The sequence below is a fragment of the Bacillus sp. EKM206B genome, assembly GCF_011066015.1.
Classification (GTDB): domain Bacteria; phylum Bacillota; class Bacilli; order Bacillales; family Bacillaceae; genus Bacillus; species Bacillus velezensis.
In genome coordinates this window covers 1-114,290 of record NZ_JAAMNL010000005.1, presented here as the reverse complement: position 1 = coordinate 114,290, position 114,290 = coordinate 1, and the positions used below count along the sequence as shown (strand labels likewise).

The window sequence follows — 114,290 nt, the reverse complement described above, 5'->3', positions numbered from 1 at the left end:
CGCAGAAGCGTAGCCCATCATATCCTTTGTAAAAGCGCTCTTATACAAAAATGTGCTCAGCACTTCTGAAGCATTGCCCGGCCCTCCGCCGGTCAGAATATACGGTTCATTAAATACGGTAAATGCGCCGGTCAGCGTCATCACCACGGCAACAAACGACATTTCTTTCGTCTGCGGCACCGTAATGTGAAAAAACTGCTGGATTTTTCCGGCTCCGTCCAGCTGCGCCGATTCATATAATTCAGCGGGAATGCTCTGAATCGAGACAATGTACAGCATGGCGATGTAACCGACAGACTGCCATTGAGACACAAAAATGACAGACAGCATAGCGGTGTTTTCATCGCCCAGCCACGCCCGGGTCAGTTCATCAAGTCCGACGGCTTCCAGCAGCTGATTCAAGAGACCGATTTCCGGGTTATAAATAAAATCAAACAACAGCGCAATGACGGTCATGGAAATGACGACCGGAAGAAAAAAGACCGTGCGGAAAAACGGCGACCATTTTCTTACCAATCTGTCTTCCAGCACGGCCGCCAGAATTAAGCCGCCGCCAACCTGGCAAATCAGCGATATGACCGCATACAGCACATTGTTGCGGAGCGCTGTAAAAAACACGGGATCGTGAAACAGGTCAATATAATTTTTCAAACCGATAAACGTCTTTTCGGGTTGAAATGAGCTCCATTCAAACAGACTGAAAAACACATTCTCAATAATCGGAATGTAAACGAACAGCAGAAAAATCAGCGCGGGCGCGAGAAACAGATACGGAATGAAACGTTTTCGGCTGACCAAGGAAATCCTCATCTCCTTTCTCCAAAGAAATCTGTTCTATTCAGATGACGCTTTGACCTGACGCGCCGCTTTCTGCACGGAATTCATCACCTCGCGCGGTGTCATTGTGCCGCCGAGCATCTGCTGAACGCCTGCCGCATACACATCGGCGATTTCAACGTCAACATCCATATCAAACCACGGCACCATTGTTTCGGCGCGGACGATATCCTGCACGGCTTCACGCTGGATCGGGGTGGAATTGTTTTCTGTCGCCGTTCCTTGAACCGCGCTGTATTTACCGACGTCTTTTATCAGCTTCTCTCCCATTTTTTTCGAGGTTAAAAACTGAAGAAATTCCATAGCTTCTTTCGGGTGCTTCGTTTTTGAGGAAATCATAAATCCTTCCGGAGATCCGGTCAGTGCACGGGGAGATCCCTTTTCGCCGCTGATTTTCGGGAAAGGAAACAAGCCCAGATTGACCGGTTCGACGAGCTTAATTTCTGCCGTTTCCGCATAAATCATCGCCGCTTTGCCGCTCGTAAACTGCTGGCGCACGTATTCGTGATCGACGGAGTTCACGTGCTTTGTAAAGTACGGCAGAAGTTCCTGAAGCTTTTCAAGCGCTTTGACATAGCCTTCGTCCGTAAACTCCCCGGTTTCCGGGCTGTAATCCTTCGCCCGCGTTTTTTCATCCACCATACGCTGGTTCAGCGTCCCGATATAATGAGAAATGGTCCAAGGCGCTTTTGTGCCGAAACTGATCGGAATATATCCGTTCTCTTTCAATTTCTCAGAGACTGTGATCAGTTCATCCCATGTCGCCGGGGGCTTCAAATGTAATGTATGAAAAATGTCCTTATTATAAAAGAATGATTTAGCGTCCATTTGCCACGGAACACCGTACTGTTTTCCGTCATGCGTAAAGGGTTTGATTTGTGACTGCACCAGCTGTGAGGACCAATCTTTATCCTGCTGATAGTAAGACGACAGATCGAGGGCTTTATCTCCTTTGATGAATTTATAAGCAAACCGGTCGCTCCATGAAAAGAAAATATCAGGGGGGCTCGTTGTTCCGAGCATGACTTTCACCTTGTCTTTATAAGAATCGTTTAAGACCGCTTCCGTTTGGATATGAATATCCGGATGAGCGGCTTCAAATTCTTTGACCGCTTCTTCAAAATAGCTTTTTTCCGGCTCCTTCGGCCACCTGTGAAAAAACTTCAAGGTCACTTTTCCGTCAGAGGAACTGCTTTGGCTTGAACAGGCGGCGGCTGACAGACATACGGCTAACAGAACGAACAGGCAGATGAGCTTTTTCAGATGCTTTTCCTCCTTTGTCACCGGACTATAACGTTATATATCATTATAGTCCGGTGAAATATAATGCGCGTTCTTAATATTCGACTTTCCACATGTAACGCCGCTGGCTTAACGGATGGTTCCTTGCTTCCGCCAGCGCATCCGCATAGCTTCTGAGCACCCGGTTTAATACGAGAGGAGCCAGATAGCCTTTTACAGAATCGTCAATTCCGGAAAAATCATATGCTGCCGCATCAAGCACAGTCAGTTTTTTGCCGTATCTTTTTGAGAAGGAAAGCGCCCGCTCTTCAAGGGGTCTTGTTTCGTCTAAGCCGAGCAGGATAATAAATGGAACGGATTCATCAATGATTTCGAACGGTCCGTGAAAATATTCTCCGGCATGAATGGCGTGGGAATGAATCCATTGCATTTCCATGAGAATGCAGATGCTGTAGGAGTAAGCGACGCCGTAGTTCGCACCGCTTGCCATCGTGTAAATGATATCTTCTTTTTCGTGGGCTTTCGCGAATGCCTTTGCGTGATCCGCTTCTTGTTTAAGCGCTTTGTCATATACGGTCTGGAGCTTATTGAGTCCGTCGATCGCCGGCTCAAACGCGGGATGATTTTCCAGCACGTGTAAAGCGCCGAACACGATTTGATACAGAACTCCGTAATTCGTATTTATCGCCTGTGCGTTCTCACCCCAGTCATACACCGCGACATATTCGGCTTCTTTCGCTAGCGGCGAATCAGGCTCAAAGGTCATCGCAATCGTAAGCGCGCCTTTTTTTCTGGCGAAACCGGCGGCTTTCACCGTTTCCGGCGTATTGCCTGACTGAGAACATAAAATCACGAGAGAGTTCTCTCCGAGCTGAACGGGATTGCGCTGAATAAATTCATTTGAACTGTAGAGATCAGAGCTGATGGCTTTCGCCTCTCTGTCAAACACGTACTTGCTCGGATACATAATGGCTGAAGAACCCCCGCAAGCGACGAAAAAGACGTGGTCAATCGTTTTTCCTTTCAGATCATTCAAGAAAGCCTGAACTTTGTGATTCACTTGTGCGGCAGTTTGACTCAAATCCTTCACTCCTCAGTATTTTATTATATAACGTTATATAACATTATATAACGTTATATTAATCGCAACAAAGGTGCGTTGTCAATCATATTTTCTGAAATTTCTAAAATATAACATAAACCCGTCTTATTTCCCGCCCTCTCTTGACCTGACCCTTAGAGACACGTTTAGAATGAAAAACAGGGAGTGATTCAGAATGAATATAAAAGAAGCCGCCAGACAGACGGGTCTCACGAAAAAAGCCATCAAATATTATGAGCAGGAAGGTTTAATCACCGTCAGCAAAAACCCTGATAACGGATACCGTGAGTATTCCGATCAGAACGTGAATACGCTGAAAATGATTGCCGCCCTCCGAATGCTGGCACTGTCTGTAAGCGATATTAAAGCGTTCCTCTTAGAGGGCAGCAGTCTGCATGATATACTGCGCCGGCAGCATCAAAAGCTCAGCCGGCAGATTGAAGAGCTTGAGCAGGAACGGAAACTGACTGAAATGCTGATCAAGCGCGTGGAAGATGCGGAAAATGTCGATTCAATTCTGCATGATATCGGCGAGGTCAAAATAGATGAACCGAAGTATATGGGACTTCAGCTGAAAAAACTGTTCCCGGGAGATTTCGGAGAATTTATCGCCGCGCTGTTTGAACCGTTCCTCGACTTTTCTATTGATACAGATGAGAAAAAAACGATATGGGCGGAGCTTATTAAAGTATTGGATGATATGGAAGAAGTCCCGGCTGCACACCCGATAATGCAGCTGGTCGGCAAGGAAGATCCGGCTCAGCTCCAGCAGCACAAAGTCCAGCATGATCAATTTATCGAGCGGATTTTGGAGAGAGACCCCGCCACTTGGGACACTCATAAAAACATCATCATTCAGCTTGTGAAAAGAGTGCAGACAGATGAAGAATACAGGGAAAGCCTGATCAAGGTCGGAGAATCAGCTTCTGATCTTCCCGCGCTGAAGGCGGGATCGCCTTTCAGCAATCTTCTTCAAAAGCTCAGCCCGAAATATGACACGTACGTGCGACTTCAGCTTGAACTGAAAAAAGAAGCCGACGAGGAACTCGGCTTTGACTCAGAAGCATATTTAAAACAGATGCTTCAATCAAAAAAACGCTAAGGTTCGTCTCCTTAGCGTTTTCTTTCTTCAGCCTCAGTGCTGCGCGTTAATGCGGTCAACGACATTAGCGATGAGCTGCTCTTTTCCTAAGTCGGAATCTTCGTCAACGCTTGCTACTGTCAAAATGATGGCCGCTACCGCAAGAGCGATCGTCTCAATGGCGGCCGCTGCGTTTAAAAATACCCATACAGCCGTTGCGCATTGGCCGATGGCCGTTGATTTTCCTTTGTCCATGCTCTTTTTGTCAAACTCTTCTTTCAGCACTTTCGCCATAATCTGCGAACCTTGATCAATGACGCTGTTCACTTTCTCATAATCGCCGCTGTAGACCGCCGCTTTCAACTCTTTAAAATAATTCGGCGATGACTTTTTAATATCAGCGATCACCTGATCGGAAACTTGCTTCAATTCATCCTGATCAATCTTTTTGACAGCCTTGGTATCCCATACTTCAGGAAGGAGCTTTGCGACCTCACCTTGTCCGAAAAAGATGCCGGAAAAAATGTCTTCACCCGAATAAGAGACGGATGGCTCAGTTTTCGCCGCGGCATGCGGGCCGACTAATGCGACCATTAAAACAAACACCAGCATCATGGCAGCTGCGGACTTCTTGCTTTTAACCATATAATTTCCTCCTTTTCCTTTTATTGAAAAAATTGTATCTGATAAAAAGGGGATTGTAATGGTTCAAAGCTACTGTTTTCTCTGCCGGCACCAAAAACAGGACCAAAATACCAGCCACCGTAATGGAAAACGAGGTAAGCCCCAGCATAACGGCAAAGATTTCGTGCATAAAAATGGAGATAAACAATATCAGACGCCAATATGTTTTCGGAGCGAACAAAGCGCAGAACATAATGGTTTGCACAATAAGCGTGCCCCAAGTCGGGATGATGACAAGCTTGGACTGCAGGATAAAGTCAAACAGACCGTGAAGCGCATCCGGCAGACCCAGCATCGGATCGTTCAAATAGTAATAAACGGCAGTTCCGTTCTGCCACTCTTCTTCCATCAGTTTAGCAATGACGGAGTTAAAATACAGCATTGCGACCTGTATTCTGATGATTGTCAGCGTCGCCCAGCACAAGGAGCGGTAATAAGGCTCAAGCGGCCTTTTCTCAAAAGACGCCTCGTACGGAGACCAGTGCCATTTCCGCGGATCGGTTAATGTCAGCGGGAGCAGCAGCAGTGTAAAAACGGCAGCCACCTGATCTCCTCCGTCAAGGGTAACGGCGGAGTTTTGGAAGCTGTACGAAATCCACCAGTGAAAAAAACCGGTGATTCGCGGCCGCCAGCCAATGACGACAAGGATTAACATACAGATACAAACGGCTTTGACGATCTCAATGTAACGGAAATCGGGAAACAGCAGAAACAGGCTGAACGTGTCGGAAAAACTGAGCATTTGATTTTGCGTTTTGAAGAAGACAGACGCCGGATTGAACAGCAATGTCAGCAGCGTGCCGAGCGCGATTAAGCTTCTGGCAAGCCCGTACACATTTGTCCAAGGCGGATTCTTCATCATCCATAAGGTGAGCTGCTTTTTTGCATCCTGAATCAATTGACATCCACTCCGATGTATTTTTTGATGGTTCTTTTCGTTTCGGTATGTTGGCTCCATGCCCATGGGGTAATGCGTTCATATGTAATGATCATTTTCCCTTTCAGCCTTGGGGAGGGAGACTCATTTTTCATTTTCAAAAATGTGGTATCCTTAATGTCTTGGCCAGTCGTGAAGTCGTTCCACTTCTCTTTGGAAGGCAGCTTTTCCAGCATAAGGCCGAGCTCTATCCCTTGCGTCCGGCCGTAGCGGTTTAAGCCGATGACATTTTTCAGAGAATTATTCGGCCATCTGAGCTCCTCATCGGCATCAAGAAGATAGATGTTCAAGCTGTCTTCTCTCGGATCTTTACTGAAAAACCCCCAGCTTTGCGGATAAATCATGGAAACGGTTTTGGATTGATGCTTGGTTAATTGGATGGCGGAGCTTGGCAGTGCCGCGATGACGGTAAAAAACAAAACGATGATCCAGGCGGCCATGATAAAAAGAAAGAATGAAAACATGCTGGTTTGCTTCTTGTCAGTCAATTGAAACCCTCCTAGCGTATGGAAATTTCATTGACATGATTATACACCAATCAACAGGTAAAATATTGATAAATTAGATTTTTCGGACTAATATACTATTATATGTAAAAAGGGAGTGTTCATATGTTTTTGATGAATGATAAAGTGCTGTGGGGAGCTGTGGTTCTCGCCTTTATTCTGTCGATTGTGTTTTATCCGTTTCTTCCTGCTGATATGGCCATTCACTATGACGTGTCGAACCGTCCGAATACATCAATCAATAAAACGGCCGGCGTCCTGATTTTTCCCGTGCTCATGATGATCTGCATGTTATTCAGAAAAAAGGTCGTCCAGCTATTCCTCATCGTTTACTGTCTGCTGATCGTGCATATTGCCGTGATGTGGCTGGCACTGTAAACATAAAGAAAACCGGAGCCCTTAAGCTCAGGTTTTTCTTATTTATAAAATACTTTCTCAATGTTGTATTTCGACTGAAGGGTATTGATCGCGTACGTTTCGTAAATCTCCCTTTCCATCGGATCATTTACGACACATACTTCAATTTTATACACTTCGTCCCTGTGATGTTTAACAGGCGACACATTGTCTTCAAAATGCTTTTTGATTCTTTGTCTTAATTTACGGGCTTTCCCGACAAACAGCAGCTCATCATGAATGTTATAAAACATAAATATGCCGCCTTTGTCTCTCGGAATTTGGTGAAAATCAATGAAACCGTAAATCGCTTTAATCGCCGGTTCATTCTCCGACGGTGACTGCTGCCGTTCCGTAATGGTTACATCAGGAGCAGGAAGGTTTATTTTTATCAAATGGGTCACGTCCTCTTATTCATTAAAGCTCCATCCTATCATAAGAATGCGCCAAAAGCTATTTTTTATTCAAGCGCCCCGGCCGGATCATAAAGGCTTAAATCAATTTCCGTCTGCTGCCCGAGCGCGAGTTTCGCCAGTTCAGCCCCCAGATACGGCCCGCTCGTCAGTCCTGAGGCGCCCAGCCCGTTGGCAACGAGGAGTCCGCTGATATTCGGCACTTTGCCGATGACGGGAAGAAAACCGGGAGTAAACGGCCTGAAACCGACTCTTGTCTCTATTACAGTACTGTCTGAAAGGCCCGGCGCCACGGTTAATGCTTTGTCAAAAATCTCGCGGAGACCGCCGGCCGTCACCCGCAAATCCATGCCGGTATCGTTTTCATGAGTCGCGCCCGCTATGATTCTGCCGCTGTCAAAGGCGAGAATGTATTGATCGTTTGGAGGCATGACGACGGGCCAGCCGCCCGTATCCTCTCCCTGAAGCTCTAAATGAACGATCTGCGCCTTTTGGTATGATACTGAAAAACGGATGCCGAGCGGCTCAAGCAGCTCTCTCGCCCAAGCGCCGGCCGTTACGAGAACCTGGTCGGCAGTAAGCGTGCGTTCTGCGGTTTTCACACCAATGACGGCACCGTCCTCTGTCAATATTGACGCTTCTTCATTGTAAACCGCCGCGCCGTGCTTAACGGCCGCGTTTAACAGCGCCTTACGAAGCGCCCTCCCGTTCACCCGGGCCGCGCCGCTGACATAAACCGCTCCGTATTCCTCCGACAGCGCGGGGAACAGCGCCTTCGTTTCTGCCGGAGTCAGTCTTGTAATGTCACCGATTTCAGAGGCGTCCTCTCTTCTTTTATAAGCTCTTTCCTCCATTTGGCTGAGCTTTTTTTCATCCGTATGGAGGCTGACGGCACCGACCTTTTGATAACCGGTTTCTGTTTCTCCGTCAGCTTCAAGCTGCTGTATCAATCGTTCATAATAACGGGCTCCGCCTTTTGCGATCGCATACCATGCCTGATTGCGGCGCTGTGACAGCCACGGGCAGACGATCCCCGCCGCGGCGTCAGTCGCCTGCCCCGGGTGTTTCCGGTCAATGACCGTTACTTCCGCCCCGGCCTTTGCGAGATGATAAGCCGCGGACGCACCGAGAATGCCGCCCCCGATAATTATATAAGACTTCATGTGTAACACCTTTTCTATCTGTTTTGTCTTATTTATTTTAACAAATAGAGCGCTTTGCTTCGACCTTTTGCTCCCATATGAAAAAGCAGAAGGTCGACCAATCTCTTCGCTCACCTATCAAAGATCCCATCACTATCAATAGAGAAAAGGTGGTGTCTTAAACGTAAATCATCATGGATGTGAAGAAAACACAGACCCTAAAACGACAATCGCAAGCTTTCAAACAGCAGCCAGTATCAATTCAAAAGTCATAGTCAACGTATATACAGGATCAAGAACAAAAGAGAACATCAAAGAACGCGGCTAAGTATCAAGCCCCGTCCTTTTAAAAAATAAAAATTGAGAGGATAAAGGCATTTCACTATTATCCTTCCACTATATAAACTGATCTATCATACTATTTTTTAGTAAAAACAAAAGTATAGTATCCATCAGCTTCTCCAGTTTTCATTTTAATCGCTGATCTTCCATAGGCTGATTTACTGCTGATTTTACCATGCATTGTAGAATACTGCGTTAGGGTACCTGTAGACTTTCTTTTGTATGGTTTAAAGGCTATATATCCAGATTGGCCTTTTTTGAGCGTAAAGGAATATGTAGTAGAATAAGATTTTGCTGACGTAAAATTAAAACTAGCTCCATAGTTTATAGCTTGTATTTCTGATGAAGCATTAACACTGTAAGACTTAGATACAGTAGCTTGCGTCTGTTTATCTACTCTGCACGATGATGTAGTACACTTAATTGTTGCTGAAACTTTAATAGGGTCTCCATAATATTTAGTGGCTGATTTTTCTTTATATCTCCAATATCTAAGATCAACATCAGCATAGGGCTTAAATTCTAATTCGTCATTACTTTCCTCAGAAACAACAAACTCATTCTCTAAATTTTCGTTTTCTTTTATTTCAGTCGTTTTTTCATATTCGTCTTTTGAAACAGGTACAAGCCCATGTTCTGACGCTTTGAATGGTGCGATTACTGCACCTTGTTCCTCATCATAAAATTTTTCTACATTTGAATCAGATAGATTAATAGTATATTGCTCGACAGCGAATCCTTTCGATGGATTTCCAAAAATCATCAAAAACACCACGAAAACTGCAATCAAAAGCGTAACTTTCTTTTTCATATAGACCCTCCTTATTTTTATAACATATTAAAATATTACCATGATAGTATATTTTTTGTAAAATTGGTAAGATTAATTTATACTAGGAATTAACAAATAATATATTCCAGATTTCTTATCCACATGAGGGGTTACATTGTTATCTGTCTGAGTTTCAATTTTCAGATTTTTCGTTTTGTTAAATCCAGCATATAACTTATATTTTTTACCTGAATACGACTTTACATCAAATGAAATATCTGTCTTATTATTCTGATTTTTAAGCGCTACACCATTTCCATTCTTTACCCATATAACTTTTTTATCTTTCCATGCCAATGTTCCTGTTCCTACACCCATTTGTTTATTTTCTTCAAATTTGTATATCACAACTTTTTCATTGTCAATTTCCTTTGTTTCATATATAAAATCAGTGATATAAGGTGATTCTTGTTTAGCATACTGTAAAGCTTCATGTTCAGTATTAAATTTTTTCGCTGAATCAGGAGTTTCATTATTCTTAATAAAAAACAAACTGATTATGAAAATAATACAGATGACCAATAAACAAATAATGATCTTTTTCCCCTTCATAACAATAGTCCTCCAATTTAGAAATATATTAGCTATTATTATAGCAATTTTACAGTAATAAAATAAAGTTCCTATGGATTTAATTTCGAAATAGTCAGTCATTAGTTATTCGATATCCTCATTTTATTATGAAACGCGGCATTACATTTGACATCCCAAATGAATTCGGACGGTTTGCGGCAGATATATTACAACCGTTCCCCATCTCATCCTATACGTGGTTTATCGGTGATGGAGAGGCGTATACTGAATTCAAAGAAGACACCGATACAGACCTGTTTCCGCAAAATCAGCGCATCATTCAGGGTCAAGAACTCCGTCAGCGTCTGGAAGGAAACCCTTATTATATGATTTTTGCTGAATTGAAAGCTTTCCCGGGCGGGATGGTAACGGAAATCAATACGTACGAGGAGTATTTGGAGAGTTCCTGTGAGCTTGTGCTTCTCATTGCAGATTGCTCGTATGTAACGTTATATTGCAAAGATCCGGATATGCTCGAAGCCCTTTATCAGCAGGCTGTACAATGCGGGTTTCACCGCGTTGACTATGTTACAGATGAGAATGACGCGAGAACGGGATTGTCTGTCTGATGAAGGTGCGTTCTTTTTATGAAGCGCCTGATAGGGCTTAGGATTCAAAATATTGACAAATTCGCGTGTTTTCAACAAAAAAACAACCCTCTCATGTATACTGAGTGCGTAACTTACATATGAAAGGGGTATGGCAATGAAAATCAGTTTAAAGAAGACCGCAGTTTCATCCCTTATTTTCACCATGTTTTTTACCCTGATGATGAGCGGTACGGTTTTTGCGGCCGGGCTGAATAAGGATCAGAAGCGCCGGGCGGAACAGCTGACCAGCATCTTTGAAAACGGAAAGACGGAAATCCAATACGGATATGTTGAAGCGTTGGATGACGGAAGAGGTTACACTTGCGGGCGGGCCGGCTTTACGACGGCTACCGGAGATGCGCTGGAAGTAGTCGAAGTATACACGAAAGCGGTGCCGAATAACAAATTGAAAAAGTATTTGCCTGAATTGCGGCGTCTTGCGAAAGACGAAAGCGATGACATCAGCAATCTGAAAGGATTCGCTTCTGCCTGGCGCTCACTTGGCAATGATAAAGCCTTCCGCGCTGCCCAGGATAAGGTAAATGACAGCTTGTATTATCAGCCGGCGATGAAACGTTCAGAAAATGCCGGACTGAAAACGGCCTTGGCAAAAGCAGTGATGTACGATACGGTGATTCAGCATGGCGACGGCGATGATCCGGACTCCTTTTATGCCCTGATTAAACGCACGAACAAAAAAATGGGCGGGTCACCGAAAGACGGAACTGACGAGAAGAAATGGCTCAATAAATTCCTGGATGTGCGCTATGACGATCTGATGAATCCGTCAGATGAGGACACTCAGGACGAATGGAGAGAATCGGTTGCCCGTGTCGACGTTTTCCGCGATATTGTCAAAGAGAAGAACTACAATTTAAACGGGCCGATTCATGTCCGGTCAAGCGAATACGGTAATTTCACTATTCAATAAACAAAAAAACCCCGCCATATGGCGGGGTTTTACTATTAACCGATGGAGCCTTCCATTTCGAACTTAATCAAACGGTTCATTTCAACTGCGTATTCCATCGGAAGTTCTTTTGTGAACGGCTCGATGAAGCCCATAACGATCATTTCTGTTGCTTCTTCTTCAGAAATCCCGCGGCTCATCAAGTAGAAAAGCTGTTCCTCAGAAACTTTTGATACTTTCGCTTCGTGCTCCAATGAAATGTTGTCGTTCAGGATTTCATTGTAAGGGATTGTATCAGAAGTTGATTTGTTATCCATAATGAGCGTATCACATTCGATGTTTGAACGGGCGCCGTCCGCTTTTCGTCCGAAGTGGACGATACCGCGGTATGTTACTTTTCCGCCCTGTTTGGAAATCGATTTTGATACGATTGTGGATGACGTATTCGGTGCAAGGTGAATCATTTTCGCGCCTGCGTCCTGATGCTGTCCTTTGCCCGCAAGAGCGATAGAAAGCGTCATGCCGCGCGCGCCTTCACCTTTCAGAATGACAGCCGGATATTTCATCGTCAATTTAGAACCGATGTTTCCGTCAACCCATTCCATCGTCGCGTTTTCTTCACAAACCGTACGTTTCGTTACTAGGTTGTAAACGTTGTTCGCCCAGTTTTGAATTGTTGTATAACGGCAGTAGCCGCCTTTTTTGACGATGATTTCAACAACCGCGCTGTGAAGCGAGTTTGTTGTGTACACAGGAGCCGTACAGCCCTCTACGTAATGAACGCTTGCTTCTTCGTCAACGATGATCAGCGTACGTTCGAACTGACCCATATTTTCAGAGTTGATGCGGAAGTAAGCTTGAAGCGGTGTTTCAACCTTCACGCCTTTAGGCACGTAGATGAAAGATCCGCCGGACCAAACAGCTGAGTTCAGCGCCGCAAACTTGTTATCAGTCGGCGGAATGACTTTCGCCCAGTGCTCGCGGAAAATGTCTTCATTTTCTTTCAGCGCGCTGTCTGTGTCTTTGAAGACGATGCCTTGCTCTTCAAGATCTTCTTTCATATTGTGGTAAACAACTTCGGATTCGTACTGTGCAGAAACACCGGCAAGGTATTTTTGCTCAGCTTCAGGAATACCGAGTTTGTCGAATGTCTGTTTAATTTCCTCAGGCACTTCATCCCAAGAACGCTCTGAACGCTCAGACGGCTTTACGTAATACGTAATTTCGTCAAAGTTTAAAGAGTTTAAATCCCCGCCCCACTGAGGCATCGGCATGTTGTAGAAATGCTCAAGAGATTTCAGGCGGAAATCAAGCATCCATTGAGGCTCTTCTTTCATGCGTGAAATTTCTTCTACGATTTCTTTTGTCAATCCGCGCTCTGAACGGAAAATGGAAACGTCCTTATCGTGAAAACCGTACTTGTATTCACCAATTTCAGGCATTTTTTTAGCCATCCATTTTCACTCCAATCTTTTAATTGCCGCCTTTTTCGCCAGCGACTCCTTTTTCAAGTGCTTTCCATGAAAGGGTGGCACATTTAATCCGGGCCGGGAATTTCGAAACGCCTTGAAGAGCTTCAATATCCCCGAGATCTATCGAGTCGTCATACTCTTTCCCTTGCATCATGTCTGAGAAAATCTTAGACATGGAAAGGGCGGTATCAATATCTTTTCCTTTAATCGCCTGCGTCATCATGGAAGCTGAAGCCATGGAGATAGAACATCCTTCCCCTTCAAACTTCGCTTCCTGAACGGTATCGCCGTCAAGCTTCATTGTCAGTCTGATCCGGTCGCCGCAAGTCGGGTTGTTCATATCGACGACGATGCTGTCATCCAAAACCCCTTTGTTGCGCGGATTTTTGTAATGATCCATGATCACTTGTCTGTATAATGTATCTAAATTTGCATTAAAAGACATTTGTAAAGTACTCCTTTGTCTTTTGGAGGGCTTCCGCGAGCTTATCGATCTCTTCCTCTGTATTATACAGATAAAAACTCGCTCTCGCAGTAGCAGATACATCCAGCCATTTCATGAGCGGCTGGGCGCAATGATGGCCGGCTCTGACCGCAATGCCCTCAGCATCGAGGACAGTCGCGACATCATGAGGGTGAACCTCATCAAGATTAAATGTCACAAGTCCCGCCCGCTCTTTCGGACCGTATACCGTCACGCCGTCTAGCTGCTCGAAACGGTCAAGCGCATAGGCTGCAAGCTTATGCTCATGCCGGGAAATCTCGTCGAGTCCGATCTCTTCAAGAAAATCAATCGCAGCTCCCAATCCGATCGCGCCTGCGATAATCGGCGTGCCTGCTTCAAATTTCCACGGAAGCTCTTTCCAAGTTGATTCATAAAGCCCTACAAAGTCGATCATTTCGCCGCCAAATTCGGCCGGCTCCATATTCTCAAGCAGTTCTTTCTTGCCGTACAGCACGCCGATTCCCGTCGGGCCGCACATTTTATGGGAAGAAAGCGCGAAGAAGTCGCAATCCAAGTCCTGAACGTCGATTTTCATGTGCGGTGTGCTTTGCGCCCCGTCCACCACGATGACCGCGCCATTGTCATGAGCGATTTTGGCGATCTCTTTAATCGGGTTGATCGTGCCGAGCACGTTTGACACATGAGCGACTGCCACGATCTTCGTATGGCTTGTGACAGTCTGCCGGACGTCGTCTAACGAAAGCGTGCCGTCTTCCTGCATCGGGATATACTTTAAAGTCGCACCGGTTGCTTTTACTGCCTGCTGCCACGGAATGATATTCGCATGATGCTCCATTTGGGTGATGACCACTTCATCACCGGGTTTTAAGCTGGCGCGGGCATAGCTCAGCGCCACCATATTCAGTGAAGTTGTCGTGCCTTTTGTGAAAATGACCTCAGCCATTGATTTCGCATTGATAAACTTACGGACTTTTTCACGCGCACCTTCATAGCCGTCTGTCGCTCTTGTGCCAAGAGTATGAACGCCTCTGTGGACATTGGAATTGTATTTGCTGTAATACTGATTCACTGCTTCAATGACAGCACGCGGCTTCTGGGAAGTCGCCGCGCTGTCAAGGTACACGAGGTCATGTCCGTTCACTTGCTGATGAAGGATCGGGAACTGTTCACGAATATCGGTGATATTCATTATTTTACTTTCCTTTCGATGACGGAGACGAGCTGTTTCTTAACTCCTTCAATCGGAAGCTCTTTTACCACCGGAGCAAGGAATCCGTAAATGACTAAGCGCTCCGCTTCTTCTTTCGGAATTCCGCGGCTCATTAAGTAGTAAAGCTGGATCGGGTCCACACGGCCGACAGATGCCGCATGTCCTGCAGTTACATCGTCTTCATCAATTAAAAGAATCGGGTTTGCATCTCCGCGTGCTTTTTCACTCAGCATCAGAACGCGGGATTCCTGTTCAGCGTTTGCTTTCGACGCGCCGTGCTCGATTTTGCCGATTCCGTTAAAGATGGAAGATGCGGCATCTTTCATGACTCCGTGCTTCAGGATATAGCCTTCAGAAGCCTTACCGAAGTGGATGATCTGCGTCGTAAAGTTTTCCGTCTGTTCTCCTCTTCCGACAACTACGGTTTTCGTATCGCCGTATGTGCCGTCTCCGTAGAGGTTTGTCGTGTTTTCAGAAATCGTGTCGCCGTCGTTCATCAGTCCGAGCGCCCACTCGATTCTGCTGTCGCGTCCGCGCGCGGCTCCGCGGCGGTTAACGTATGTTGTGACGCCTGCTGACAGGTTGTCAACGGCGCCGTACGTCACGCTGGCATTATCACCTGTGACCACTTCACTGATAATGTTGAATACAGCTTCTTTCGGATTCACCGTGCTGATGTAGTTCTCAACGTAAGTGACGGAGCTGTGGTCTTCAGCGACAATCAGTACGTGGTTGAACAATGCCGTGTCATTGCTTTCATGAACGTAAACGGCCTGAACAGGCGTCTCCACCTGAACGTTTTTAGGAACATAAAGGAATGCCCCGCCGTTCATTAATGCTGCATGAAGCGCAGTCAGTTTATGTTCATCGACCTTAACGCCGTCTTTCATGAAATACTTCTCAACGAGGTCGCTGTGCTCACGGGCAGCCGTTAAGATGTCCGTGAAAATAACGCCTTTGTCTTTCAGCTCTTTAGAGAGAGACAGGAATGCAGGCGTTTGGTCACGCTGCACATATAACGTTTTGTCTTCATTTTCGATATCGATCAGCGCTTTTGCTTCATCAGCTAAATCTTCTAAAGAAGCAAGCGGCGCATTTTCTACTGTATGCTTGTTGAACTTTGTAAAGTTCCAATTTGTGATTTTTGTTTTATCAGGCTTAGGCAGCGGCAGATCTTCAGCTTTTTCAAGAGCCTGTAAGCGCAGGTTTTTCAGCCAGGCAGGTTCTTGATGCTTTTCGGAAAAGCCTTTGACATATTCCTGATCTACGGATAGTTTCGTTTCCAATGTCATGATTATCCCCCTAACGCTTACGCTTCTTGGCCTACAGTTTCGTCTTCAATGCCTAGTTCTTGTTTAATCCAGTCATAACCTTCCGCTTCAAGGCGCTGTGCAAGCTCAGCGCCGCCGGATTTCACTACACGTCCCTGCATCATAACGTGAACGACATCAGGCGTGATGTAGTTCAGAAGGCGCTGGTAGTGAGTGATCATTAAGCAGCCGAAGTTTTCGCTGCGCATTCTGTTGATTCCTTTAGAAACGACTTTAAGCGCATCAATATCAAGACCTGAATCGATCTCGTCAAGAATGGCGATTTTCGGCTCGATCATCATAAGCTGAAGGATTTCGTTGCGTTTTTTCTCCCCGCCTGAGAAACCTTCGTTCAGGTAACGCTGCGCCATTTCAGGGTCCATTTCAAGGAACTCCATGTTTTCGTCCATTTTGCGGATGAATTTCATAAGAGAAATTTCATCGCCTTCTTCACGGCGGGCGTTAATCGCAGAGCGAAGGAAATCGGCATTTGTCACACCGCTGATTTCGCTTGGGTACTGCATCGCCAGGAAAAGACCCGCCTGAGCGCGCTCGTCCACTTCCATTTCCAGTACATCCTTGCCGTCAAGCGTGATGCTGCCTTTTGTAACTTCGTATTTCGGGTGTCCCATAATCGCTGCTGAGAGCGTGGATTTACCGGTACCGTTCGGCCCCATGACAGCGTGGAATTCGCCGCCTTTTATTTCAAGGTTTACACCTTTTAAGATCTCTTTTCCTTCGATTTCAACGTGAAGATCCTTGATCGTTAATGTTGAAGCAGCCATATCTATACCTCCAAAATATATAATCATTATTCTCAATTTATTCTCATTCTAATTTTATAACAAATGAAAAGTAAATACAACTTTTTATATTACCCGGAACATTCCTAAAGTTTATCAAAGATCAAGGCGTAATTAAAGCTGTTTGAAACAGAAAAAGGGCGGAAATCCACCCTTTTTTACTGACCGATTTTCTCATTAAGCTGCGCTGCGAGGAACTTGCTTTTTTGATATTCAAGCTCCCTCTGCCGTTCGACTTCCATCCTTTTTGAAAGACGCCGTCCGTATTCCTCGTAGCCGATGCCGTGTGACTTCTGCATCGCTTTTTCCATTTCAGGCGTATAGTCAAGGTCCAGTCTCTCGTGGCTGGTGCAGATAATGAATCAATCCCTTCATCTATTTGTTTCTATTGTAACAATGATCCGCTGCTCCGGCCAAAGAGAGTGTGCCCCTGAATCCTTTCGAATGTGCCGGAAATCGGCGCTCGCTTTATCTGAAAAACGGTATTCACACGATTGCTCTTTCTAATGCGTCGTATGTCCGAATTCCTGAATGCACTGCTGCACGAGGGTCACTCCCTGACTGAGAGCCGCGCCGCCCCCGAATGCCGCCGCGACGCCGATGACCTCAAGGATGTTTTCTTCTGTCGCCCCTTGGTCAAGGCAGCCCTTCGTATGATAAATCATGCAAAATTCATCTTGAGCGCTGATGCTGATGCCCAGAGCGATTAATTGTTTCTCTTTTTCAGTTAATGAATCCGCTGAGAAACACTGTTCAGTAAATTCATTAAACTTCCGCCCCATCATCGGCATTTTTTGCTCGAATATGCCTAAACCTTCTTTATATTGTTTCAATGCGTCATGCACGCTTTTGCCGTTATCCTGGTATTGAGCCACTGCCATTCCCTCCAATAAGTTAACCTTCCTTTTTATTATGGACAGTTCTCCGATTAATACCCGAAAAAAACCCCGGATGATTCATCCGGGGTTTTCGTTTTATTCAGATACGGGAAGCACGGCTCCGTCGTATTTTTTCTCAATAAAGTCTTTGATTTTCTTAGAGTGAAGCACTTCCATAAGCGCTTTGATTTTCTCTGATTTTTCGTCACCTTTGCGTACGGCGATGATGTTTGCGTACGGGTTGTTTTTCGTTGATTCCACTTGAATCGCATCTTTTAACGGATTCAGTTTGTTTTGAATCGCATAGTTGACGTTAATGAAGACTGCATCGCCTTCTTCTTCATTATATGCTTTCGCCGTTAATTCAGGGGCGATTTTTTTGAATGTCAGGTTTTTCGGGTTTTTCGTAATGTTCTTCGTAGTGGCTTCAATCGATTTTACCTTCGGATCAAGTGTGATCAGTCCGGCTTTTTCAAGCATCGCCAGCATACGGCCTTGTTCAGCGACATTGTTAGTCATGATGATGGTCGCGCCTTTAGGCAGGTCTTTCAGTGATTTGTATTTTTTCGTGTAAATTCCGAATGGCTCAAGGTGAACGGCTCCGGCATTCACGAGTTTGTAATCTTTATTTTCTTTCATTTCCTGTTCAAGGTAAGGAACGTGCTGGAAGTAGTTCGCATCCACTTCATTATCAGCTAACGCTTTGTTGTACATTTTGTAATCGTTCAGCACTTTTACTTTTAATGTGTAGCCTTTTTCCTTCAAGAGCGGTTCCGCTTCTTTTAAGATTTCAGCATGCGGTGTTTTTGTCGCGGCGACGACGATTTCCTTTTTATTTGAGCCGTTTGATCCGCAGGCGGCCAAAACTCCCGCGAACACAAGCAGCAGCGCACTTAATACAATCTTTTTCAATGTAAATCCTCCCTTATCTTTTGTCTATTATATTTGTAATTACATCACCGATAATCTGAATGATAAAGACGATGATGAGTATAAATACTGTCGCTACAAACGTTACATCCGTATTATTGGACTGGTAGCCTTCTACATATGCAAGGTTTCCGAGTCCGCCTGAACCGATGGCGCCGGCAATGGCGGTAGATCCGATCAGGGCGATGGCCGTAACGGTGATGCCTGAAATTAACGCAGGCATTGATTCAGGAATCAGCACTTTGAAGATAATCGTTGATGTCTTTGCTCCCATTGATCTGGCAGCTTCGATGACTCCTTTATCGACTTCGCGCAGCGCAATTTCCGCAAGACGGGCGTAAAACGGCGCGGAGCCGATAATCAGCGCCGGCAATGCGGCGTTCGGTCCTAAAATCGATCCGACCAAAATCTTAGTAAAGCCGAGAAGCAGAATAATTAAAATAAGAAACGGAATAGACCTGAAAATATTAACGACCGACGCAATCACGGTGTTAATGATTTTATTTTCCCATAAGCTTCCCTTGCCCGTTAAAAAGAGCAGAAGACCGAGAATCGCTCCGATGATAAATGAAAAAACTAATGCGATGACCGTCATATAAAGGGTCTCGTATGTGGCCGTCCACAGCTCGGTTATATCAACGTTCGGGAACCATTTTTCAAACATTTGTGATCACCTCTGCTTCTACCTGTTTGTCTTTGATGAACCGGATCACGTTTTCTACTTCTTTTTCCTGACCGTCAATATGAATGAATAAAGAACCGTAGGCTCCGTCCTTCGTCTGTGAAATTTTCCCCTGCAGAATATTGACGTCCACATCAAAGTTTCGGATCATTTCCGTAATGAGGGGCTGCTCGGCTGCCTGCCCGACAAATGAAAGCTGAATCGTTTTTCCTGTCGCTGTTTCCTGCAGAAAATGCTGGATGGTTTCTTTCGTCTCCTCCGGTTCTGTCACCTGCTGAACGAAACGCTTGGTCATCGGTTCGCGCGGGTTTCTGAAAACTTGGAGTACTTCGCCTTCTTCAACGACTTTCCCGTTTTCCATGACGGCGACTCTGTTGCAGATTTTTCGGATGACATGCATTTCATGGGTAATGAGCACGATCGTCAGACCGAGTCTGTCATTTATATCGGATAAAAGATCCAAAATTGAATCGGTCGTCTGCGGATCAAGCGCTGATGTCGCTTCATCGCACAGAAGGACTTTCGGATTATTGGCGAGCGCCCGGGCGATGCCGACACGCTGCTTTTGACCGCCGCTCAGCTGCGACGGATAAGATTTTTCTTTCCCCTCTAATCCGACCAGTTTAATCAATTCATCAGCGCGGCGGACCCGTTCGCTTTTTTTCACGCCGGCGATTTCCAGCGGGAACATAATGTTCTCCCGAACGGTGCGCGACCACAGAAGGTTAAAATGCTGGAAGATCATGCTGATTTCCTGGCGCGCTTTTCTCAGCCCGCGGCTGCTTACTTTATTTAATTCCGTCCCCGCGACTTCCACGGTTCCCGACGTCGGCTTTTCAAGGCCGTTCAGGAGACGGATTAAGGAACTTTTACCAGCTCCGCTATATCCTATAATTCCAAATATTTCGCCCTTTTTGATATCAAGAGTGACATCTTGGACAGCATTGACATCCCCATGCTTCGCTTTGTAAATTTTTGAAACATTTTGAAGATGGATCAAAGCAATCACCCGCCTTACACTATTCTAAGAAATCTTCCGGGTTTCTCCGCAAAAGAAAAGCCTTTCTGCAAAAATGAGCAGAAAGGCTTATTGAAAAAGGCCTTTCTCTCATCTTTCAAAGCAGACCGCTTCGAGTGAATTGGCACCATTTCAACATTGTTGATGGTTGCCGGGCTTCATAGGGCACTTCCCTCCACCTCTCTTGATAAGAGAAAACATATCGTATTTTCGTCCGGAAATTCTTACTGTAGAATAGCACGGCGAATGATAAAAAGTCAATAAAATAAATATTGGAAGCTATTGTCACATAGTAGATTGGCAGTTACGGCCGTTTACTGATCGCCTGAAAAAATCCGTTTGTCAGCCAGAGGATGGCCTCCAGCTTCAGCAGAGCTCTGAATGATCCTTTCACTTTGAGTTTTCCGCTTTGGATAAGCTTTTGCAAAGAGACATCACCATGCAGGAGATGAATGATTTCCGTCTGGTTTCCGTAAAAGGTCAAATTAGATTTTTCCTTTGAAACCGACGTTTTTCTCATTTCTCCCTGTCCGTTAATTGAGACCGTTAAGGCTTCTGTTTCTCCTTGGAATGTAATCAGCAGCGTTGAGGCGTTTAATAGCGGTTTCAAAAACAGATGCTGTCCGTCATTCTCTGAAACTTCTATTTTCTCCACTCGTATAACCTCCCGTTTTAATGGCCATACATACACTTTCTCTTTTTAACGGACAGAACCCTTTATAAACCGCACGACATTTTCCTGTAAATATTGTCACATCGGGAACGTTTGCGATGTTTTTTGTTTAATCAGCTCATATAAATAGGAAACGGAGCGGAAGGCGTATCCTTTCTCAACAAGCTCTCCGCCTTTAAACAGCAAAAAGCACGGAACGCTTTCAATCTGATAGGCTTTGGCGAATGCGGGGGAATAATTCACGTTGTTTTTATAGAAGGCGGCGCCGGGCAGCATTTCTTCGACGACAGTAAGCATTTTGGACGCCAGCTGGCATGTGCCGCAAAACGGGGTGTACAAATACAGGAGATAAACGTCATCCTGAATCGATTCGAGTTCATTTTCTTGGAGTTCTTTCATGATTACCACCTCAGGTCGTTCTTTTTCAAAAATACAGTGTCAGCATCAAAGCCGGCTCTGATCAGCACAGATGCGAGATGATGGCCTGGGCACGACTCGACTTGCTTGTATGTTCTGTCTATATAAATATGGCGCGCGTCGGGAAGCTCCCGTTTCAGCTGTTTTCTTAATTTTTCTCCGGAGTCATCTGCGTCCGTTAAAATATAGACGTCTCTGTCAAACAGGCGGTCCGCCAAATCTTCCAGTTCGGTTTGGCCGATCGTTCCGTTTGTACAGACGATTTCCGCGGGTTCGATGAGCACTTCCCTGACTTTGATTTTATCAGATTTTCCTTCTACGATAATGACCTTTTCATCTCCGTTGTACATAAGCGCGTCACCTGCCGATTGTTTTAGCGTCAGATTGAAAAAGAAGGCAGTGAAATTCACCGCCAACTGTTAACACCAGCCATTCTCATAATCGCAATCGACATATTTCGGATCGCTGCCGTTTATGACATCGGCTGTTTTATAAAATTTTTGATTTTCAAATGAAAAGCCCTGTTTGAGCTCGTACTGGTCCATGCCTGTCATCTCGCCGATGGCTTCATTTTCATGAAATAAGGAAAACCGGCCGTTTTGAAAGCGGCCCGTAACGTTCTCCGTCACATCGACCTTTTGTTTATCAAAAGCCATTTTAGACACCTCCCGTTACAGATAGAATGTCCAAATGGCCCCTTTGCTATCCGATCAGTCTTCTTGTGTCATTTCGTCATATTGCTCGGAAGTCATGAGGTTTTCGATTTCTTCAGCATCAGCCGGTTCCACGACGATCATCCACGCTTTTTCATACGGAGACTCGTTTACGAATTCAGGACTGTCATCAAGGTCTTCGTTCACTTCCGTCACCGTTCCGTTAATCGGTGCGTACAGTTCGGAAACGGTTTTGACGGATTCCACGCTGCCGAATGGCTCGTCCGCTTTAATTTCGGCGCCGACTTCCGGAAGCTCGACAAAGACGATGTCGCCAAGTTCGGCTTGCGCGAAATGTGTAATCCCGATGCGGGCTTTTCCGTCCTCAACTTTGACCCATTCGTGCTCTTTGGAATAACGCATATCTTTCGGTGTGCTCATCTAAATCCCTCCATTTTTTTCTTATAATAAGAAGATACCATAATTCTTTGAACCTGGCATTACATCCAATATTTTTCGAATTGGTCTTCTTTAAAGCCGACAGTGACTTTTTCGCCGTCTGTCGTAATCGGGCGTTTCAGGAGCATACCGTCTGATGCCAGGAGTTCGAGCTGTTCATCCTCTGACATATGGTACAGTTTTTCCTTTAAGTTCAGCTCGCGGTATTTCATTCCGCTCGTGTTGAAAAACTTTTTGAGCTCAAGACCGCTCTTTTCATAGAGGTCTTTAATTTCTTCTTTCGACGGAGTTTCCTCCGCGATATGTATTTCGTTTATTTCCTTACCGCGGTCTTCCAGCCATTTTTTCGCATTACGGCACGTTCCGCATTTAGGGTACCAGTAAAAATTTAACGACATCTTCTTCACCCCTTGTAAATGATCGTCGTTATTTTAACACAATCACTTGTAAAAACCTATAACGTTGCTTCATGAAAAAGCGCCCCTGATGAAGGAGCGCTTTCAGCATGTGATCAGACCGTATATTTTTCTTCACGGAAGACGGCGGCTGCCGCTTCACGTTTTTTCTGAATGAGGTTTTTCGGCGTCAGGCGCGTCAGTTTGCGCAGCACGGAAAGCATCATCCGGAGGGAATCTCCTTCCTCCATGGCGATCAGTGATTCTTTGGCGTGCGCTTCAATGTTCTGAAGGGCTTCCTGGGCAAAGATTTCCGTATATAACAGCTTCTGCGCGGCTTTTTCGGCACCGTCCGCCGCAATTGCTTTTTCCGTTCTGAGGACGGCTGATTCCAAAGCGTACAGCGCGCTGACAATATCGGCAATGTTCACCATGATTTCCTGCTCGCCTTCGATCTCTTTGCCGTATTTCTGCGCCGCGAGACCCGCTGTCAAGAGGGCGATCTTTTTCGCCTGTCTGACAATGTATTTTTCCTGTTCAAGAGGTTTTGAGCCCGGCTCTTCAGGCATCAGCATCATGAGTTCTTCTTGGAGCGCTTTTGCTTTTTCAAAGAGCGGCAGCTGACCTTTTACGGCTTTTTTCAGGAACGTGCTCGTTACGATCAGGCGGTTGATTTCATTTGTGCCTTCAAAAATTCTGTTGATTCTTGAGTCGCGATAAGCGCGCTCCACTTCATATTCCTGCATAAATCCGTAACCGCCGTGAATTTGAACGCCTTCGTCGGCAATATAATCAAGCGTTTCAGAACCGCACATTTTGTTGAGCGAGCATTCAATCGCGTACTCGGCGATTGACTTCGCGACTTCGCGTCCGTCTTTTTGCTCTGCTTCCGTCAGTCTGCTCATATTATCTTCGAATAAGCCCACTGTTCTGTATACAGAGCTCTCCATCGCGTAAAGCCGAGCTGACATCGTCGCAAGCTTTTCCTGAGTGAGCGTGAAGCTTGAGATCGGCGTTTTAAATTGCCGGCGCTGGTTTGCATAAGCGGCAGACAGCTCAATCACCCGTTTTGAAGCGCCGATTGTGCCGACGGCAAGCTTGTAGCGCCCGATATTCAGGATATTAAAAGCGATGACATGGCCTTTTCCGATTTCGCCGAGAAGGTTTTCTTTCGGGACTTCCGCCTGATCTAAAATCAGCGTTCTTGTCGATGAACCCTTAATCCCCATTTTTTTCTCTTCCGGTCCCGTTGACACGCCCGGATAGTTCTTTTCTACGATAAATGCAGAAAACTTATCTCCGTCCACTTTAGCGTAGACGACAAAGACATCTGCAAAGGCGGAGTTTGTAATCCATTGCTTTTCTCCGTTAAGAATATAGTGTGTGCCCGCTTCATTCAAAACAGCCGTGGTTTTCGCGCCGAGGGCATCTGAACCTGAACCGGGCTCAGTTAAGGCGTATGCCGCGATTCTTTGTCCTGAAGCCAAGTCCGGCAAATAGGTTTTTTTCTGTTCTTCCGTTCCGAAGAACACGATCGGCAATGAGCCGATCCCGACGTGAGCGCCGTAAGACAGCGAAAAGCTGCCGGCACGTGAAAACTTTTCCGTAATGAAGGCTGAACTGATTTTATCCAGGCCGATTCCGCCGTACTCTTCAGGCACGTCTGCTCCGAGGAGGCCGAGATCTCCGGCTTTTTTCAGCAGTCTGACCGAATGCTCGAACTGATGGTTTTCAATTTCATCGATATAAGGAAGCACATCGTTTACGACATAGTCTTCTGTCGTTTTGCCGATCATTTTGTGTTCGTCTGTAAAGTCCTCCGGAGTGAATATTTGATCATATCCCGTCTCTTCAATCAGAAAGCTGCCGCCTTTTTTGACGTTGACCGTTTCCTGTTTCATGTTCGTTTCCCCCTTTTTTTAAATGAGTTCAAATACGCCGGCAGCTCCCATGCCGCCTCCGATGCACATCGTCACCACGCCGAATTGCTCGTTTCTCCGTTTCATTTCATGAATGAGCGACAGGGTCAGCTTCGTTCCCGTGCATCCGAGCGGATGTCCGAGCGCGATGGCGCCTCCGTTGACGTTCACCTTTTCTTCATCTATCCCAAGCGATCTGATGACTTGAATGGCCTGTGAAGCAAAGGCCTCATTCAATTCAAAAAGCCCGATATCCTGTAATTCAAGTCCGGCAAGCTTGAGCGCCCGCGGAATGGCTTCAATCGGACCGATTCCCATTACCTCAGGCGGAACGCCGCCTACAGCAAAGGAACGGAATTTGACAAGCGGCGCCAATCCGAGCGACGAAGCTTTTTCGCGATCCATCAGCATGACAGCCGCCGCGCCGTCACTTGTTTGTGAAGAGTTCCCGGCCGTCACGGTTCCCGTTTTAGAAAAAGCCGGACGGAGCTTCGCCAAGACGTCAGCCGATGTGCCGGGACGAACGCCTTCATCTTGAGAAAAGATAAATTGTTTTTTCCGCGGCTTATGGTCATTACCGACTTCTGTCAGCGATACTTCAACCGGCACGATTTCGTCATTGAATTTGCCTTCTTTAAGGGCTTTTGCGGCATTCTGATGGCTGCGGACGGCAAATGCATCCTGGTCTTCTCTGGATACGCCGTACGTTTCGGCTACCTGCTCCGCTGTGTGCCCCATGCTCATGTAATACTCAGGCGCATGCTCTGCCAAAGCGATATTCGGGCGGGTCACATGCCCCATCATCGGAACTTGCGACATGGATTCCGCACCGCCCGCAATGACGGTGTCACCCGCGCCGATCATGATTTTTTCAGCACCGTAAGCGATGGATTGGAGCCCGGAAGAGCAGTAGCGGTTCACCGTAATGGCCGGCACCGTATGAGGAAGCCCCGCCAGCGCACCGATATTCCGCGCCATATTTAATCCTTGTTCGGCTTCAGGTGTTGCACATCCGATAATTAAGTCATCGATATTTCCTTCATATCCGCCTGCCCGTTTCAGCGTTTCTTTTACACAAAGCGCGCCTAAATCATCAGGACGAACGGCTGCAAGCGATCCTTTTTTCGCTTTACCGACCGGGGTTCTCGCACCGGCCACAATGACTGCTTCTCTCATAAACACCCTCCTAGTTCCGTAAAGGTTTGCCTTTGACGAGCATATGCTGCATTCTCGCTTGAGATTTCGCCTCGCCAGCGAGGCTTAAAAAGGCTTCTCTTTCAATCTCGAGCAAATATTCTTCTGAAACCTCCGTGTCGAACGGGACTCTTCCGCCGGCAATGACATGGGCCAGCTTCTTCGCAATCTTCATATCGTGATCGGATAAATAACCCGACCGTCTCATTTGGTCTGCTCCGAGCAGTAATGCCGCACATCCGGTTTCCCCGGTGACTTTCACTTTTTTGCGGGCAGGCGGGCGGTATCCGCTGTCATATAAGGAAGCAGCCAGCTGTTTCGCATCGTGCAGCAGGTGATCCTGATTCATGCTGATACGGTCTGCCGCGGACAAAATCTTCATATCACGGGCTTCGTGTGCCGAACCGGACACTTTGGCAAGCGCGATTGTTTCGAAGGTTTTAATCGCTGCGTCCATCAGTTCACTTCCGCCGTCCAAATAATTCATGTACAGCTCTTTGTTTCCTCCGCCGCCCGGAATAAGGCCGACGCCGGTTTCAACAAGACCCATATACGATTCGCTCGCCGCCTGAACGCGTGCCGCCGGGAGACAGACTTCCGTGCCGCCGCCGAGTGTCATCCCAAATGGCGCCGCGACAACGGGTTTAGCGCTGTATTTGATGTTCAGCATCGTCTGCTGAAAACGGCGGATGACAAAATCGACTTCCATGAAGTTATCATCCTGAGCTTCCATCAAAATCATCGCAAGGTTTGCCCCCGCGCAGAAATGTCTGCCTTGGTTACCGATGACAAGACCTTTATAATTCCGCTCCGTTTCCTCAAGCGCATTGTCAATCATCTGAATAATGTCTAAGCCGATCGCGTTGCTTTTCGTATGAAATTCCAGCAGCGCGACATCATCGCCGAGATCAATCAGACTTGCTCCGCTGTTTTTAGTGATAACGCCTTTTGTTTCTTTTAACGTTTGCAGGCTGATCCGTTTCGGATTTTCTTTCACAGCCCTGTATTGGCCGTCTGAATAGTAAAATGGTGTTCCGTTTTCCTTCATATAAAATGTTTCATGGCCCTGATCAAGCATTTCTTTCACCCAGCCGGGGAGTGCTGCGCCTTCTTCTTCGAGCCGCTCCGCTGATTTTCTGACGCCGATGGCATCCCACATCTCAAACGGTCCGAGCTCCCATCCGAAGCCCCATTTCATGGCGTCATCAATTGCTTTGATATCATCAGCGATCTCACCTAAAAGCCGGGCTGAGTATAAGAGTGTTTGCGATGTAATATTCCAAAGCAGGCGCCCGGCGCGGTCATCAGAGTATATAAGCGCTTTCATTTTGCCTTTGGCACCCTTTGCCTGTTTGGCGGCTTCTAAAGCGGGCGTCTTCATTTTCGAGCGCTCACCGTATGTCATGGTCAGCGGATCGAGTTCATATATTGTTTTACCTTCTTTTTTGTAAAAACCTTGGCCTGATTTGCTGCCCAGCCAATTGTTTTTCAGCATGTCATTCATAAATTCAGGAAGCTTAAACATGTCTTTTTCAGCGCCGTCGGCTTTATCATACACATTTTTTGCCACATGGGCGAAAGTATCAAGCCCCACAACGTCAAGGGTTCTGAAGGTCGCGCTTTTCGGTCTGCCGATCAAAGGCCCGGTCACCGTGTCCACCTCGCCGATGCGGCAGCCGGAAGAAAGCATTTCTCTTACCGTGACCAGCAGGCCGTACGTACCGATGCGGTTGGCGATAAAATTAGGCGTATCTTTTGCGATGACGACCCCTTTCCCGAGCGTGTTTTCTGCAAATGAAGTCATAAACTCCAGCACGTCAGGATCTGTTTCCTGAATCGGAATGATTTCCAGAAGCTTTAAGTAGCGGGCCGGATTAAAGAAATGGGTTCCTAAGAAATGAGCTTTAAAATCGGCAGATCGGCCTTCCGCCATTTTTGTGACGGAGATACCGGACGTATTGCTCGACACGATGCTTCCCGGTTTCCGGTATTCATCAACGAGTGAGAAAATCTGTTTTTTTACGTCAAGATTTTCGACGACGACTTCAATAATCCAATCAGCATCCTTCAATTGAGCTGCGTCATCTTCCAAATTCCCCGCCGTTATATAGTCGAGATTGGCAGCCGAAGTCAGCGGCGCCGGTTTTTGCTTCAGCAGCTTTTGCATGGCCGATCGGCTCAGTCTGCTGCGGACCTCCGGGCTTTCTAATGTCAGCCCTTTTTTCATCTCATCCTTTGTCAGCTCGTTTGGCACAATATCAAGCAGCAGGACGGGAATTCCGATGTTAGCCAAGTGCGCGGCAATTCCGGACCCCATGACGCCTGATCCGAGAACGGCTGCTTTCTTTATAAACTTGTGCATGAGTCATCCCCCTTGAACTTTGAATGAATAGTCATTCATTTTTTCAGCAAAAAAAATGAAACCCTTTTCTTCTTTCATCTTAAAAGATTTTCAGGATGACTTCAATAGCAAATATGGAATTTTTTTAAATTTTTCTGCTTCCGCATGTTCCATGGCGCGGGCGGGAAACTTAAACCCGGAGGTGAAGGGAATGGTGCGAGGGAGAAAAGATCCGTCTTCTGCCGCAGTGAGCGCGGCCAGCATGAAAGGAAATGCGGGACCGAAACAAAAATACGGCGGCGGCAAACAGACGAGCCAAAATCAGCAATATAAAAAAGACAACATGGAATAACATGCTGCGGCTGCTTTTTGGAGCAGCCGTTATTTTTTGAAGATCCCTTTCAGCACAAATGCCGCATTAGCCGGGCGCTCGGCAATTCTTCTCATCAGGTACCCGTACCAATCGGTTCCGTACGGGACATACACCCTCATCCTGTATCCTTCTTCGGCAAGCTCCTTCTGGCGCTCCGTTCTGATGCCGTACAGCATTTGGAATTCAAACTGCTCCCGGGGAATCTGATGTTCGCTGATGAGTGTTTTCGTAAAAGAAATGATGTCATCATCATGTGTCGCCACCGCCGTTTCATGGCCGCTCAAAAGCTGCAGCTTAATCAGCTGCTGAAAATGAAGATCGGTTGCTTTTTTATCAGGGAATGCAACGGCCGCCGATTCTTTATAAGCGCCTTTTACAAGCCTGAGCCTCGGCTTGTATGGCATCAGACCGCTGATGTCTTCAGCTGCGCGGTACAAATAAGCCTGAATGACGGTGCCGAGCATCGGGAAATCCGGCTTGCACCGCTTATACAGCTCAAGTGTACGGCCGCATCTTGAATAGTCCTCCATATCAATCGTTACAGGCACGCCGCGTTCTTTTGCCTCCGTCAATATGTCTCTGACATGCTGTTCCGCGAGCTTCTCGGAAATATCCAGACCGATGGATGTTAATTTCAGCGACAGCTCACAATCCAGTTGATTCTCGGCAATGGCCCTGATTGCTTTTTTACATTCTTCCGCCGTCCTTGTCGCATCCTTCTCTGAACCCGCATATTCACCTAGATAATCAATCGAAGCCGACAGCCCTTTTTGGTTCAGCCGCTTTACCGTTTTCACAGCTTCCGTGAGTGTTTCCCCCGCAACGAACCTTCCCGCGCCGAAGCGGATTCCGTAAGCCTGGGCGAATTTTGTAAGCATTTTATTTTTCGACAAAAATAAACATATGCTCCGCAGCAAGGATGAACTCCCTCCTTTTTCTTTTATTCGTGTATGAATTTCCGGTCGCAGAGAAAGCTAAAAAGAACAGAATTGAAGGAGGCGTTTATATGAACAACCAAGAGCAGCACGGAAACTTGCCGCCTGCCGTCATCTCAACGAAAGACCATTTGTATCTTGAGGACATGCTGAACTGGAATCTGCTTGCCATGAAAAAAGCGCATTTTATGGCGGAACACTGCCAGAATCAGACGTTAAAACAAGAGCTTGATCAGATCGGCCGGATGCATCAGAAGCATTATCAGCACATATTGGGCCGCTTGAACCCCGATCAAGGCGGGCAGACAACAACAGGCTATATGCAATAGGAGGACAATACATGGAACAGCAAAACCAAAAAATCACGAATCCGCAAACGCCCGTGCCCAATACGGCGCAAATGAATGACAGAGACTTGGTGAATGAGCTGCTGACGACGGAAAAATACATCACGGCTTCATATTGCACAGCCCTGCACGAGTTCAGCCACGAGTCTCTTTATCAAGATATTCAGGCGATTTTCGATGAGTCACAAAAAGCGCAAAGAAGATTATACGATGTGATGTTTCAAAATGGCTGGTATTCCATTGAAGCAGCCGATACCCAAAAGCTTCAGCAATCGTATCAGAAGTTCCGGCAGACCATTCAGCAGCAGTCTCCCTACCAGCAGTAAAACGAAGAAGGATTTGATGTTTTCGACAAGCATCAATCCTTTTTTTATTTTTGCACAAAAAGATTGACTTGTCATTAATCCTTATTTATATTTAACTAATGTTAATTATTTTCTCGAGGAACAAGATGAGGAGGAGTTATGAAAAACGCGGATCAATATGTGTCTGATATCCAGAAATCTCTTCAGACGCTGCTGCAAAACATACAGCCCGAAATGGTGGAAAGCATGGCAAAACACGAGGTGACGCCTGCCCAATTATTTGTTTTAGCCAGCCTGAAAAAACACGGGAGCTGCAAAGTTTCCGAAATTGCGGAACGCATGGAGGTAAAGCCGAGCGCAGTGACGCTGATGGCCGACCGCCTCGAACAAAAAGGACTTATCGTCCGCAAACATAACCAGCAGGACAGACGCGTCATCGACATCAGCCTCACCAAAAAAGGCGAAACAAAATTCGAAGATGTTGTGGAAGGGCGGAAAGCGATACTGGCGCGAAACCTGTCCGTTCTGACTGACGATGAACTGATTCAGTCCGTGAACATCATCCGCAAAGTAGCGGAAGCCGCCGAGAAATACGCGGCTGATCAAAAAGAAAACGAATAGAAAAGAGGAGCTGCCGAAACATGAGCATTGAAAAGAAAGATCCAAAACGCACATTATTAATAACCGGCTTAATCATCGCCATGTTTTTCTCAGCCCTTGACGGCACCATCGTAGGAACGGCGATTCCTAAAATCGTGGGTGACCTCGGGGGATTAAGCATGATGACGTGGCTGACCACGGCATATCTTTTAACTTCGACGACGATCGTTCCGATTGCGGGGAAACTTGCAGATTTATTGGGGCGCCGCGTCGTCTATGTATCAGGTTTATTGATTTTTATGGGAGCTTCCGCACTGTGCGGAATGGCCAGCAACATGACGGAACTGATTATTTTCCGCGGACTTCAGGGAATCGGCGGCGGTGTCATGATGCCGATGGCTATGATCGTCATCGGGGATTTGTTCACAGGGAAACAGCGTGCCAAGTTCCAAGGGCTTTTCGGAGCGATTTACGGGCTTGCTTCCGTGATCGGCCCGCAAATCGGGGGCTGGATTGTTGACTCATTAAATTGGAAATGGGTTTTCTATATCAACCTGCCTGTCGGAATTTTAGCCGTGATCTTTATCGCAAGAGGACTTCAAGGCAGAAAACAGACCGGGCCGATTAACTTTGACATCGCCGGCATTTTCACAATGATCGTCGGAATCGTCAGCCTCCTCCTCGCGCTCAGCTTCGGAGGAAAGGATTACGCATGGGGCTCTTGGCAGATTCTCGGTCTCTTTGCGCTTGCACTTGCCGGGATTGTCGGATTCATTTTCGCTGAAATCAAAGCAAAAGAACCGATTCTGCCGATGTACCTGTTTAAAAACAGAACGTTTACCGTACTGAATCTGATCGGCTTTTTCATGAGTATCGGCATGTTCGGCGCCGTTACGTTCGTTCCTTTCTTTATGCAGGGAATTATCGGAGTCAGCGCCACCGCGTCCGGCACGATTATGACGCCGATGATGGTATCTATGATTATCACAAGTATTATCGGAGGCCAGCTGGTTTATAAGATCGGTATTAAACCGCAAATCATGATCGGCATGCTGATCATGGCCGTCGGCTTCTTCTTATTAACGACTTTGCAGCTGGATACAAGCAAGCTCGCGGCTACATGCTATATGGCCGTGATCGGTCTTGGAATGGGGCTCGTCATGCCGCTTCTCACGCTCGCTCTGCAAGAAACGTTTTCAAAAGAAGAGCTGGGTGTTGTGACCTCTTCAAGCCAATTTTTCCGGATGATCGGGGGAACGTTCGGCATTACGGTGCTCGGCGCTGTCATGAATGCCAGATCAGGAAGCCTTTTAACCGACAGACTGGTGCCTTACTTAGACTCACTCCCGAAACAGGCAAGTGCCTTTGCCGCCCAGTTTAAAGGTATGATTGACAAGAATCCTGAAGGGCTGCTTCAATCCTTGTTCAGCCAGGAATCGATTAAGCAGATTCCGGCCGCATTTTCTTCCCATATCGTGCCGGTTTTGAAAACGTCACTGATGGATTCGCTTCACAGCGTGTTTTTCACAGGCCTGGCCTTTATCGCTGCCGGATTAATCCTCACGCTGTTTGTTAAATCAATTAAGCTGACAAATAAAAAGACAGGCAAACAAGAAGAAAAGGCGAAAGCCGTTTAACAAAGAAAAATCCCGCGGATGCCGCGGGATTTTTTTATATCTTCTGGGAATGACCAGTCTTCCGCCTCATTGGAAATGGGGGGTGAAAATTCAAAAAAATAGTGATGGAATTCTTTAATAAACCTTAAACATTTCATAGTTATCTTTATAGTACGACATAATAAAGTCACGAAAATTTCTTACCGAAGAAGATAACAGCTTATGTCTCATCCAAGATAAGCCGACTGGATATGAAGCAGAGTGATCAGTCACTTTTATAAAATTCAGCCCCAATGTTCTGCAAACTGAAATAGGAAGCAACGCCACACCTTGATCCAGCTTTATAATCTCGACCAGTAAATGAGAATCTGCCTCAAATGCAATATTTGGGGTGAAACCAGCTTTCTCACAAAGCGAGGCTGTAAAACCGCTATACTCTTCATTATTAGCAAGGGTAATAAATGGTTCATCGGCGACAAGGCGTAAAGAAATTTCTGTTTTACCCGTAAATCGGTGGTTTGAGGGCAAAGCCAGAACAATATCTTCATTTACCAGCACCCAACTCTCTATCTCTTCATCTTGAATCGGATGACCTGTTATTCCTAAATCAATGTCCCCTTTTTTTAAACTTGTTATGATCTCGCTTTTAACTCCGATTGCTTGGAGAATTTTTGATTGAGGAGAGCGGTTGATATATTCACTCATCAGTCCTGCAAGGAATCTTGGATTGGAAATAGATATTCTGATGGTGTCAGAAATTCGATGTTCCTCCAATTGAATTTCCGTTTGTGCATTTTCAATCTCAGTAAAAATCCTGTTTACACGTTTTAAAAGAATTTTCCCTGCTGAACTCAGCTTAATATTTCTGCCTTTTCTCTCAAACAAGGTTGTTCCCAGTTCATTCTCAAGTCTTTTTATAGTGAGACTTAAAGAAGGCTGGGCAATCTTTAATTGTTCTGCTGCTTTAGAGATATGTTCAGTATAGGCAACTGTCTGAAAGTATTTTAGCTGCAGCAATTCCATCTGTCTGCACCCCCTCATTTATTTCAATAAATATATATATACCTTATTATGTATTGGATTAAATGTAAATGCGAATGTAAGATAATAGCATAGTTAAAGAAAAGGAAAGGGAGTCATTCAATGAAAATTGATGTGAAAGATATAGCAAAAAATTTAAATACGCCACTAACAGCCCCTGCTTATCCTATCCCAAATTATAAATTTGTTAACCGTGAATATTTAAATATTATTTACCGAACGGATGAAAAAGCTTTACGTGCAGCAGTGCCGGAACCTCTTGAAATTACTGAACCTTTAGTGAAATTCGAAGTGATGTGGATGCCCGATGTTTCCGGACTTGGTGCCTATACAGAGGCAGGACAAGTCATCCCTGTCAGCTTTAATGGTGAAGAAGGAGATTATGTACATTCTATGTATGTTGACAATTTCCCGGCTATTGCAAGCGGACGGGAACTTACTGCATATCCAAAGAAATTGGGTGCCCCTAAGCTGTATATAGACTCTGATACTCTTGTTGGCACATTGGATTATGGCAGTCTTCGTGTGGCAACTGCGACTATGGGATATAAACATTTCGAAATGGACAAGGAAAAAGCGAAAAGGGAAATTTGCCGACCTAATTTTATGGTTAAGATTGCTACTGATTACAATGGTGATTTAAGGGTTTGTGATTTGGTGCGAACGCAAATAACGAATATAGAAGTTAAAGGTGCCTGGACTGGACCGGCGCGGCTTCAATTATTTGAACATGCTCTGGCACCTCTTGCAGATTTGCCTGTATTAGAAGTTGTTTCAGCATCTCATATCCTTACAGATTTAACCTTAAATGCAGCACAGCCGGTTTATAACTACTTAGAGGAAAAATAAGGAGACGTTTACAATGAGAATTGCAGTTTTAGGAGCAGGTTCTTTAGGAACCATTGTTGGAGCATATCTGTCTGCTGGCGGAATGGATGTCGAATTGATTGATTCGTACAAAGAACATGTAGATACTCTAAATCAAATTGGTGCTAAAGTAGTTGGTACAACGGAATTTCAAGCAAAGGTGAAAGCCATCACCCCTGAAAACAAATCAGGAAAGTATGATTTAATATTACTTCTGACGAAACAATTATATAATGACTCCATCCTTAAAGAGTTACTGCCTTTTTTAAAGGATGACAGTGTAGTATGTTCCTTGCAAAACGGTATACCTGAACAGAAAGTTGCTTCGATCGTTGGTGATGAACGTGTTATTGCAGGTTCTGTTGAATTTGGTGCTACATTTATTGAACCAGGCGTATCCAGACTTACAACTGAGTATACTCAATTTAAAGAGTACGCTTTTCAAATTGGAGAATTACATGGTGAAACAACAGAAAGAATCCAGCGTATTAAATCGGTTTTAGACCTTATCGGCGGAACACATATTTCCGATAATTTAGTTGGAACGAAGTGGTCAAAATTACTTATCAATAATGCATTCAGTGGTTTATCGGCTGCATTAAACGGAGAATACGGAGACATTCTTGACCATGAAATCGGCATTGTTAGTGCTGTCCATATCGCAGATGAGACGATTAAGGTTGGACACGCCAATGGTGTCAAATTTGCGAAAATGGGCGGCCTTGATTTAGAATCTTTGGAATTAAGAAGTGAAAATGATATTCCTGAACGTATCCAAACATTTAGGTCAGCCATGGAACCATCTAGGCTGCTAAGAGCAAGTATGCTCCAGGATCTTGAGAAAAAACGCAAAACTGAAATTGATTATATTAATGGAGTTATTCCCAAAATGGCAGAAGGTACTGGCATTTCAACACCTTTTCATGATTTGGTTGTAGCACAAGTCAAATGTGCCGAGGAATCTCAAACAGTGCCCAATTTTGATACAAATATAAAAGCATTTGAAGAGTTATTACGTATCCGAAAGGAAATGTGATATATAGGAAAGAGAGAAAGGGATTGCTGCGGCGGTCCTTTTTTCTTGGTTCAGCGAGCGGAAGAAATATACGTTAACAAACGGGTGCGTTAGTTACATTAAAGTTCTTCGCCTATGAATTGAACGAAGCTCTTATTGATTCCTTTTCAGCAAAAAAAGCTTCCGGCACCTCTCTTTGATGCCGAAAGCTTTTTTATTGTTTTTTTCTGTGTGCTTCATTGAGCTGTTTAATATGCTGTATCGCAGCTTTGATGCCCTCTTTGGCGTCCGGGTAGGATTGATTCCAATGTTTGACGAGCGGAGGCATGCTTTTTGCGATATGTGTATACAAAATCCACTGCCTGACTTCTTCCTTTACATCCGGGTTTGTTTCGCCAAGCAATAGTTCCGTGTATTTCTCAAGCAGGCCGTCCAGCTGCTGCTGCAGTTTCTCTTCCATACCGTTCCCTTCCCTTTTTCATGATTATGACAATCGGGCGGTGAGGGCCGCTTCCTGCACGATACATCTGCCGCGTCCGTGCGGAATGCAAAGCGGCGTGCCGAACAGCGGGTCTTGCGTTACCTGGCAGTTCATCGCAAAGACCTGCTGTACAAGCTCGCAAGTGATGACTTCTTCGGGACGGCCCTCTGCGTAAATCTGTTTATCCTTAATGGCGACCAGATAATGGGCATAACGGCATGCCAGATTCAGGTCGTGCAGCACCATGACGATTGTGCGTTTTTCTTTTTCATTTAATTCAAACAGCAAATCAAGAATTTCAATTTGATGCGTCATGTCGAGATAGGTTGTCGGCTCGTCAAGCAGAATGATATCCGTATCCTGAGCGAGTGTCATCGCAATCCATGCGCGCTGGCGCTGTCCGCCTGACAAGGAATCCACCGGACGGTCGGCCATTTCCTCAAGCTTCGTCGCTTTAAGCGCTTTTGCGACTGCGTCTTCGTCCTCTTTGGACCATTGCTTCAGCCAGCTTTGATAAGGGTATCTTCCCTGCTTCACAAGCTGATACACCGTCAGGCCTTCGGGAGCTGACGGACTCTGCGGCAAAATAGCGAGCTCTCTTGCCACTTCCTTCGTCGGAAGCTTAGCGATGGCTTTTCCTTCTAAAAGCACAGAACCGCCCCTCGGTTTCATCAGCCGGGCCAATGAACGTAAAAGCGTCGATTTTCCGCAGCCGTTGCTTCCGATCAATACAGTGATTTCGCCTTTTGGAATCGCGACATCCAATTCGTCAATGATAACAGTTTCTCCGTACCCTAAGCTCAGCGTCTCTGTAGAAATTGCACTCATACCGCTAACCGCTCCTTTTTTGAGTTTCCCAACACTATGTATATAAACAAATTGCCTAAACATTCAACGTGAGATCATGATTATATTGTAACAGAAATTAATGACTCTGAATATCATTATCAATTAGTTTTGGGCAAAAAAGCAGCGGGCGGCGGTTATTTTTTTATTTCCGTCTTTTCTCCATCATTCTTTTTCAGTTTCAGATAAAAATGGTCATAGCGGCTGTCCAAATTAAAAGCCGAGAGCACCTGCCGGACGACCTCGCTTTCCTGCATCCGGCTGTTTACGGCAAGTTCTCCAAGGATCATCTTCATTTCATCAAGCGCTTCCTCGCCCTCTCTGTGAACCCCTGAGAGCTTGTCCCGGATGTCAGCCTTTTCATGACCGTCTTTTCTTTCATACAAACCTTCATAGCGGTTATGCTCTCCGGCTCCGTAGCTGACGCGAAGGGAAAAGCTGCTGTAAGGAACCGGCTTCGCGGATGATACGGGTGTGCTGTCTTGTTCCGCTTCCCGTTTTTCTTCATTCAATCGGCAGCCGGCAATCAGCATCAGCGTAAGACATAAAACGCCCCCCGTTCTGATCCATTTCATGCGATTCACTCCCATTCCATTCCGATCGTTTTTAGGTATTTCCAAGGGAGGCGGCTGTCATTCATTAAAAAAAAAGAACCGGAACGGTAACACTCCGGCCGGTTCATCTCCAGATTATCATTCAGTCAGCTCTAAAAATTCCTGCACATCCTGTACGGCAAGGCGGACCGCGTCTTCCCAAAACGACCGTTCCGTCAGATCCGCTCCAAGGTGCTTCATCGCCAAATCCTCAACAGTCATCGAAGCCGTGTCACACAAAAGCGCGATATATTTTTCTTCAAAATCCGCTTTTTCCCGAAGAGCTCTTGCATATATTCCAAGCGAAAATAAGTAACCGAACGTATACGGAAAGTTGTAAAACGGCACTCCCGTAATATGAAAATGCAGTTTCGACGCCCAGAAATGAGGGTGGTACTCCCCTAATGAATCGCAAAACGCTTCTTTCTGCGCCGCTTCCATCAGTTCATTCAGTTTCTCAGCCGGAACGACGCCCTGCTTGCGCTCTTCATAAAAACGCGTTTCAAATAAAAATCTCGCATGAATATTCATAAACATGGCTACGCTTTTTTGAATTTTATCTTCAAGCAAGAACAGCTTTTCATCCTTTGTCTCCGCTTGTTTCAAAGCGGCGTCGGCGACGATCATTTCCGCAAAGGTCGAGGCTGTTTCAGCCACATTCATAGCGTAGGCTCTGTTCAGCTGCCGCACTTGAAGCATGGCCTCCTGATGGAACGCGTGACCGAGCTCATGCGCCAGCGTCGATACATTCGAAGCGCTTCCGGAAAACGTCATAAAAATCCGGGATTCTCCGCTGTCGGGAAAGCTGGTGCAGAAACCGCCGACCCGTTTACCGCTGCGGTCTTCCGCTTCTATCCACCGATCACGGAACGCTTTTTCCGTAAATGCGGACAGCTTTTTGCCAAACGTCGAAAATTGGCTGACGATCAGATTGGCCGCTTCATCATATGTGTATTCTTTCGGAGCCTCGCCGATCGGCGCGTCCACATCATACCAGTTCAGCCGCTCAAGCCCTAAAAGAGACGCCTTTCGATTCAGGTATTCGGCAAAAGGCTTTTTATGATCGGTAATGACCTGCCACATGACATCCAGCGTTTCTTTTTTCATCCGGTTGATCGCAAGCGGCTCTTCTAAAGCGCTTTTCCAGCCCCGCGCTTTATAGATTTCCGTGCGGAAGCCGGCCAGATGGTTCAGCGTGCTGCCGAAAAGCTCCTCTTCTCCTTTCCACGCTTCATTAAGCTCTTTGAACACTTGACGTCTGATCCGCCGGTCCGGGTGCGCCATCATATTTTCCGCTTGGCCGACCGACAGCTCTTTATCCTCAAACGGAATCTTCATTCTGCCGACAGCCGCATTATACAGGTCGCCCCATGCGTGATAGCCGTCAACGGCCAGGCCCTCAATCAGCCTTTCTTCTGAAGCGCTGAGCTTCTCTTTGACCCGGTCTCTTCTCTCATTTAAAACATATGTGAGATCCTGAAGTTCCGGTTTTTGCAGCAGCTCCTCCCAGACCGGCTCGTCAATCCGGGCAAGTGTATCGTCAAGGGTGACCAGAGCGGATTTAAAATCACTGCTCAGCTGATTGATCCGCGCCCTCCATTCATTCGCTTTCTGATCATGAGTGTTCTGAGCCTGAAGACAGCCGACGAACGCTCCCGCCTGCCTGATCATGATCGCTGACCGTTCAAACCTATCAATCAGATTGATCAGCTCCCGGCTTTCATCCGCATGCGTCGGAACTGTAAATGCTTCAACCGCATGTTGAAAAGCGCTTAGATGCTTTTTGAGCTCTTGTATGTATTGCTGAAACTCTTCCGACCGGCTCCCGCCCTCAAAAATGGAGTTTAAATCCCATGTTTCCTTCAATCCCTCTAATGCCATCTTTTCTTTACCCCTTTCTATCCGAAGCTGACTCCATTATAAAACAATTCTGACATATTTCCGAACGATTTCTCCTTCTTTCCGCGAGATGTTATACACTATGAGATAAGAACAAACGGGGAGGATTATTATGAACAGAAAAATTGCCATTGTAACCGGCGCGACGAGCGGATTCGGGCTGCTGACAGCGCTGAAGCTCGCCCGGTCTTATCACGTCATCGCAACAGCCAGACAGCCGGAGAAAGCTGAAATACTGAAAGAGGCCGCCGCTCAAGCGGGTGCATCCGAACATGTTACGGTCGTTTCTTTAGATGTGACAAATGAGCAGTCGGTGTCTGACTTCGGGAACACCATCAGCGGTTTCGGACCGATTGACCTGCTCGTCAATAACGCCGGCACTGCGTACGGGGGGTTTATTGACGATGTGCTGATGGAACATTACAGACAGCAGTATGAATCAAATGTATTCGGTCTGATTCACGTCACAAAAACCGTGCTGCCTTATATGCGAAAACATAGCGGGGCGAAAATCTTCAATATCAGCAGTATCAGCGGACTGACCGGTTTCCCGGCTCTATCTCCGTATGTCTCTTCCAAATTCGCGGTTGAAGGGTTTACAGAGAGCCTGCGCCTCGAACTGCTGCCGTTAGGAATTGATGCCGCTTTAATAGAACCGGGCTCCTATAAAACGTCTATATGGGAGACATCTCTCTCCAATCATCTTACGGCACCCGGCAAAGATTCGCCTTATTACCGCTATTATCAGCAAATCGAAGCTTACTTCAAAGCCAACGCATCCAAAAGCGGGGATCCTGATGACGTAGCGGAGCTGATTTATCAATTGGCACAAAGGAAAAGGCTGAAGAAACTGCGGTATCCGATCGGCAGGGGCGTTAAGCTGACATTGGCTTTCCGCTCACTCTTTCCGTGGTCCGCCTGGGAATCGATTATAAAGAAAAAGCTGTTCACTTAAACCTAAATTATAATCATTATAATTTAGTATTGATTTTTATTTGATATGTGATATAATTAAATTAACAGATCACAGGGAGGACGATGAATATGAATACACAAAACGCGAAAAAAACTGAAACTCTTGTTGAGAAATCAATGAACACACAATTATCAAACTGGTTTATCCTTTACTCTAAACTTCACCGCTTCCATTGGTATGTAAAAGGCCCGCACTTCTTTACGCTTCATGAAAAATTTGAAGAACTGTATAACGAAGCGGCGGAAACGGCGGATGCCATCGCAGAGCGACTTCTGGCCATCGGCGGACAGCCTGCGGCGACTTTACACGCTTACCTTGAACAAGCTTCCATTACGGATCAAGGTCAGGAAAAAACGGCTTCTGAAATGGTGGAATCACTGGTTCAAGACTATAAACAAATCAGCCGCGAATCAAAATTTGTCATCGGCATCGCCGAGGAACAAAATGACCCGTCAACTGCCGACCTGTTTGTCGGATTAGTTGAAGAAGCGGACAAGCATGTGTGGATGCTGTCAGCCTACTTGGGAGAATAACGAAAAAAGCTGAACCTCAGTTGCAGGTTCAGCTTTTTTTATGCGTTCAGCTTGCGCTTTCAGTTTGTTTCGTTAATGTGACGTTCAGCGTCTTTTTGCTTCCGCTTCTGAGAACTTGAACAGTCGTTTTATCGCCGATTTTCAGCTGGTTATATAAGATCTGTCTGATATCGGCGCTGCTGCCGACATCTTTGCCGTTCAATTGTACAATGACGTCATTTGATTTGATGCCCGCTTTCGCAGCCGGCGAGCCGGACTGCACTTCTTTTACGTAAACACCCTTAGACAGCTGGTCGCCGAACAGTCCGAGCGTGTTTTCCTGATAGGTTTCCGGCACTTGCGCCATGTCAATCATCTGCACACCTAAAAATGGGCGCTCGACTTTTCCTTTTGCAAGCAGCTGGTCGACTATCGGTTCTACATCATTGCTCGGAATGGCAAAGCCGAGTGACTCCACGCCGTTTTCACTGACTTTCATGCTGTTGATCCCGATAACTTGGCCGCTTGAGTTGATTAACGGGCCGCCGCTGTTTCCGGGGTTAATCGCCGCATCCGTCTGAATCACGTTCATTTCCACTGTGCCTTGGGATGTATCGGCGTCTACCGTTCTGTTCAGCCCGCTGATGACACCTTGTGTGACGGTGCCGGAAAACTGCTGGCCGAGCGGGTTGCCGATGGCAATCACTTTATCGGCAATGCGGAGCTTGGAGGAATCCCCGAAGCTGGCCGCTTTTTTGACATTGGACGAGCTGATTTCCAATACAGCCAAGTCACTGATGGCATCCTTTCCGACAAGCTTTGCCGTTTCGGTTTTCCCATTGTAAAGAGTGACCGACAGTTTGTTCGCCCCTTCTACGACATGATTGTTTGTAATGATGTACGCTTTTTCGCCGTCTTTTTTGAAGATGACGCCTGACCCCGTGCCGCTCTCCGTTTCAGAGCTTGAACCGCCGTCAAGTCCGAACTGGCTGCTTTGCGAAGCTTGGTAGTTGGACACTCCGACAATCGCAGGCTCCAAGTCTTCCACCATATCCGCTACGCTTGAGGTATTTTTCAAAGGCGTTGACGTAAAATTCGAAGACTGAACTTGTTTCGTATCAGAAACGGCTTCTGTCTTATGCTGCTCACTCGGCAGGTTTGGCACAATGCCAAGCACGAGGCCGCCGCCGATAATGCCGCCTAAAATCGGGCTAAGCCAAGCGGCTCTCCGTTTTTTTTCTTTTTTCACGGCAGCCGTTTTTTCAAATTCCGTACCGGCTGCCGTCTCGTTTTCCGCTTCTTTCGAGACGGGCCCTTCGAGCAGCTCGGGCTCCTGATGGCTGATCTGCTGCTGTTCATTTCTGTTTTGTTCCGTATGTGAAAGATCTGACTGATCGCGGCTTCTGCCGTCATCTCGATGATCATTCATATTCACGCACACTCCTTCAGCATGTTTTCATTCTATCGATTACATATTCATCGCATGTACAAGTTCTATTGTCCCAATAATAAGGAGAAAAGCAAAGCTCCAAAACAAAATGTGTTTGAACATGTTATCTTCCCCGCTTTTTTTCTTCCTTTCTTCCCTTATACACATCATAAACAAACATTGTGGGATAAAAATGAAAAGAATATGTGAAATTATGAAAATGCGGCTTGAGTGTGTTAAAACTAGTATAATGACGTTGAAAGGATGTGAAATGCCTTGTCATACACCATTTATCTAGTTGAAGATGAGGATAACCTGAATGAACTGCTCACAAAATATTTAGAGAATGAAGGCTGGAACATTACATCTTTCACAAAAGGCGAAGATGCCAGAAAGCAGATGCAGCCGTCTCCCCACTTGTGGATTCTTGACATCATGCTTCCGGATACGGACGGCTATACATTGATAAAAGAAATAAAAGAAAAAGATCCCGATGTGCCGGTTATTTTCATTTCAGCGCGGGATGCCGATATTGACAGAGTCCTCGGGTTGGAGCTTGGAAGCAATGATTATATCGCCAAGCCCTTTTTGCCGAGAGAACTTATTATACGGGTCCAGAAGCTGCTGGAGCTCGTGTATAAAGAACAGCCCGCTCCCAAAAAAACCGGCATCACCGTTTCTTCCTACAATGTGATCGAAGATGCCCGAGAGGTTTATGATGAAACCGGCAGCCTGGTCAATTTGACGTCTAAGGAATTTGATCTGCTGCTTTTATTTCTTCACCATAAAGGACACCCCTTTTCCAGAGAAGATATCCTGCTGAAAATATGGGGCCATGATTATTTCGGCACTGACCGGGTGGTCGATGATCTTGTGCGGAGGCTGAGAAAAAAAATGCCCGGGTTAAAGGTTGAAACCATTTACGGATTCGGCTACAGGATGATGACGTCATGAAAAATAAGCCGCTTGCTTTTCAAATATGGGTGGTCATCTCAGGCATCCTCTTAGCCATTTCGATTCTGCTTCTCGTGCTGTTCTCAAATACGCTGCGTAATTTTTTCACGGATGAAACGTATACGACCATTGAAAATGAACAGCATGTACTGACGGAGTACCGGCTGCCCGGGTCGATCGAGCGGGGATATTACAGCGAGGATGCGACCGCGCCGACGACTTTCCGATCCGTTCAGCACGTTCTTCTGCCGCAACGGGAGGAATCGGCCAGTGACAAAGACTTGAACTACTTTTCTTCTTCCTTTATCCATAAGGTGTACAAGCTCGCGGGCCGCCAGCACAGCGTCACGAAACGATACAGCGCGGATATCAGCGGTGAAAAAGTATTTTTCGTCATTAAAAAAGGGCTTACCATTAACGGCCAGGATGCGATGATGCTGTCTTACGCCCTTGATTCTTATCGTGATGATCTGGCATTCACCCTGTTCAAGCAGCTGCTCTTTATCATTGCCGGCGTGATTTTGTTAAGCTGGATTCCGGCGATTTGGCTTGCCAAATATCTCTCGCGCCCGCTCGTTTCCTTAGAGAAACATGTCAAACGGATTTCAAAACAGGATTGGGATGATCCGGTCATCGTCGACAGAAAAGACGAAATCGGAAAATTAGGCCATACCATTGAAGACATGCGGAGCAAGCTGGTGCAAAAGGATGAAACGGAAAGAACGCTCCTGCAAAATATCTCTCATGATTTAAAAACGCCTGTCATGGTGATAAGGGGCTATACTCAATCAATAAAGGACGGGATTTTTCCTAAGGGGGATCTGGAAACCACAATTGATGTCATTGAAGGCGAAGCAGAAAAACTTGAGAAGAAAATTAAGGATTTATTATATTTAACGAAGCTTGATTATTTAATGAAGCAGCGGGTGCACCATGAGACATTTGACATTGTGAAGGTCACGGAAGAAGTCATTGAACGGCTCAAATGGGCCCGGAAGGAATTATCGTGGATCGTTGAAACAGAGGATGCATTAATAATGCCCGGTGATCCGGAACAATGGAGCAAACTTCTTGAAAACATTCTCGAAAATCAAATCCGCTATGCAGAAACGGCGATTCACATTCGGATCAGCCAAAATCAGCAGCAGATTGTCATGACGGTTGAAAATGACGGGCCTCCGATTGAGGATGAGATGCTATCCAGCTTGTACGAGCCTTTTAATAAAGGGAAGAAAGGCGAGTTCGGCATAGGACTCAGCATCGTAAAACGGATTTTAACCCTGCATAAAGCATCAATTTCAATTGAAAATGACCAATCGGGTGTAATCTACCGAATTATCATACCAAAGTAGACTGTAGTGTTTCATTGCAGTCTTTTTTATGTGAAGGAATAGCCGTTAAAATCTCTGTAGTTTGCTTTCAGCGGTTTTTGGCATTGATGAACCCATTTCTTTTCACAAATTGTCTTTTTCGGATATTTCACCTTTTCGACTTTAATTCCTCTGTTTCGCAAGCGGCTGATCATTTCATCTAATTCTTTCATTTTCAGATTCACCCTTTCGCCAGAACTTTGACCATTCGGTCAGCTCACTTTATAATATAAATAAAACAAAACAAAAAAACAAGTTACAATCAGGTTAAATTTACGGAATATCAATATGACCATATAGTCATACATGAGAAGCACAAGCCAGCCTCCTGGCTCCGAAAGGGTGGAAGCATTGAAGGAAAAAGAAAAGCTGATCATTGAAGCAGCAATTAAACTGTTTGCCCGAAAAGGGTACAAATCTACATCGGTTCAGGAAATCGCCGATGAATGCAAAATCTCAAAAGGCGCTTTTTATCTTTACTTTCCTTCCAAAGAAGCACTGCTTCTATCCATGCTGAATTACTACTATGATAAAACGTTTACCCGAATCACGACGATCCAAACGGAGGGTGACAGTCCGAGAGCCGCTTACCAAAAACAGCTTGCGGTGTTTTACGAATCGATTCTCGCCCATCAGGATTTTATTACCGTGCAGATGAAAGACGGTTCACTTCCTTATACCGAAGAAGCGGCGCAGTGCGGAAAGAGAATCCGCCGGTCGATCCTGCAGTTTCATATCGACAGTCTTCTTGCGATTTACGGAGATAAAGCTGAACCATACACAGCCGAGCTTTGTTTTTTAATAGAAGGAATCAGTCAGATGTATCTTGAATATCTCATTCTGACCGGCCGGTCCGTACAGCCTTCGCTTTTGGCAAATACCGTGATTCACAGAATTGATGACATCGTAAACGGAATGGCGGACAGACATGATGAAGCGTTTATTTCTCTTGATGAGGCAAGCTCACTGTTTGGGCCCCTTCATAACGGGCAGCCCGATCCTTTAAGCCAATCGATCTTGCAGACCCTCCGTACGCACATCGGCACGATGGACAAGGCGCAAGCATCTGAATTCACCGAGAGCTTGGATATTCTGGAAGCGGAAATGAAGAAAAAGTCGCCGAAACCGGCAATCATCAAAGGAATGATTTTGAATTTGAAGGAATCCGACCTGCTGGCTGAAGATGCAGAACAGCTCAGATTTTTACTGAAACAGCAGTTTATTTAGAAGAACGGCCGCAATGACTGCAGCCGTTCTTTCTTTTTATGCTTTCGGGTGCACCATATCTTCCGGACGCACCATTTCATTAAATTGTTCTTCTGTCAAAAGGTTCAGCTGTAATGCCGCTTCTTTCAGCGTCAAGCCTTCTTTGTGGGCAAGCTTGGCGATTTTCGCGGCGTTTTCATAACCGATGTGCGGGTTAAGCGCCGTAACAAGCATTAATGAGTTAGAGAGATTTTCCTGAATCGTCTCTTGGTTCGGCTCAATACCGACAGCGCATTTGTCATGGAAGGAATTCATTCCGTCACTGAGCAGCTGCACGGTCTGCAGGAAGTTATAAATGATAACCGGTTTGAAGACATTCAGCTCGAAGTTTCCTTGGCTGGCCGCAAATCCGATTGTCGCGTCATTTCCCATCACTTGCGCGGCGATCATTGTCAGCGCCTCACTTTGCGTCGGGTTGACTTTGCCCGGCATGATAGAGCTTCCCGGCTCATTTTCAGGAATGACGATTTCGCCGATTCCGCAGCGCGGGCCGCTTGCCAGCCATCTGACATCGTTGGCAATCTTCATCAGGTCGGCAGCCAATGCTTTTAACGCGCCGTGAACGTGAGTGATTTCATCATGGCTTGTGAGCGCGTGGAATTTGTTAGGCGAACTCTTGAATGTCTGCCCCGTTACTTTTGTGATTTCTTCCGCAACGAATTCACCGAACTGCGGATGGGCGTTGATTCCCGTACCGACTGCCGTGCCTCCGATGGCAAGCGCGCGGATTTTTTCCGTTGACTCAAGAATCATTTCTTTCGAACGGTCAAGCATGTATACCCAGCCGCTGATTTCCTGTCCGAGCGTCAGCGGAGTGGCGTCCTGCAAATGCGTGCGTCCGATTTTCACAATATCCTGATAAGCTTTCGCTTTTTCATCAAGCGTCGCGCGCAGCTGATCAAGCGCCGGAACGAGCTGCTCATATACGGCAAGAACCGCAGCAACGTGCATCGCCGTCGGGAATGTATCGTTTGAGCTTTGGCTGCGGTTAACGTCATCATTCGGATGAATCTTCAGCTCGGAATTTTTTTCTTTCAATAAAGCAGTCGCGCGGTTGGCCACCACTTCATTCATGTTCATGTTGCTTTGCGTGCCGCTTCCCGTCTGCCAGACAACGAGCGGAAAGTTATCGTCGTATTTGCCGTTTAAAACATCGTCACATACAGCGGCAATCGCCTGTGCTTTTTCAGACTCTAAGTTGCCGAGGCGTTCGTTGGCGATCGCTGTGCTTCTTTTCAATATTGCAAACGCCTTCACAACACGCTGAGGCATTTTTTCTGAACCGATTTTGAAGTTCTCTTTGCTGCGCTGTGTCTGAGCGCCCCAAAATTTATCTGCCGGAACTTTAACTTCTCCCATGGTGTCTTTTTCAATTCTGTAGTCCATTTATGTATCCCTCCATAACAGTTGCTTCACCCTGAGTATTATTCGCCAGTAACAGATGAAACCCTTTTTATTTTTCGGCCTTGGCCGTTTTTAATTTCAGCTCAAGATAGACGCGCGAATCCTTAGAGTATTTATACTTCGGATTTGTTTTACGGTATTCTTTCGACGTGTAAGCCACTTCGTAATGCGCTTCAAATGATTTGATGAGCTGTTCAATTTCTTCGGCATTTCCTGCCAGTCTGACTTGTGCCACATCTCTCCTCCGCTTTCATAAAAAAACTTGTACCATTAAATACTTTATCATAGTATATCATTTTTTTAACAGGAAAAGATAACCTCAATTAAGGATTGGAAGGCGGGTGACTGTCGATGGCGCAATCGGAATTCAAGGAATACATACACGTTAATCTGGCACTGGTGCTTCCCCACGTAGAGCAGAATGATGACCTGGTTCAAAATAAAAAGATGCTTCCGAACGGGCTTGTTTTTTATTATATGTATCTGAGTGAAATGAACGACGAAGACAAAATAAAAGAGGCGATTGAAACGCTGCTTCAGGAGGAAGACACTCTGACGCTGGATACGGTGACGAAACGTCTTGATAAGATCGACGCCCGTCCCGTCTTTACGTCGAAGGAAGCCGTCATCTCCATTCTGCGGGGAAAATGCGCCGTGTTTATTAACGGACTTGACAGCGTATACATTTTGTCCACGGGAAAAAGAGAAAAAAGAAGCGTGAATGAACCCACATCCGAAAAGGTCGTAAGAGGTCCGAAAATCGCCTTCATAGAAGATTCTGATACAAACGTCGCCATGATCAGGCAGCGCACGAACCATCCGAAGCTGAAAACGAAAAAGGTTCCGATCGGAGAAAATAAGTTAAAATACGCCACGGTCATGTACATAGATGATAAGGCGGACCCGTCTGTCGTCAGCGATGTTGTAAAGCGCCTCAGCGAAGTGAAGATGGACGACATCCAGGATTCCGGAACGCTTGAGGAGCTTATTGAGGATAATAAGTATTCGCCCTTTCCGCAAATACAAAATACGGAACGGCCTGATAAAGTCTCTTCCGCCTTGTTCAACGGCCGCGTCGCCATCCTTGTCGACAACTCGCCGTTTGCGCTGGTGGTTCCGGCTTCTTTAGGAATTTTAATGCAGTCTCCCGATGATTATTATGAACGGTGGATTTCCGCCTCGCTCATCCGGGTGCTGCGGTTTACGTCTATTTTTATTACGCTGTTTTTTTCGTCCATTTATATCGCCCTCGTTTCGTTTCACCAAGGGCTGCTGCCGACATCGCTTGCAGTCACCATCGCGGCGAACAGAGAAAACGTTCCCTTCCCGCCTATCATTGAAGCGATGGTAATGGAAATTACGATAGAGCTGCTGAGAGAAGCGGGCTTGAGGCTTCCCAGCCCGCTCGGCCAGACGATCGGATTGGTGGGCGGAGTCGTCATCGGCCAGGCGGCCGTTGAAGCGAATATTGTCAGCTCCATCATGGTCATCGTGGTCAGCATTGTCGCGCTCGCTTCATTTACGGTGCCGCAGTACGGGATGGGTCTGTCGTTCCGTGTGCTCCGTTTCATTTCGATGTTTACCGCGGCAGCTTTCGGGCTGTACGGCATGATTTTATTTATGCTGGCGATCTACACTCATTTATCGAGACAGCGAAGCTTCGGTTCTCCGTATTTCTCGCCGAATGGATTTTTCAGCTTAAAAAACGCAAACGACTCTATTCTCCGTCTCCCTATTAAAAATCAACCAAAAGAGGCGAAAAACGTAAATGAGCCAGAAAACAACTCACAATAAGCTTACAAGCTATCAAGGGACAGCATTGATTTCAAACACGATGCTCGGCGCGGGACTCCTCACCATGCCGCGGGCGCTGTCATCAAGGGCAAATTCGCCGGACGGCTGGATCGCGTTATGTCTGGAAGGCGTCATCTTTATCTTTTTGATTTATCTCAATACGCTCATTATGAAGAAGCATCAGTACGGATCATTATTTGATTATATGAATGAAGGACTCGGCAAATGGGCGGGAAATATCGTCAATCTTATGATCTGTCTCTATTTTATAGGAGTCGCCAGCTTCGAAGCCCGGGCGATGGCGGAAATGGTCAAGTTCTTTTTATTGGAAAGAACGCCCGTGCCGGTCACGCTGTTTATCTTTATCGCCTGTTCCGTTTATTTAATTATCGGCGGCATGAGCGATATCGGCAGGCTTTTTCCTTTCTATTTAACGATTACGATCATTATTTTGCTGGTGGTGTTTTCTTTCAGCTTTAAAATATTTGATCTGGATAACCTGCGGCCGGTGCTCGGGCAGGGGTTTTCTCCCGTTATGGCTTCCTTGACCGTCGTTTCTGTTTCCTTCTTGGGAATTGAGATTATGCTGTTTCTCCCCGAGTACCTCAAAAATAAAAAGCACACATTCCGCGTGTCGGCCATGGGCTTTGGCATCCCGATTATTTTATACATCATTACCTACGTTCTCGTCGTCGGCGCCTTAACCACCCAAGATGTCAAAACAATGATCTGGCCTACGATCGCGCTCTTTCAATCATTTGAAATCAAAGGGCTTTTTATCGAAAGGTTCGAGTCCTTTTTGCTTGTTGTCTGGATCATCCAGTTTTTCGCCACCTATGTATCATACGGATATTTCGCGACTTCAGCTCTTAATAAAATTTTCGGGCTGAAGCAGAAAAAGGGCGTCATCTTCGTAGGCATCGCGACATTCCTCGGATCATTGATGCCAAAAGACGCTAATAAGCTGATGCTGTTCAGTGATATTCTCGGCTATATCTTCTTGGTTTTCTTTTTGCTGCCTTTACTGATGTTTGGAGTCGTCGCTGTGAAAAGGAAGGTGAAAAAAGCGCAATGAAGACATACATCGTAATCATCCTTTGCACATTGCTTTTGGCCGGCTGCTGGGACAGCCGCAATTTAGAAGACTTGAGCCTCGTAATCGGAGTCGGGCTCGATAAACCCGAGGAAGAAAATGTGGAAGTGACACAGCAGATTCTGGTTCCGCAAAAAGCAAGTTCCCAGCAGTCGTCGTCAGGCAATACGACAAAGGTCACTTCCACTCCCGGGGAAACCGTCCATCAAGCTTTAAGGACGGCATCGTTAAAAAATCACCCCGCATTCTCCCAGCACTTGCGCATCATGCTGTTTTCCGAAGCGCTGTTAAAGGATCACATCCCGCTTGACGCATTGATGAACCAATTTATCAGGGACAACGGTACGAGAAGAAGCTGCAATGTGATGACGGTGCCGGATAAAACGAAAGATATTTTCAAAATCAGTGACCAGGGAGAACCTGCGTCAAATACGATCTATGACTTAACGGAGAATAATTCGGTCACCATCCGGATGATGGCGCCCGTGACATTGGGGGAAATATCAGAGAAAATCGCCAAGGGCGAGACCTTTGCCCTTCCTCAAGTGCGCCAAGTGGGCAGCAGACTGGAAATCTGGGGCGCTACCATTATTAAAAATAAATTCTGGTATGCGAATTTAACGCCTTTACAAGTCCAGAATATGAACCTGTTCACAGGCACGGTAAAGGGAGGCGTCACGTTTGCAAAGCATGACAATCATTATTTATCCTTCGAAGTATTTTCCAGCAAATATAATGTAAAAACAAAATATAAAAATGGAAAATTCAAGTTTATCGTAACCCGGTTTGTTGAAGGCCGTCTGTCTGAGGATTGGAACCCGAAAGAAGATTCTTTCAAGGAGTCTTATATAAATGAAATCAAAAACGCGGTAAAACGCAGCATTCATTCAGATGTCATGGCATTCATTGATTACATGCAGCATGAGTTGAAAGTGGATATTACCGGGTTAGGCGATCAAGTCCGGATTCATTATCCCGATAAATGGAAAAAGATATCCTCTGACTGGGATCATCACTTCAGTGAATCGGATATTGAATACAAAGTCAAAGTCGCCATCAGGGATTTCGGAACAAAGGGAATGTCCCAATGACCCCGTCTTCGGGAGAGTGTGCTGGCGCCGCTCTCCTTTTCTTATGTCACGAGATGATTGCGGTGGGCATATACGGCTGCCTGCGTGCGGTCACTGACATCAAGCTTTGACAATATATTCGTAATGTGGGTTTTCACCGTTTTAATCGTAATGAACAGCTCTTCACCAATCTCTTTATTCGTCTTGCCTTCCGCGACGAGACAGAGGATTTCCAGTTCTCTTTTTGTCAGCGTTTCATGCGGAAGCTGATTCTCTGAATGGCGCAGCCTTGACAGCACTTTTCCCGCCACCTTCGATTCAAGCTTCGGTTCGCCCTTGGCAGCCGCTCTGATGGCTTCGGCTATTTCTGCCGCCTTGGACGTTTTCAGCAAATAGCTGAGCGCTCCCGCTTCGATCACCGGATACACTTTGTCGTCATCAATGAAGCTCGTCAGCACGATGATTTTCGGATCATTGAGTGTCGCGCAGATCTGTTTTGTCGCTTCGATGCCGTCCATGCCGTCCATGACAAGGTCCATTAAAATCACATCCGGCAAAAGCGCTGCGGCCAGATCGACGCCCTGCTGCCCGTCTGATGCTTCACCGGCGACTTCAATGTCCGGCTGTGCTTCTAAAAACGCGGCCAGACCCATCCTGACCATTTCATGATCATCAATCAGTAACACTCGAATCACTTTCGTTCTCTCCTTTTGTTTTCTGATAAATCGGGACTTTCACGTCGATCTGCGTGCCTTTTCCCTTTACGGAGATAATTTCCGCTATGCCGCCGATTTCACTCGCTCTTTCCTTGATGGAATGCAGGCCGTATGAGGATGCTTTCACTTGATCCATCGTAAAACCCGCCCCGTTATCAATGACTTTAAGCTGAAGTTTTTGATGTTTCGCGCCGAGCCTGACGGTGACCTTGGTCGCCTTTGAATGTCTGAAAACGTTGGAAAGCGCCTCCTGCACGATGCGGAACAGATGGTCTTCAACGCCTTTTGACACACCCGTATCGCTGATGTCCCACTCAATATCCAGCGGCTGCTTCGCTTTGAACTCTTTTAACAGCTCAATCAGCCCTTCTTTTAAGCCTTTTCCTTCTAAAGTGACGGGCCGCAAATGCAACAGCAGCGCTCTCATCTCGTTTTGCGCTTCCCCCGCCATATGTTCAACCATGCGAATCCGTTTGACGATTTTGTCATCCGCATCTTTCACCTGCTCTAAGACGGCGGATGTCATCATAGAAATGGCAAAGAGCTGCTGGCTGACGGCATCGTGCAGATCGCGCGCCAGCCGCTGGCGTTCTTCAGTGATGACTGATTTTTTCATTTGATCCTGCCATTCCGCCCGCTCGTTGGAGAGCTTTTGCAGCGATGTAACCTGGAGCTCGACCCGCTTGGCCATTTCGTTGAGCTGGTCTGCCGCCAGACCGATTTCATCATCGCCGAGCGGCGGCACCCGATAAGCAAAATTGCCGTTTTCAAATTTCAAAACCGCTTCAATCAGTGTATCCATTCTTGTTTTCAGACGGCCGCCGTATACATAACCGGAAATCAACCCCGCCGAAAGAGACGCCAGAAGCAGGATGACCACAAACGGAATACCGAACCAGCCGGAAGAAAACAGCAGCATCGGGTCAAGCCCGTAATACAGCAGCATCAGCGTAATAAACACCGCGCAAAGGAGCAGACTGAGTCCCGCGGTCATCCGCATGGCGCGCCACTGAATATTGGCGAGTAATTTTTTCCTCATAAATACTTCACATCCACATCGCCGATGAATAACGAAATTGAAATTTTAATCCTCCGCGGCGAGTCGCCGTACTCAGACGATACTTTATACAGATTCGGGCTCATGCCGCTTTTCTTAGAGCCGAGCAGGTTCATATCGCCGATAAAAGCCGATGAACTGACGGACACTTCGATATCCGGCGGGACGTACACATCGACATTGCCGATGACACCGCTGATGGTCATCGTGCTTTCTCCTTCGGGAATCATCGCTTTTGACAAATCAATTTTCACATCGCCGATGAATCCAGAAACATTTAAATCATTCAGCTCAAACGGGTCCTTCATCATCCGGAGCTCGCCGATAAAAAAGCTGCGGAGGTCCGGCTGTCTGCTTTCCGTCTGGGCGGAAGACTTTGGCTGCTCTTCTTTTTCAAGATTGATTTTCTTCTCTTTATGTTCATACACGCGCTTTCCTTTCAGGAGCCTGTAGCCCGCGTATATGAGAAAGGCGGCGAAGGCATAGCCGAACAGGTTAAAGGTGGCGCTGAACAGGTTCCTCAAAAATAAAAAAGCGGCGAAGATATACAGGACGGAGCCGAGCCAGCCGCGGGAATATTTATTAAAAATATAACCTGTGATCAGAAAAAAGAGCGGCCAAAACAAGAAGTCGCCGATGCCGATAATACGCAAAAACATGCTGACGCCTAATAAGGCGATGATAAGTCCGAGAATCTGTTTTTTTGCCATCAGCTGCTTGCCCCTCCTTTCCTTGACTATTGCAGTGCAATATTGCCGCTCGTCACTTTTATATCAATCGGCCTGGCGCCGCTGCCTTTCATGCCGGTAAATGCTCCGCCTTCCTTACTCGTTTTCTCAAAGGAATAAGACGGCCGAATCCTTCCGCTTGCCGTCTCGGCGTTCACCGTAAAACTTCCGTCTTTCGGCAGGCTGATCGCTGCGCTGCCGCTCGCAAGCCTGACGGATACGGGAGCATCCGCCGTCTCAAGCGAGGCGTCGACACTGCCGGAAGCGACCCGCACGTCAAGGGCGCCCGCCACATGTTGAAGCCCGACATGTCCCGAGGATAAGCGGACAGCCCCCGTTTTTGCCGCAAGGCCTGCTGCTGTGAGATTGCCCGACAGCCCCTTCGCTTCAAACACATCCGTCTTCACGTGCTTCAGCGACATGTTCCCGCTTACAGAACGGACGCCGAGGTGCGCAAGAGACAGCCCCTTGTTTCCGTCGACGGCAATGCTGCCGCTTGATGTATGGACGGTGATGTCCCGATGATAATCATACGGAATGCGGACAATCAGCAGAGGGCGCTGAAAGAGATTCAGAAATTGGAACCCTTTCTCCTTCGCTTTGAGATTGAGGGTCTTTCCCCTGCTTTGGACAAACATTTTCCCCGCCGGTCCCGTCATGTTTGCCGCGATATCATTCCGCGCTTCCGCGATGATTTTTACATCCGTCTGTTCCGATGAAACCGACAGGCTGTTGACGGCACGCGGCGGTATGCTTGCCGATTCCGCTTCTGTTTCGTACAACGGAAAAAAACGCCCGGCAAACACTTCTTTCACCAAAAACAGACAGCAGATCAGAACGGACGCCGCCATCAGTCCTTTGGCAATCTTACGCTTCATTACGTTCCATCCTTTTTCATTCATTTTATTATAAAGGAAAAGCCGGAGAATTGATACGTGCGTATAGGGAAGAGGCGTAAACGCGCCGATCTTCCCTTGTGCACATTATTCATGAGCCGCTTTTTGACGCTCTGTTTTTTCCAGAGAAAGCGAGCGCATTTTTTCAATCTCAGCTTCCACCTCGTCTGAATATTGGGAGCGGCTGTATTCTGTGTTCGCCTCAGCTGAAGTGCCGTATTTGACGCGGACTTCCATTTCTTCAATGCGGCTTTCCATTCGAAGGAACTCTCTGTAGGCGCTTTCGCTGTCAATTTTGTCGAAAGAAGCGTTCATATGTTCCTTCGCATTTGCCGCGTTCGCGCGGGCGATGAGCGCCTGTTTTTTATCCTTTACGTCGCGGAGGCGCGTTTCTAAAGTTTCCAGCTGCTCTTTCAGCTCTGCCAGCTGTGTTTTCGCCTGCTCATACGCTTTTTCATGTTCGGCCGCTTTTCCCTCAAGGTATTTCATTTCAGTCAGCGCCTTTTTCGCCAGCTCCTCTTCCCCGGCGTCAAAAGCAAGCTGAGCCTGGTTTTTCCGTTTTGCCGCCGTTTCGGAGGCGTCTTCCTGTTTTTTCTTAAACTGATGGACGATCGTGTGCTGTTTGACAATTGTTTGTTTCGCCTTAGCGATGTCACTTTCCATATCACGCACATATTGATTCAGCATGACTTTCGGATTTTCTAATTTATCAAGCCCTTCGTTAACAGATGCGACGAACATATTTCTTATTCTTTTTAAGACCATTTTGTCTTCCTCCTTATTTTTTCTTCAGAAATTCTTCCCATTCAGAGTCAAATCCGGATTGATAGCCCGGTGATGCCGCTTCCGGTTCATACTGGCGGGAAGCGGTGTCTGAGCCGCCCTGCTTCATCATCTTCCACCCGTAATACACCATGGCGCCGGCCAGTCCGATCGCAACGATAAATGGAAGAGAACCGACGAGAATCATAGCTCCGATGACGCCCGCGATGATACCCGATACCGCCCGGCCTTTTGAAAAACGTTTGATTCCCCAGTAAAGCATCAGGCCTCCGATCGCCAGCGGGATGATAAATGCGAAATGGCCTCCTCCGAAAAAGACAGAAAGTCCGAACACAATCAGCAGAAAGCCGCCTGCCGTTTTACCATTTATATTCATGCAGATCCTCCTTTCGTTTTCCTTGTCTTTACTATAAACAAATCCCGCGGCCGGCAAAACGAGTCAGAGATTGATTTTCATATCAGACCGGAGTCGTATAAGCCCCCGGACCCTCGCATAAAAAAACGCCGCTGCACCGGACGGCGCAGGGCGTTTCACGAAAAATCTATATTCTGATGCTCGCTTCTTTTTCCCTGATGAGATCTGAGCGTTCGGCTTTGGCCAGCTTCGTAAAGAACAATATTCCCAGACCGGACAGGACTTCAACGAGACCGCCGGCGGCAATGACTTTTCCAGGACCGAAGGCGTTAGCCGCGTATCCGCAAAGAACCGCGCCGAGCGGAATGGATATGTTTGAGATCATATGGATGACGGCATAGACTTGCGGCTGGTCATCATGGTCCACAGATGTCTGAATAATCGTATATTCCGGCACATTAATAGCGCTGACGGCAGATCCGAACGCAAACGCGGCGAGGAAGACGAGCGGCAGAAAAGTGTTGAGGCCGGTGATGAAAAATGCCGCTCCTTCTATGATTCCCGCTGACACAAACAGGAGACCGTATTTGTTCACCTTCACCTTAGCCAAAATAAAACCCATTAAAAAGGCTCCGCCAGTGCCTGTCGCTTTCAAAAGCGAGTAGATGATCGGCGGCATGTTTAAATCTTCGGCGACATAAACGGCAGAGAGCGCCTCCCACGGAGCGGCCGCAAAATTCATGAAGATACAATAGATGGCGAGCGGGTATAAAATCTGGTGTTTCCTGACAAGAACGAAACCCCGTTTGAGCCTTCCGAAATACGTCCCGCGCTGTCTGACGGCGACTGGATCCTGTTTGGCATGCTGGACTTGGTATGACATAAAGAGTACGAGAAAACCTGATAGAAGATAGAATATAAGAGCGATAAACAAAGAATAAGCGGGACTGATAAATGTTAAGAACACCCCGCTCAGCGTAATGGCGGCAAGCCTGACGATCTGGCCTGATGATTGGATGACCGCATTCGCTTTCTGCAGGCTGTTTTCTCCGACAATATTGGGGATTAATGAGATAGATGCAGGATTATAAGCGGCTCCCGTGGCTGAATGCACAATCATGAGAAGCATGACAAACCATAAAGGAGAAAAACCGTTAAAGTAACAGATCGGAATGATCAACACGACCGCCGCGCGCGTCAGGTCGGAGAAATACATCCAGAATTTCAGCGTATGCTGCTTCATAAAAGGCCCGGTAATCGGCGCCAGCATCGCCTCCGGAAGGAACGTGACCGCAATGAGCAGGGACGTGCCGATCGCGCCTTCCCCGTCAAAAATTAAAAACCACAGAATGGAATTAAAGGCAAAACCGTCGCCTGACAATTTAACCAGCCTTGAGATAAACAGAAGGGTGAAATTTTTATTCCAGATGCTCTCGCTCTTATTATATGTATCCATCTATCAAATCCCCCATTATTTTACAATGTTTCTTATAATATCTCATTTTTTAATTTTTCAGTCAATAATGCATAAGATACATTTTCCTCCTGTCAATAAAGGTTCAATTGATGGATATCTCTATAAAAAAACAGCCGGCTTGCTGCTGCCGGCTGAACAAAACGTTATTCATCATCACGGAATACCGCGGCGCTTCTTTCATATTCTATATCCTGAACGCCCTGTCTTGCGTTAACCGCTCTTGCCGCCGCGAAAAAATAATCAGACAGGCGGTTCAAGTAACGCATCACCGTATCGTTTATCTCTTCTGTTTTGCCGAGTTTGACGACGAGACGCTCAGCCCGTCTCGTGACGGTCCGCGCGATGTGAAGCTGAGCAGCCGCCTTATGCCCGCCCGGAAGAATAAATTTCTCAAGCGGGGGCGCTTCAGCCGTGTAACGGTCTATGCAGTCTTCCAATGCGGAAATAGATGTCTCTCTTAATGTATAGCTTCTATGTTCAGTGACCGTCGCCAAGTCGCCGCCGCAGTCAAACAGCTCATGCTGAATGTTTCGGAGTTCGGCTTTCACATCACTGCAATTCTCACAATCATCAAGCTCCGCAAGCGCCAGCCCGATAAAGCTGTTCAGCTCATCAATCGTCCCGTAGCTTTCAACCCGCAGACTGTCTTTATCCGTTCTGCCGCCGATCAGGCTTGTCTGTCCTTTATCGCCGGTTTTCGTATACAGCTTCATCGTTGTATTCCTCCTTCTTCCGCCGCTTTTACACATGCCGCGGTTCCTCTTCTGACGGCTCTTTCCGCGTGAGAGACGTCTATTGCCGCTCCTGTCTGCAAGGCACAAATGACAATGTCGCCTTTTGCCTGTCTGCCGGAAAGAGCCTGCATTCTCGCTTCAGTCGCTGACGTTAACAGCCGTACAAATCCCTGTTCCGATAAACGTCCGCTGATCAGCACCCAAACGGTATGCTGCGCAGTCACGGCAATTGTGACCGAATCAAACGTACGGCAGATCAAACCAGCGGCCGCTGAGCCGGAAAGCCGGCGGCTCCACGAAAAGCCCGGGCCGTCAGATGCGGTTGACAACATTCTGAACGGCCGTTCTGTATGAAGCGTTACGGTATTTCCGCTTTTGTTTATCAGAGAGGCGAACGGAACGTTGACGGGCTCTCTTTCCTCCCGCGCTTCCGGCATGAAAGCAATCAGCGGTTTCGGCGACGATTGCTGGGCAACAGCGCTGACGGTGATGCCGTAAATGTCTTCAATCGTCTCTTTTTTCAAAGCCTGATCCGGCGTCTGCTTCGGAAAAGCACGTCCGTCTTTCATCATCAGGAGCTGATCACAATATTGGCCTGCGGCGTTTAGGTCGTGAAAAATACTGATGACCGTCAGGCCTCTTTCTCTCGTCAGCCGCTTCACCGTATCAAGCAGGTCTTTTTGATATTTGAGATCAAGAAAGGTCGTCGGCTCATCCAGACACAGCACCTCAGGCTGCTGAGCCAGCGCCTGCGCCAGAAAGACGCGCTGCCGCTCCCCGCCGCTCAGATTGCGGACGGATTGCTGCGCATATCGGTCGATGCCCGTCATTTCCATCGCTTCCCGGACAATGTCTTCGTCATGTTGATCCATCTGTCTGAAGAGTCCTTTTTGATACGGGTATCTGCCGAAAGACACTGTTTCCTTAACGGTAAATGTAAAAGCTTGCTCCGTATGCTGCGGCAAAACGGCCATGATTTTCGCAAGTTCCCGCGGCTTGTATCCGCCGACGGGCCTGCCTGCTACGAGCGCCTCGCCTTTTGACGGAGAGAGCATTCCCGTCAGCAATTTCAACAGCGTTGTTTTTCCCGAGCCGTTCGGACCGAGTATGCCGACAAATTCACCTTTTCCGGCGGTAAAGCTGACATCTTCCACAATCATCCGGCCTCCGTACCCGCCGGACAGGCTGCTCACCCTGATCATAAGCGTTTCCCTCCATGATGCTGGCGAAGCAGAATCAAGGCAAACACAGGCGCTCCCGCCAAAGCCGTCATAATGCCGATCGGCAATTCGACAGGCTCAATGACGGTGCGGGAAAACAAATCCGCCAAAATGAGAAACCCGGCGCCCGTCAATGCTGACAGCGGCAGTAAATGGCGATGATCCGTTCCCCATAAAAGCCGTGTCACGTGGGGAATGACAAGGCCGACAAATCCGATCGTCCCCGAGACGGCAACCGCTCCTCCCGTCAGCAGAGATCCGGCGGCGATCATCAGCCATTTTCTTTTTCCCGTACTGACGCCTAACAGCCTTGCCTTTTCTTCTCCATAAGTCATAATGTTTAATTCTCTGCCATTGATAAGCAGAAGCGCCGTCCCGGCCAGAAAAAAAGGCAGAAACAGCGCGACATAGCCCCAGCCCCTCATTGACACGCTTCCTAACAGCCAGCGGACAATCGGGAGCAGATCATTGCCCGTTAAAGCGATCACAAGCGAAATGAGAGCCCCGAGAAAAGAATTCATGATGATGCCTGTCAAAATGAGCGTCGAAACCGACATCGACGCATGAACGAGGCGGCTGAAAAACAGAACCGCCGCCATGACCGCAATGGCTGCGGCGATGCTGACAACCGGTAGTGTGAACCGGCCGATGACGGGTATCTGAATGCCGAAAAACAAGGTGATAACGGCTCCCGCCGAGGCTCCCGAAGATACCCCGAGTGTATAAGGGTCGGCGAGCGGATTTTTCAGAAGTCCCTGAAACGCCGCTCCCGCAATGGATAACGCGGCTCCGACAAGGGCAGCCAGAACGACTCTCGGCAGGCGGATATTCATCATAATATTTACATTCATAGGGTCAGCCGAGGATGTCCGGCCGATCCCGATCCAAAAAACGTCGGATAAAGGAATATGCAGACTGCCGATTGAAATGCCGAGTGCCGTACAAACGGCTAAAAACAGCAGGCTGACCGTGTAGGCCAGCGGGCGGTTACTTTTTAAACGTTTCAGGATAAACGCTTTCTGCAAGCTTCTCGACCCCTTTGACAAGGCGCGGGCCTGAGCGTGTGACAAGGTCGGGATCAACAGAATAGACATTGTGGTGTTTGACCGCATTGACGGCACCCCAGCCGGCGCGTTTTTCCACTTCAGCGGCCTTTACGCCGTCTGTCGTAATGATGACGTCCGGATTCATTTTGACAATCGCTTCATCCGTCAGCTGAACCCAGCCGGTCTGGCTGCCGGCGGCGTTTTTCGCGTGTATATCTTCAAGCATTTCGTTCATAAACGTGCCTTTCCCCGTCGTGTAGCCGTCAGGAGACACTTCGACGAATACTTTCTTTTCGTCTTTTTCAGAAATGGCCGCCGCTTTCTTTTCTATGCCGGAAAGGTCGGATTTCATCGATTTGATCAGCTTATCCGCCTGCTTTTCTTTGCCGGCCGCTTTCCCGATCATGCTGATAGATTTGTACACGTCTTGGAACGATTGCGCATCATTGACCGTTAAGACGGTGATGCCCGCATCTTTCAGTTGCTTCATCGCATCGGCGGAAGCGGACATAGAGGACGCGTGGGCAAGCACGAGATCCGGCTTCAGCGCGATGACCTTTTCAGCGTTCACATTCATATCTCCGACTTTCGGTTTTTTTACTGCTTCTTTCGGATATGTATCATTTGTCGTGACGCCTGCGACCTTATCTCCCAGTCCGAGCGCGTATGTAATTTCCGTATTGCTCGGCATGAGGGAAACGATTTTTTCCGGTGCCTGCTTTATGGTTACTTTTTCGTTCGCGGCATCCTTAATGGTTACCGGGAATGCTTCGGTTGAGACGGCTTTTTGTTTGGCCGCGCTTCCTTCTTCCTGTGCGCCGGAACAGCCGGCGATCACAAAGGCGGTGACCAAGAGCGCCGCCCAGACGGCAGTGATCTTCTTCATTCTTTTAACTCCCCCTGATTATGGTAAACGATTGTCTCTTTGACATTCGTATCCTTTTTTCGCAGTAATTATACTATAAGTCTTTAAGGCTTGTATATCCGGCCTTTTTGCATGAAAGCAAATTGTTCGTACACACTAAAATTCATCATGTATACTGTTACACAATGGTGTGAAAAGGAGGATTATTATGGAATTACATCTTGAACGAAAGCTCGTGTTGATTACAGGATCAACCTCAGGCATCGGAAAAGCTGCGGCAAAAAGCTTTTTAGCCGAAGGCGCCGAGGTGATTATAAACGGAAGAAAAAAAGAAACTGTGGAACGGACGGTTGAGGAGCTTTCCGCTTACGGAACGGTTCACGGCATCGCTGCGGATTTATCGCGTCAGGATGAGGCGGATGACTTGATAAAGCGCGCCGGCGGAATCGGGGAAGTCGATATTCTCGTCAATAATCTCGGTTTTTTTGAAGTAAAAGACTTCGCTGAGGTGTCTGATGACGAATGGACTCGGTATTTTGAAGTGAATGTTATGAGCGCCGTGCGCCTGTGCCGGCGTTTTCTGCCGCAAATGCTCGAGAGAAACAGCGGACGGATTCTGAACATCTCCAGTGAAGCCGGTGTCAAACCGCTTGCGCAAATGATTCCGTATTCAATGACGAAAACGGCGTTAATCAGCTTGTCCCGGGGAATGGCGGAAATGACGAAAGGCACAAATGTCACGGTCAACTCCGTGCTGCCGGGACCGACATGGACCGAAGGCGTCGCTTCTTACATGGAAGGAGCCGCAAAGGCTGCCGGAGAAGACACAGACAGCTTCGTCCGGGATTATTTTAAAGTGAATGAACCGACACATTGATTCAGCGCTATGCAACCCCGGAAGAAGTCGCCAATACGATTGTATTTCTCGCTTCATCAGCGGCTTCTGCCATTAATGGCACCGCACAGCGGGTTGAAGGCGGCATCATCCGCTCCATTTAACACAAAAAAGCCCGGCACAATGGGGACTTCCCCATATGCCAGAGCTTTTTTTTACATCATGCCTGCAAACGGAACCGGCTCCCAGCCGCCCGTCTCAAGCTCTGCTGAAAACAGGCCGCCCGCATGCGGCTGCTCAAGTCTTTCGGCTTCCGTCAATTTTTCCGTCGCGGTCGTAATGTATAACGTGTTCAATTCTCTGCCTCCGAACGCGCAGCAGGTGACGTATTTCGCCGGAACTTCGATAGATGCAATTTCCTTATGCAAAAACGGGTCAATCCGGACGGCACGGCCGCCTCCGAACAGAGCCACCCACAGCATTCCGTCACGGTCAATGGTCATTCCGTCGGGAGATCCTTGCGACTCCGGAAAGCGGTAGACCGTTTTCGGATCTGATACGGCTCCGGTTTCAGGATCGTATGCATAACAGACGATTTCCTGCGTCGGAGTGTCGATATAGTACATCAAGTTTCGGTCCCGATCCCAATCCAAACCGTTCGAGGTGGAGACCTGGTCTTTTATTTTGGCAAGGCTGCCGTCCGTATTCAGACGGTACAGCGAAGCCTCCTCTTCTTTGCCTTCCATGCTCGTCGTTCCCGCCCATAATCTGCCGGACGGGTCGCATTTTGCGTCATTGAAACGGATATCTTCCCGCATATCTTTCGGCTGCTTCATCTTCGTCAATGTGTCTTCCCAAAGATTGTACAGGTAAAAACCGTCTTTCATCGTCATCACCAGCTCTTCCTTTGAATACAAGGCCAGAGCCGTGACAAATGATTTGAATTTAACGGAACGGTTGATTCCGTCAGCCGGAGTGAAGATATGGAGCTGGCTGCCCAGTATATCCACCCAGTACAGGCATTGCTTGTCCTTGTCCCATAAAGGGCCTTCTCCGATAACTGCTCTCGTATCTGCTCGTAATGCTGCTTCCATGTGTGAACACCTCTTTTGCTTGTCAGTCTTCTATTGTTATTCCCGACAAAGCGGCGTCCAAACTCAATCTTTTTTAAAAAGAATCGTAATCACCGTTCCGGCGCTGATTCTGCTGTTGACATGGATGGTTCCGTTATGAAGGTGAACCAGCTCCTTGGCAATGGCGAGCCCGAGTCCCGTTCCTTCTGACGGTCCCTTCGTATTCGTTCCCCGGTAATAACGGTTAAACAGCTGGTGAATCGTTTCGTCGTCCATTCCTCTTCCGTTATCTTTCACCTTCAGAATGAGCTGTTCGGCTGATTCCTCAAGCACGACCCGAATGGCGGTCCCTTTCTTATTATGCTTAACCGCGTTTGCCAGCAGATTCTCCAGAATACGGCGGAACCACGCTTCATCAATGGCGAAAAGAATGTCTTCCTTTTTGGTTTCAAAGGCGATGTCATAGCCTTCCGAGAACGTGTTTTTCGTGAAATCGTTCGTGACGTTTCTGATAAACGGCACGACGTTGATCAACCGCCGTTCGATCGGGAGGGCCGCGTTTTTGAGGCGGTATGTTAAGTTTAAGTCCTCAATCAGCTTCGACATATATTCTGATTTTTCCCGGACGATCTGCCCCATTTCTTTGACTTCTTCCGGGGTCCAGTCGTATTGCTTCGATTCGAGCATCATGCTGTAGCCGTAAATCGTGCTCAGCGGGGTTTTTAAGTCATGGCTCAGCCCGGCGATCCATTCTTCCCTTGTCGCCTGGATTTTTTCTCTGTTTTTCTTATCCCGCTTCAGCGTGTCAGTCAGCTGATCCATTGATTCGAAAATCTCGGCGAAAAAGCGGAACGGCTGCTTTGTTTTGCCTTTTTTGTTTTTGCTGACCGGCTGTCCTTTGCGGTTCTTCGGCTCTTCAAGCCGGCCCTTTGATAAATTGACGAGCCATTTGATGGTATGAAACAGCGGCCAGCCGAAACGGAAAGAGTACCAGATGGTCAAGATGCAGATCATAAATACTAAGATTCCGATTAAGAGGAAGAGGGTTTTCATCACATTTCTCAAAAATGATTTGTTAAACTCGTGATCGGGGATGTACACGGGGTTCGGCACCGACGCGACCATCCATTTCGTTTTATCGAGTCTTTTAAAAGAAATTTCCCGTTTGTAATTCCACGGCTTGGAACTGTATTTCAGCAATTCAAGCTCATTGACGGTGTTCCGTTCTTTTTTCGTGCTGTTGATATCCCCGAGCAGTCTGCCGCTGTCTTCGAGAAGGTAGACCGCCCCTTTTTCCCGTTTAATATAATCAACCGTGCTCTTTTTATATTGAGAAAGGGAAGCGAGGGATGGCTCCTGTGATTCGATGTAAGTGAGAAGCTGCTCACTGGCGGATTTCCAGCCGAACAGAATCAAATAGGTCTCATCATTTATCGTGACCGTCCAGTAATTCAGCTTGTAGTTGTCAAAATTCCGGTACTGGTAAATGGATAAGAGATCTTTTCTGCTGTAATGGCTCGGGACGTCTTTCGGCACTCTGTACGCGTAGTCCGTTTTTTCATTATCATTAATGATCTGCAGCCAGCCCTTCTGCTTTCGGACCGACATCTTTAAAAACTCATCGACATCCCATGTGCCGTCTTCGTTTTTATCAAGCCACGCTTCAAACGAGTCTGCCGTCGCTTTGGTCAGTCCCGCATTGGCTTCCGCTTCGCTGAAACGCCAATCCAAATAGAAGAAAGAAGCGACGGCCAAAACGGACATCAGCAGGATGACAAGCAGCAGCTGTCCGAAAAAGTGGAGCAGAAATTTTCCGCGCATTCTCATGAGCGGGTTCCTTTTTCTCCTTGATCGGGAATAAACCGATAACCGAGGCCGCGCACCGTTACAATATAAGACGGATTGCTGGGGTCTTTTTCAATTTTTTCTCTGAGCTTGCGGATATGCACCATGACGGTGTTGTTGTCGCCGTAAGACGGATATCCCCATACTTTTTCATAGATCTGATCTTTTGAGAGCACCACATCAGGGTGTTCACAGAAATATTGAAGCAATTGCAGAAGCTGTGCGGAGCAGCTGACGGGCTCGCCCCCGACGATCAGCTCGGCGTTTTGCGGTGAATAGGAAAAATGACTGTATGAATACGTCTTTACCGCCGTTTTCTCTTCGCGCTTATAGGTTCTCTTTAACGTCGCTCTGATCCGCGCCGCCAATTCGAGCGGATTAAACGGCTTTGTTATATAATCGTCAGCTCCCAATGCAAATCCTGACAGCTTATCCGCATCAGAAGAACGGGCAGTCAGAAAAAAGATCGGAGCGTCGGTATAGTTCCGGATTTCGGTGCATGCTTCAAAACCGGACATGCCTTCCATCATCACATCCAGCACGAGCAGATCCGCGGTTTCATGTTTAACAAACTCGATCGCTTCCTCAGCGCTTCCGGCTGTCTTAATGTTGTGATAGCCTTCTTTGACGAGAACGCGTTTGACCATATCAACGATCGCCTTCTCATCGTCTACAATTAAAATTGACGCATTTTCCACCTTGGACGTTCCTTTCTCTTTGTTTTTTTCATCATATCATTATATGGATAAGATTTGGTACCTTTTTAGTGCGGAGGTCTTGCGGGGAAACAGAAAAGAAAAACGAGACCGGACATCTCTTCTCGTTTTTCTCACGTTGTCAGAGCGGAATATCCATCATTCCGCCGCTTTTGTCAGGAGCTTTCATTTATAAGATGAAGAATAAATTCCCAAAAACCCGGCACTTCCTGGCATAACAGCATGTCCGCTTTTTCAACTATTTTAATCTTCAATTCTTGTTCAAGATCTTCTCTTTCCTGGTATGATGTATTGCTCAGTTTTTTTTTTATCATTGGCGAAAAACGCGAAATCAAAAGTTCCATTTCGTCGGTATCTGTGTTCTCTTTGTTGAAGTCAAATGGCCCGTTCACTGCTTATTTTCCCCCTTTTTTTGCTTGTCCAGCTGCTTTCTGAGATTGTCGAGCCCTTTTTTATGAATATTGGAAATGTTCTGCCGTGATTCACCCAGCGACTCGGCAATCTCCTTCATCGTCGCTCCGTGAAGATAAATATTCGTCAGCACGCTTTTTTGTTTATCGGTTAACGTCTGAAGCGCTTCGTATAAATCACGGTTTTGGACATGCTGGCTCAAATCCCCCTGCTTCCGCAGAAACTCTTCATACGCGTCTTTTCCCATTTCATAGGGAAGCGCTTCACCTCCCTCCGGCTGATCCACCGTCAGCGGATAGCGCTTCTGATTTTTACGGATGCGCTTGTCAAAATCGATGGAGAAAATCCGGATCATAGAGTTCATATATTTGATGATCCGGATTTCCTTATAAAACTGTTTAAAATGGTCGTCCAGTGATTTTGCATCCTTCTCGTCTGAATGTTCCAGCACATTTTTAAATTTCTCGTAATGCTTTGGGTCACTTAAAAAATGTTTAACGATCGGATGTTTCATAATTTCCTTGCATTTTGACCGTAAAAGAACTTGATAGTCCATAAAACCGCCCCCTATTTAAATTAAATGAAAGAAAGCAAAAAAAAGTAAACTACTCCTTTCCGACTAAGATTCCGCACTCCTTATGTCCCGGATTTGCCGGAACAAAAAAAAGACCCTCAACCGGGATATCAGGTTTACAGGAGCCGCTCTTTCTTTCACTTATATACATGACTGCAGGTCAAGTCAGGAGGTGGCTGATAATGGATCAGGTTTTTATAGAAGAAGCGGTCAGACAGATCGGCAATCTCGGCTTTCCGGCTCTGATTGCCATGTATCTTCTCACACGGTTTGAGAAGAAGTTTGACGCCCTGATCGAACTGATGACGGAACTGAAAGATCAGAAAATGAAAAATTAATTTTCACACGAAGTTGACTTTTCATCGAAACGCATCACTTAACAAAGCAGAAGGGAAAACGAAAGGCCTTTCACATTCTCTTTCTGAAAAAACAAAGCTTGAGAGGAGACGATTTACATGTCAAAAGAAAACAACTGCAATATCCCGCAGCCGATCAGAGGAGACAAAGGGGCGACCGTCACGATTCCGCGCAACCTTGAAAGAGACCGCCAAAATCCGGATATGCTGACGCCGCCGGAAACGGATCACGGCACAGTGGATAATATGAAATTCTCTTTCTCAGATGTGCACAACCGGTTGGAAAAGGGCGGATACGCGCGTGAGGTGACCGTTCGCGAGCTGCCGATTTCTGAGAATCTGGCATCTGTCAACATGCGTTTAAAACCGGGCGCCATCCGTGAGCTGCACTGGCATAAAGAAGCGGAATGGGCATATATGCTGACGGGCAAAGCGCGGGTCACGATTGTTGATGAACAGGGACGCAGTTTTATCGATGACGTGAAGGAAGGAGATCTGTGGTACTTCCCGTCAGGCCTGCCGCACTCCATTCAGGCGCTGAAAGAAGGCTGTGAATTCCTCTTGGTTTTTGATGACGGTTCTTTCTCAGAAAACAGCACATTCCAAGTGACTGACTGGCTTGCCCACACACCGCTTGATGTCATCGCCAACAACTTCGGGGTTTCAGAAAAAGACCTCGCCGGCCTGCCCGGGAAAGAAAAATATATCTTTGAAGAGCCGGTTCCCGGGAAGCTGAAAGATGACATTGTGGAAGGCCCGAACGGTGAAGTGCCTTATCCGTTCACTTACCGCCTGCTGGATGAAGGTCCGACTGCTGAGACGGATGGCGGCAAAGTATATATCGCGGATTCCACAAACTTCAAAGTGTCCAAAACGATCGCTTCAGCGCTTGTCGTGGTCGAACCGGGCGCAATGAGAGAGCTGCACTGGCATCCGAACACGCATGAATGGCAGTATTATATTTCCGGTAAAGGGCGGATGACGGTTTTTGCATCGGACGGCCATGCAAGAACATTTAACTATCAGGCCGGGGATGTCGGTTACGTTCCGTTCGCAATGGGCCACTATGTGGAGAATTTGGGAGATGAGCCGCTCGTCTTCCTGGAAATCTTCAAGGATGACCACTATGCCGATGTGTCCCTGAACCAATGGCTTGCCATGCTTCCTGAGAAATTCGTCCAGCAGCATCTGGATCTGGGCAAAGACTTTACGGATATTCTTTCGAAAGAGAAACACCCTGTCGTCAAAAAGAAATGCTGAAGATACACACCGGCTTGCAGAGTTCCGTCTCTGCAAGTCTCCTCTGTGTGAAAAGGAGCTGAACAGATGATCAATCAAAACGGGACGAAAATGTTTTTTCTTCAGGTGCTCCGGTATGCCCTGGCAGCCGCTGCCGTATTATTCGGGTATTTTATCGTGATGATGGCCGTATTTTCATTAGCCGGGACGAGCTACGGATCGATGGCGTACGTCCTGCTTTTTTCCGTGCTTTTTATTTTTCTCGGTTTATGTTTTGAACCGCTTGAGCGGCTGATGATACATAGCTTTACCTTTTTTGGGACGGGCAGGCTGCCTTTTCTCCTTTTAGCCAGCACCGTTCAGCTGCTGTTCCTCTGGATGACCGCGTATACGACCGATAAACTGATTGAAAAGATTTGGCTGTCAACGACGGAGGAGCTGATTGTGGCGGGGGTTTTTTTCGTTTTGGATAAATGCGTCTCCGGACAAAAGCAGCCCCGGACGCAATAAAAAAACGCAGGCCGGAATGGCTCTGCGTTTTTTTTCATCATACCGTTGCGTTTTCATGCCGGATTAAATCGTAGGTTAAGCAGACCGGTTTGTTCGTGCGCGGATCTTTTACAATCTGTGCGTCAATTTGGAAAACGTCTTCCAATATGCCGGGAGTCATGACTTCCTCCGCCGTTCCTTCCTTGATGACGCGCCCTTTTTTCAGGGCGATCATGTAATGGGAAAAACGGGCGGCATGGTTCAGATCATGAATGACCATTAAAATGGTGCGGCCCTGCTCCTTGTTTAATTTGTCCAGCAGCTGCAAAATTTCAAGCTGATGGGCGAGATCTAAATAAGTGGTCGGTTCATCAAGAAGCAGCAGCTCCGTTTCTTGAGCGAGCGCCATGGCGATCCACACACGCTGCCGCTGCCCCCCGGAAAGCGCTTCGATCGGCCGGTCGTAAAATTCGGCCATCCCCGTCTCTTCCAGCGCCCATTTGATCATGTCACGGTCTTTATCACTCAAACGGCCCATTCCGGACTGATGCGGAAACCTGCCGTAAGAAACAAGTTCGTACACCGTCAGCCCGCTCGGCGCTTCAGGCGTCTGCGGAAGAATTGCCATTTCCTTGGCGATGTCCTTCGTGGATTTTTGCATGATCGCCTGTCCGTTTAAATAGACGGCGCCGGATTTCGGTTTCATGATTCTTGACATCGTTTTGAGAACCGTCGATTTTCCGCAGCCGTTCGGACCGATCAGCGTTGTAATTTTTCCTTTCGGGATGGCGATATCCAATTCTTTCGCTATCAAACGGTCGCCATAACCGACAGTAAGCTGTTCCGCCGATAATGAGTTCATCGCGGCAGTCTCCTTCCTCTATTTCGTTTTCATCAGCAAATATACAAAATACGGCGCTCCGAGCACGGAAATCACCAGACCGACGGGAACTTCCGACGGTGCAAGCACATTTCTCGCCAGCGTATCGGCAAGCAGAAATAAAAATGCTCCGATTAAAGCCGAAACCGGGATAAGCGTCTGGTGGCGCGGTCCGGTAAGCCTTCTGGCCAAATGCGGCGCAATGAGTCCGAGAAAAGCGATTCCGCCGGCTGCCGCAACACATGACGCGGTCAGGGCAACCGCGCACATCAGCAGAACGCGCCGCTCCTTTTCAACCCGGGTGCCGAGCCCCGCCGCCAGCTGATCACCGAGCTGGAGCACATTTAAATACCTGGCTTTATAGAGGCTGAACGGTAAAAGAACCAGCAGCCACGGCAAAATGGACAGCACCATTTTCCAATTGGCGTTCCAAATCGAACCGGAAATCCATACAAGCGCCTGCATGAAATCCCGCGGGTCCATTTTCAGCTGAAAAATCAAGAGAAGCGCATTAAACCCCGCATTGACGCCGATCCCGACCAAAACGAGCCGGACAGGTGAAACGCCTTTTTTCCAAGCCAGCACATAGATGAGCAGCGCAGCCAGAAAAGCCCCCGCCAAAGCGCTCACCGGAAGCAGCCATGTACCGGCCATGCTTAAATCAACAGCTGATCCTTGGAAAAAGAAGATAAACAGAACGACCGCCAAAGACGCCCCGGCGTTAATACCGAGAATGCCCGGCTCCGCCAAGTCATTTTGAGACACGCTTTGAAAAATCGCGCCTGAAACTGCGATTCCGGCGCCGACCAGCAATGACAGCACCATGCGCGGCAGTCTGAATTCAAATAAAACGAGCTGATCCCGGGCATCCCCCTGTCCGAAAAAGACACGTAGCGTATCAAGAGGCGCAATCCGGATCACGCCCATGTTTAAGCTGATAAAAAAGACGATGCATATGAGCAAAAACGTAACGGCCATGACCGCCAGCGGTTTTTTCGATTTTACATTCATTACAGCCCTCTCCTTTCCCTGCGCGCCAAATAAAAGAAAAAGGGAACGCCGATAAGGGCGGTTAAAGCGCCGACCGGTGTTTCAAACGGCGCATTGACGAGTCTTGCGGCAATATCACTGAAGACTAACAGAACGGCGCCGAATACCGCCGAACAGGGAATGATCCACCTGTAATCTACCCCGACTAAAAATCGGGTGATATGCGGAATCACCAAGCCGATAAAAGAAATGGCTCCGGCGACTGAGACTGAAGCCCCCGTCAAGAGGACAACGACAAACATTCCGATTACTTTCACAAGCGATGTGTACTGCCCGAGCCCTTTGGCCAGCTCCTCACCCAAGCTCAGCACCGTCACTGAGCGCGCAATCAGAAATGCCAGCAAAAGTCCGATAACCCCGACCGCCAAAAGCAGCTGCACGCCTTCCCATTTCACGGAAGCGACTCCTCCGGCGTACCAGAACTTCACATCCTGGGCGACATCAAAACGGATCGCAATCGCGCTTGAAAGCCCCGTTAAGAAATAGCCGACTGCCGTACCGGCCAGCGCGAGCTTCACCGGTGTCAGACCGCCTTTAGAAAACAGGCCGATGCCAAACACAATAAGCGCTCCGATTCCCGCTCCCGCAAAGGACCACAAAACAAGTCCCGCCGCAGACAGACCCGGAAAAAAAGCAAATGCCAATGCGATCGCAAATCCCGACCCCGACGTCACGCCCATAATGGAAGGCTCAGCAAGCGGGTTCCGCGTCAGCCCCTGCATAATCGCCCCGGACACAGCTAAAAAAGCCCCGACGAGCGCGGCGGCGGCAGTTCTCGGCAGCCTGAGATCGCGTATGATTTGATGAGATGTATTTTGCGGCTGAAAGTGAAAGAGAGCATCCCACACCGTCCGCAGATGAATATCGGCAGCTCCGATGGAAACAGACAGGGCCGCGCCGATCAATAAAACCGCAATCCCGGCACACAGCAGCACAGCCGCTCTGAATGAACGCGCCGTCCACTGGATTTCACTCCCTGATGCCCCTAGAGCCGTCATTGTCTGTTTCTTTTTCAATAGACCCAACACTCGTTCTTCCTTTCTCAAAACAAGAATGGTAATGATAATGATTATCAATGACTTGTTTCAGTATAGCACTTTTATCTTCTCTTTTAATAGACCTAATTTCATATAAAAAAAGAAAGTTTTTCTTAAAAAAGAGCGTGCTTCTCTATGAAAGCAGTGATATAATCACACTGATAATGATTCTCTTTATCACTAATTTTCATGAAAGAAGGAATGTCAGATGTTCCATACATACAAGAAAATCAGCGCAGCGCTGATTGCCTTGCTGCTCATCGCCGCTTTGGCCGCATGCGGCAATTCTTCAGACACGAAAGGTTCTTCTGAAAAAGAAGAAACCATCACGTATAAAGCCGAAAACGGCAATATTAAAATTCCGAAGCACCCGAAACGGGTCGTCGTCATGGCTGACGGCTACTACGGCGACTTTAAACAGCTCGGCATCAATGTTGTCGGCGCGCCGCAAAACGTATTTAAAAACCCTTATTACAAAGGGAAAACAAAAGGTGTGACAAACATCGGCGACGGCACGTCCGTTGAAAAAATCATTGACTTAAAGCCGGATTTAATCGTGGTCTGGACGACACAAGGCGCCGATATTGAAAAACTGGAAAAAATCGCGCCGACCATCGCCATTAAATATGACAAGCTCAGCAACATTGATCAATTCAAAGAGTTTGCGAAAATGACAGGCACTGAAGATAAAGCAGACAAATGGCTGGCTGAATGGGATAAGAAAACCGCTGCCGCTAAAACAAAGGTTCAAAAAGCGGTCGGCTCAAAAACCATCTCCATCATGCAGACAAACGGAAAAGACATCTATGTATTCGGTAAAGACTTCGGCCGCGGCGGAAGCATCATTTATGACAAACTCGGGCTGAAGGCCACAAAACTGACGCAGGAAAAAGCCATTAATCAAGGACCGGGCTACGCCAGCATTTCACTCGAGAAACTGCCTGACTTCGCGGGAGACTACATCTTTATGGGGCCATGGCAGGCCGGCGGTGACGACAAAGGCGTGCTTGACAGCTCAATCTGGAAGAACCTCGATGCCGTCAAACAAAACCATGTCTACCGCATTGATCCGATCGGCTTCTATTTCTCAGACCCGATCTCACTTGAAGGCCAGCTCGACTACATCACAAAAAGCTTAACAAAGTAACCCCGAAGCCGCTGTGACAGCGGCTTTTTATTACGCTTAAAACTTGACAAAAAAATTCATTTATGCTATAATTTACATTTTTGGATTAACATGTATAATAAGATTCTCCCGGCCGGAGATTGATGTAAATAACGGAGGATCTTTATATGAAAGAAAACAAGGCGAGTATGACTTCCCTGCTGTCCGCTTTCGGAAGGGCGTACCACAGTAAATACGACACCCCGGTGATATTTGATGATTTTATGGCACAAGATCTGATTTCCGAAAAAGAGCATTCGGACATCCGCGATCATCTGATTCAAGGTATATCATTTTTCAGTAAAGACATGGCACAGGGGCTTCAAGGCCAACCGAATGACATCTTAAAATGGGTGACTCAAGTCCAGCTGTCTCCTACACCGTTAGCCCGTGCCGCATATTGTGAAGAAGTGCTTTTGAATGAAGTGAAGCTCGGGGCCAAACAGTATGTTATCCTTGGCGCGGGGCTCGATACTTTCTGTTTCAGGCATCCTGAGATGACAAACGCCTTAGACATATTTGAAATCGATCATCCCGCTTCACAGGAAGACAAAATAAACAGATTGAAACATCTGAATCTCGGTATTTCCCATCATCTTCATTTTGTACCGATGGACTTCGCCGCTTCGCTTTCTTTCAGCCGTCTGTATCAAGAAGGTTTTTCACGCCAAAAAACCTTTTTCAGCCTGCTCGGTGTGTCATACTATCTTACGAAAGAGCATCTCGCCCGCCTGCTCACACAATTATTTGCCGAAGTCCCGCCAGGAAGCTCTATCGTGTTTGATTATGCAGATGAGTCGCTCTTTGAAGAAAGAGGACTGTCAAACAGAGTGGAAAACATGGTGAAAATGGCTGCAGCAAGCGGAGAACCGATGTTATCGTGTTTCAGTTATAAAGAAATCGAAAAAATATTAGAATCATCAGGTCTGCTTATTTATGAACATTTATCTCCGGCGGACGTCAATGACCGTTTTTTCAGCGGACGCACTGACCATTTGACCGCATTCGAGACCATTCATTATATACACGCCGTCAAAAAGTAACCTGCTGCCGCAAACAAAAAAGACATCTCACAGACGTGAGATGTCTTTTTGTCATACAGATTGTCTGTTGTTTGCAAATTTCTTTGAGACGAAAGGATATAACAGCAAACCGACGAAGAACAGCCCGATACCGAGAATAAAGGTCGTTAAATCGGCCGTTCCGGTAATAATGACATAAAAAGAATAAATGCAGGCAAGGATGGCGATGATACCGTCTCTTACTCTTGAACCCTTTATCTCGTCATACGTTTCACCCGTAAAAATGAGCTTCAGGCTGTAAAACGCTGACACGAGATACGGAATCAGATAAGCGAGCGTCGCCGCTGTCGTTAAAAACGTAAACGCGTCACTGATCGTCCGGGAAATAACTGAAAAGATAAAGATCTGTGACATCACGTTCGTTACGATTAACGACACAACCGGGCTGCCCTGTTTATTCGTTTTTGCAAAAGCAGCGGGAAAGTCTCCTGATTTCGCCGCTTGATACGGAACTTCAGAGCCGAGAAGAATCCAGCCGAGCATCGTTCCGAACAGACACAAAATCGCCAGAATCGCCATGATGACGCTTCCCGCATTGCCGACGATCGCGTACAATACGTCAACAAACGGTTTTTCCGAGCCGACAAGCTTACCATGCGGAAGCACGCCCATCGTAATCAATGTCACGATGATATAGATGCCAAGCGCGATCAATAATCCGGTAATGGTGGCGCGTTTCACATCGCGCTGCGAACGGGCGCGCCCGGATAAGATGACTGCCGATTCAATTCCGACGAACGCCCATAATGTTGAAATCGCCGCATTGTGGATCTGCCCGCCGATTCCCTCAACTGTGTGAGGACCTGTTTGAACCGGAAAATAAAAATGATCGAAAAACGACGTTTGAAACACAAATAAACCTGCAATGATAAAGAAGATAAATCCTAATACTTTTGAAAACGTCGTGACGAAATTTAATTTACTCGCACCGTTAATACTGGTGACGAGAATCGTGTGAGTGCCCCATAATAAAACCGTACATACGGCAAACGTCAGCAGCTGGCCGAGCGTAACCGCCTGACCGCCGATCGAAAACATTTCACGCTTATCCGTTAAAATCGGGAAAAATGATGTTAAATATCCGGCAAGGCTCGTGATGATCGCCACGTTGCTGATCCAGCTCGCCACCCAGTAGCCCCACACCATCGTGAAGCCCGCTGCATTCCCTTTTTTCCGATCGCTGAACAGCGCACGCGCATAGCTTTGCGGCCCCGCCGTCAGCTCAGGCTTGCGGATGGATAAGTGGCCGAAGACCAGCGCGATCATTAACACACCGGCTCCCGTTAAAAGCCATGCCGATGTGGCGCCGAACGGGCTCGCGATTTTTGCGAGCGAACTCGGAAGCGAAAAGATGCCCGAGCCTACCATATTTCCTACGACAAACGCCGTTAATAACCAAAAACCCCATTTTTTCGTCTGTTCCATTCCTGTACCTCCTGGTTGTTCATTCGTACGGACCAGACCCCGAGATCATATTTACACGCAAAAAAAGCCTGAACAAAAGTCCATGCTTAAAGAAACACACACACCCTTGATCTCCGGATAGCCCTCCGCGAAAAAGCACGCGGCAGTCCTGCACTTATTCAGATACAGTCCCAGCATAAAGAAGGATCGGCTTTCTTTACACTTCGGCGCTGATGCCTTTAACACATGTTTTGCGGCCCCTATCAGCCTGGCATGTGCGACTCATCATCAAGCGCAACCTCTACCTCACCGAGAAAGAGTGAGGATTTTTATCATTCAATTCTACTCAGAGGTTATCAGAGATAAAAAGATCTGTCAAAGGGAAAAATTAGATGGAAAACGGATAGAGCGTTCGCCCTACCCGTCTTATATGGTCAGCGGTTGTTTTTTTTCTTTTGAACAGCTTCTTGAAGCGGATCGTCTTTCAGAGCTGCACCGGCGTCTTCAAGCGCGCCTTGAATGACGTTTTTGTTTTTATCGCTGTTTTTTCCTTTTTCTTTGTTAAAGAAAGCCATCTGTATCACCTCTTTATCAAATATAGGTACACCTATAATGTGTCTTTTTCCGTGGCAGAATATGCGGAATCCGCGTCTCCTTCCTTTTGGCGGAACAGGTAAAGTTTGTTGATCAAACACGCATTCTCTTGATATATTTGTAATTCAGGGGATTTTGGCAAAAATAAAAAGGAGAAGCGAAAAATGACAGGAAAAACACACATCATGGGAGGCATCGCTTCTTGTTCCGCAATTGCGTATTATTACGGGTATGATCCGGTCCTTATGACCTCAGCGGGTGCCCTCGGGGCGCTGATTCCCGACATATGCCATACGAAAAGCAAAATCGGCAGGACGCTGCCCGTTCTGTCCAAAATCGTAAGCACGGTGTTCGGCCACAGAACGTTTACACACAGCCTGCTGTTTATGCTTATTATGTTTTTCATTACGGCAACCTATATTCCGAATTCGAGCATTTCCGCAGGACTGATGATCGGAATGGCGAGTCATCTTGTGCTTGACGCATGGACCGTCAACGGCATTAAACTGCTGTTTCCGTCCGCCATCCGCTTCCGTCTTCCCCTTTATATGAGAACGGGGAGCTTTTCGGAACAGCTTGTGCTGGCCGGCTTAACGATTGTATCCTGCTATTATTTATACGAACTGGTTCACGGCCGCATCTCTTAAACAAAAAGCATCTTTCGCTTTTAGGGTGAGGAGTCATACATATGAAGAAAACCTTTTTCAGCAATCATCGGTTTTTATGCCTGTCCATCCTGTTCATGTGGATGAAAACCTATGCCGTTTATAAGCTCGGTTTTGATCTGCAGAACAATTCGGTTCTTGAGGAATGTCTGCTTCTCATTAATCCGCTGAGCTTCATTGTGCCGCTGTTCGGCATCGCCCTGCTGCTGACGGAAAAAAAACAGCGGATCTTTCTGCTTTCGGCGAATGTGATGCTGACGGGGATTTTAATCGCGAATACGGTGTTTTACGGGTTTTATATTGATTTTATCACCATACCGGTTTTGTTTCAGGCGAGCAATATGGGCGATATGGGAAGCAGCGTCCAAGAGCTGTTTCACCCGCTTTATATCGCTTTATTTTTGGATATTGCGGTTTTGTTTTATCTTGGTAAAAAGCATAAAACTGGTAAAGGTAAAGCGGGCGCCCGTACCGTTAAAGCGTATGCGTGGGCATCAGCCGGCCTCATACTGTGCAACCTTGCGCTGTCTGAGGCCGAGCAGCCGAAGCTGTTCAAGCACCCTTTTGATCGTGAAGCGCTCGTAAAAGGAATCGGCCTGTTCCACTTTCATTTGTATGACACCATTTCGCAGACACTGAATGCAGGGGCTAAAGCGTTTGCCGACGAAGACAGCCTTGCGGCGGTCGCGAATTACACTCAAGCCGATTACAGCAGGCCGTCCGAATCAAAGTTCGGGCTCGCAAAGGGGCGCAATGTGATTTTTGTTACGCTCGAATCAACCCAGCGTTTTGTAATGGATGAGCGGGTCAACGGACGGGAGATTACCCCGTTTTTAAATAAACTGCGGAAAAAAAGTTATGACTTCACTCATTTTTATCAGCAGACTGAACAGGGAAAAACCTCAGATTCAGAATTCATTACTGCGAATTCGCTGTATCCGTCTTCAAGCGGCGCCGTTTTTTTCACAAAAAGCGGCCACCGGTTCAATACGATGTACCATATGTTAAAAGACCGTCAATACTATTCAGCCGTTCTGCATGCCAATCATAAGGCCTTTTGGAACCGGGATGAGATGTACGGGGCATTCGGAATCGACCGTTTTTTCGACGCGGATGAATTTAAGGTGACACAGGAAAATTCAACAGGCTGGGGCCTGAAGGATAAGGAGTTTCTCGAACAGTCAGCTGAAAAATTAAAGAAACTTCCGCAGCCGTTTTACGCGAGCCTGCTGACTTTGACCAACCATTTTCCTTTTGAAATTGATAAACAGGATCAGCTCATTGAGGAACCGGACACAAGCAGCGAGTTATTAAACCGCTATGTGACGACGGTCCGCTATGAAGATGAGGCCCTGAAACACTTTTTCAAGAAGCTGAAAAAAGAAGGACTGTATGACAACGCGATGATCGTCCTGATGGGAGATCATTACGGTATATCCGAAGCCCATAATCAAGGACTTGCCGAATTCTTAGGGAAAGAGGAAATCACTCCGTTTGATACGGTTCAGCTTCAGCGCGTGCCGTTTATCATTCATATTCCCGGGGTGACCGACCGTGCGCCGGAAACGATTGCTTCGGCCGCGGGACAGGTAGATGTAAGACCGACGCTGCTTCACCTGCTCGGCATTGAAACGAAAGGCAGCATTCAGTTCGGCAATGATCTGTTTTCCGGAGAGCGGACCCCGTTTGCGGTGCTGAGAAACGGCAGCTTTATCACGGATGATCATATTTATACGAAAAATACGTGTTACAGCCGTAAAACGGGTGAACCGCTTTCTGACATGAGCGCGTGCAGCGATGAGAAAGAAAAAGCGGAACAAGAGCTGATGCTTTCCGATAAAATATTAAACGGCGACCTGCTGCGGTTTTATAAGCAATAAAAAAATCCCTCCGTTATATGGAGGGATTTTTCATGTTTCATATATAAGCCGTCCGGTCATTTTCGTATCATATCCGGATAATTGAGAAAGCTGAGACTTGAATTCCTCAGAATTAAGAATGTCCTGCACGCTTTGAACAAGCTCCCGGTTTTGTTTTAAGACGACCACATCGTACTGCTCACTGATCACCGGGATAAAGTCCGTGCCCGCCATATGCGCCGCATGCTGCGACCCGACTCCGATATCCGCCTTTCCGCTTGATACTTGTGAAGCCGCTGACAGATGATCCGTGACAATGTCATGATAGCCGGCGACATCAGACGGCGTAATGCCGAAAGATCTGAGCTGTTCATCCAGCAGCACCCTCGCGCCTGATCCTTTTTCGCGATTGACGATGCGGACATCTTTTCGGCTCATGTCCTGAAAACCCTGAATGTTCAGCGGATTACCTTTTTTCACATATAATCCGGCCTGCCGCAGCACGACATGAAAAAGCGCAAACGGCTCCCCTGAAAGAATGCGCTTCACGTACGGGATGTTATACTGCCCCGTCTCCCCATCGTATAAATGCAGACTGACGATGTCACAGGCCCCGCGGTACATCTCGATCAGGCTGTTCAAACTGCCGCTGTACTTGCGGAGCGGAGCCGCCTGTATTGTTTGTTCCAGCTGTTTGCTGAGGAGGTCCATCGACACATCCTGCCCGCTGATGATAACGGACTGCCTTTTTTCCGGCTCCCGCCCGCGGGACGGGTCAGGCGCTTCTGCTGCGGATGGCTTTTTTGACATTCTCATGTTTGCTTTATATTGTTTTAAGTCCTCTTCATCGACCCTCATCTGTCTTCCGACCCTGTACGCCGGAATGAGTCCTTTTTTTATCAAATCATATACTGTCAGTTTGGAGACCTTCAAAAGGCCCGCAACTTCTTCTATTGTATAGGAAGTGGCTTCTGTCATATTATCACGCTCCGTTTTTATTATAACTGTTCAGATATTGAAAAAAAACCGCACCATCACGTACAATTGCGTTATAATTAGTTTGATCTAATGATATTTAGCTATAAGGGGTGCACAATGTTGAAAAAGAAAGCGACACTACTCACAACTGCGGCTATGGCCGTTTTCCTGGCAACTGCGGGCTGCTCATCCGGACAATCGTCCAAAGGCGGACAAAACGAAAAAGTCACGCTGACCGTTTCTGCGGCAGCCAGCGCTCAGGATGCACTTGAAGAAATCCAGACCAACTACGAAAAATCACATTCAAACGTAACCATTCAAGACAACTTCGGATCATCAGGCACATTGCAAAAACAAATTTCACAAGGCGCGGGAGCTGATTTATTCTTCTCGGCAGCCGAAGATAAATTCGAAAAGCTCGTTCATGACGGAGATATCGACAAAAAAGACAGCACGGATCTTTTGAAAAATGATCTCGTCATGATCGTACCTGAGAAAAACAGCGCACACCTGACACATCTGAATGACCTGAAAAAAGACAGCGCGGAAAAAATTGCGCTCGGCACGCCTGAATCCGTTCCGGCCGGACAATACGCCAAACAGTCATTGACGGCATTATCCCTGTGGGACAAGGTAAAAGATAAAGTCGTCTATGCAAAAGACGTTCGCCAGGTGCTTTCTTATGTTGAAACCGGAAATGTCGATGCCGGGCTTGTCTATAAAACAGACGCGCTGATTTCGAAAAAGGTGAAAATCACCGATGAAGCGCCGGCGAAAACGCACGATCCGATCGTTTATCCGCTCGGCATCGTCAAGGATACAAAGCACCGTAAAGAAGCAGAAGCGTTTTATCAGTATCTGCAGTCAGATGAAGCGATGAAAGTGTTTAAGAAATATGGATTTACTGCCAAGTAACATTACGGCTTCGGAATTTTTCACCCCAGTCGTATTGTCTTTTGAGGTGGCTTTGGCATCAGGCATTGCCGTCATCATTTTCGGGACGCTTGCAGGCGCCTGGATGGCGAAAGCGCGATTTCCCGGAAAAACGGCTGTGGAGACCCTGTTTATGCTCCCGCTCGTTCTTCCGCCTACCGTTGTCGGCTTCATTCTCATTATTATTTTCGGGAAACACAGCTTTATCGGCCGGACGATCGAGCGGATTTTTCACCAGCCCGTCATTTTCACGTGGTCGGCCGCGGTGATCGCTTCGGCCATTGTCGCCTTCCCGCTTATGTATCAGTCCGCTAAAACGGGCTTCGCCGCGGTTGATGCCGACATTGAGGGAGCGGCGAAAGTAGACGGAGCCGGCAGGTGGCAGGTTTTCACCCGTATTTCCGTCCCGCTTGCCTTTCCCTCCCTCTTGACCGGAAGCATTCTCAGTATTGCACGTGCGCTAGGTGAATTCGGGGCGACTTTAATGTTTGCGGGAAATATTCCCGGTGTCACCCAAACGCTGCCGACAGCGATTTACGTCGCGATGGACTCCGGCAATGAAACACTCGCCTGGGTGTGGGTGATCTGTATTGTGATCATTTCTTTCCTGATGCTGTTTTTCATCCAATTGAAAAAACCCGCTTGACCGATCCGCCTTCCGCGCACCTTTCGCCGGGAGGCTTTTTGATTTAAAATCGGATGGTATATAATGAAACAAAAAACACACAAAGGGTGCGGCCATGAAGATTAATGTCATTATCGCGGATGATAATTCTTTCATCAGAGAAGGAATGAAAATCATTTTGCATACATATGAGGAATTTACTGTATCGGCAACGTTGGAAAATGGCCTCGAGGCGGCAGAGTATTGTAAACACAATCCCGTCGATATCGCCTTGCTGGACGTCCGCATGCCGGTGATGAACGGCGTCGAAGCCGCAAAACGGATCGCTGAGGAAACGGATACGAAGCCGATGATCCTGACGACATTTGACGACGATGAGTATATTTTAGAAGCGATTAAAAACGGCGCGAAAGGATATTTATTAAAAAACACCGAACCGGAACGGATACGCGATGCGATCAAAAGCGTTTTCAACGGGCACAGCATTCTTCAGGACACAGTGCTGGATAAAATAAAAGACAGCCTTTTCCGGCCGGCGGAAGCCGCGCATCAGATTGATGAAAGCCAGTTTACTGAAAGAGAGCTCAGCATCATGTCGCTTATTGCGAAAGGACTGTCGAACAGGGAAATTTCAAAACAGCTTTTCATTTCTGAAGGGACGACGGCCAATTATATTTCATCTATTTTAGGGAAAACAGGGCTTGGGCACAGAACGCAGATCGCGATTTATTATATCACCGGGAAGGTGGATAACGGGCGTTGAACGGTATGGATTTTTGGATGCTGATGAGCAGACTGATCGCCATTTTTTATACGGCTTTTTTGTTCGTATCGGCAGACCGCCTCTACACGCCGTACGCCGTCTTGTTTCTGCTGCTTTATCTGTCTTTGGGCATTGCGGTCTGCATGATCAGACCGCCCGCTTGGAGGCGCGGGATCACCCTCATGGCGCTGGCATTGACCGCCTGGCTTTCCGCCTTAGGCCATCCGGCGTTTCTATTTCTTTTGCCGCCCGCCATTTTTGCCGTTCTTGCCGAATATCCGGTTCACCGCTATGTGTTCTGCCTGCTCGTATTTTTGCCGTTTTTATTTATCCCGTACGGCGACCTTCCGACTTATATCGTCATGACCTTGTTCTGCTTGGCGATATTCGTTTTGGCCGCCCGGTCCAGCGACCGGCTGAAAAAATATGAAGAGCAGTCAGACAATATGCGCTCAAGCATTGAAAAACTGACGAAACAGCTGCACAGCAGCACGGAATATATCAAACAATCGGAGTATACCGGCAAACTCGAAGAAAGAAACAGATTGTCCCAAGCCATCCATGACAAAATCGGCCATTCCATGACAGGCGCGCTCATTCAGATGGAAGCGGCGAAACGGATGCTCGGCTCCCATCCGGACAAAGCGGCTGAACTGCTCCAAAACGCCATTACCATTTCCAAAGAGGGCATAGAGGATATCCGCATTACGCTGAAAAATATGAAACCGCCCGCTGAACAAATGGGCATTCACAGATTAAGAACGTTTATTGATGAATTTTCGGCCAAAAACGGGATGCCGGTTCCGTTTACGCATCAAGGCGATTTGGACAGGCTGACGCAAATGCATTGGAGAGTCATTCAGGAAAACGTAACCGAAGCCTTGACCAATGCAATGAAATACGCCGATGCCACACAAATCTTCATTGATATCCATGTGCTGAACAAAGCCGTGAAAGCGGAAGTGAAAGATAACGGAAACGGCGCCGTCCGCTTTAAAAAAGGCCTCGGCATGCTCGGTATGGAAGAACGGGCGGCCGTCTTGCACGGAACCGTTATTTTTGACGGCACGGCCGGTTTTTCCGTCACGACATTGCTTCCGGTTGAATAAGTGAATGTTTTCATGTGAAAAATATGAAGATTCTCATGTCAAAGGAATGAACAGCTGCACTAACGGCCGTTCATTCTTTTTTTTATAATAAGAGCATCATAAGACATAGAGGTGGAAACATGAACATTTTGGAGCTCAAACAGCTGAGTAAGAAATTCGGTGATTATGCAGCCGTTGACCAGATGTCGCTTGCCGTAAAAGAAGGTGAGATTTTCGGGTTTCTCGGCGCAAACGGAGCCGGAAAAAGCACGACGATCAATATGATCTCAGGCCTTTTAAAACCTTCAGGCGGAGACATTCTGTTTCTCGGAAAAGATATTTTCAAATATAGCAAAGCAACGAAAATGAATATCGGCATCGTCCCTCAGGACCTCGCGATTTACGAAGAATTAAACGCCTATGAAAATGTGAAGTTCTTCGCCGGGCTGTACGGCCTGAGAGGGGCGGCTCTGAAAGAACGGGTTGAGGAAGCCCTGACATTCGTCGGCTTGAGCGATAAACACAAATATTTGCCGAAGCATTTTTCCGGCGGAATGAAGCGCAGGCTCAATATTGCGTGCGCTCTTGCCCACCGGCCGAAACTGATCATCATGGATGAACCGACGGTCGGCATTGACCCGCAATCAAGAAATTATATTCTGCAATCAGTGAAAAAGCTGAATGAAATGGGCTGCACGATCATCTACACGAGCCACTACATGGAGGAAGTGGAAGAAATATGCACACGCATCGCCATCATCGACCACGGAAAAGTCATCGCAGAAGGCACAAAAGAACAGCTGACCTCCATCATTACCGACACGAAGGACGTCGTGATTGAGCTGTCATCCGGAAACGGCATCAGCCTCGGCGATATTCAGGAGCTGCCCGGCGTCAGAGCCGCCGCGCTGGAAGAAAACAGCGTGAAAATCAGCTCTGACACAGGGGTCAACAATTTAAACCGCCTGATCCGGTACTTCATGGACAAAGGCATTGAAATCCGCTCCTTGCAGGAACAGGCCCCTGACTTAGAAACGGTATTTCTCACGCTGACAGGCAGAAGCCTGCGCGACTGACCCCATTGAAAGGAGGATTGCAAATGAATATTCTGCACATCGCCGTGAAAGAAATCAAAATCAGTTTCCGCGACAGACGAACTTTTATTTTCATGCTTGCTTTTCCGATCGTCTTCATGCTGATTTTCACTGCGGCATTATCAAACGCCTTTGATTCAGAGGTGACGGTCGGAAACATCAAGGTGGTATATACGGACCAGTCAAACGGCCCTCTTTCTCATGATTTTACTGAGTTTATGAAAAACGCCAAAAAAGAGCATGTCTATTTTCAAAAAGCGGACACGGAGGCAAAAGGCAAAAACGAGGTTCGAGAAAATCAGGCGGATGCTTTCGTCACTGTAAAAAACACCGGTTTTCAAGTCTATACAAATGACCGGAGCGGCATAAACGGCACGATCGTCCAAGGCATGCTGACCGCTTTTACCAATCAATACAAAGCAGGCGCCGCCGCTTACAAGGCGCATAAGGCGCCTTCCGCCGGACAAATCAAAAGCGATTATATGAAGCAGACGTCTTTACACAAAGCGAAAGAACCGAAAGCGAAAGATTTTTACGCGATATCCATGACGACGATGATCGGGCTGTACGCCTCGATTTTTGCAAGCACCTTATTCCGCGGGGAAAGAATACGGCACACCGCAGATCGCCTGATCGCCGCCCCGCTCCGGAAAAGCGATATCTTTCTCGGAAAGATGCTCGGCATTTTGGCTGTGAATGTTCTGACGATTCTTGCCGTTGTCGCCTTCAGCAAATTTATCTTAAAAGCGAATTGGGGCAGCCACATGGGACTTGTGCTTTTGATTCTCGTTTCTGAAATTCTTTTGGCCGTCAGCTTCGGGCTCAGCCTGAGCTATTTGACCAGAAAACCCGAAAGCGCCAGATTAATCACCGTCATCATCGTTCAGGTGATGTCCATTATCGGCGGCGCCTATTACAAATATGAAGGCGGAGGAATTTCCGCCCTGTCGCCCTTATCCTGGATCAATAAGGCGATTAACAGCATCATTTACGCAAATGATGTATCAGCGACATGGCCTGCACTCGGTTTAAATACAGCATTGGCGGCACTCTTTTTGCTGATCGCCGCATTTACGTTTCAAAGACGGGAGGGACTGTAATATGAAAAACTTCTGGTGGCTGTTTGCGCACACTCTCAAAGGGATTACAAAAAGCAAAAAACAGCTCATTCTTTATATCGGGGCTCCGCTGATCGGCGTCTTCCTCTCCTTCATGACCAATGCCAACGGCGGAGCCGAAACGCTCAATATCGGCATTCTCGATCAAGACGGCGGAGAAGTGGCGAAGGATACGGCCGCGTTTTTAAAAGGACTGGATCATGTGAAGATTTCGGAGGAAACAGCTGCGTCCGCCACATCAAAGATCGCTTCAGGAAAAATGGAGGCGCTCATTACGCTTGAAAAAGGCTTCTCCCAAAGCGTAAAAGACGGGAAACCGTCTCACATCGGCATGACCTCGCTGAAAGGCGCCCAGGTCACCGGATATGTCAGCTCTTATTTGTACAATTATATGAACAGCATCGCCTCAATCGGCAAATCCTCCGGCGGAGACGCAAAGGCCTTTCAGGCGATGTACGCCGATTTCAAGCATTCTCCCATTCAAACGGAGTCCGCTGTTTTACAAGATACATCGAACCATAAAGAAATGACTTACTCAGTCATCGGGTATCTCATTATCATTATGCTCTATTCCGCAGGCAACCTGACGGAACTAATGATTAAAGAGAGAGAAAACAGGACATACTACAGGCTTCTGTCAACGCCGATCACATCAAAGCAGTATGTATTGGCGAACGCGGCGGTGAATATCATTATCATGGCCGTCCAAATTCTATTCGCCGTTCTCTTTATGGGCGCCGCTTTTCATATTCATCCGTCATTCCCGCTGTGGCAGCTGTTCGTCCTGATGATGCTGTTTGCATTAAGCGCGATCGGGGTCGCCTTTATTGCCGTCGGTTTTTCCAACAGCAGCGCTTCGGCATCGGCGCTTTTGAATTTGATCGTCGTGCCGACATGCTTGCTGGCCGGCTGCTTCTTTCCGGGCAATATTATGCCGAAAACGGTGCAGACAATCGCCGAATTTCTGCCTCAGCGCTGGGTGCTCGATACGGTCGATCAATTGCAGCACGGCCGCACGTTCCAAAGCCTGATGCTGAACATCATCATTTTGGGAGCCTTCGCCGCCGCCCTGTTATTAATAGCCGCATACAGGTTCAGCGTAAAACGTCAGACACAGACATTTATGTAAAGAAAAACAGCCCCGTAAAGGGCTGTTTTTTTCTTAGAACAGAAGCTCGTCCGGATTCGGGCCGACACGCTCGTCTTTGTTCAATGCGCTGATCTTTTCCATTTCTTCCTGTGACAGTTCGAAATCAAAAATATCGGCATTTTCTATGATGCGGTGCTCTTTAATCGATTTCGGAATGGTAACGACTTCGTTCTGAAGATCCCAGCGCAAAATCACTTGAGCAACCGATTTGTTATGTTTTTCCGCAATTTGTGACAGCACTTCGTTATCGAGGAGCTGTCCCTGCATCAATGGAGACCATGCTTCCACTTGAATGCCCTGCGCTTTGCAGAAATCTCTTACTTCTTTTTGAGTCAGGCGCGGGTGGAATTCAATCTGGTTGACCATCGGCTTGATTTCAGCATCTTTCAGCAGTTCTTCTAAATGATGCACTTGGAAGTTGCTGACGCCGATTGCGCGGATTTTACCGTCTTTGTACAGCTTTTCAAGAGCGCGCCATGTGTCTTTATATTTATCCTTGCCCGGCCAGTGAATCAGGTAAAGGTCGAGGTAATCGAGGCCGAGGCGCTCAAGGCTTTTCTCAAACGCGTCAAGTGTCGTTTCGTATCCTTGATCTTCATTCCACACTTTTGACGTGATGAACAGCTCTTCTCTGGCAACGCCCGCAGCTCTGATGCCTTCGCCGACACCCTCTTCATTTTTGTAAATAGCCGCCGTATCAATGCTGCGGTAGCCGTTTCTGATTGCCGCTTCGACGGAGTCCGCCGCTACGCTTCCGTTTTCCACCTTGAAGACGCCAAGGCCGAACCACGGCATTTCAACGCCATTATGAAGCTTTACAGTATCTTTTAAGCTTTTTGCCACGTTGAACCATCCTTTCTAGTCATTATGTAAACGGTTATTATTATCTCACATTTCCGCCGTAAGAAACCAATTATACGCTCATCGTCATCACAAAAACCATCTTTAGTGCCCAAGCACCACTTCCGTTATTATTTTCCTATTTTTCAAAAATTCCGGTTAACCGGGTAACTGTCCGGGTAAATCGCTACTGTAGCCACCACACACTTGAAGGAGGAAATCATATGAAACGTATGCGTATCCCGATGTCCGTTGCCCTTGGCGCCGCTTTGTCTCTGACTCCTCTGTCCTTTGTATCCGCAAAAGAAACCCCGGTTCCTCAAAACATGGCACAGCAATCATCAGATGTCTCAGCAAAAGATGTCGGATTAAACATTGACGTTGACCTGCTCGGCATCGGCAATTCGATTGCTGACGCGATTAAGTCGGCGCAAAACCGTGACGGCTTCGTCAAAAACTTAATGGAATCTTCATTCTACGCTTCCGGACAAAAATATAACGTCATGGTGTTTAATTTAAGCCAGGAATATGAAGATCATTTTAACGGCGTTCAGTTTTACGGTTCCGCCGTTTATGACGGCATCACGTACGGCATTTGGGTGTTTGAAGACGGAAGCTTCACCAATAAAGGTGATGGCGGCTGGATCAACTGGGCCTTCAGAGGCTGGTTTGACCGCGACGGCGATCACGTCGAATTCCATCGTCCGTAATCAAAAAAAGTCCGGCGACAGATGCCGGACTTTTTTTGATTTATTCATCTCCGTCAAGCATGGCCGCTTCCACATCATTGATGTATTGGCGAAGCTCATGTGACATATCGCGGGAAATTTCCCGCTCTTCGAATAATGTTTGGATTTCGTTGCGGATGGCCTGCACGGCCCGCAGTTTGATTTCGAGTTTTTGATTTTCAAAACGGCGGCTTGGACTCTGTTCGTGATACGAGTGCCCCAGCCTGAAAATCAGGTGATTGTAAAAGGAAATGACGGCAAGCGTCACATCTTTATTTTCTTCGGTCATGTGTTTTTTCAGGCTTTCAATGGCCGCTTTTGCCGTTTTAACCCTTGTGGCACGGATGAGGCCTTCTTCATTTAAAATCGTCATTTCCGGCTTTTTATGTTCACCGAAAAAGATCCAGTACATCAGGCGTTTCAGCTTTTTCTTAGATAAGCCGACTTTAAACGGATTCGTATACAGCACTTCCAGTTCATCAAACCGTTCCTGAAGGCTGTCAGCCGTTTCTTCCGGTATGTCGCCCCGCTCAATCAGCCGCAGCAATTCTTCCTGTTCTGCCTGTATCCCTTGGGCGCGGACTTTCCGCTCATCTTTTTTCGTGCGGTTTTTGACGGTGAACTGCTGAAACCTGAGATTTTTCATTTTCTCATTGTATTCGGCAATGACCGCAAAAGAAGCCGTTTTGTTTGTCTCATTCATATTTTCTTTAATGGCGGTTAAGGCAGCTTTTATCAGCTTCCGTCTCGCTGTCAGCAATTTGACTTTCTTCTCTTTCACATTGTCTTCCGGCTTATCTGTCAAAATCGGCAGTACAATTGTCGCCAGTACCAATGTGCACATAATAACACCCGCGGCTAAAAAGAGAATCAAATTCCGTTCAGGAAACGGTGAGCCGTCAGAGAGCACGTAAGGAATGGAAAAGGAACCCGCAAGCGTGACCGCTCCCCTGACGCCTGAAACCGAAATCAGCAGGGTCGAGCGCAGGCCGGGTTTATAAATGCTCTGATCCTTGTTAAAAAACCACTTGCCGTTCCAAAAAAACAGCACCCACAAAAACCTGAGAATCATTAACGTCAGCGTAATGACGATAATGTACCCGATGACCATCATATTGTTAAACGCGGTATCATTAAAGATGACGGAAACCACATCCGGTATTTGCGCCCCTAAAATAACGAAAACAAGACCGTTCAGAATGAACAAAATAATATTCCACGTACTTGAAGAGACGATTTGCAGTTTGACCATCGTTGATTCAAGACGGTCCTGCTCCACCGCATGCGTGATGCCGCCGGCCACAACAGCTAAAATGCCGGAAACGCCGATTTCTTCAGCCGCGAGATAGATGACGAACGGCGTCAGAATTTGAATCAGCATATGCATCGTGACATCCTGCATGCCGAGGCGGCGCAAAAACAGCCTGAAACGGATAATCAAAAAAGAAATGACGACACCGCTGAGTAAACCGCCGGCTGAAATCAGAACGAAACTGAAGGCGGCCTGCGTCAGCGAAAATGCGCCCGTCACGGCAGCCGCAATCGCAAATTTAAAAGCGACCAGGCCGGATGCGTCATTCATCAGCCCTTCTCCTTCAAGGAGACGCAGAATGCCTTTTGGCATCTTCACTCGCCCTGACAGCGCGCTGACCGCGACAACGTCAGTCGGTGACAGTATCGCCGCCAGCCCGAACGCGGCAGCCAGCGGGATGCTCGGAATCATCCAATGAATCGTGTAACCGCCGACAATCACCGTGGCAAACACGAGCCCGAGCGCAAGCAGCAGAATCGGCGCTCTTAAATTCCAAAGTTCCGCACGCGGCGTCCGTTTTCCATCGTTAAAAAGCAGCGGAGCGATAAACAAAACAAAAAACAATTCGGTATTCAGTTCAAAATGAAGCCCCTGCGGAAATGACGCCGCAATGATACCGAGCGCCACCTGAATCAAAGGCACCGGGATAAAGGGGACAAACCGATTTACGATATTTGAGATCGCGATGATGGTTAAAAGTACGAGTACGACTAAAAATATGTCCAAAGCATGACCTCCTTCATCTGCTGCATCATATCATTATTGCCTGTTCTCTGCCTTTGCCAAAGGCCGGAGCCGATGATCGGGCAGATTCAATATATTTTCCGCACGCAACCATTCTTCTTTTATTTTACCCGTTTTTATTTAAAATTTCTCATAACGTGCTCACGGCGAACTTTTTTTGCCTTCAGCTACATTTTTTCCGAAAAAAGAAAAAGCCTGTTTTCTCTGAAAACAGGCTTTTTCGCAAGCTGCGTCATCTGTTTCATGACGCGGTGCAGCGTTTATGCTTCTTAGTAAAGGATAGAGAACGCACCGTCAGTGTGTCTCTATCCTTGGTTTTAAGTGCTCATCTTATTCGTGAAAATTCGTGCCGTCTGTCGTCGCTTTAATGATGCCCGCGCGGATGACGAAATCGCCGAAGTGTTCGCCTTCCTCACGCTCTTTCGCGTAGCGCGGGAGAATGGTGCGAAGCTCACTCAGAATTTCCTCTTCACCGATATTTTCCCGGTACATTTTGCTCAGACGGCTGCCGTCAAACGCCGCTCCTAAATACATATTATATTTTCCGGGCGCCTTTCCGATAAATCCGATTTCGCCGAGCGCATGGCGGGCGCAGCCATTCGGGCATCCGGTCATACGGATGGTGATTTCTTCATCCCGCAGCCCGTTTTCGTCAACAATGTCTTCAATCTTATCAATCAATTTCGGCAGATACCGCTCGGCTTCGGCCATGGCGAGCCCGCATGTCGGAAGCGCGACGCAAGCCATTGAACTGCGGCGGAGGGCGGAATGCTGCCGGCCGTCTGTCAGACCGTATTGTTCGATTAATGCGCTGATTTGTTTCTTTTTCTGGCTCGAGACATTGCCGATAATCAGGTTTTGATTAGAGGTGAGACGGAAATCTCCCGTATGGACTTTAGCGATTTCACGTAATCCCGTCATCAGCTTGTAATTCTCATAGTCCGTGACGCGGCCGCCTTCGATAAACATCGTAAAGTGCCATTTACCTTTTACACCCTTCACCCATCCGTAACGGTCGCCGTTATGGTCAAAATGATAAGGTTTCGCTTCATCCAGCTGCCAGCCGAGGCGGTTTTCCAGCTCGGCTTTTACGTTTTCCAGCCCGAGACGGTCAACAGTGTACTTGAATCTGGCATTCTTTCTGACGGAACGGTTTCCGTAATCGCGCTGAATCGTAATGGTTTTTTCCGCTACATCATACAGCTGCTCCGGTTTGCAGAAGCCGATGACTTTTGAAAGCTGCGGATAAGTGGCCGTATCGCCGTGCGTCATTCCCATACCGCCGCCGATTGCAACGTTGAATCCGATAAGACGGCCTTCCTCCACGATGGCAATGAAGCCGAGATCTTGAGAATAGACATCGATATCATTGGACGGAGGCACGGCGATTCCGATTTTGAATTTCCGCGGCAGGTACAGCGGCCCGTACATCGGTTCCGTTTCCGTGTCAGGAGTGCCCGCCACACGTTCCTCATCAAGCCAGATTTCATGATAGGCTCTCGTGCGCGGAAGAAGGTCATCGCTCAATTTCTTCGACCATTCGTATACTTCCGCATGAATTTCAGACTGGTGCGGATTTGAAGCGCACATGACGTTTCGGTTGACATCTCCGCAGGCCGCAATGGTATCAAGCAGCGCTGCATTGATTTTCTGAATCGTTTTTTTCATGTTCCATTTTAAAATTCCGTGCATTTGGAACGTTTCACGCGTTGTCAGCTTCAATGTATTGTTTCCGTATTTTTGCGCCAGTTCATCCATGACAAGCCATTGTTCCGGAGTTGACACGCCGCCTGGCATCCGAACGCGCAGCATGAACTGATAAGCCGGTTCAAGCTTTTGTTTTTGACGTTCATTACGAAGATCGCGGTCATCCTGCAAGTAGCTTCCGTGATGCTTCATCAGCCGGTTGTCATCGTCCGGGATGCCGGCTGAAATCCGGTCGAGCATGACTTCTTTCAATGTGCCGCGCAAATAATCGCTTTTTTCTTTAATTTCCTCAACATCACTTGGAGGGCCTTCCGGCGCTTTTAAAATGTTGTTCACCATGCTGAATAAGCTCCTTTCAAACCAAAATCAATATACGTCACGCTGATAGCGTTTTTTCTGCTGCATGTCTGCCAGGAAGCTTTCCGCTTTTTCACGGCTCATGCCGCCTTCTTCCTGAATGATATCGAGAAGCGCCTGGTGCACGTCATGCGCCATATGCTGTTCATCACCGCAAATGTATACGGCGGCTCCCTGCTGCAGCCATTCATAAAGCTCTTTGCTTTGTTCTTTCATGCGGTGCTGCACATATACTTTTTCCTCCGAATCCCGGGAAAAAGCGACGTCCATTTTTGTGAGAACACCGTTTTGCAGCCATTTTTGCCATTCCGTCTGGTACAGAAAATCAGTGACAAAGTGCTGATCCCCGAAAAACAGCCATGTTTTCCCTTCAGCTCCGGTTTCTTCACGCTCCTGCATAAAGGAACGGAACGGCGCGATGCCTGTCCCCGGCCCGACCATAATGATCGGTGTATCCGGGTTTTCCGGCAGCTTGAAGTTTTGGTTGTGCTGAATGTAAATCGGAAGCGTATCTCCCGGCTGGAGTCTTTCCGCACACAGAATGCTGCAGACGCCTTTTCGTTCTCTGCCGTGCGCGTTATATCTGACCGCTCCGATTGTCAGATGCACCTCTTCCGGATTCGCTTCTAAACTGCTTGCGATCGAATAGAGCCGGGCCGGCATTTTACGCAGGATGGAAAGAAAGTCTTCCGCTGTCGCTTCCCACGGCCCGAAATCCCGGACGAGATCAAGCAGATCACGGCCGTTGATGTATGCTTTCAGCTGCTCTTCGTTTCCTTCGGCCAGAAGTTCACTCAGCTTTTGGTCAGCCGTAAACTGTGCGGCCTTTTGCAGGAACGGTTTTGTTAAGACGGTTATTTCAAAATGAGAAGTAAGCGCATCTTTCAGCGGGAGGCGCTCTCCTTGTTTATTCACCGCCACTTCCTGTTTTGGGTCCCATTTCAGCTCATTGATCAGCTCATCAACGAGCGCCGGATCATTTTCCGGATAGATGCCGAGGCTGTCTCCGGGCTGATACGCGAGGCCCGACCCTTCAAGCGAAAGCTCAAGATGGCGTGTCTCTTTATTCGAACCGCGTCCGTTCAGATTGATGTTCTCAAGAACCTCCGCCCGAAACGGGTTCGTTCTGGAATAAACGGATTCACCGAGAGCCGGCGTCTCGGCAGGCGCTTCGGCTGTTTGATTTCCCGCTCCTTCGTTCAAACCGCCGATGACCGCGTCAAGCCATTCAGAAAACGGCTCATCATAATCAAGATCGCAATCAACCCGCGGCGCAAGCTGTGTGCCGCCGAGCTCTTGAAGACGCTCGTCAAACTCTTTGCCGGTCTGGCAGAAAAATTCATACGAGCTGTCCCCGAGCGCCAAAACGGAGTAACGGAGCGCTTCAAGCTTCGGCGCGCGTCTGCCGTGAAGAAATTCATGAAAGGCCAGCGCGTTATCCGGCGGATCGCCTTCTCCGTGCGTGCTCACCACGATCAGTAAATTGTTTATTTTTTTCAGATTATTCGGCTTAAAATCGTTCATCGACGCGACGGTGACCTGGAATCCCCGTTCCTCAAGCGTCTTTACCGTCTGTTTCGCAAGACCTTCCGCATTTCCCGTTTGCGATCCGTATAATACGGTCACTTCTCTTGAGACTGCCGGGCTTTCTGCAGGAGCCGGAGCAGCGGGTGCGGCTGTTTCACCGGATTCGGACCGGGCCGCAGCCAAATAACCGCTCAGCCAGATTTTCTGTGATTCTGTCAAGGTCGGCAGAAGGCGGTTAAGGAGCTCTGCCTGCTCCTGATTAAACGGACTGTTCATGACCTGAAGTTGCAACGATATCCACCTCACAAGGAATTAAACGTAACGTACGTTATTTCTATAGGAATTGTCAAAATAATATTCTAATTGAAACTTTACCGAAAGTTTGTATGTAAGTAAAATATATAATCATGATGACAACGATTAAGATTACTAATGATAAAAAGCCCTTTGCTCTTGGCAAAGGGCTTACACGAATAAGCCGGCGGGCACTTCTTTAATAAAAGGAGAGGGTTCTCCCGGAGACAATACGGTCAGATGATGCATCGCCCGCGTACAGGCCGTATATAACAGCTTACGGTCATGTTCGCTTTTGTACTGGACAGCAGAGGCGTCAGCAGCAATGACGGCGTCAAACTCAATGCCTTTTGCCAAATAAACGGGAATGACGCATACCCCTTTTTGAAAAGGCTGGTTTTCTTTATTGATCAAGCGGACACCGCTCTCGGCGCTGACCGCCTGAAACACTTTTTTGGCTTCCGCGGCCGTTTTGCAGATGACGGCGACCGTCTCCCAGCCTTTTTGTCTGAGCTCCCGGATTGTATCCGCCAATTGTTCCTGCCGCGCATTTTCTGTATCCGTCCGCAAAACACGCGGTTTTTCCCCGTTCCGGTTAAAAGGCTCAATGTCATCGCCGTCAGCCAGCAGCGCTTTCGTAAATTCAACAATCTGCCGCGTCGATCTGTAAGTCCGCTTCAGGCTGACATACTTTTCTGCACCATTGCGAAAGCAGCCGGCGAGGGAAGAAGGGCCCGTAATGGTGTGGGCATAAATCGACTGGCTGACATCACCGAGCACCGTCATCTTTGCCGCTGGGAAGATGCTTTGAATATACGTGAGCTGAAATGGGGAATAATCCTGCGCTTCATCAATGAAGACGTGCTTCATTTGTGTGTTTTTTCTTTTTCCTTCTAACAGATCCTGCAAATACAGATACGGAGCGGCATCTTCATACGGAAGTGACCGTTCTGCAAATGCTTTTCTGGTCAAAGCGCCGATGCTCTCCCAATGATCGGGCTTTTCATCAGCTCCCCAGTCTGAAAACAGCCGGAGATACATCCGTTTTATATCGAGAAAGCCGAGCCGTCTGACAGCCTGCTTAATCGGTTTAAAGGCTTTGCCGACAATAATGGCGCCAAGCAGCCGCTGTTCGCGCTGATGGTCGTCAAATACAGGTTCATCATCTGCCGCCTGCTTCTTGAGTGTTTGATAAACCTCAGCATAGTCTTCCTTATCAAGCAGCTCGCTCTCCTGCAAGACCCATTCCTTCTTACGCTCCTTTTTTTCGAGAGCGCTGATTTCCGCGAGAAGCCATTCCGCTGTCAGCTCCGCTCTGTTCGGAATCGGCAGCTGCTGATCAAGCGAATAAAAATAGGCTTCAATCCGCTCTTTTGAAATCAGGATGTCTCCCCGGAAGCTGATCTGTTTACACATCAGGCCCGAGCCGGAAAGCGAGCCGGCATAGCGGTCAACCATGGCCTGGAAAGCTGATGACGCTTTGTAAGCAACGGCTGCGAGCCTTACGGAAAGTGCGTCCTGATTTTGTTCAGTCAGGCAATATTCAAGCTGCTCGTACGAGCTTTCACAATCAAACTTTCGTCCGAGCCGGCGGATGATATATTCCTGAAAGGTGGCCTGCTCCATATTCTCTTCTCCCAATTCCGGCAAGACGGCGGAAACATAACTGTTGAACAAAATGTTCGGGGAAAACAATACAATCTGACGGGCATCAAGCACCCCGCGCCCGCGGTACAGCAAGTAAGCGGCCCGCTGAAGCGCCGCGGATGTTTTCCCGCTTCCGGCGGCTCCCTGAACGATGAGATATTTGCTTTTTTCATCCCGGATGATTTCGTTCTGTTCTTTTTGGATGGTTGACACGATGTTTTTCATATGCTGTCCGGAATGGCCGCTCAGCACCTCTTGCAGCATTTCGTCACCAATCGTCATATCCGTGTTAAACATCGCTTTAAGCGTCCCGTTTTTAATGATAAACTGCCGCTTCAGTGTGATGTCTCCTTCTATCGTTTCTTCGGGAACTTCATAGCGGGCTTTTCCCGGGGAATATTGATAGTAAAGAGATGAGATGGGCGCGCGCCAATCATAAATGAGAAATTGCTCGTTGTTTTCATCCATCAAAGAAGTCAGCCCGATATAAATCCGCTCGGAAGAGGACTCCCCTTTTTCCGTAAAATCGACACGGCCGAAGTAAGGAGAGGTTTTCAGCTTTTGGATTTTTTGAAGCTGCCGGTATTGAAGCCGATGCGTCCGTTCACGTTCTGAAAGCATTTCTGCCTGCTGTTTAATGCTTGAAAATGTCTCAGCCGCTTCGTGGGCGTCATCCATATTCACGGTGACATCATCCCAAAACGTTTTTCTCAGCCCGACAATATCCTGCTTCAATCCGCCCGATGAGGCTTCAAGATGAGTTTGTTTCTGTTCCAGTTCCTTCATGACAAAATTGATTCTTTCCTGCTCTTCTTTCCACTCTTTATCACGTTTTGCCATCAGCGGCACCTCCGACATCAAGCTGACAAATCCGGCTTTCATCATACAAACATATATGCAACATATTATTCAGCATTATGGTCAAATACCCTTTTTCTTATCATATCGGGCGTCTTTTTTTATCAGAAGCCGTTATGAAAAAAAACCGATTTCGTTTGTGAAATCGGTTTTTTACTGATCTATATGATAGGAACGATTCGGCAGGCGCCACCTGAACACATAACTGCAGATGCGGCATGCCACAAGCACAAGAAACAGCACATACAAACCGGCGGCATCCCCGGCCCAGCCGAGGCCCACGATTAACCCTCCGAGCGCGGCCCAGACCGCGTAAATTTCCGCCTTGAGCACAAGCGGCTTCCTGCCCGCGAGCAAATCCCGTATGATGCCGCCCCCGCTGCCGGTGAGGACCGCTGCCGCAATCACCGCACTGAGCGGATGGCCCATTTTCACGGCATATAAAGCGCCTTGGATGGCAAACGCCGAAAGCCCGATGGCATCGGATAGGTTGCCCCATTTACTCCAATGTCTTAACAGCAGCTTCGGAAACAAAAAGACAATCGTAACTGATGCGAGAGCGATTTGAAAAAACGCGCCTTGCTCCCACAAGGCGGAGACCGGAACACCGATCAGCAGATTTCGGATCGCTCCTCCGCCGAACGCCGTTACAATCCCCAAGATGTACACGCCTAAAATATCATACTCCTCTTCCATCGCAACAATCGCTCCGCTGACCGCAAACGCAATGATGCCGATTACACTAAGCAGCTCCCAGGCCATTCCATATGCTCCTTTTTATTTGTTAAATTTTCTGACGACCATTAGATTTTATAATCGCTTTCTCTTAAAATCAACCTTATTTTTGAAAGATTCTGATTCCTAACCCGGGACAACCTCACTCGCAACGGCTGGGAGCAAGAACATTTACCTATTTTATACTATTTTGGGAGGTTTATTGGAAGTTTCATTGAATACTTTCTCTAACAAAAAGGGGGTTATGAGATGAAAATCAGTTCACTTGTTTTTCCTGTTTTATTGGCCGCCGGATTAATTCCCGGCCTGCCGTCAGCCGAAAGCCATACGCATTCGCACACTCATGCGGAGCCGGCGAAAACGGTGTATACGGACCCGCTTCCGAAAGCCGATCATTTTAAAGATCTGAAGGGCCCGGTCCAAGTCGAACAGACGGTTGACACAAAAATTCTGGATGAAAACGGCAAGCAGGTCGGCACGAAACGATTCAATGCCAATGTCAGTCAGGATAAAGCCTCAACTAAAGCCAGCACGGGCAGCCAGAAGGTCAGAGTTTTGGCGGTGGCGGACGCTGAATACCGCGCCAAATACAGCGACTGGCAAACGCGAATCGTCCAGATCGTGGAGCAGGCGGATGTTGCTTTTAACCGTGATCACAACATTGATTTCGTCGTACAGGCCGTGCAGGCTTGGAATTCCTCCGGCTCAAACAGTTCTCAGATTTTATCGAATCTCCAAAGCAGCTTCAGAACTCAAAATTATCATTTTGTCGTCGGTTTTACCGCAAAATCAAGTTTTGACGCCGGCGGTATCGCGTATGTATATAACGGCAAACCGAGCGGCCCGGCTTTCAGCGTGAACCTTGATCAAGGAACGGCCAACACGGCGAAAGCGGCACAGCACGAGTTTTCCCATAACTTCGGACTTCAGCATGACGCCCAAGGCAGCGGCATCCGCTGCGTCATGAATTATGATTATGCCTATTCCGTGGATATTTGGGACAGCTCCCATAACAGACAGATTGCGACAAACAAAGCTTGGTACAAATAATAGAAAAAGAGCCGCTCCCATGGAGCAGGCTCTTTATTTTGCCGCGCGTTCCGTTTTGACAAAACACATGCAGATAATAATGAGAATAAATGCCGTCAATGCCAGGAAAGGAATGGTAATGAAACCGAACCAGTTAATATATTCAGATGAGCAAGGCACGCCGTAGACACACGGCTTGATGCCGCTGAAACCGGGCACCTTCTGCTCAAGGTAATGCATGATCGATATAAACGCGCCGATGACGGCCATCGGCAGCACATATTTTTTCACGCGCGTGTCACCCTGGAAGGTGGCGATTCCTAAAATCAGGACAAGCGGGTACATGAGAATTCTTTGATACCAGCACAGCTCGCACGGTATGAATTTTCTGATCTCGCTGAAATATAGGCTGCCGAGCATGGCAGCAAGAGCTATCACCCAAGAAGCATATAAAAATACGATTCTATTTTTCATTTTTCAGCTCTTTCTTAATCGTTTTTGAAATCTCATCATAATCAGAGAATTCTTTAATCACTTTGTCATTTACGTAAATTGTCGGTGTCGCCGTAATGTTTAATTTATCATTCAGGTCAGTGTCAGCTTTCAGCTCTTTTGCAAATGTCTCTTTATCAAGGTTTTCCTTCAGCTTGTCAGGATCAACCTTTTTCGCGGTGCTTTTGACCGTTTTTTCAAGCAATGCAGGCGTGACCCATTCCTGTTCGCTTGACGGCTGCTGTTCAAACAGCTTTTCATGGAATGCCCAGAATGATGCCGGGTCTTCCTTCCACACCTCTTCTGAAGCAAGAGCCGCCAGACGCGAGCCGCTTCCGTGGTACATGACGTTCACAAATGAAAATTTCACGTCGCCTTTATCGATAAAATCTTTTTTGATTTTCGGAAAGATATCGCTGTTAAATACTTTGCATGACGGACACTTGTAATCTCCGAATTCAACTACCGTAACAGGGGCGCTGTCTTTGCCAAGCACGGGCTGTCCTTTAATGGAAGGCTGTTCGGCGACTGTTTCGCCCGCTTTTTCCGTTTGGTTGTTAATAATTACGATGGCCGCAAATAAAACGACAACGATTAACGTCAGAATCACCGCAAATTTCGCAGACGATTGTTTCTTTTTCACTCAGACACCTCATTGTTTTTAAAATAAAAAAGAAGCGGATGCCGGATGGCCCGCTTCTCTATTTTACCAAGACAACCTTGTTTAAGAAAACCCTGAAAAACGAATTATCTTTGACAATTATTCCGCTTTCACTCTCATGACGCGCATCGCGTTGGCAACGGCGATCAGCGTGACGCCTACATCTGAAAAGACCGCTTCCCACATGGTGGCGAATCCGAATGCGCCAAGCAGGAGAAAAATGATTTTTACGCCTAAAGCAAATCCGATGTTCTGCCAGACGATCCGGCGTGTGCGGCGTGCAATCCGGATGGCTTCGGCTGCTTTTGACGGCTGGTCTGTCATCAGGACAACATCGGCCGCTTCAACGGCGGCATCAGAGCCGAGAGCCCCCATGGCAGCCCCGATGTCAGCTCTGGCAAGCACAGGCGTATCATTAATCCCATCGCCGACAAACATCAGTTTTTCATTCGGTGAAAGCGCCGCTTCAAGTTCTTCGACGCGGTCTACCTTGTCACCCGGCAAAAGCTCTGTGTACACGTCATCAATACCGAGCTCTCGGCCGACAGCTTCTCCGGTCTGCTTTGAATCACCCGTCAGCATCACTGTCCGCTTCACGCCGAGCGCTTTTAAATTGGCAATGGCCTGTTTGGCGTCCTCTTTGATTTCATCGGCGATCACGATCGCCCCCGCATACTGCTGATCAACGGCGACATAGACGACGGTTCCGTTATTTTCAGCTGTGCCGGAAGCGATTTGTTCTTTTGCCATCAGTTTTTGATTTCCGGCCAAAATCGTTGATCCGCCGGTTTTCACCCGAATGCCGTGTCCGGGTATTTCTTCATATTCTTCAATCTCCTCAGCCGCGAGCGGTTGATTGTAAGCTTCACGGATGGAAGAAGCAATCGGATGATTGGAATGGACTTCCGCAAGCGCGGCCGCATGAAGCAGGCTGTCTTTTGTAAATCCCGCCGCCGGCTTGATATCAGTAACGGCGAAATTGCCTTTCGTTAAGGTTCCCGTTTTATCAAACACGGCGTATGCCACCTGATTGAGCGCTTCTAAATAGTTGCTGCCTTTCACGAGCACCCCTGCTTTAGACGCAGCTCCGATACCGCCGAAAAACCCGAGCGGAATGGAGACGACGAGTGCGCACGGACAAGAAATCACAAGGAAAATCAGCGCGCGGTACACCCAGTCGGATAGCGCGGCTGAAGGCACGAGAAGCGGCGGTAAAAAGGCGAGAAGCACCGCAACAATGACAACGGCCGGTGTATAGTACTTGGCAAACTTCGTAATAAAGTTTTCCGTTTTCGCTTTGCGTCCGGCCGCATTTTCGACCAGATCCAATATTTTTGACACGGCAGAGTCTTTATATCCTTTAGAGGTTTCAATATGAAGCACGCCGTTCTGATTCATAAATCCGGCCATCACATCTTGCCCCGGCTCCGCTTTTCTCGGCACGGATTCGCCCGTTAAAGCGGATGTATCAACCATCGAAGAACCGCTCAGCACCTTTCCGTCCAGCGGAATCCGTTCTCCGGGATTCACGACGATGACCTGTCCGACTTTGACGTCCTGCGGCGGAACGGCAGTCATGCCGTTTTCCGTTTTCACATTGGCGTACTCAGGACGGATGTCCAATAACGCGCTGATCGATTTTCTGGATCGGCTGACGGCCGCTCCCTGAAACAGTTCACCGATTTGGTAGAACAGCATGACCGCGACGCCTTCCGGATACTGATGAATCATAAATGCGCCGATCGTGGCAAGCGCCATCAGAAAATGCTCATCAAATACCTGGCCGCGGACAATGTTTTTTCCCGCTCTGGCTACGATATCGCCGCCGATAATCAAATATGAAGCAAAAAAGAGCAGAAACTCAAGGACGGCGCCCGTGTGCGCGAAGTAAGCGATGACGGCCAAAACGGCTCCCGCAGCCAACCTCACTAACATCAGCTGCAGCTTTTTGCGGTATTCATCCTCGCCGGGTTTGTCTTCGTGCTTCGAACGAACGGTCACATGAGGATCAATGGACTTTACTTTTTTCGCAACCTCACCTTTCATCCATTGTTCGTTTTTGCCTCCGGCTGAGACCGTGATGGTGCTTGCCGCAAAATTGACAGCACAGCCGTCGATGCCGTCAATGGCTTTTACGCCGTTTTCTATTTTTTTTGCACAGTTGCTGCAATCAAGTCCGTCTAATACAAATTCACCTTTGGCTGCTTTCATTTTCGACTCACCCTACTTTCCGTAATAGGATTCCCATAACATCAATACAGCTAAACGAATTTATATATATGAACATATACTCATATATGTGCTTTCTCTATTATATGCAGGCTTTGAATAAAGTGTCAATAAAAAAGACAAAACAGGCCTCAGCCCATTTTGTCTTTTTTTACCTTCTGTAAACGCAAAGCATTAAGGACGACCGATACTGAGCTGAACGCCATGGCAGCGCCTGCCACCCACGGGGCCAGAAAGCCGGCCGCCGCAATCGGAATGCCGATGCTGTTGTATCCCAATGCCCAGCCTAAATTCTGCTTGATGTTTCTCATGGTCAGCCTGCTCATGCTGATGGCGTCGGCAATGCCGTTCAGGTCACCGCGGATCAGCGTAATATCCGCCGCTTCCATTGCGATATCTGTGCCGGTGCCGATGGCCATTCCGATATCGGCCACAGCCAGCGCCGGAGCATCATTGATGCCGTCACCGACCATCGCCACGCGCCGGCCTTCTTTTTGCAGCCGGGAAATTTCCGCCGCCTTTTGTTCGGGAAGCACTTCAGCGATCACGCTGCCGATGCCCGCGGCTTTTGCAATGGCTTCCGCGGTCTTTTTGTTGTCACCGGTCATCATGATGACGTCAAGCCCCATATCATTCAGGCGTTTCACCGCGGCCGGAGATGTTTCTTTGATTGTATCGGCGACTGCGATAAGGCCCGCCGCTTTGCCGTCTGCCGCAATAAGCATCACCGTTTTTCCTTCCGCCTCCAAGCGGGCCATGTGAGGAAGCAGCGCCTCATGTTCGATGTGTTCCGATTCCATCAGCCGTCTTGATCCGGCAAGAATCGTTCTGCCGTCAGCCTCGGCGTATATTCCGGAACCGATCCGGGCTTGGAACCGGGTGATTTTCGGGATGGCAATCCCCCGTTTTTCGGCTCCTGACACGATGGCTTCTCCAAGCGGGTGCTCTGATCCCGTTTCGGCGGCCGCCGCCAGCCGCAGGAGTTCCTCTTCGTTCATTCCCTCTGCCGGTACGGCATCTGTCAGAACCGGTCTGCCGTTTGTCACCGTTCCTGTTTTATCCAGTACGATTGTCGTCAGACGCTGTGTTTTTTCTAAATGCTCTCCGCCTTTAAAAAGAATGCCGAATTCAGCTGCGCGGCCGGAGCCCGCCATAATGCTCGTCGGAGTGGCGAGCCCGAGTGCGCACGGACAGGCAATGACAAGCACGGCGATGAATTTGCCGATCGCTTCAGAAAACTGTCCCGGCGCCGCCCATACATACCAAATGAGAAAAGTCAGCACGGCCAGCCCCAGCACAATCGGGACGAAAATGCCTGAAATGTGATCTGCGAGCCGCTGAATGGGGGCTTTTGATCCTTGGGCTTCTTCCACGATTTTAATAATGTGCGCAAGCGCGGTATCTTTCCCGACATTCACCGCTCTGATTTTGAGAAAGCCGTTTGCATTGATCGTCGCCCCGGTGACGGTGCTTCCGGGAGACTTATCGACAGGCATGCTCTCCCCCGTAATCATCGATTCATCAATTGCGGAATGACCTTCAATCACTTCGCCATCGACAGGAACACGTTCTCCCGGTTTCACATATACGATATCCCCCGTCCGGACCTCGTCAATCGGAATCACCTGTACCTTCCCTTCCCGCTCAACCGCCGCCGTCTTCGCCTGAAGCTTCATTAACTTTTTAATCGCTTCTGATGAGCGGCCTTTCGCTTTCATCTCTAAAAGCTTTCCAAGCAAAATCAAAGTCAGCAAAATGGCGCTCGTTTCATAATAAAGCCCCTCTACATGTCCGTCTCGTCCGAGAGACGCAATCGTCATGTACAGGCTGTATGCGTAAGCGGCCGTCGTTCCGAGCGCAACGAGAACATCCATATTGGCGCTTTTGTTTCTCAGCGCCTTGTACGCTCCCATATAAAAAGGCCAGCCGATGACAAGCTGCACCGGGGTGGCAAGCGCGAATTGCAGCCACGGATTCATCAGGATATCCGGCATCCAGATAAAAGAAGTAAAAGAAAAATGGCTGACCATCGACCATAGAAGCGGAAAGGAGAGAACGGCAGAAAATATCAGCCTGATCAGCTGTTTTCGCTGCTCTTTCTCCTTTTGGGATAATCCGCCGTCTCCATCAACCGCTTTCTTCTCGTCTAATCTGTAGCCGAGTTTTGCCACGGTCTCTTTCAGTTCTTTCGGTGTCACCTCTTTCGGATTGTATTCAACGGTGACCGTTTCCAAAGCGAAATTCACCGGCGCGCCCACAACGCCCTCTGTTTTGTTCAGGCGCTTTTCAATCCGATTGGCGCAAGCGGCGCACGTCATGCCTTCAATCTGAAACTCGGCTTTTTCCGTCACAACATGGTAGCCGAGTTTTTCAATTTTATCCTTTATGGCGCCAGCTTCGATTTTGTCAGGCTGATAGGAAATATTTGAGGTCTCAAGCGCAAGATTGACGGAAGCGTCATTGACGCCGTCCATCCGTTTCAGCCCTTTTTCAATTCTTGAAGCGCAGGCGGCGCATGTCATGCCTCCCACTTGAATGGTCATCTCTTTCGGTTCACTCAATGCCCTCACCTCTTCTCACAAACCCCCAGGGGGTATCATTTTCATAAAAGAAAACCGCGCCCGTTCCCGAAGCGCGATAAACCTTATACGACGTCATACCCTTGATCTTCAATCGCGTCTTTTATATCTGATACGGAGACTTTGTTCTCATCAAACGTCACATCCACCCGTCCGGCTTCCAATTTCACCTGAACCGCCGTCACTCCGTTCAGTTCTCCTACTCCGGTCTCTACTGCTTTGACGCAGTGCTGACATGACATGCCTTCGACTTGCAGTGTTTTTTGTTCCATGATGATTCCCTCCACGTCTTGTTTTTTCTTCTTCATGTTACCATACCCCTGTAGGGTATTTCAAAACATTTTATTTTACGATTTTGCGATTTTTTTCACAACATCAAGCAGCTCGGCAATCGCCTGCTCCCCGTTTCCGCTCTCAATGGCGCCGGCTACGCAGTGATGGGCGTGATCTTCCAGCAGATGAAACGCGACTTTCTGCATGGCTGCCTGTACGGCTGAAATCTGCACGAGAATATCCACGCAGTATCGTTCGTTATCCACCATATTCTGAATGCCCCTGACTTGGCCTTCAATCCGTTTCAGCCGGTTCAGGATCTGGTCTTTTTCTTTGGCGCTTTTATGATTTAACGATTGATGCTCGGTATGTTTGTCCATTTTCCACCTCGGTTTTTTTCTTCGTTACCTTCATTATACAGACTTGAAAATCCGGTGTAAAAAATTTTCAACACACAAGTTTTACCAGTACACCCGCGGGGTATATAATGTTATCACTTATCAAGAGGGGGAAACTCATTGAAAACGATACAAGTCGGCATATTGGGATATGGTTTGTCGGGTAAAGTTTTTCATGCGCCGCTTTTGGACGTCCTTGATGATTATCAGATCAAAAAAGTCATGACGTCCAGAACGGATGAGGTCAAACGTGATCTGCCGGGGGCTGAAGCCGTGCGCGCGATTGAAGACATTACCGGTGATCCTGACATTGATCTCGTCATCGTCACGACACCGAGCGGAATGCATTATGAATCAGCGATGAAATGTCTCCTGGCGGGAAAACACACCGTCGTGGAAAAACCGATGACGGCGACTTCAGCAGAAGCGGAGGAACTGAGAAGAACGGCTGAAAATAAAGGCGTCTTGCTGAGCGTGTACCACAACCGGCGGTGGGACAATGACTTTTTAACGATACAAAAGCTGATTCGGGACGGGGCGCTTCAAGACATTCATACATATCAAGTCAGCTACGATCTATACAACCCGGTTGTACAGGAAAAATGGCGCGAAAAGAACGGGCCCGCCACGGGAACGCTGTATGATCTCGGTTCACATATCATTGATCAAACGCTCCAGCTTTTCGGAATGCCGGAATCCGTCACCGCACATGTGATGAAACAGCGGGACAACAGCGAAACCGTTGATAATTTTCTGGCCGCGCTCCATTACGGCAAGCTTCAGGTCATTCTTCAATCCGGCTCCATGAATGCGGCAAGCGGCCCGCGCTATCAGATTCACGGACGGAATGCAAGCTTTATCAAATACGGAATGGATGGACAGGAAGATGCGCTTTCAGCGGGCAAAAAGCCGATTGACGACAGCTGGGGCGCCGATGATCCTGACAACTTCGGAGAGCTGACAATCGCAGCGGATGAAAAACGGCATACAGAAACAATCCCCTCTGAGAACGGCTCTTACCTTACGTACTACAAACTGCTGGCAGACAGCATCTTAAACGGAAAACCGCTTCCCGTTACGGCAAAAGAAGGAATCGATGTCATCCGTGTCATTGAAGCGGCGATGAAAAGCAGCGAACAAAAACGGACGATTGCCCTTTAATATAAAAAACCTCCCAGCCGTACGGCGGGGAGGTTTTTTTAAGATCAGAATGATTTTCCGGCTTCTTTCGCGCGGGCAATCGCATCTTCTTTAATTTGCTGTGCTTTATTCGGTTCAGCATTATGGCCTTCAACGATTAATCCGTCGAAAGAAGGAACGCCGAAGAAGTTCATCATGATGCCGATGTAACGGTGGCCCATTTCCATGTCAGCCGCCGGTCCTTCAGAGTAATAGCCTCCGCGCGCCTGAATGTGGAGCGCTTTTTTGTCTGTCAACAGACCGATCGGGCCTTGCTCTGTATATTTGAATGATTTTCCGGCTACAGCCACAGAATCAAGGTACGCTTTCATAACAGGCGGGAATGAGAAGTTCCAAAGCGGTGTGACGAATACGTATTTGTCAGCTGCCGCGAATTGATCGCTCAGCTCGTTCAGACGGCTGACTTTCGCTTTTTCGTTTTCAGAAAGCTCTTCAAAACCTGTGCCGGATTGAAGTTTTCCCCAGCCGCTGAATACATCCGCGTCGATATGAGGAATGTTCTCTTTGTAAAGGTCGATATGTACAACCTCATCATTTGGGTTTGATTCTTTATAAGAATCGATAAACGCTTTTCCTGTCGCCATGCTGTAAGATGTCTTTTCATCATGAGGATGAGCAGTGATATAAAGTACTTTTGCCATTGTAAACAGCCCTTTCGTTTTCAGATTACACACACATTTATTATGAAATATGAATGTTTTTTTATACTGATCAGTTCTGTAATAATTATAGTTACAAAAAAATCTTTTCGCAACAATAATATCTCGAAATCAGTATATTTTTTTGAAAAGGCTGCAATGACAGGAATGGCAAGCAGCAGAAAAAGCAGAAACATTTAGTTTCTGCTCAAAATCGGATTTGATTTACAGACCGGAATATCCAACCCGAGATTCCCCCGCAGTGTATCGGCCGGATAACTTTTTCGGTACAGCCCCTTTTCCTGGAGGATCGGTATGACTTGATCCACAAAGGCTTCAAGCATGCCCGGGATGTCAGAGTGAATGATAAACCCGTCCGCCGCTTCCCGCTGAAACCATGTTTCAATTAATGATGCCACACGTTCCGGTGTACCGATAAAATGGGTTCGCGGAAACGCGGCTTCGCGCGCCACTTGACGCAGCGTAAGATTCCGGGCTTTCGCCTCTCTTTTGATACGGTCTGTCGTGCTTTGAAACGCGTTTTTCCCGACGTCGCCCAAATCAGGAAACGGCTCATCCAGCGGAAAACGGCTCAGATCATAATCATCAAAAAATCTGGCCACATATTTAACAGCGTTCTCTATCGGAATCAGCTCGGCGAATTCTTGGTATTTCGCTTCCGCTTCTTCTTGTGAGCCGGCTATAATCGGACTAATTCCCGGAAAAATCCGCAGCTTGGAAGCGTCCCGGCCGTAATCCGCCGCCCGCTTCTTCACATCATCATAAAAAGCTTTCGTTTCCTCAAGTGAATTGGAGTGCGTAAAGACTGCATCTGCATTCCTCGCGGCAAACGACCGGCCGGTTTCTGAAGACCCCGCTTGGAAAACGACCGGCTCTCCCTGTTTGGACCGGCCGATATTCAGCGGGCCCTCCACTTGAAAATACTCGCCTTTGTGATACAGGCGATGCAGTTTGTCAGGGTCAAAAAACTGCCCGGTTTCTTTGTTGCGGACGAAGGCATCTTCTTCCCAGGAATTCCACAGACCGCGCACCACGTCCACATGTTCCTGGGCGATGGCATAGCGCCGGCTGTGGTCGGGAAGGCTTTCTTTGCTGTGATTGCGCGCGGCTCCCGCCTGCGGAGAGGTGACGAGATTCCAGCCCGCCCGGCCGCCGCTGATATGGTCAAGAGACATCAGCTGTCTTGCGATGGTGAACGGCTCAGTGAACGATGTGGAAAATGTGCCGATTAAACCAAGATGGGTTGTAGAGGCGGCAAGCGCCGATAAGATAGTGATCGGCTCAAACCGATTTAAGAAATGCGGGATGGACTTTTCAGAAATGAACAAGCCGTCCGCAATAAAAGCAAAGCTGAACAGCCCTCTTTCAGCAGTCTGCGCTTTTTGCCTGTAAAACGCCGCATTCGTGCTTGCTGTCGGATCGGCGTCGGGATGACGCCAGCCGTCCGTTGTGCCGCCGACACCGTGAATCATGGCTCCGAATTGAATAAGATCCGTCCGGCTCATTTTCTCTCCCCCTTTTTCCCCTCGTAATCAGCAAGCGCCCGTTCTACATGTTCAATGCCGACTTGAGTAACGGCCTGATACACACGGCTGTCACCGCTGCCGATTTCAACGACGGGGACGTGACGGATGCCGTACTTCGTCTGCAGCACGTCACGCAATTCGTCCCGCTCTGTCACATCAATTGTTTCGTATGCAACGGCTTTTTCCCGCAAATATCCTTTCACTTCATCGCAATAGGAGCAGCCCTGTTTGCTCCAGACCACTACGTTTACTTCATGACTCATGTTCATCCCTCCTATAATTGTGGGGCCGGCTGCACCGCTTCGCTTAACAGCCGGTAAGACAATCGTTTTTCCTCAGCGTTTTTGATAGGCGACAAAATCACAAAATCAGTAATGCTGTATTGAACGGATAATCGTCGCAGCTCGGCGGCAGTCTCTTCTTTTGTCCCGGCAATCACACCCGTCTTTTGTGTAATCAGCTTGTATGGCTGCGTGACTTGTTCAAGAAACGCTTCCGCTTGTTCCCGGGAACCGACATTCACCTTTTTGCCGTCTTCGAGAATAATTTTGACCGACTCACGCGATACCACGTGTTTTTCCGCTTCTGCTTTTGTATGCGCGGTAAAGACCATCGGCGCAAGGTGAAATTCCGCCTTAGACCCTTTCGGCAGATGCTCGTCAAAGGCGTGGCGCGCTTTTTCTAACGCAGCCTCTTCACCGTTTATGAAATAGGCGAAAACGAAGGAAATGCCGAGTTTGGCCGCGGATATCGCGCTTTCCGCGCTGCCGCCGAGCAAAAAGAGGTCAGGCGCATACTCAGTATGCGCTCTTTTATGTCATAACCGTAATCAGGCAGCACGCGGCGGAGGAACTTCTTCGTTCTTTCTTTTTTCGTCTTGTAAAAGACTTCCTCAGGCGTTCCTTGTTCCACGATTGCTCCTTCATCCATAAACACAATTCGGTCGGACACTCTTCTGGCGAATTCCATTTCATGAGTAACAATGATCATGGTGGCGCCGGTCCGCACAATGTTAAGCATCACCTCAAGCACCTCGCCGACAAGCTCCGGATCAAGGGCTGCGGTCGGTTCATCAAACAGCATCACATCAGGATGAATGGCAAGCGCCCTGGCAATTCCGACCCGCTGCTTTTGGCCTCCCGACAGCTGATTCGGATAGGCGTGCAATTTATCCTGAAGCCCCACCTTGGCCAGTTCCCGCTCGGCAATGGCGTACGCATCTGTTTTTTTCATTTTCCTTGCGACCGTCAGGCCTTCCATAACATTTTGAATCGCCGTTTTATGCGAAAACAAATGATATTGCTGAAAAACCATCGCCGTCTGTTTCCTTAGTCTGAGAATATCTTTTTTGGCAGGCTTTTTGCAGTTAATGACTTCACCGTGCAGCGAAATGGCGCCTTCATCCGGCCGCTCAAGTAAATTAAGGCAGCGCAGAAAAGTGGTTTTCCCGGAACCGCTCGGGCCGATGATTGTCACGACTTCTCCTTTCCGGACACTTAAATTGATCCCCTTTAGCACGTGATGACTGCCAAAATGTTTCTGAATGTTTCGGATTTCGATCATAATGCGCCTCCTTGATATCTGGCTGCCCTTTTTTCTGCCAGACTGTTTACAGCTTCGAGAATCAGCGTTAATCCCCAGTAAATCACGGCCGCCCCGATAAATGCTTCCAGAAACGCATAGTTATCGGATGCCGCAATCGTCGCCGTTCCTGTAATTTCAGGCACCGCAACAATTGCCGCGATGGAAGTGGTATGCAAAAAGCCGATGCCTATATTGGTGAAGTTCGGCAGCGATAACATGAACGCCTGCGGCAGAACCACGCGCCGAATCATCTGTCCCCGCGTCAGGCCGATTGAATATGCCGCCTCCGCCTGCCCCGTATCGACGGCCATGATCCCGGATCGGAGAATTTCCGTCATATAAGCGCCTGCCGTTAATGACAGTGCCATGATGACAAACACGGCGACCGGAATCTGATTGGCCGACCAGCCGAGATGAAACGCGCGGCTGAATTGATCGGCAATCAGCGGAACCCCTAAATAAATCAGCATAATATGGAGAATCGCCGGGGTGCTGCGGAAAAAAGACACGTAAAACGATGAGCAGGCCAGCAGCCATTTGATGCGGAATATACGCACCGTGATATTGCCGAGAGCTATGAAAAATCCGGAAATAATCGGAATGACCGTCATCGCCAATGTAAGCGGAACGGTTTTCATCATTTGTTTGATCGCAGTGCCGATAAATGGAATGTCCAGCTCCACTGTTCTCCCTCCTTTTCAGCCGTGCGCGCTCATGTCAAAAACCGTCACAAGGCGCGTCTCATCTTTCTTGATTCGTTTTTCGGCCCATCTGAAGACACATTCAAATAAAAGGGCGGCCGCATAATACAGAACAGAAAGCGAGATATACACTTCTAAAGAATGATTGCTCGATGTAATCAAGGTCTGTCCTCTGCCCGACATATCCATCACCCCGATCGAAAAAGCGAGTGATGTATCTTTTAAGAAACCGATCACCATATTTCCGATGTTGGGAAAGGCCTGCACAAGCGCCTGCGGCAGAATGATGCGCCGGAATGTCTGCCCCCCGTTCAGCCCGATGCTGAAAGCCGCCTCCGCCTGCCCGCGGTCGACGCTGTTCACACCTCCCCTGATGATTTCGGCCGCTCTTGCCGCGCTGCTCAGCGCGTACGTGGCAATGGCCGCATACAAAGGGTCCATTTTGGAGGTATCAATTCCGGCGAGCGCCGTGAGCGCCGGAATACCGTAAAACACAATAAACAGCTGCACCATGATGGGCGTTCCTCTGAAAAAAGAGATATACAGCTTCGCAAACTGATTCAAAACGGGAATGCGATAGATGCGGGGCAGCGCCAAAAGCAGCCCCAATAGAAAGCCGAACAGCAGAGACACCGCCAATATATACAGCGTGACGGGCAAATACCCGAGCAATGTCGGCACAAAGGACGCGATCATACTGATATCAAACGCTTTTTCCATTGCCGATCCCTCTCTTTTTCACTTAATATTGCTCCTTTGAATAATCCGCGCCGAGCCACTTTTCACTCAGCTTTTTAAGCGTGCCGTCATCAATGATTTCCTGCAGGGCTTTATCAATGTCATCACTCAGCGTTTGTTCATTTTTGTTAAACATAAAGAACACTTTGGCATTTGACAGCACCCCGCCGACCGTTTTTTCTTTGATCGCGCTCGTTTTGTTTTGGAAATCGACGGCAAACGGCGTAGAAATCGTCGCATCGGCGCGGCCGGATTTCAGCTGATTAGCCGCATCGTTGGAGCCTTGGCCGGCATAAGCGATTTCAAACGGACTGCCGTGTTTTCCATTCCATTTTTTCAGCACAAGCGCGCCGTTTGACGTCGGACTCGTAATGACCCGCTTTCCTTTCAAGTCATCAATGCCGTGAATGTTCCCGTTTTCTTGAAGCACCGTGATTTTCAGCGGGAAGTTGTTATACGCGACTTGATTGAACAGAAATTTTTTCTCCCGTTCGGCGCTTTTCTCCATTTGATGGGCTACGATATCGACTTTATGCTGGCCGAGGCTGACAAGCAGGTTGGAGAAATCCATCGTTTTAAAAGTGAAACGATAGTCCGGCAGGCGCCTGTCAAGCTCTTTCACCAGCTCAACGTCGTAGCCCGTCAATTTGCCTTTATCATCAATAAAGCAAATATTCGGAAATTGAGTTCCCGTGCCGACCGTGATGTTCTTCACGTTTTTCTGATTGCCTGATGCCGCCTCCCCGCCCGCGCCGCAGGCTGATAACGCCGCCGTTGCGGCAATTGTTAATGACATGACCGCCAGTCTTATTTTCATGTGATCGCCCCGTTTTCTGCTTCAATTATTTCGTGAAACTTGATTTTGAATAATCCGCGCCGAGCCATTTTTCACTCAGCCTTTTCAATGTGCCGTCCTTCTCCAGCTTTTGAATCGCCCGATCCGTATCGTCCGCCAGGGTTTGGCTGTTTTTATTGAACATAAAATACACCTCGGTATCCAGCAGCACATCACCGACCGTCTTTTGTTTGAACGCGTGCGTCTTATTTTGAAAATCAACGGCAAACGGCGTGGATACGGTGGCGTCAGCGCGTCCCGTCTCCATTTGGTTTGCTGTATCATTGCCGCCCTGCCCGGCGTATTTCAAATGTATCGGGCTGCCGTGGGCTTTGTTGTATGCCGTCATATAATCCGCCGCGTTTGACGTCGCGCCGACGATGACGGTTTTCCCTTTTAAATCCCGGAGCGTGTGTATCGCGTCGTTATCCGCCTTCACCGTGATGTACATCGGCGAGTAGTTATACGGGATTTTGTGATACAAAAAGCGTTTCTCCCGTTCCTTATTTTTCGCCATATTGTGCGCGATCACGTCAATTTTCCGGTTTCCGAGACTTGTAAGCAGATTCGAAAAATCCATCGTCTTAAAGACAAATTTGTATTGCGGCAGCTGTTTATCAATGGCTTTCATCACTTCAATGTCATAGCCGGTCAGCTCGCCTTTTTCATCCATAAAAGCAATGTTCGGAAAATCAGTTCCCGTGCCGACAATGACAGTCTGCACGCCGCTCCCCGCTTTTGTGCTTTCTCCTTGCCCGCACCCGGCCAGCACGCCGAGCAGCAGAAGCAGACAGCCGGCTCTGATCCGTTTTTTTATCATTGCGCCCAGCTCGGTGTGCCTAACAGCGACGCGTCAAACCGCTCCGGTATGAGCACCTTTCTCATCATGACTCCGATGTCTCCGTCTTTCTCCTGCTCAAAATACACTTCATACCCCCTCCGTCTGTACATATCTACAAGCCAGGGATGCTTGCGCGCCGAAGTGCCGAGCGTGATGGCCGGGGCCTTCAGCGTATCCCGCAGCACGTGTTCCTCCACATAAGTCAAAAGTTTGCTGCCGATGCCTTGCCCCTTCAGCTCGGGAAGCGTCGCAAACCACCAGACGAACGGATATTTTGACGGAGGCGTGTCACTCTCCCACGGAAAACGGATCGTAATTGTTGAAAGAAGCCGTCCGTCCCGTTCGAGCACGACGGCTGAATGATTTTCAATATTTTCTGTTACCATATCGATGTCGGCCCGCGCCGACGGCCAGTCAATCTCCAAATTGCGGATCGGCTGAAACGCGCTGTAAAGCAGCTCTAAAAACTCCGGCGCATCCTTTTTCTCAGCCAATCGAAATATGTCTTCACTCATTCCGGTCACTCTCCCCGCAAAATATATAATTCCAATTTGTTTACTAAGCTTTGATTGTTTATACTATAAAGCAAACTGATTTATTTGACTAATCAAAAAAAGTAAAGGAAAGGTTCAAGAAAATTAATGAACAGCCGGGAGGGGATTTCGTTGGAATTACGCACCATTAAAACGTTCCATACGATCGTACAGTCAGGCAGCTTTTATAAAGCCGCCGAAATTCTTAACTACTCACAGCCGACGATTTCAATGCGGATTAAACAGCTGGAACAGGATGTAGGCGCGCAGCTGTTTGAACGGGGAAAGAAGCTGAAGCTGACAAGGGCGGGGCGGCTGTTTCATGAGCGGGCCGGGCAGCTTCTCGCGCAATATGAGGTGCTTGACCATACTCTGGCCGATATCAGACAGGGGCAGGCAGGCCTTATTCAAATCGGCATATCCGAACCGACGGCAAGCCTGATCTTCCCTGCCGTACTGCGGGGTTTCTTAAATGATTATCCGGACATGTCGGTCAATGTCAGCGTGGATGACGCTAATACATGCAGCCGCAAACTGCTGGAGGGCGCCATTGATTTTGCGGTATGCGGCGAGCCGGAGCTGATTCTGGAAAATTACTTCGATCCGTTTTTCCATGACTCGCTCAATGTCATCGTGTCCGACAGACATCCCCTTGCAGCCAAAACAAGCATCAATCTCGAAGACTTAGAAAATGAATGCCTGATTTTTACGCCCGCCAATTGCCCGATCCGGATTCAAATTGAACAGCACCTGCAGCGGTCCATCGGCAGCCGCTATCGAAAAATGGAGCTGACCAGCAGCATGGCTCACCAATACTATGTCAGGGAAAATATCGGCGTCTCAATCTTTACGGCGACAGCGCACTCAGAACCGATCGAGGGCACGAAGGTCATTCCGATCCATAACTTAACAATTTCACCGCCGGTCGGGCTGTTGACAAACCAGAAAGAAGAGCATTTTGACTGTGCCACAAAAGATTTAATCAGCAGGATCATCGGCCGGTTTCAGCGTGATCCGCATTAAAAAAACCCCCGCTTTGGGACTGCCCCCCGTTTTTGAGACAGGGGTCAAAACACCTTTTAAACAGCCAATTGCCGATAGTTTATCGGTGATTGGTTGTTTAGTTTGGTTTGAATACGAATATTGTTATAATAATGAATGTATTCTATG

At 47.7% G+C, this 114,290-nt stretch carries 117 protein-coding genes, 5 pseudogenes and 2 riboswitches (1 of these 124 running past the window's edge); of the genes and pseudogenes, 38 read left to right on the top strand and 84 right to left on the bottom strand.

Going from position 1 to position 114,290, the window contains the following annotated elements:
• From G9F50_RS11270 to G9F50_RS11260, 3 genes are all read right to left on the bottom strand, one after another.
• Positions 1–810, bottom strand: partial view of a carbohydrate ABC transporter permease gene (locus G9F50_RS11270; protein ID WP_012118373.1) — the 5' portion only. It extends 81 nt beyond the left edge of the window; 810 of the gene's 891 nt are visible here — the first part of the coding sequence; its start codon is at positions 808–810; the stop codon falls past the left edge of the window.
• A gap of 24 nt (positions 811–834) precedes the next feature.
• Positions 835–2,100 (bottom strand): ABC transporter substrate-binding protein, encoded by a 1,266-nt coding sequence (locus G9F50_RS11265; protein WP_060561966.1) that lies wholly within the window; start codon positions 2,098–2,100, stop codon positions 835–837.
• A gap of 73 nt (positions 2,101–2,173) precedes the next feature.
• The gene (locus G9F50_RS11260) at positions 2,174–3,160 is read right to left on the bottom strand and encodes an SIS domain-containing protein (RefSeq protein WP_060561914.1); all 987 of its coding nucleotides are present in this window, start codon (positions 3,158–3,160) and stop codon (positions 2,174–2,176) included.
• A gap of 196 nt (positions 3,161–3,356) precedes the next feature.
• Between G9F50_RS11260 and G9F50_RS11255 the strand changes: the two genes are divergently transcribed.
• A complete protein-coding gene (locus tag G9F50_RS11255) occupies positions 3,357–4,283 on the top strand; it encodes a MerR family transcriptional regulator (protein WP_060561915.1) in 927 nt (308 codons plus the stop codon).
• Between the two features lie 33 nt (positions 4,284–4,316).
• Here the strand turns inward: G9F50_RS11255 and G9F50_RS11250 are convergent, their stop codons facing one another.
• From G9F50_RS11250 to G9F50_RS11240, 3 genes and pseudogenes are all read right to left on the bottom strand, one after another.
• The gene (locus G9F50_RS11250; RefSeq protein ID WP_025285229.1) at positions 4,317–4,907 is read right to left on the bottom strand and encodes a sporulation delaying protein family toxin; all 591 of its coding nucleotides are present in this window, start codon (positions 4,905–4,907) and stop codon (positions 4,317–4,319) included.
• An 84-nt stretch (positions 4,908–4,991) separates the two neighbouring features.
• Positions 4,992–5,808 (bottom strand): annotated as a pseudogene (locus G9F50_RS11245) (sporulation-delaying protein SdpB family protein); the annotation flags it as partial.
• Between the two features lie 32 nt (positions 5,809–5,840).
• Positions 5,841–6,371, bottom strand: coding sequence for an SdpA family antimicrobial peptide system protein (locus G9F50_RS11240; protein WP_040238904.1), 531 nt, complete (start codon positions 6,369–6,371; stop codon positions 5,841–5,843).
• Between the two features lie 123 nt (positions 6,372–6,494).
• Between G9F50_RS11240 and G9F50_RS11235 the strand changes: the two genes are divergently transcribed.
• Entirely contained in the window at positions 6,495–6,767 is a 273-nt protein-coding gene (locus tag G9F50_RS11235) for a DUF1648 domain-containing protein (protein ID WP_015240532.1), read from the top strand.
• Between the two features lie 38 nt (positions 6,768–6,805).
• Here the strand turns inward: G9F50_RS11235 and G9F50_RS11230 are convergent, their stop codons facing one another.
• The 4 genes from G9F50_RS11230 to G9F50_RS11215 form a co-directional block, all read right to left on the bottom strand.
• The gene (locus G9F50_RS11230) at positions 6,806–7,180 is read right to left on the bottom strand and encodes a nucleotide excision repair endonuclease (protein WP_007410094.1); all 375 of its coding nucleotides are present in this window, start codon (positions 7,178–7,180) and stop codon (positions 6,806–6,808) included.
• A 65-nt stretch (positions 7,181–7,245) separates the two neighbouring features.
• Positions 7,246–8,361, bottom strand: a complete 1,116-nt coding sequence (locus G9F50_RS11225) for an NAD(P)/FAD-dependent oxidoreductase (RefSeq protein ID WP_060561916.1) — start codon at positions 8,359–8,361, stop codon at positions 7,246–7,248.
• Between the two features lie 397 nt (positions 8,362–8,758).
• The gene (locus tag G9F50_RS11220; protein WP_015240534.1) at positions 8,759–9,493 is read right to left on the bottom strand and encodes a DUF6060 domain-containing protein; all 735 of its coding nucleotides are present in this window, start codon (positions 9,491–9,493) and stop codon (positions 8,759–8,761) included.
• Between the two features lie 72 nt (positions 9,494–9,565).
• A complete protein-coding gene (locus G9F50_RS11215) occupies positions 9,566–10,066 on the bottom strand; it encodes a hypothetical protein (RefSeq protein WP_015240535.1) in 501 nt (166 codons plus the stop codon).
• A 128-nt stretch (positions 10,067–10,194) separates the two neighbouring features.
• On the opposite strand from G9F50_RS11215, the gene G9F50_RS11210 reads away from it, so the two are divergent.
• Both G9F50_RS11210 and csn read left to right on the top strand, forming a co-directional pair.
• On the top strand, positions 10,195–10,656 hold the full coding sequence (locus tag G9F50_RS11210; RefSeq protein WP_060561917.1) for a DUF2691 family protein: 462 nt from the start codon (positions 10,195–10,197) through the stop codon (positions 10,654–10,656).
• A gap of 130 nt (positions 10,657–10,786) precedes the next feature.
• Positions 10,787–11,608: a chitosanase gene (gene csn, locus G9F50_RS11205; RefSeq protein WP_373859657.1), complete on the top strand. Its 822-nt coding sequence runs from the start codon at positions 10,787–10,789 to the stop codon at positions 11,606–11,608.
• A gap of 35 nt (positions 11,609–11,643) precedes the next feature.
• On the opposite strand, the gene sufB is transcribed toward csn, so the two are convergent.
• From sufB to G9F50_RS11110, 19 genes are all read right to left on the bottom strand, one after another.
• Positions 11,644–13,041: a Fe-S cluster assembly protein SufB gene (gene sufB / locus G9F50_RS11200; RefSeq protein WP_007410090.1), complete on the bottom strand. Its 1,398-nt coding sequence runs from the start codon at positions 13,039–13,041 to the stop codon at positions 11,644–11,646.
• A gap of 19 nt (positions 13,042–13,060) precedes the next feature.
• Entirely contained in the window at positions 13,061–13,504 is a 444-nt protein-coding gene (gene sufU / locus G9F50_RS11195; RefSeq protein ID WP_003151877.1) for a Fe-S cluster assembly sulfur transfer protein SufU, read from the bottom strand.
• Positions 13,494–14,714, bottom strand: a complete 1,221-nt coding sequence (gene sufS / locus G9F50_RS11190) for a cysteine desulfurase SufS (RefSeq protein WP_060561919.1) — start codon at positions 14,712–14,714, stop codon at positions 13,494–13,496. The genes sufU and sufS overlap by 11 nt, the downstream gene beginning before the upstream one ends.
• Positions 14,714–16,027 (bottom strand): Fe-S cluster assembly protein SufD, encoded by a 1,314-nt coding sequence (sufD, locus tag G9F50_RS11185; protein WP_007613603.1) that lies wholly within the window; start codon positions 16,025–16,027, stop codon positions 14,714–14,716. Before sufD ends, sufS begins: the two co-directional genes overlap by 1 nt.
• A 17-nt stretch (positions 16,028–16,044) precedes the next feature.
• Positions 16,045–16,830, bottom strand: coding sequence for a Fe-S cluster assembly ATPase SufC (sufC, locus tag G9F50_RS11180; protein ID WP_003327022.1), 786 nt, complete (start codon positions 16,828–16,830; stop codon positions 16,045–16,047).
• Positions 16,831–17,006: 176 nt separating this feature from the next.
• Positions 17,007–17,159 (bottom strand): YuzK family famiily protein, encoded by a 153-nt coding sequence (locus G9F50_RS11175; RefSeq protein WP_003151857.1) that lies wholly within the window; start codon positions 17,157–17,159, stop codon positions 17,007–17,009.
• Positions 17,160–17,351: 192 nt separating this feature from the next.
• The gene (locus tag G9F50_RS11170; RefSeq protein ID WP_029973602.1) at positions 17,352–17,729 is read right to left on the bottom strand and encodes a carboxymuconolactone decarboxylase family protein; all 378 of its coding nucleotides are present in this window, start codon (positions 17,727–17,729) and stop codon (positions 17,352–17,354) included.
• A 93-nt stretch (positions 17,730–17,822) separates the two neighbouring features.
• Positions 17,823–18,638: a methionine ABC transporter substrate-binding lipoprotein MetQ gene (gene metQ, locus G9F50_RS11165; RefSeq protein WP_060561920.1), complete on the bottom strand. Its 816-nt coding sequence runs from the start codon at positions 18,636–18,638 to the stop codon at positions 17,823–17,825.
• A gap of 13 nt (positions 18,639–18,651) precedes the next feature.
• Positions 18,652–19,320, bottom strand: a complete 669-nt coding sequence (locus tag G9F50_RS11160) for a methionine ABC transporter permease (protein WP_060561921.1) — start codon at positions 19,318–19,320, stop codon at positions 18,652–18,654.
• On the bottom strand, positions 19,313–20,338 hold the full coding sequence (metN, locus tag G9F50_RS11155) for a methionine ABC transporter ATP-binding protein MetN (protein WP_003151850.1): 1,026 nt from the start codon (positions 20,336–20,338) through the stop codon (positions 19,313–19,315). Before metN ends, G9F50_RS11160 begins: the two co-directional genes overlap by 8 nt.
• A gap of 105 nt (positions 20,339–20,443) precedes the next feature.
• Positions 20,444–20,550, bottom strand: a riboswitch (SAM riboswitch).
• A gap of 110 nt (positions 20,551–20,660) precedes the next feature.
• Positions 20,661–21,011 (bottom strand): SCP2 sterol-binding domain-containing protein, encoded by a 351-nt coding sequence (locus tag G9F50_RS11150; RefSeq protein WP_007410085.1) that lies wholly within the window; start codon positions 21,009–21,011, stop codon positions 20,661–20,663.
• A 96-nt stretch (positions 21,012–21,107) separates the two neighbouring features.
• Entirely contained in the window at positions 21,108–21,428 is a 321-nt protein-coding gene (locus G9F50_RS11145) for a thioredoxin family protein (RefSeq protein WP_003151847.1), read from the bottom strand.
• Positions 21,429–21,430: 2 nt separating this feature from the next.
• Positions 21,431–21,796, bottom strand: coding sequence for a toprim domain-containing protein (locus tag G9F50_RS11140; RefSeq protein ID WP_060561922.1), 366 nt, complete (start codon positions 21,794–21,796; stop codon positions 21,431–21,433).
• A 69-nt stretch (positions 21,797–21,865) separates the two neighbouring features.
• Entirely contained in the window at positions 21,866–22,102 is a 237-nt protein-coding gene (locus tag G9F50_RS11135; protein WP_003151845.1) for a YusG family protein, read from the bottom strand.
• A gap of 54 nt (positions 22,103–22,156) precedes the next feature.
• A complete protein-coding gene (gcvH, locus tag G9F50_RS11130; RefSeq protein ID WP_003151844.1) occupies positions 22,157–22,540 on the bottom strand; it encodes a glycine cleavage system protein GcvH in 384 nt (127 codons plus the stop codon).
• 59 nt (positions 22,541–22,599) lie between these two features.
• Entirely contained in the window at positions 22,600–22,956 is a 357-nt protein-coding gene (locus tag G9F50_RS11125) for an arsenate reductase family protein (protein WP_003151843.1), read from the bottom strand.
• Between the two features lie 113 nt (positions 22,957–23,069).
• Entirely contained in the window at positions 23,070–24,854 is a 1,785-nt protein-coding gene (locus G9F50_RS11120) for an acyl-CoA dehydrogenase family protein (RefSeq protein ID WP_060561923.1), read from the bottom strand.
• 18 nt (positions 24,855–24,872) lie between these two features.
• A complete protein-coding gene (locus G9F50_RS11115; protein ID WP_060561924.1) occupies positions 24,873–26,048 on the bottom strand; it encodes an acetyl-CoA C-acetyltransferase in 1,176 nt (391 codons plus the stop codon).
• Positions 26,049–26,058: 10 nt separating this feature from the next.
• Entirely contained in the window at positions 26,059–28,428 is a 2,370-nt protein-coding gene (locus G9F50_RS11110; protein ID WP_060561925.1) for a 3-hydroxyacyl-CoA dehydrogenase/enoyl-CoA hydratase family protein, read from the bottom strand.
• Between the two features lie 190 nt (positions 28,429–28,618).
• Between G9F50_RS11110 and G9F50_RS11105 the strand changes: the two genes are divergently transcribed.
• Positions 28,619–28,759, top strand: a complete 141-nt coding sequence (locus G9F50_RS11105) for a YuzL family protein (protein ID WP_079891077.1) — start codon at positions 28,619–28,621, stop codon at positions 28,757–28,759.
• 29 nt (positions 28,760–28,788) lie between these two features.
• On the opposite strand, the gene G9F50_RS11100 is transcribed toward G9F50_RS11105, so the two are convergent.
• The gene (locus tag G9F50_RS11100) at positions 28,789–29,697 is read right to left on the bottom strand and encodes a proline dehydrogenase family protein (protein WP_060561927.1); all 909 of its coding nucleotides are present in this window, start codon (positions 29,695–29,697) and stop codon (positions 28,789–28,791) included.
• 89 nt (positions 29,698–29,786) lie between these two features.
• Between G9F50_RS11100 and G9F50_RS11095 the strand changes: the two genes are divergently transcribed.
• The 4 genes from G9F50_RS11095 to G9F50_RS11080 all read left to right on the top strand — a co-directional run bounded on the left by G9F50_RS11095 (position 29,787) and on the right by G9F50_RS11080 (position 32,604).
• Entirely contained in the window at positions 29,787–30,044 is a 258-nt protein-coding gene (locus G9F50_RS11095) for a hypothetical protein (protein WP_015418171.1), read from the top strand.
• A gap of 11 nt (positions 30,045–30,055) precedes the next feature.
• On the top strand, positions 30,056–30,388 hold the full coding sequence (locus G9F50_RS11090; RefSeq protein ID WP_003151830.1) for a spore coat protein: 333 nt from the start codon (positions 30,056–30,058) through the stop codon (positions 30,386–30,388).
• A gap of 138 nt (positions 30,389–30,526) precedes the next feature.
• On the top strand, positions 30,527–30,988 hold the full coding sequence (locus G9F50_RS11085; RefSeq protein ID WP_003151828.1) for a MarR family winged helix-turn-helix transcriptional regulator: 462 nt from the start codon (positions 30,527–30,529) through the stop codon (positions 30,986–30,988).
• A gap of 20 nt (positions 30,989–31,008) precedes the next feature.
• Complete coding sequence (locus tag G9F50_RS11080) at positions 31,009–32,604, top strand: MDR family MFS transporter (RefSeq protein WP_007410079.1); 1,596 nt, start codon at positions 31,009–31,011, stop codon at positions 32,602–32,604.
• 114 nt (positions 32,605–32,718) lie between these two features.
• Here G9F50_RS11080 and G9F50_RS11075 read toward each other — a convergent pair whose 3' ends face one another.
• A complete protein-coding gene (locus G9F50_RS11075; RefSeq protein ID WP_012118394.1) occupies positions 32,719–33,606 on the bottom strand; it encodes a LysR family transcriptional regulator in 888 nt (295 codons plus the stop codon).
• A 120-nt stretch (positions 33,607–33,726) separates the two neighbouring features.
• Between G9F50_RS11075 and G9F50_RS11070 the strand changes: the two genes are divergently transcribed.
• Both G9F50_RS11070 and G9F50_RS11065 read left to right on the top strand, forming a co-directional pair.
• Positions 33,727–34,473 carry an acetoacetate decarboxylase gene (locus G9F50_RS11070; protein WP_012118395.1) on the top strand — a complete coding sequence of 249 codons (747 nt, stop codon included), beginning with the start codon at positions 33,727–33,729 and terminating at the stop codon, positions 34,471–34,473.
• Positions 34,474–34,486: 13 nt separating this feature from the next.
• Positions 34,487–35,527, top strand: coding sequence for a ketopantoate reductase family protein (locus G9F50_RS11065; RefSeq protein WP_025285238.1), 1,041 nt, complete (start codon positions 34,487–34,489; stop codon positions 35,525–35,527).
• A gap of 193 nt (positions 35,528–35,720) precedes the next feature.
• On the opposite strand, the pseudogene G9F50_RS11060 reads toward G9F50_RS11065, so the two are convergent.
• From G9F50_RS11060 to G9F50_RS11045, 4 genes and pseudogenes are all read right to left on the bottom strand, one after another.
• Positions 35,721–35,988 (bottom strand): annotated as a pseudogene (locus G9F50_RS11060) (YusU family protein).
• 2 nt (positions 35,989–35,990) lie between these two features.
• Positions 35,991–36,815: an ABC transporter ATP-binding protein gene (locus tag G9F50_RS11055; RefSeq protein WP_060561929.1), complete on the bottom strand. Its 825-nt coding sequence runs from the start codon at positions 36,813–36,815 to the stop codon at positions 35,991–35,993.
• Between the two features lie 155 nt (positions 36,816–36,970).
• Positions 36,971–37,408, bottom strand: coding sequence for a YusW family protein (locus G9F50_RS11050; protein WP_060561930.1), 438 nt, complete (start codon positions 37,406–37,408; stop codon positions 36,971–36,973).
• A 117-nt stretch (positions 37,409–37,525) separates the two neighbouring features.
• Positions 37,526–39,307, bottom strand: coding sequence for a M3 family oligoendopeptidase (locus G9F50_RS11045; RefSeq protein WP_060561931.1), 1,782 nt, complete (start codon positions 39,305–39,307; stop codon positions 37,526–37,528).
• Positions 39,308–39,437: 130 nt separating this feature from the next.
• On the opposite strand from G9F50_RS11045, the gene G9F50_RS11040 reads away from it, so the two are divergent.
• Both G9F50_RS11040 and G9F50_RS11035 read left to right on the top strand, forming a co-directional pair.
• Entirely contained in the window at positions 39,438–40,280 is an 843-nt protein-coding gene (locus G9F50_RS11040; RefSeq protein WP_012118400.1) for an oxidoreductase, read from the top strand.
• Between the two features lie 89 nt (positions 40,281–40,369).
• Positions 40,370–40,834 carry a Dps family protein gene (locus G9F50_RS11035; RefSeq protein ID WP_060561932.1) on the top strand — a complete coding sequence of 155 codons (465 nt, stop codon included), beginning with the start codon at positions 40,370–40,372 and terminating at the stop codon, positions 40,832–40,834.
• 46 nt (positions 40,835–40,880) lie between these two features.
• On the opposite strand, the gene G9F50_RS11030 is transcribed toward G9F50_RS11035, so the two are convergent.
• Positions 40,881–42,242 carry a S1C family serine protease gene (locus G9F50_RS11030; protein ID WP_060561933.1) on the bottom strand — a complete coding sequence of 454 codons (1,362 nt, stop codon included), beginning with the start codon at positions 42,240–42,242 and terminating at the stop codon, positions 40,881–40,883.
• Between the two features lie 276 nt (positions 42,243–42,518).
• Between G9F50_RS11030 and cssR the strand changes: the two genes are divergently transcribed.
• Together cssR and cssS are read left to right on the top strand one after the other, a co-directional pair.
• The gene (gene cssR / locus G9F50_RS11025; protein ID WP_007613651.1) at positions 42,519–43,196 is read left to right on the top strand and encodes a two-component system response regulator CssR; all 678 of its coding nucleotides are present in this window, start codon (positions 42,519–42,521) and stop codon (positions 43,194–43,196) included.
• The gene (gene cssS, locus G9F50_RS11020; RefSeq protein ID WP_060561934.1) at positions 43,193–44,548 is read left to right on the top strand and encodes a two-component system sensor histidine kinase CssS; all 1,356 of its coding nucleotides are present in this window, start codon (positions 43,193–43,195) and stop codon (positions 44,546–44,548) included. The genes cssR and cssS overlap by 4 nt, the downstream gene beginning before the upstream one ends.
• Positions 44,549–44,574: 26 nt before the next feature.
• Here cssS and spxO read toward each other — a convergent pair whose 3' ends face one another.
• On the bottom strand, positions 44,575–44,739 hold the full coding sequence (gene spxO, locus G9F50_RS11015; protein WP_003151811.1) for an anti-adapter protein SpxO: 165 nt from the start codon (positions 44,737–44,739) through the stop codon (positions 44,575–44,577).
• Positions 44,740–44,917: 178 nt separating this feature from the next.
• On the opposite strand from spxO, the gene G9F50_RS11010 reads away from it, so the two are divergent.
• Entirely contained in the window at positions 44,918–45,793 is an 876-nt protein-coding gene (locus G9F50_RS11010) for a TetR/AcrR family transcriptional regulator (protein ID WP_060561935.1), read from the top strand.
• 36 nt (positions 45,794–45,829) lie between these two features.
• Here the strand turns inward: G9F50_RS11010 and fumC are convergent, their stop codons facing one another.
• Together fumC and G9F50_RS11000 are read right to left on the bottom strand one after the other, a co-directional pair.
• Positions 45,830–47,218, bottom strand: coding sequence for a class II fumarate hydratase (gene fumC / locus G9F50_RS11005; RefSeq protein ID WP_007410064.1), 1,389 nt, complete (start codon positions 47,216–47,218; stop codon positions 45,830–45,832).
• Between the two features lie 67 nt (positions 47,219–47,285).
• Positions 47,286–47,471: a YvzF family protein gene (locus G9F50_RS11000; protein ID WP_003151806.1), complete on the bottom strand. Its 186-nt coding sequence runs from the start codon at positions 47,469–47,471 to the stop codon at positions 47,286–47,288.
• A gap of 116 nt (positions 47,472–47,587) precedes the next feature.
• Here G9F50_RS11000 and gerAA point away from each other — a divergent pair, with 116 nt between their 5' ends.
• The 3 genes from gerAA to G9F50_RS10985 are packed head-to-tail and all read left to right on the top strand — an operon-like array spanning position 47,588 to position 51,214.
• Positions 47,588–49,030 carry a spore germination receptor protein GerAA gene (gene gerAA, locus G9F50_RS10995; protein ID WP_012118404.1) on the top strand — a complete coding sequence of 481 codons (1,443 nt, stop codon included), beginning with the start codon at positions 47,588–47,590 and terminating at the stop codon, positions 49,028–49,030.
• A complete protein-coding gene (locus tag G9F50_RS10990; RefSeq protein WP_025285244.1) occupies positions 49,005–50,105 on the top strand; it encodes a spore germination protein in 1,101 nt (366 codons plus the stop codon). The genes gerAA and G9F50_RS10990 overlap by 26 nt, the downstream gene beginning before the upstream one ends.
• On the top strand, positions 50,102–51,214 hold the full coding sequence (locus tag G9F50_RS10985; RefSeq protein ID WP_012118406.1) for a Ger(x)C family spore germination protein: 1,113 nt from the start codon (positions 50,102–50,104) through the stop codon (positions 51,212–51,214). The genes G9F50_RS10990 and G9F50_RS10985 overlap by 4 nt, the downstream gene beginning before the upstream one ends.
• A 41-nt stretch (positions 51,215–51,255) precedes the next feature.
• On the opposite strand, the gene liaR is transcribed toward G9F50_RS10985, so the two are convergent.
• From liaR to G9F50_RS10930, 11 genes are all read right to left on the bottom strand, one after another.
• Positions 51,256–51,888 carry a two-component system response regulator LiaR gene (gene liaR / locus G9F50_RS10980; RefSeq protein ID WP_059367854.1) on the bottom strand — a complete coding sequence of 211 codons (633 nt, stop codon included), beginning with the start codon at positions 51,886–51,888 and terminating at the stop codon, positions 51,256–51,258.
• Positions 51,866–52,948 carry a two-component system sensor histidine kinase LiaS gene (gene liaS / locus G9F50_RS10975; protein ID WP_012118408.1) on the bottom strand — a complete coding sequence of 361 codons (1,083 nt, stop codon included), beginning with the start codon at positions 52,946–52,948 and terminating at the stop codon, positions 51,866–51,868. The genes liaR and liaS overlap by 23 nt, the downstream gene beginning before the upstream one ends.
• Positions 52,945–53,676 (bottom strand): cell wall-active antibiotics response protein LiaF, encoded by a 732-nt coding sequence (gene liaF / locus G9F50_RS10970; protein ID WP_032876580.1) that lies wholly within the window; start codon positions 53,674–53,676, stop codon positions 52,945–52,947. The genes liaS and liaF overlap by 4 nt, the downstream gene beginning before the upstream one ends.
• A 26-nt stretch (positions 53,677–53,702) precedes the next feature.
• Complete coding sequence (gene liaG, locus G9F50_RS10965) at positions 53,703–54,572, bottom strand: LiaG family protein (protein ID WP_015240556.1); 870 nt, start codon at positions 54,570–54,572, stop codon at positions 53,703–53,705.
• Positions 54,573–54,677: 105 nt separating this feature from the next.
• Positions 54,678–55,355, bottom strand: a complete 678-nt coding sequence (gene liaH / locus G9F50_RS10960; protein WP_007410057.1) for a stress responsive protein LiaH — start codon at positions 55,353–55,355, stop codon at positions 54,678–54,680.
• A 13-nt stretch (positions 55,356–55,368) separates the two neighbouring features.
• On the bottom strand, positions 55,369–55,749 hold the full coding sequence (locus G9F50_RS10955) for a hypothetical protein (protein ID WP_015240557.1): 381 nt from the start codon (positions 55,747–55,749) through the stop codon (positions 55,369–55,371).
• A 166-nt stretch (positions 55,750–55,915) separates the two neighbouring features.
• Positions 55,916–57,184, bottom strand: a complete 1,269-nt coding sequence (locus G9F50_RS10950) for an MFS transporter (RefSeq protein ID WP_060561936.1) — start codon at positions 57,182–57,184, stop codon at positions 55,916–55,918.
• Between the two features lie 164 nt (positions 57,185–57,348).
• Entirely contained in the window at positions 57,349–57,918 is a 570-nt protein-coding gene (locus G9F50_RS10945) for a cob(I)yrinic acid a,c-diamide adenosyltransferase (RefSeq protein WP_060561937.1), read from the bottom strand.
• Positions 57,915–59,141: an ABC transporter ATP-binding protein gene (locus tag G9F50_RS10940; protein ID WP_060561938.1), complete on the bottom strand. Its 1,227-nt coding sequence runs from the start codon at positions 59,139–59,141 to the stop codon at positions 57,915–57,917. The genes G9F50_RS10945 and G9F50_RS10940 overlap by 4 nt, the downstream gene beginning before the upstream one ends.
• Positions 59,138–60,184 (bottom strand): FecCD family ABC transporter permease, encoded by a 1,047-nt coding sequence (locus G9F50_RS10935; protein WP_025285248.1) that lies wholly within the window; start codon positions 60,182–60,184, stop codon positions 59,138–59,140. Before G9F50_RS10935 ends, G9F50_RS10940 begins: the two co-directional genes overlap by 4 nt.
• The gene (locus G9F50_RS10930) at positions 60,147–61,091 is read right to left on the bottom strand and encodes an ABC transporter substrate-binding protein (protein ID WP_012118415.1); all 945 of its coding nucleotides are present in this window, start codon (positions 61,089–61,091) and stop codon (positions 60,147–60,149) included. The genes G9F50_RS10935 and G9F50_RS10930 overlap by 38 nt, the downstream gene beginning before the upstream one ends.
• A gap of 187 nt (positions 61,092–61,278) precedes the next feature.
• Here G9F50_RS10930 and G9F50_RS10925 point away from each other — a divergent pair.
• Positions 61,279–62,069: pseudogene (locus G9F50_RS10925) on the top strand (SDR family NAD(P)-dependent oxidoreductase).
• A 51-nt stretch (positions 62,070–62,120) separates the two neighbouring features.
• Here G9F50_RS10925 and G9F50_RS10920 read toward each other — a convergent pair.
• The 5 genes from G9F50_RS10920 to G9F50_RS10900 form a co-directional block, all read right to left on the bottom strand.
• Positions 62,121–62,999, bottom strand: a complete 879-nt coding sequence (locus G9F50_RS10920; protein WP_060561939.1) for an SMP-30/gluconolactonase/LRE family protein — start codon at positions 62,997–62,999, stop codon at positions 62,121–62,123.
• Positions 63,000–63,062: 63 nt separating this feature from the next.
• Entirely contained in the window at positions 63,063–64,805 is a 1,743-nt protein-coding gene (locus G9F50_RS10915; RefSeq protein ID WP_015240563.1) for a HAMP domain-containing sensor histidine kinase, read from the bottom strand.
• The gene (locus G9F50_RS10910) at positions 64,802–65,521 is read right to left on the bottom strand and encodes a response regulator transcription factor (RefSeq protein ID WP_003151779.1); all 720 of its coding nucleotides are present in this window, start codon (positions 65,519–65,521) and stop codon (positions 64,802–64,804) included. Before G9F50_RS10910 ends, G9F50_RS10915 begins: the two co-directional genes overlap by 4 nt.
• Positions 65,522–65,694: 173 nt before the next feature.
• Positions 65,695–65,931, bottom strand: a complete 237-nt coding sequence (gene rsoA, locus G9F50_RS10905; protein ID WP_003151778.1) for a sigma-O factor regulator RsoA — start codon at positions 65,929–65,931, stop codon at positions 65,695–65,697.
• Positions 65,928–66,464: a sigma-70 family RNA polymerase sigma factor gene (locus G9F50_RS10900; protein ID WP_087920805.1), complete on the bottom strand. Its 537-nt coding sequence runs from the start codon at positions 66,462–66,464 to the stop codon at positions 65,928–65,930. The genes rsoA and G9F50_RS10900 overlap by 4 nt, the downstream gene beginning before the upstream one ends.
• A 242-nt stretch (positions 66,465–66,706) precedes the next feature.
• On the opposite strand from G9F50_RS10900, the gene G9F50_RS10895 reads away from it, so the two are divergent.
• The 3 genes from G9F50_RS10895 (at position 66,707) to G9F50_RS10885 (ending at position 68,629) form a co-directional block, all read left to right on the top strand.
• On the top strand, positions 66,707–66,862 hold the full coding sequence (locus tag G9F50_RS10895; RefSeq protein WP_012118419.1) for a YvrJ family protein: 156 nt from the start codon (positions 66,707–66,709) through the stop codon (positions 66,860–66,862).
• A gap of 117 nt (positions 66,863–66,979) precedes the next feature.
• Positions 66,980–68,140, top strand: coding sequence for an oxalate decarboxylase family bicupin (locus G9F50_RS10890; RefSeq protein ID WP_007410043.1), 1,161 nt, complete (start codon positions 66,980–66,982; stop codon positions 68,138–68,140).
• Positions 68,141–68,206: 66 nt separating this feature from the next.
• The gene (locus tag G9F50_RS10885) at positions 68,207–68,629 is read left to right on the top strand and encodes a regulatory YrvL family protein (protein ID WP_060561940.1); all 423 of its coding nucleotides are present in this window, start codon (positions 68,207–68,209) and stop codon (positions 68,627–68,629) included.
• A gap of 37 nt (positions 68,630–68,666) precedes the next feature.
• On the opposite strand, the gene G9F50_RS10880 is transcribed toward G9F50_RS10885, so the two are convergent.
• From G9F50_RS10880 to G9F50_RS10870, 3 genes are read right to left on the bottom strand one after another with little or no spacing between them, the layout of a single operon-like run.
• Positions 68,667–69,470, bottom strand: a complete 804-nt coding sequence (locus G9F50_RS10880) for an ABC transporter ATP-binding protein (RefSeq protein ID WP_007613715.1) — start codon at positions 69,468–69,470, stop codon at positions 68,667–68,669.
• An 18-nt stretch (positions 69,471–69,488) separates the two neighbouring features.
• Positions 69,489–70,499 (bottom strand): FecCD family ABC transporter permease, encoded by a 1,011-nt coding sequence (locus G9F50_RS10875; protein ID WP_020956329.1) that lies wholly within the window; start codon positions 70,497–70,499, stop codon positions 69,489–69,491.
• On the bottom strand, positions 70,499–71,536 hold the full coding sequence (locus G9F50_RS10870) for a FecCD family ABC transporter permease (protein WP_031378357.1): 1,038 nt from the start codon (positions 71,534–71,536) through the stop codon (positions 70,499–70,501). The genes G9F50_RS10875 and G9F50_RS10870 overlap by 1 nt, the downstream gene beginning before the upstream one ends.
• A gap of 247 nt (positions 71,537–71,783) precedes the next feature.
• Between G9F50_RS10870 and G9F50_RS10865 the strand changes: the two genes are divergently transcribed.
• A complete protein-coding gene (locus tag G9F50_RS10865) occupies positions 71,784–72,722 on the top strand; it encodes an iron-hydroxamate ABC transporter substrate-binding protein (protein WP_060561941.1) in 939 nt (312 codons plus the stop codon).
• 146 nt (positions 72,723–72,868) lie between these two features.
• Complete coding sequence (locus G9F50_RS10860) at positions 72,869–73,783, top strand: class I SAM-dependent methyltransferase (protein WP_060561942.1); 915 nt, start codon at positions 72,869–72,871, stop codon at positions 73,781–73,783.
• Positions 73,784–73,834: 51 nt separating this feature from the next.
• Here the strand turns inward: G9F50_RS10860 and G9F50_RS10855 are convergent, their stop codons facing one another.
• Both G9F50_RS10855 and sspJ read right to left on the bottom strand, forming a co-directional pair.
• Entirely contained in the window at positions 73,835–75,247 is a 1,413-nt protein-coding gene (locus tag G9F50_RS10855; RefSeq protein WP_007613722.1) for an amino acid permease, read from the bottom strand.
• A 110-nt stretch (positions 75,248–75,357) separates the two neighbouring features.
• A riboswitch (Lysine riboswitch) is annotated at positions 75,358–75,538 on the bottom strand.
• A 122-nt stretch (positions 75,539–75,660) separates the two neighbouring features.
• Positions 75,661–75,801: a small acid-soluble spore protein SspJ gene (gene sspJ / locus G9F50_RS10850; RefSeq protein ID WP_007410034.1), complete on the bottom strand. Its 141-nt coding sequence runs from the start codon at positions 75,799–75,801 to the stop codon at positions 75,661–75,663.
• Positions 75,802–75,984: 183 nt separating this feature from the next.
• Here sspJ and G9F50_RS10845 point away from each other — a divergent pair, with 183 nt between their 5' ends.
• Complete coding sequence (locus tag G9F50_RS10845; protein WP_060561943.1) at positions 75,985–76,467, top strand: metal-dependent hydrolase; 483 nt, start codon at positions 75,985–75,987, stop codon at positions 76,465–76,467.
• Between the two features lie 41 nt (positions 76,468–76,508).
• A complete protein-coding gene (locus tag G9F50_RS10840; RefSeq protein ID WP_060561944.1) occupies positions 76,509–78,365 on the top strand; it encodes an LTA synthase family protein in 1,857 nt (618 codons plus the stop codon).
• 30 nt (positions 78,366–78,395) lie between these two features.
• On the opposite strand, the gene G9F50_RS10835 is transcribed toward G9F50_RS10840, so the two are convergent.
• Positions 78,396–79,322 carry a substrate-binding domain-containing protein gene (locus tag G9F50_RS10835; protein WP_007410031.1) on the bottom strand — a complete coding sequence of 309 codons (927 nt, stop codon included), beginning with the start codon at positions 79,320–79,322 and terminating at the stop codon, positions 78,396–78,398.
• A gap of 117 nt (positions 79,323–79,439) precedes the next feature.
• Between G9F50_RS10835 and modA the strand changes: the two genes are divergently transcribed.
• The 7 genes from modA to G9F50_RS10800 all read left to right on the top strand — a co-directional run bounded on the left by modA (position 79,440) and on the right by G9F50_RS10800 (position 86,072).
• Positions 79,440–80,237 carry a molybdate ABC transporter substrate-binding protein gene (modA, locus tag G9F50_RS10830; RefSeq protein WP_040238895.1) on the top strand — a complete coding sequence of 266 codons (798 nt, stop codon included), beginning with the start codon at positions 79,440–79,442 and terminating at the stop codon, positions 80,235–80,237.
• On the top strand, positions 80,218–80,901 hold the full coding sequence (modB, locus tag G9F50_RS10825) for a molybdate ABC transporter permease subunit (protein WP_060561946.1): 684 nt from the start codon (positions 80,218–80,220) through the stop codon (positions 80,899–80,901). The genes modA and modB overlap by 20 nt, the downstream gene beginning before the upstream one ends.
• Before the next feature lie 94 nt (positions 80,902–80,995).
• Positions 80,996–81,643, top strand: coding sequence for a response regulator transcription factor (locus G9F50_RS10820; protein ID WP_060561947.1), 648 nt, complete (start codon positions 80,996–80,998; stop codon positions 81,641–81,643).
• A gap of 5 nt (positions 81,644–81,648) precedes the next feature.
• On the top strand, positions 81,649–82,752 hold the full coding sequence (locus G9F50_RS10815) for a sensor histidine kinase (RefSeq protein WP_060561967.1): 1,104 nt from the start codon (positions 81,649–81,651) through the stop codon (positions 82,750–82,752).
• 119 nt (positions 82,753–82,871) lie between these two features.
• Positions 82,872–83,807: an ABC transporter ATP-binding protein gene (locus G9F50_RS10810; RefSeq protein WP_015240573.1), complete on the top strand. Its 936-nt coding sequence runs from the start codon at positions 82,872–82,874 to the stop codon at positions 83,805–83,807.
• 23 nt (positions 83,808–83,830) lie between these two features.
• Positions 83,831–84,925 carry an ABC transporter permease gene (locus G9F50_RS10805; RefSeq protein WP_060561948.1) on the top strand — a complete coding sequence of 365 codons (1,095 nt, stop codon included), beginning with the start codon at positions 83,831–83,833 and terminating at the stop codon, positions 84,923–84,925.
• A 1-nt stretch (position 84,926) separates the two neighbouring features.
• The gene (locus G9F50_RS10800; protein ID WP_060561949.1) at positions 84,927–86,072 is read left to right on the top strand and encodes an ABC transporter permease; all 1,146 of its coding nucleotides are present in this window, start codon (positions 84,927–84,929) and stop codon (positions 86,070–86,072) included.
• 33 nt (positions 86,073–86,105) lie between these two features.
• On the opposite strand, the gene G9F50_RS10795 is transcribed toward G9F50_RS10800, so the two are convergent.
• The gene (locus tag G9F50_RS10795) at positions 86,106–86,936 is read right to left on the bottom strand and encodes an aldo/keto reductase (RefSeq protein WP_007410023.1); all 831 of its coding nucleotides are present in this window, start codon (positions 86,934–86,936) and stop codon (positions 86,106–86,108) included.
• A gap of 221 nt (positions 86,937–87,157) precedes the next feature.
• On the opposite strand from G9F50_RS10795, the gene G9F50_RS10790 reads away from it, so the two are divergent.
• On the top strand, positions 87,158–87,643 hold the full coding sequence (locus G9F50_RS10790; RefSeq protein ID WP_007613741.1) for a hypothetical protein: 486 nt from the start codon (positions 87,158–87,160) through the stop codon (positions 87,641–87,643).
• Between the two features lie 40 nt (positions 87,644–87,683).
• Here G9F50_RS10790 and G9F50_RS10785 read toward each other — a convergent pair whose 3' ends face one another.
• The 5 genes from G9F50_RS10785 to G9F50_RS10765 form a co-directional block, all read right to left on the bottom strand.
• Positions 87,684–89,699 (bottom strand): Na+/H+ antiporter, encoded by a 2,016-nt coding sequence (locus G9F50_RS10785; RefSeq protein WP_060561950.1) that lies wholly within the window; start codon positions 89,697–89,699, stop codon positions 87,684–87,686.
• A gap of 348 nt (positions 89,700–90,047) precedes the next feature.
• Entirely contained in the window at positions 90,048–91,763 is a 1,716-nt protein-coding gene (gene cysI / locus G9F50_RS10780) for an assimilatory sulfite reductase (NADPH) hemoprotein subunit (protein ID WP_012118438.1), read from the bottom strand.
• Between the two features lie 27 nt (positions 91,764–91,790).
• Positions 91,791–93,599 carry an assimilatory sulfite reductase (NADPH) flavoprotein subunit gene (locus G9F50_RS10775; protein WP_060561952.1) on the bottom strand — a complete coding sequence of 603 codons (1,809 nt, stop codon included), beginning with the start codon at positions 93,597–93,599 and terminating at the stop codon, positions 91,791–91,793.
• A 174-nt stretch (positions 93,600–93,773) separates the two neighbouring features.
• Entirely contained in the window at positions 93,774–96,089 is a 2,316-nt protein-coding gene (gene helD / locus G9F50_RS10770) for an RNA polymerase recycling motor HelD (RefSeq protein ID WP_060561953.1), read from the bottom strand.
• Between the two features lie 171 nt (positions 96,090–96,260).
• Positions 96,261–96,869, bottom strand: a complete 609-nt coding sequence (locus G9F50_RS10765; RefSeq protein ID WP_007410017.1) for a trimeric intracellular cation channel family protein — start codon at positions 96,867–96,869, stop codon at positions 96,261–96,263.
• Positions 96,870–97,091: 222 nt separating this feature from the next.
• Between G9F50_RS10765 and G9F50_RS10760 the strand changes: the two genes are divergently transcribed.
• Positions 97,092–97,892 (top strand): zinc-dependent metalloprotease, encoded by an 801-nt coding sequence (locus G9F50_RS10760; RefSeq protein ID WP_060561954.1) that lies wholly within the window; start codon positions 97,092–97,094, stop codon positions 97,890–97,892.
• A gap of 33 nt (positions 97,893–97,925) precedes the next feature.
• Here the strand turns inward: G9F50_RS10760 and G9F50_RS10755 are convergent, their stop codons facing one another.
• The 6 genes from G9F50_RS10755 to csoR form a co-directional block, all read right to left on the bottom strand.
• Positions 97,926–98,345, bottom strand: coding sequence for a disulfide oxidoreductase (locus G9F50_RS10755; RefSeq protein WP_012118443.1), 420 nt, complete (start codon positions 98,343–98,345; stop codon positions 97,926–97,928).
• Complete coding sequence (gene bdbD / locus G9F50_RS10750) at positions 98,335–99,006, bottom strand: disulfide bond formation protein BdbD (RefSeq protein WP_060561955.1); 672 nt, start codon at positions 99,004–99,006, stop codon at positions 98,335–98,337. The genes G9F50_RS10755 and bdbD overlap by 11 nt, the downstream gene beginning before the upstream one ends.
• A 117-nt stretch (positions 99,007–99,123) precedes the next feature.
• Positions 99,124–101,235, bottom strand: coding sequence for a heavy metal translocating P-type ATPase (locus G9F50_RS10745; RefSeq protein ID WP_060561956.1), 2,112 nt, complete (start codon positions 101,233–101,235; stop codon positions 99,124–99,126).
• Positions 101,236–101,384: 149 nt separating this feature from the next.
• Entirely contained in the window at positions 101,385–103,814 is a 2,430-nt protein-coding gene (locus G9F50_RS10740; protein ID WP_060561957.1) for a heavy metal translocating P-type ATPase, read from the bottom strand.
• 83 nt (positions 103,815–103,897) lie between these two features.
• Positions 103,898–104,104, bottom strand: coding sequence for a copper chaperone CopZ (gene copZ / locus G9F50_RS10735; protein ID WP_060561968.1), 207 nt, complete (start codon positions 104,102–104,104; stop codon positions 103,898–103,900).
• A gap of 75 nt (positions 104,105–104,179) precedes the next feature.
• On the bottom strand, positions 104,180–104,485 hold the full coding sequence (csoR, locus tag G9F50_RS10730) for a copper-sensing transcriptional repressor CsoR (RefSeq protein ID WP_003151723.1): 306 nt from the start codon (positions 104,483–104,485) through the stop codon (positions 104,180–104,182).
• 138 nt (positions 104,486–104,623) lie between these two features.
• Here csoR and G9F50_RS10725 point away from each other — a divergent pair, with 138 nt between their 5' ends.
• Positions 104,624–105,664, top strand: coding sequence for an oxidoreductase (locus G9F50_RS10725; protein WP_060561958.1), 1,041 nt, complete (start codon positions 104,624–104,626; stop codon positions 105,662–105,664).
• A 44-nt stretch (positions 105,665–105,708) separates the two neighbouring features.
• On the opposite strand, the gene G9F50_RS10720 is transcribed toward G9F50_RS10725, so the two are convergent.
• The 10 genes and pseudogenes from G9F50_RS10720 to G9F50_RS10675 all read right to left on the bottom strand — a co-directional run bounded on the left by G9F50_RS10720 (position 105,709) and on the right by G9F50_RS10675 (position 113,102).
• On the bottom strand, positions 105,709–106,344 hold the full coding sequence (locus G9F50_RS10720; protein WP_015240584.1) for an FMN-dependent NADH-azoreductase: 636 nt from the start codon (positions 106,342–106,344) through the stop codon (positions 105,709–105,711).
• 194 nt (positions 106,345–106,538) lie between these two features.
• Positions 106,539–107,867, bottom strand: a complete 1,329-nt coding sequence (locus G9F50_RS10715; protein WP_060561959.1) for an LLM class flavin-dependent oxidoreductase — start codon at positions 107,865–107,867, stop codon at positions 106,539–106,541.
• Positions 107,864–108,151, bottom strand: coding sequence for a glutaredoxin family protein (locus G9F50_RS10710; RefSeq protein WP_003151715.1), 288 nt, complete (start codon positions 108,149–108,151; stop codon positions 107,864–107,866). Before G9F50_RS10710 ends, G9F50_RS10715 begins: the two co-directional genes overlap by 4 nt.
• Before the next feature lie 11 nt (positions 108,152–108,162).
• Positions 108,163–108,678, bottom strand: a pseudogene (locus tag G9F50_RS10705) (LLM class flavin-dependent oxidoreductase); the annotation flags it as partial.
• A gap of 11 nt (positions 108,679–108,689) precedes the next feature.
• Positions 108,690–109,451: pseudogene (locus G9F50_RS10700) on the bottom strand (amino acid ABC transporter ATP-binding protein); the annotation flags it as partial.
• Positions 109,448–110,155 (bottom strand): amino acid ABC transporter permease, encoded by a 708-nt coding sequence (locus G9F50_RS10695; protein ID WP_060561960.1) that lies wholly within the window; start codon positions 110,153–110,155, stop codon positions 109,448–109,450. The gene G9F50_RS10695 and the pseudogene G9F50_RS10700, both read right to left, overlap by 4 nt.
• Before the next feature lie 15 nt (positions 110,156–110,170).
• Complete coding sequence (locus G9F50_RS10690) at positions 110,171–110,893, bottom strand: amino acid ABC transporter permease (RefSeq protein ID WP_007409997.1); 723 nt, start codon at positions 110,891–110,893, stop codon at positions 110,171–110,173.
• Between the two features lie 22 nt (positions 110,894–110,915).
• Positions 110,916–111,728, bottom strand: coding sequence for an amino acid ABC transporter substrate-binding protein (locus tag G9F50_RS10685; RefSeq protein WP_060561961.1), 813 nt, complete (start codon positions 111,726–111,728; stop codon positions 110,916–110,918).
• A gap of 25 nt (positions 111,729–111,753) precedes the next feature.
• Positions 111,754–112,566: an amino acid ABC transporter substrate-binding protein gene (locus tag G9F50_RS10680; RefSeq protein WP_060561962.1), complete on the bottom strand. Its 813-nt coding sequence runs from the start codon at positions 112,564–112,566 to the stop codon at positions 111,754–111,756.
• Complete coding sequence (locus G9F50_RS10675; RefSeq protein ID WP_003151702.1) at positions 112,563–113,102, bottom strand: GNAT family N-acetyltransferase; 540 nt, start codon at positions 113,100–113,102, stop codon at positions 112,563–112,565. The genes G9F50_RS10680 and G9F50_RS10675 overlap by 4 nt, the downstream gene beginning before the upstream one ends.
• Before the next feature lie 150 nt (positions 113,103–113,252).
• On the opposite strand from G9F50_RS10675, the gene G9F50_RS10670 reads away from it, so the two are divergent.
• A complete protein-coding gene (locus G9F50_RS10670; protein ID WP_060561963.1) occupies positions 113,253–114,143 on the top strand; it encodes a LysR family transcriptional regulator in 891 nt (296 codons plus the stop codon).
• A gap of 56 nt (positions 114,144–114,199) precedes the next feature.
• Here G9F50_RS10670 and G9F50_RS10665 read toward each other — a convergent pair.
• The coding region (locus tag G9F50_RS10665) for an IS3 family transposase (RefSeq protein ID WP_165406572.1) at positions 114,200–114,290 on the bottom strand (91 nt) is incomplete at its 5' end.

Excerpts from the sequence above, each read along its gene's own strand:
- G9F50_RS10715 (WP_060561959.1), bottom strand. The coding sequence starts at position 107,867 with ATGAGCCGGACGGATCTTATTCAATTCGGAGCCATGATTCACGGTGTC.
- G9F50_RS11125 (WP_003151843.1), bottom strand. The coding sequence starts at position 22,956 with ATGTCGTTAAATTTTTACTGGTACCCTAAATGCGGAACGTGCCGTAAT.
- G9F50_RS11090 (WP_003151830.1), top strand. The coding sequence starts at position 30,056 with ATGGAACAGCAAAACCAAAAAATCACGAATCCGCAAACGCCCGTGCCC.
- fumC (WP_007410064.1), bottom strand. The coding sequence starts at position 47,218 with ATGGACTACAGAATTGAAAAAGACACCATGGGAGAAGTTAAAGTTCCG.
- G9F50_RS10690 (WP_007409997.1), bottom strand. The coding sequence starts at position 110,893 with ATGGAAAAAGCGTTTGATATCAGTATGATCGCGTCCTTTGTGCCGACA.
- G9F50_RS10915 (WP_015240563.1), bottom strand. The coding sequence starts at position 64,805 with ATGAGAATGCGCGGAAAATTTCTGCTCCACTTTTTCGGACAGCTGCTG.
- G9F50_RS11075 (WP_012118394.1), bottom strand. The coding sequence starts at position 33,606 with ATGGAATTGCTGCAGCTAAAATACTTTCAGACAGTTGCCTATACTGAA.
- G9F50_RS10990 (WP_025285244.1), top strand. The coding sequence starts at position 49,005 with ATGAGCCAGAAAACAACTCACAATAAGCTTACAAGCTATCAAGGGACA.
- G9F50_RS10945 (WP_060561937.1), bottom strand. The coding sequence starts at position 57,918 with ATGAAGCTGTATACGAAAACCGGCGATAAAGGACAGACAAGCCTGATC.
- G9F50_RS10815 (WP_060561967.1), top strand. The coding sequence starts at position 81,649 with ATGGATTTTTGGATGCTGATGAGCAGACTGATCGCCATTTTTTATACG.
- G9F50_RS10885 (WP_060561940.1), top strand. The coding sequence starts at position 68,207 with ATGATCAATCAAAACGGGACGAAAATGTTTTTTCTTCAGGTGCTCCGG.
- G9F50_RS10865 (WP_060561941.1), top strand. The coding sequence starts at position 71,784 with ATGTTCCATACATACAAGAAAATCAGCGCAGCGCTGATTGCCTTGCTG.
- G9F50_RS10855 (WP_007613722.1), bottom strand. The coding sequence starts at position 75,247 with ATGGAACAGACGAAAAAATGGGGTTTTTGGTTATTAACGGCGTTTGTC.
- G9F50_RS10920 (WP_060561939.1), bottom strand. The coding sequence starts at position 62,999 with ATGGAAGCAGCATTACGAGCAGATACGAGAGCAGTTATCGGAGAAGGC.
- G9F50_RS11120 (WP_060561923.1), bottom strand. The coding sequence starts at position 24,854 with ATGAAACAGGAAACGGTCAACGTCAAAAAAGGCGGCAGCTTTCTGATT.
- G9F50_RS11250 (WP_025285229.1), bottom strand. The coding sequence starts at position 4,907 with ATGGTTAAAAGCAAGAAGTCCGCAGCTGCCATGATGCTGGTGTTTGTT.
- G9F50_RS11035 (WP_060561932.1), top strand. The coding sequence starts at position 40,370 with ATGAATACACAAAACGCGAAAAAAACTGAAACTCTTGTTGAGAAATCA.
- G9F50_RS10760 (WP_060561954.1), top strand. The coding sequence starts at position 97,092 with ATGAAAATCAGTTCACTTGTTTTTCCTGTTTTATTGGCCGCCGGATTA.
- G9F50_RS11085 (WP_003151828.1), top strand. The coding sequence starts at position 30,527 with ATGAAAAACGCGGATCAATATGTGTCTGATATCCAGAAATCTCTTCAG.
- modA (WP_040238895.1), top strand. The coding sequence starts at position 79,440 with ATGTTGAAAAAGAAAGCGACACTACTCACAACTGCGGCTATGGCCGTT.
- G9F50_RS10875 (WP_020956329.1), bottom strand. The coding sequence starts at position 70,499 with ATGAATGTAAAATCGAAAAAACCGCTGGCGGTCATGGCCGTTACGTTT.
- G9F50_RS11220 (WP_015240534.1), bottom strand. The coding sequence starts at position 9,493 with ATGAAAAAGAAAGTTACGCTTTTGATTGCAGTTTTCGTGGTGTTTTTG.
- cssS (WP_060561934.1), top strand. The coding sequence starts at position 43,193 with ATGAAAAATAAGCCGCTTGCTTTTCAAATATGGGTGGTCATCTCAGGC.
- G9F50_RS11065 (WP_025285238.1), top strand. The coding sequence starts at position 34,487 with ATGAGAATTGCAGTTTTAGGAGCAGGTTCTTTAGGAACCATTGTTGGA.
- G9F50_RS10810 (WP_015240573.1), top strand. The coding sequence starts at position 82,872 with ATGAACATTTTGGAGCTCAAACAGCTGAGTAAGAAATTCGGTGATTAT.
- G9F50_RS10840 (WP_060561944.1), top strand. The coding sequence starts at position 76,509 with ATGAAGAAAACCTTTTTCAGCAATCATCGGTTTTTATGCCTGTCCATC.
- G9F50_RS10800 (WP_060561949.1), top strand. The coding sequence starts at position 84,927 with ATGAAAAACTTCTGGTGGCTGTTTGCGCACACTCTCAAAGGGATTACA.
- G9F50_RS11145 (WP_003151847.1), bottom strand. The coding sequence starts at position 21,428 with ATGAAAGAACTCCAAGAAAATGAACTCGAATCGATTCAGGATGACGTT.
- G9F50_RS11050 (WP_060561930.1), bottom strand. The coding sequence starts at position 37,408 with ATGAAATGGATCAGAACGGGGGGCGTTTTATGTCTTACGCTGATGCTG.
- csoR (WP_003151723.1), bottom strand. The coding sequence starts at position 104,485 with ATGGACAAACATACCGAGCATCAATCGTTAAATCATAAAAGCGCCAAA.
- G9F50_RS11045 (WP_060561931.1), bottom strand. The coding sequence starts at position 39,307 with ATGGCATTAGAGGGATTGAAGGAAACATGGGATTTAAACTCCATTTTT.
- G9F50_RS10895 (WP_012118419.1), top strand. The coding sequence starts at position 66,707 with ATGGATCAGGTTTTTATAGAAGAAGCGGTCAGACAGATCGGCAATCTC.
- G9F50_RS10720 (WP_015240584.1), bottom strand. The coding sequence starts at position 106,344 with ATGGCAAAAGTACTTTATATCACTGCTCATCCTCATGATGAAAAGACA.
- liaS (WP_012118408.1), bottom strand. The coding sequence starts at position 52,948 with ATGAGGAAAAAATTACTCGCCAATATTCAGTGGCGCGCCATGCGGATG.
- G9F50_RS10765 (WP_007410017.1), bottom strand. The coding sequence starts at position 96,869 with ATGGCCTGGGAGCTGCTTAGTGTAATCGGCATCATTGCGTTTGCGGTC.
- G9F50_RS10745 (WP_060561956.1), bottom strand. The coding sequence starts at position 101,235 with ATGAAAGCAGCCAAAGGTGAATTTGTATTAGACGGACTTGATTGCAGC.
- G9F50_RS11225 (WP_060561916.1), bottom strand. The coding sequence starts at position 8,361 with ATGAAGTCTTATATAATTATCGGGGGCGGCATTCTCGGTGCGTCCGCG.
- sufD (WP_007613603.1), bottom strand. The coding sequence starts at position 16,027 with ATGACATTGGAAACGAAACTATCCGTAGATCAGGAATATGTCAAAGGC.
- G9F50_RS11235 (WP_015240532.1), top strand. The coding sequence starts at position 6,495 with ATGTTTTTGATGAATGATAAAGTGCTGTGGGGAGCTGTGGTTCTCGCC.
- G9F50_RS11135 (WP_003151845.1), bottom strand. The coding sequence starts at position 22,102 with ATGGCTTTTGATAAACAAAAGGTCGATGTGACGGAGAACGTTACGGGC.
- gerAA (WP_012118404.1), top strand. The coding sequence starts at position 47,588 with ATGGCGCAATCGGAATTCAAGGAATACATACACGTTAATCTGGCACTG.
- sufS (WP_060561919.1), bottom strand. The coding sequence starts at position 14,714 with ATGAATATCACCGATATTCGTGAACAGTTCCCGATCCTTCATCAGCAA.
- G9F50_RS11080 (WP_007410079.1), top strand. The coding sequence starts at position 31,009 with ATGAGCATTGAAAAGAAAGATCCAAAACGCACATTATTAATAACCGGC.
- G9F50_RS11030 (WP_060561933.1), bottom strand. The coding sequence starts at position 42,242 with ATGAATGATCATCGAGATGACGGCAGAAGCCGCGATCAGTCAGATCTT.
- G9F50_RS10940 (WP_060561938.1), bottom strand. The coding sequence starts at position 59,141 with ATGATCAGGGTGAGCAGCCTGTCCGGCGGGTACGGAGGCCGGATGATT.
- G9F50_RS10860 (WP_060561942.1), top strand. The coding sequence starts at position 72,869 with ATGAAAGAAAACAAGGCGAGTATGACTTCCCTGCTGTCCGCTTTCGGA.
- modB (WP_060561946.1), top strand. The coding sequence starts at position 80,218 with ATGGATTTACTGCCAAGTAACATTACGGCTTCGGAATTTTTCACCCCA.
- G9F50_RS10755 (WP_012118443.1), bottom strand. The coding sequence starts at position 98,345 with ATGAAAAATAGAATCGTATTTTTATATGCTTCTTGGGTGATAGCTCTT.
- sufU (WP_003151877.1), bottom strand. The coding sequence starts at position 13,504 with ATGTCTTTTAATGCAAATTTAGATACATTATACAGACAAGTGATCATG.
- liaF (WP_032876580.1), bottom strand. The coding sequence starts at position 53,676 with ATGGCAAAAAAACAGATTCTCGGACTTATCATCGCCTTATTAGGCGTC.
- G9F50_RS11070 (WP_012118395.1), top strand. The coding sequence starts at position 33,727 with ATGAAAATTGATGTGAAAGATATAGCAAAAAATTTAAATACGCCACTA.
- csn (WP_373859657.1), top strand. The coding sequence starts at position 10,787 with ATGGCAATGAAAATCAGTTTAAAGAAGACCGCAGTTTCATCCCTTATT.
- sufB (WP_007410090.1), bottom strand. The coding sequence starts at position 13,041 with ATGGCTAAAAAAATGCCTGAAATTGGTGAATACAAGTACGGTTTTCAC.
- G9F50_RS11210 (WP_060561917.1), top strand. The coding sequence starts at position 10,195 with ATGAAACGCGGCATTACATTTGACATCCCAAATGAATTCGGACGGTTT.
- G9F50_RS11040 (WP_012118400.1), top strand. The coding sequence starts at position 39,438 with ATGAACAGAAAAATTGCCATTGTAACCGGCGCGACGAGCGGATTCGGG.
- G9F50_RS10685 (WP_060561961.1), bottom strand. The coding sequence starts at position 111,728 with ATGAAAATAAGACTGGCGGTCATGTCATTAACAATTGCCGCAACGGCG.
- G9F50_RS10985 (WP_012118406.1), top strand. The coding sequence starts at position 50,102 with ATGAAGACATACATCGTAATCATCCTTTGCACATTGCTTTTGGCCGGC.
- gcvH (WP_003151844.1), bottom strand. The coding sequence starts at position 22,540 with ATGAGCACACCGAAAGATATGCGTTATTCCAAAGAGCACGAATGGGTC.
- sufC (WP_003327022.1), bottom strand. The coding sequence starts at position 16,830 with ATGGCTGCTTCAACATTAACGATCAAGGATCTTCACGTTGAAATCGAA.
- spxO (WP_003151811.1), bottom strand. The coding sequence starts at position 44,739 with ATGAAAGAATTAGATGAAATGATCAGCCGCTTGCGAAACAGAGGAATT.
- G9F50_RS10675 (WP_003151702.1), bottom strand. The coding sequence starts at position 113,102 with ATGAGTGAAGACATATTTCGATTGGCTGAGAAAAAGGATGCGCCGGAG.
- cysI (WP_012118438.1), bottom strand. The coding sequence starts at position 91,763 with ATGGTGAACAACATTTTAAAAGCGCCGGAAGGCCCTCCAAGTGATGTT.
- G9F50_RS10680 (WP_060561962.1), bottom strand. The coding sequence starts at position 112,566 with ATGATAAAAAAACGGATCAGAGCCGGCTGTCTGCTTCTGCTGCTCGGC.
- G9F50_RS10870 (WP_031378357.1), bottom strand. The coding sequence starts at position 71,536 with ATGACGGCTCTAGGGGCATCAGGGAGTGAAATCCAGTGGACGGCGCGT.
- G9F50_RS10710 (WP_003151715.1), bottom strand. The coding sequence starts at position 108,151 with ATGAGTCATGAAGTAAACGTAGTGGTCTGGAGCAAACAGGGCTGCTCC.
- G9F50_RS11160 (WP_060561921.1), bottom strand. The coding sequence starts at position 19,320 with ATGTTTGAAAAATGGTTCCCGAACGTTGATATAACCGAGCTGTGGACG.
- liaH (WP_007410057.1), bottom strand. The coding sequence starts at position 55,355 with ATGGTCTTAAAAAGAATAAGAAATATGTTCGTCGCATCTGTTAACGAA.
- G9F50_RS10880 (WP_007613715.1), bottom strand. The coding sequence starts at position 69,470 with ATGAACTCATTATCGGCGGAACAGCTTACTGTCGGTTATGGCGACCGT.
- G9F50_RS10835 (WP_007410031.1), bottom strand. The coding sequence starts at position 79,322 with ATGACAGAAGCCACTTCCTATACAATAGAAGAAGTTGCGGGCCTTTTG.
- G9F50_RS11095 (WP_015418171.1), top strand. The coding sequence starts at position 29,787 with ATGAACAACCAAGAGCAGCACGGAAACTTGCCGCCTGCCGTCATCTCA.
- G9F50_RS10890 (WP_007410043.1), top strand. The coding sequence starts at position 66,980 with ATGTCAAAAGAAAACAACTGCAATATCCCGCAGCCGATCAGAGGAGAC.
- G9F50_RS10820 (WP_060561947.1), top strand. The coding sequence starts at position 80,996 with ATGAAGATTAATGTCATTATCGCGGATGATAATTCTTTCATCAGAGAA.
- G9F50_RS10845 (WP_060561943.1), top strand. The coding sequence starts at position 75,985 with ATGACAGGAAAAACACACATCATGGGAGGCATCGCTTCTTGTTCCGCA.
- helD (WP_060561953.1), bottom strand. The coding sequence starts at position 96,089 with ATGGCAAAACGTGATAAAGAGTGGAAAGAAGAGCAGGAAAGAATCAAT.
- G9F50_RS11115 (WP_060561924.1), bottom strand. The coding sequence starts at position 26,048 with ATGAGAGAAGCAGTCATTGTGGCCGGTGCGAGAACCCCGGTCGGTAAA.
- G9F50_RS10950 (WP_060561936.1), bottom strand. The coding sequence starts at position 57,184 with ATGGATACATATAATAAGAGCGAGAGCATCTGGAATAAAAATTTCACC.
- liaG (WP_015240556.1), bottom strand. The coding sequence starts at position 54,572 with ATGAAGCGTAAGATTGCCAAAGGACTGATGGCGGCGTCCGTTCTGATC.
- G9F50_RS11055 (WP_060561929.1), bottom strand. The coding sequence starts at position 36,815 with ATGAGTGCAATTTCTACAGAGACGCTGAGCTTAGGGTACGGAGAAACT.
- G9F50_RS10805 (WP_060561948.1), top strand. The coding sequence starts at position 83,831 with ATGAATATTCTGCACATCGCCGTGAAAGAAATCAAAATCAGTTTCCGC.
- G9F50_RS10900 (WP_087920805.1), bottom strand. The coding sequence starts at position 66,464 with ATGAAACATCCGATCGTTAAACATTTTTTAAGTGACCCAAAGCATTAC.
- G9F50_RS11255 (WP_060561915.1), top strand. The coding sequence starts at position 3,357 with ATGAATATAAAAGAAGCCGCCAGACAGACGGGTCTCACGAAAAAAGCC.
- sspJ (WP_007410034.1), bottom strand. The coding sequence starts at position 75,801 with ATGGCTTTCTTTAACAAAGAAAAAGGAAAAAACAGCGATAAAAACAAA.
- copZ (WP_060561968.1), bottom strand. The coding sequence starts at position 104,104 with ATGGAACAAAAAACACTGCAAGTCGAAGGCATGTCATGTCAGCACTGC.
- G9F50_RS11105 (WP_079891077.1), top strand. The coding sequence starts at position 28,619 with ATGGTGCGAGGGAGAAAAGATCCGTCTTCTGCCGCAGTGAGCGCGGCC.
- G9F50_RS10930 (WP_012118415.1), bottom strand. The coding sequence starts at position 61,091 with ATGAAGAAGATCACTGCCGTCTGGGCGGCGCTCTTGGTCACCGCCTTT.
- G9F50_RS11110 (WP_060561925.1), bottom strand. The coding sequence starts at position 28,428 with ATGCACAAGTTTATAAAGAAAGCAGCCGTTCTCGGATCAGGCGTCATG.
- G9F50_RS11170 (WP_029973602.1), bottom strand. The coding sequence starts at position 17,729 with ATGGCAGTGGCTCAATACCAGGATAACGGCAAAAGCGTGCATGACGCA.
- G9F50_RS11215 (WP_015240535.1), bottom strand. The coding sequence starts at position 10,066 with ATGAAGGGGAAAAAGATCATTATTTGTTTATTGGTCATCTGTATTATT.
- G9F50_RS11140 (WP_060561922.1), bottom strand. The coding sequence starts at position 21,796 with ATGTACAACGGAGATGAAAAGGTCATTATCGTAGAAGGAAAATCTGAT.
- G9F50_RS11175 (WP_003151857.1), bottom strand. The coding sequence starts at position 17,159 with ATGGAAAAAGCGATGCAGAAGTCACACGGCATCGGCTACGAGGAATAC.
- G9F50_RS10955 (WP_015240557.1), bottom strand. The coding sequence starts at position 55,749 with ATGAATATAAATGGTAAAACGGCAGGCGGCTTTCTGCTGATTGTGTTC.
- G9F50_RS10790 (WP_007613741.1), top strand. The coding sequence starts at position 87,158 with ATGAAACGTATGCGTATCCCGATGTCCGTTGCCCTTGGCGCCGCTTTG.